Source organism: Pseudarthrobacter sp. KH_020_B (genome assembly GCF_057840185.1).
Genome location: NZ_CM174506.1, coordinates 343,038 through 454,972 on the forward strand (window position 1 = coordinate 343,038; position 111,935 = coordinate 454,972).

112 protein-coding genes, 1 tRNA gene and 5 pseudogenes (2 of these 118 cut by a window edge) are annotated in these 111,935 nt (G+C 65.2%); 58 read left to right on the plus strand and 60 right to left on the minus strand.

Annotation, left to right across the window (positions count from 1 at the left end; translation table 11 throughout):
- Together AC3IT0_RS01625 and AC3IT0_RS01630 are read right to left on the minus strand one after the other, a co-directional pair.
- On the minus strand, positions 1-338 hold the 5' portion of the coding sequence (locus AC3IT0_RS01625; protein WP_489322090.1) for a tartrate dehydrogenase. It extends 760 nt beyond the left edge of the window; only the first 338 of its 1,098 coding nucleotides appear in the window; the start codon lies at positions 336-338; the stop codon falls past the left edge of the window.
- A gap of 224 nt (positions 339-562) precedes the next feature.
- A complete protein-coding gene (locus AC3IT0_RS01630; RefSeq protein ID WP_489322091.1) occupies positions 563-1,474 on the minus strand; it encodes a LysR family transcriptional regulator in 912 nt (303 codons plus the stop codon).
- Positions 1,475-1,618: 144 nt separating this feature from the next.
- Here AC3IT0_RS01630 and AC3IT0_RS01635 point away from each other — a divergent pair, with 144 nt between their 5' ends.
- A complete protein-coding gene (locus tag AC3IT0_RS01635; RefSeq protein ID WP_489322092.1) occupies positions 1,619-3,091 on the plus strand; it encodes a DHA2 family efflux MFS transporter permease subunit in 1,473 nt (490 codons plus the stop codon).
- A gap of 155 nt (positions 3,092-3,246) precedes the next feature.
- Here AC3IT0_RS01635 and AC3IT0_RS01640 read toward each other — a convergent pair whose 3' ends face one another.
- Genes AC3IT0_RS01640 through AC3IT0_RS01650 form a run of 3 tightly spaced genes read right to left on the minus strand, consistent with a single transcriptional unit; the run spans position 3,247 to position 5,898 of the window.
- On the minus strand, positions 3,247-4,077 hold the full coding sequence (locus tag AC3IT0_RS01640; protein WP_489322093.1) for an alpha/beta fold hydrolase: 831 nt from the start codon (positions 4,075-4,077) through the stop codon (positions 3,247-3,249).
- Between the two features lie 34 nt (positions 4,078-4,111).
- Complete coding sequence (locus AC3IT0_RS01645) at positions 4,112-4,966, minus strand: alpha/beta fold hydrolase (RefSeq protein ID WP_489322094.1); 855 nt, start codon at positions 4,964-4,966, stop codon at positions 4,112-4,114.
- A 47-nt stretch (positions 4,967-5,013) separates the two neighbouring features.
- Positions 5,014-5,898, minus strand: a complete 885-nt coding sequence (locus AC3IT0_RS01650; protein ID WP_489322095.1) for an alpha/beta fold hydrolase — start codon at positions 5,896-5,898, stop codon at positions 5,014-5,016.
- 67 nt (positions 5,899-5,965) lie between these two features.
- Here AC3IT0_RS01650 and lysS point away from each other — a divergent pair, with 67 nt between their 5' ends.
- The 3 genes from lysS (at position 5,966) to AC3IT0_RS01665 (ending at position 8,152) form a co-directional block, all read left to right on the plus strand.
- On the plus strand, positions 5,966-7,498 hold the full coding sequence (gene lysS / locus AC3IT0_RS01655) for a lysine--tRNA ligase (protein ID WP_489322096.1): 1,533 nt from the start codon (positions 5,966-5,968) through the stop codon (positions 7,496-7,498).
- Positions 7,499-7,500: 2 nt separating this feature from the next.
- Complete coding sequence (locus AC3IT0_RS01660) at positions 7,501-7,680, plus strand: hypothetical protein (protein WP_489322097.1); 180 nt, start codon at positions 7,501-7,503, stop codon at positions 7,678-7,680.
- 142 nt (positions 7,681-7,822) lie between these two features.
- A complete protein-coding gene (locus AC3IT0_RS01665) occupies positions 7,823-8,152 on the plus strand; it encodes a histone-like nucleoid-structuring protein Lsr2 (protein ID WP_489322098.1) in 330 nt (109 codons plus the stop codon).
- A 252-nt stretch (positions 8,153-8,404) separates the two neighbouring features.
- Here the strand turns inward: AC3IT0_RS01665 and AC3IT0_RS01670 are convergent, their stop codons facing one another.
- On the minus strand, positions 8,405-8,881 hold the full coding sequence (locus AC3IT0_RS01670; RefSeq protein ID WP_489322099.1) for an anthrone oxygenase family protein: 477 nt from the start codon (positions 8,879-8,881) through the stop codon (positions 8,405-8,407).
- Positions 8,882-9,034: 153 nt separating this feature from the next.
- On the opposite strand from AC3IT0_RS01670, the gene AC3IT0_RS01675 reads away from it, so the two are divergent.
- The 5 genes from AC3IT0_RS01675 (at position 9,035) to dhaM (ending at position 14,751) form a co-directional block, all read left to right on the plus strand.
- Positions 9,035-11,527, plus strand: a complete 2,493-nt coding sequence (locus AC3IT0_RS01675) for an ATP-dependent Clp protease ATP-binding subunit (protein WP_489322100.1) — start codon at positions 9,035-9,037, stop codon at positions 11,525-11,527.
- A gap of 124 nt (positions 11,528-11,651) precedes the next feature.
- Positions 11,652-12,167, plus strand: coding sequence for an amino-acid N-acetyltransferase (locus AC3IT0_RS01680; RefSeq protein WP_489322101.1), 516 nt, complete (start codon positions 11,652-11,654; stop codon positions 12,165-12,167).
- Positions 12,168-12,410: 243 nt separating this feature from the next.
- Positions 12,411-13,412, plus strand: coding sequence for a dihydroxyacetone kinase subunit DhaK (gene dhaK, locus AC3IT0_RS01685; RefSeq protein ID WP_252568039.1), 1,002 nt, complete (start codon positions 12,411-12,413; stop codon positions 13,410-13,412).
- Between the two features lie 2 nt (positions 13,413-13,414).
- Complete coding sequence (dhaL, locus tag AC3IT0_RS01690) at positions 13,415-14,047, plus strand: dihydroxyacetone kinase subunit DhaL (protein ID WP_489322102.1); 633 nt, start codon at positions 13,415-13,417, stop codon at positions 14,045-14,047.
- The gene (gene dhaM, locus AC3IT0_RS01695; RefSeq protein WP_489322103.1) at positions 14,044-14,751 is read left to right on the plus strand and encodes a dihydroxyacetone kinase phosphoryl donor subunit DhaM; all 708 of its coding nucleotides are present in this window, start codon (positions 14,044-14,046) and stop codon (positions 14,749-14,751) included. The genes dhaL and dhaM overlap by 4 nt, the downstream gene beginning before the upstream one ends.
- Positions 14,752-14,760: 9 nt before the next feature.
- Here the strand turns inward: dhaM and AC3IT0_RS01700 are convergent, their stop codons facing one another.
- From AC3IT0_RS01700 to AC3IT0_RS01720, 5 genes are all read right to left on the minus strand, one after another.
- Positions 14,761-15,069: a DUF3040 domain-containing protein gene (locus AC3IT0_RS01700; protein ID WP_489322104.1), complete on the minus strand. Its 309-nt coding sequence runs from the start codon at positions 15,067-15,069 to the stop codon at positions 14,761-14,763.
- 132 nt (positions 15,070-15,201) lie between these two features.
- Positions 15,202-15,696 (minus strand): hypothetical protein, encoded by a 495-nt coding sequence (locus AC3IT0_RS01705; protein ID WP_489322105.1) that lies wholly within the window; start codon positions 15,694-15,696, stop codon positions 15,202-15,204.
- A gap of 36 nt (positions 15,697-15,732) precedes the next feature.
- Complete coding sequence (locus AC3IT0_RS01710) at positions 15,733-16,164, minus strand: DUF3592 domain-containing protein (RefSeq protein ID WP_489322106.1); 432 nt, start codon at positions 16,162-16,164, stop codon at positions 15,733-15,735.
- A 3-nt stretch (positions 16,165-16,167) separates the two neighbouring features.
- Positions 16,168-16,599, minus strand: a complete 432-nt coding sequence (locus AC3IT0_RS01715) for a DUF3592 domain-containing protein (RefSeq protein ID WP_489322107.1) — start codon at positions 16,597-16,599, stop codon at positions 16,168-16,170.
- Positions 16,600-16,663: 64 nt separating this feature from the next.
- Positions 16,664-17,653: an HhH-GPD family protein gene (locus AC3IT0_RS01720; RefSeq protein ID WP_489322108.1), complete on the minus strand. Its 990-nt coding sequence runs from the start codon at positions 17,651-17,653 to the stop codon at positions 16,664-16,666.
- 153 nt (positions 17,654-17,806) lie between these two features.
- Here AC3IT0_RS01720 and AC3IT0_RS01725 point away from each other — a divergent pair, with 153 nt between their 5' ends.
- Positions 17,807-18,490 carry a hypothetical protein gene (locus tag AC3IT0_RS01725; RefSeq protein WP_489322109.1) on the plus strand — a complete coding sequence of 228 codons (684 nt, stop codon included), beginning with the start codon at positions 17,807-17,809 and terminating at the stop codon, positions 18,488-18,490.
- A gap of 25 nt (positions 18,491-18,515) precedes the next feature.
- On the opposite strand, the gene disA is transcribed toward AC3IT0_RS01725, so the two are convergent.
- The 8 genes from disA to AC3IT0_RS01765 form a co-directional block, all read right to left on the minus strand.
- Positions 18,516-19,592 carry a DNA integrity scanning diadenylate cyclase DisA gene (disA, locus tag AC3IT0_RS01730; protein ID WP_489322110.1) on the minus strand — a complete coding sequence of 359 codons (1,077 nt, stop codon included), beginning with the start codon at positions 19,590-19,592 and terminating at the stop codon, positions 18,516-18,518.
- 254 nt (positions 19,593-19,846) lie between these two features.
- Positions 19,847-20,389 (minus strand): TOPRIM nucleotidyl transferase/hydrolase domain-containing protein, encoded by a 543-nt coding sequence (locus AC3IT0_RS01735; protein ID WP_489322111.1) that lies wholly within the window; start codon positions 20,387-20,389, stop codon positions 19,847-19,849.
- A 389-nt stretch (positions 20,390-20,778) separates the two neighbouring features.
- Positions 20,779-21,765, minus strand: coding sequence for a tyrosine-type recombinase/integrase (locus AC3IT0_RS01740; protein ID WP_489322112.1), 987 nt, complete (start codon positions 21,763-21,765; stop codon positions 20,779-20,781).
- Positions 21,766-22,084: 319 nt separating this feature from the next.
- Positions 22,085-23,125, minus strand: a complete 1,041-nt coding sequence (locus AC3IT0_RS01745) for a tyrosine-type recombinase/integrase (RefSeq protein ID WP_489322084.1) — start codon at positions 23,123-23,125, stop codon at positions 22,085-22,087.
- The gene (locus AC3IT0_RS01750; protein WP_489322083.1) at positions 23,122-24,078 is read right to left on the minus strand and encodes a tyrosine-type recombinase/integrase; all 957 of its coding nucleotides are present in this window, start codon (positions 24,076-24,078) and stop codon (positions 23,122-23,124) included. Before AC3IT0_RS01750 ends, AC3IT0_RS01745 begins: the two co-directional genes overlap by 4 nt.
- Positions 24,071-25,357 carry a site-specific integrase gene (locus tag AC3IT0_RS01755; protein ID WP_489322082.1) on the minus strand — a complete coding sequence of 429 codons (1,287 nt, stop codon included), beginning with the start codon at positions 25,355-25,357 and terminating at the stop codon, positions 24,071-24,073. Before AC3IT0_RS01755 ends, AC3IT0_RS01750 begins: the two co-directional genes overlap by 8 nt.
- Positions 25,358-25,566: 209 nt before the next feature.
- Positions 25,567-26,307, minus strand: coding sequence for a tyrosine-type recombinase/integrase (locus AC3IT0_RS01760; protein ID WP_489322113.1), 741 nt, complete (start codon positions 26,305-26,307; stop codon positions 25,567-25,569).
- Positions 26,304-27,512: a tyrosine-type recombinase/integrase gene (locus AC3IT0_RS01765; RefSeq protein WP_489322114.1), complete on the minus strand. Its 1,209-nt coding sequence runs from the start codon at positions 27,510-27,512 to the stop codon at positions 26,304-26,306. Before AC3IT0_RS01765 ends, AC3IT0_RS01760 begins: the two co-directional genes overlap by 4 nt.
- A gap of 435 nt (positions 27,513-27,947) precedes the next feature.
- On the opposite strand from AC3IT0_RS01765, the gene AC3IT0_RS01770 reads away from it, so the two are divergent.
- Entirely contained in the window at positions 27,948-28,487 is a 540-nt protein-coding gene (locus tag AC3IT0_RS01770; RefSeq protein WP_489322115.1) for a GtrA family protein, read from the plus strand.
- Positions 28,488-28,546: 59 nt separating this feature from the next.
- Here AC3IT0_RS01770 and AC3IT0_RS01775 read toward each other — a convergent pair whose 3' ends face one another.
- On the minus strand, positions 28,547-28,927 hold the full coding sequence (locus tag AC3IT0_RS01775; RefSeq protein ID WP_489322116.1) for a hypothetical protein: 381 nt from the start codon (positions 28,925-28,927) through the stop codon (positions 28,547-28,549).
- A 243-nt stretch (positions 28,928-29,170) separates the two neighbouring features.
- Here AC3IT0_RS01775 and AC3IT0_RS01780 point away from each other — a divergent pair, with 243 nt between their 5' ends.
- Positions 29,171-29,518 carry a hypothetical protein gene (locus tag AC3IT0_RS01780; RefSeq protein WP_489322117.1) on the plus strand — a complete coding sequence of 116 codons (348 nt, stop codon included), beginning with the start codon at positions 29,171-29,173 and terminating at the stop codon, positions 29,516-29,518.
- A 914-nt stretch (positions 29,519-30,432) separates the two neighbouring features.
- On the opposite strand, the gene AC3IT0_RS01785 is transcribed toward AC3IT0_RS01780, so the two are convergent.
- From AC3IT0_RS01785 to AC3IT0_RS01815, 7 genes are all read right to left on the minus strand, one after another.
- Positions 30,433-30,717 carry a hypothetical protein gene (locus AC3IT0_RS01785; protein WP_489322118.1) on the minus strand — a complete coding sequence of 95 codons (285 nt, stop codon included), beginning with the start codon at positions 30,715-30,717 and terminating at the stop codon, positions 30,433-30,435.
- 255 nt (positions 30,718-30,972) lie between these two features.
- The gene (locus AC3IT0_RS01790; RefSeq protein ID WP_489322119.1) at positions 30,973-31,716 is read right to left on the minus strand and encodes a DUF8175 domain-containg protein; all 744 of its coding nucleotides are present in this window, start codon (positions 31,714-31,716) and stop codon (positions 30,973-30,975) included.
- A gap of 66 nt (positions 31,717-31,782) precedes the next feature.
- Complete coding sequence (locus AC3IT0_RS01795; RefSeq protein WP_489322120.1) at positions 31,783-32,196, minus strand: hypothetical protein; 414 nt, start codon at positions 32,194-32,196, stop codon at positions 31,783-31,785.
- A 128-nt stretch (positions 32,197-32,324) separates the two neighbouring features.
- A complete protein-coding gene (locus AC3IT0_RS01800; protein WP_489322121.1) occupies positions 32,325-33,395 on the minus strand; it encodes a peptidoglycan D,D-transpeptidase FtsI family protein in 1,071 nt (356 codons plus the stop codon).
- 236 nt (positions 33,396-33,631) lie between these two features.
- Positions 33,632-35,251 (minus strand): ABC transporter permease, encoded by a 1,620-nt coding sequence (locus AC3IT0_RS01805; protein WP_489322122.1) that lies wholly within the window; start codon positions 35,249-35,251, stop codon positions 33,632-33,634.
- Positions 35,251-36,204: an ABC transporter ATP-binding protein gene (locus AC3IT0_RS01810; protein WP_489322123.1), complete on the minus strand. Its 954-nt coding sequence runs from the start codon at positions 36,202-36,204 to the stop codon at positions 35,251-35,253. Before AC3IT0_RS01810 ends, AC3IT0_RS01805 begins: the two co-directional genes overlap by 1 nt.
- Positions 36,205-36,458: 254 nt before the next feature.
- Positions 36,459-36,674, minus strand: a complete 216-nt coding sequence (locus tag AC3IT0_RS01815; protein ID WP_489322124.1) for a hypothetical protein — start codon at positions 36,672-36,674, stop codon at positions 36,459-36,461.
- 303 nt (positions 36,675-36,977) lie between these two features.
- On the opposite strand from AC3IT0_RS01815, the gene AC3IT0_RS01820 reads away from it, so the two are divergent.
- Together AC3IT0_RS01820 and AC3IT0_RS01825 are read left to right on the plus strand one after the other, a co-directional pair.
- Positions 36,978-37,574: a hypothetical protein gene (locus AC3IT0_RS01820; protein WP_489322125.1), complete on the plus strand. Its 597-nt coding sequence runs from the start codon at positions 36,978-36,980 to the stop codon at positions 37,572-37,574.
- Between the two features lie 963 nt (positions 37,575-38,537).
- Positions 38,538-38,795, plus strand: coding sequence for an RNA polymerase sigma factor (locus tag AC3IT0_RS01825; RefSeq protein ID WP_489322126.1), 258 nt, complete (start codon positions 38,538-38,540; stop codon positions 38,793-38,795).
- Here the strand turns inward: AC3IT0_RS01825 and AC3IT0_RS01830 are convergent.
- The 4 genes from AC3IT0_RS01830 to AC3IT0_RS01845 form a co-directional block, all read right to left on the minus strand.
- Positions 38,792-39,178: a hypothetical protein gene (locus AC3IT0_RS01830; protein WP_489322127.1), complete on the minus strand. Its 387-nt coding sequence runs from the start codon at positions 39,176-39,178 to the stop codon at positions 38,792-38,794. The genes AC3IT0_RS01825 and AC3IT0_RS01830 overlap by 4 nt on opposite strands.
- A complete protein-coding gene (locus AC3IT0_RS01835) occupies positions 39,175-39,657 on the minus strand; it encodes a PxKF domain-containing protein (RefSeq protein WP_489322128.1) in 483 nt (160 codons plus the stop codon). The genes AC3IT0_RS01830 and AC3IT0_RS01835 overlap by 4 nt, the downstream gene beginning before the upstream one ends.
- 483 nt (positions 39,658-40,140) lie before the next feature.
- Positions 40,141-40,953, minus strand: coding sequence for an ExeA family protein (locus tag AC3IT0_RS01840; RefSeq protein WP_489322129.1), 813 nt, complete (start codon positions 40,951-40,953; stop codon positions 40,141-40,143).
- Positions 40,950-41,762, minus strand: a complete 813-nt coding sequence (locus AC3IT0_RS01845; RefSeq protein WP_489322130.1) for a Mu transposase C-terminal domain-containing protein — start codon at positions 41,760-41,762, stop codon at positions 40,950-40,952. The genes AC3IT0_RS01840 and AC3IT0_RS01845 overlap by 4 nt, the downstream gene beginning before the upstream one ends.
- Positions 41,763-41,903: 141 nt before the next feature.
- Here AC3IT0_RS01845 and AC3IT0_RS01850 point away from each other — a divergent pair, with 141 nt between their 5' ends.
- Genes AC3IT0_RS01850 through AC3IT0_RS01860 form a run of 3 tightly spaced genes read left to right on the plus strand, consistent with a single transcriptional unit; the run spans position 41,904 to position 45,027 of the window.
- A complete protein-coding gene (locus AC3IT0_RS01850; RefSeq protein ID WP_489321640.1) occupies positions 41,904-43,121 on the plus strand; it encodes a site-specific integrase in 1,218 nt (405 codons plus the stop codon).
- The gene (locus AC3IT0_RS01855; protein WP_489321639.1) at positions 43,121-44,041 is read left to right on the plus strand and encodes a tyrosine-type recombinase/integrase; all 921 of its coding nucleotides are present in this window, start codon (positions 43,121-43,123) and stop codon (positions 44,039-44,041) included. Before AC3IT0_RS01850 ends, AC3IT0_RS01855 begins: the two co-directional genes overlap by 1 nt.
- Complete coding sequence (locus AC3IT0_RS01860; RefSeq protein WP_489321638.1) at positions 44,038-45,027, plus strand: tyrosine-type recombinase/integrase; 990 nt, start codon at positions 44,038-44,040, stop codon at positions 45,025-45,027. Before AC3IT0_RS01855 ends, AC3IT0_RS01860 begins: the two co-directional genes overlap by 4 nt.
- Positions 45,028-45,050: 23 nt before the next feature.
- Here AC3IT0_RS01860 and AC3IT0_RS01865 read toward each other — a convergent pair whose 3' ends face one another.
- Positions 45,051-45,785 carry a DDE-type integrase/transposase/recombinase gene (locus AC3IT0_RS01865; protein WP_489322131.1) on the minus strand — a complete coding sequence of 245 codons (735 nt, stop codon included), beginning with the start codon at positions 45,783-45,785 and terminating at the stop codon, positions 45,051-45,053.
- A gap of 48 nt (positions 45,786-45,833) precedes the next feature.
- Entirely contained in the window at positions 45,834-46,499 is a 666-nt protein-coding gene (locus AC3IT0_RS01870) for a hypothetical protein (protein ID WP_489322132.1), read from the minus strand.
- A gap of 32 nt (positions 46,500-46,531) precedes the next feature.
- On the opposite strand from AC3IT0_RS01870, the gene AC3IT0_RS01875 reads away from it, so the two are divergent.
- Complete coding sequence (locus AC3IT0_RS01875; protein WP_489322133.1) at positions 46,532-46,681, plus strand: hypothetical protein; 150 nt, start codon at positions 46,532-46,534, stop codon at positions 46,679-46,681.
- Positions 46,682-46,898: 217 nt separating this feature from the next.
- The gene (locus AC3IT0_RS01880; protein WP_489322134.1) at positions 46,899-47,213 is read left to right on the plus strand and encodes a PASTA domain-containing protein; all 315 of its coding nucleotides are present in this window, start codon (positions 46,899-46,901) and stop codon (positions 47,211-47,213) included.
- A gap of 739 nt (positions 47,214-47,952) precedes the next feature.
- Here AC3IT0_RS01880 and AC3IT0_RS01885 read toward each other — a convergent pair.
- Positions 47,953-49,116: a DUF8462 domain-containing protein gene (locus AC3IT0_RS01885; protein ID WP_489322135.1), complete on the minus strand. Its 1,164-nt coding sequence runs from the start codon at positions 49,114-49,116 to the stop codon at positions 47,953-47,955.
- A 122-nt stretch (positions 49,117-49,238) separates the two neighbouring features.
- A complete protein-coding gene (locus AC3IT0_RS01890) occupies positions 49,239-49,676 on the minus strand; it encodes a VOC family protein (protein ID WP_489322136.1) in 438 nt (145 codons plus the stop codon).
- 160 nt (positions 49,677-49,836) lie between these two features.
- On the opposite strand from AC3IT0_RS01890, the gene AC3IT0_RS01895 reads away from it, so the two are divergent.
- A complete protein-coding gene (locus AC3IT0_RS01895) occupies positions 49,837-50,070 on the plus strand; it encodes a hypothetical protein (protein WP_489322137.1) in 234 nt (77 codons plus the stop codon).
- A 217-nt stretch (positions 50,071-50,287) separates the two neighbouring features.
- On the opposite strand, the gene AC3IT0_RS01900 is transcribed toward AC3IT0_RS01895, so the two are convergent.
- The gene (locus tag AC3IT0_RS01900; protein WP_489322138.1) at positions 50,288-50,515 is read right to left on the minus strand and encodes a hypothetical protein; all 228 of its coding nucleotides are present in this window, start codon (positions 50,513-50,515) and stop codon (positions 50,288-50,290) included.
- Between the two features lie 3 nt (positions 50,516-50,518).
- Positions 50,519-51,028 carry a prevent-host-death protein gene (locus AC3IT0_RS01905; protein ID WP_489322139.1) on the minus strand — a complete coding sequence of 170 codons (510 nt, stop codon included), beginning with the start codon at positions 51,026-51,028 and terminating at the stop codon, positions 50,519-50,521.
- Between the two features lie 324 nt (positions 51,029-51,352).
- Between AC3IT0_RS01905 and AC3IT0_RS01910 the strand changes: the two genes are divergently transcribed.
- The 3 genes from AC3IT0_RS01910 (at position 51,353) to AC3IT0_RS01920 (ending at position 54,832) form a co-directional block, all read left to right on the plus strand.
- On the plus strand, positions 51,353-51,718 hold the full coding sequence (locus tag AC3IT0_RS01910; RefSeq protein ID WP_489322140.1) for a YciI family protein: 366 nt from the start codon (positions 51,353-51,355) through the stop codon (positions 51,716-51,718).
- Positions 51,719-51,982: 264 nt separating this feature from the next.
- Positions 51,983-53,596, plus strand: a complete 1,614-nt coding sequence (locus tag AC3IT0_RS01915) for a peptide chain release factor 3 (protein ID WP_489322141.1) — start codon at positions 51,983-51,985, stop codon at positions 53,594-53,596.
- Between the two features lie 6 nt (positions 53,597-53,602).
- Positions 53,603-54,832, plus strand: a complete 1,230-nt coding sequence (locus AC3IT0_RS01920; protein WP_489322142.1) for a beta-ketoacyl-[acyl-carrier-protein] synthase family protein — start codon at positions 53,603-53,605, stop codon at positions 54,830-54,832.
- Here the strand turns inward: AC3IT0_RS01920 and AC3IT0_RS01925 are convergent.
- Positions 54,819-55,622, minus strand: a complete 804-nt coding sequence (locus tag AC3IT0_RS01925; protein WP_489322143.1) for a helix-turn-helix transcriptional regulator — start codon at positions 55,620-55,622, stop codon at positions 54,819-54,821. The two genes, AC3IT0_RS01920 and AC3IT0_RS01925, sit on opposite strands and share 14 nt — an antisense overlap.
- Positions 55,623-55,698: 76 nt before the next feature.
- Between AC3IT0_RS01925 and ilvD the strand changes: the two genes are divergently transcribed.
- Positions 55,699-57,570 (plus strand): dihydroxy-acid dehydratase, encoded by a 1,872-nt coding sequence (ilvD, locus tag AC3IT0_RS01930; protein ID WP_489322144.1) that lies wholly within the window; start codon positions 55,699-55,701, stop codon positions 57,568-57,570.
- A gap of 60 nt (positions 57,571-57,630) precedes the next feature.
- Here ilvD and AC3IT0_RS01935 read toward each other — a convergent pair whose 3' ends face one another.
- On the minus strand, positions 57,631-58,188 hold the full coding sequence (locus AC3IT0_RS01935) for a hypothetical protein (RefSeq protein WP_489322145.1): 558 nt from the start codon (positions 58,186-58,188) through the stop codon (positions 57,631-57,633).
- Between the two features lie 216 nt (positions 58,189-58,404).
- Between AC3IT0_RS01935 and AC3IT0_RS01940 the strand changes: the two genes are divergently transcribed.
- Entirely contained in the window at positions 58,405-59,613 is a 1,209-nt protein-coding gene (locus AC3IT0_RS01940; RefSeq protein ID WP_489322146.1) for an aspartate transaminase, read from the plus strand.
- Between the two features lie 28 nt (positions 59,614-59,641).
- Entirely contained in the window at positions 59,642-60,322 is a 681-nt protein-coding gene (locus AC3IT0_RS01945) for a 4-carboxy-4-hydroxy-2-oxoadipate aldolase/oxaloacetate decarboxylase (protein WP_489322147.1), read from the plus strand.
- A gap of 189 nt (positions 60,323-60,511) precedes the next feature.
- Here the strand turns inward: AC3IT0_RS01945 and AC3IT0_RS01950 are convergent, their stop codons facing one another.
- Both AC3IT0_RS01950 and nac read right to left on the minus strand, forming a co-directional pair.
- On the minus strand, positions 60,512-60,778 hold the full coding sequence (locus AC3IT0_RS01950) for a hypothetical protein (protein ID WP_489322148.1): 267 nt from the start codon (positions 60,776-60,778) through the stop codon (positions 60,512-60,514).
- Between the two features lie 143 nt (positions 60,779-60,921).
- Positions 60,922-61,839, minus strand: coding sequence for a nitrogen assimilation transcriptional regulator NAC (nac, locus tag AC3IT0_RS01955; RefSeq protein ID WP_489322149.1), 918 nt, complete (start codon positions 61,837-61,839; stop codon positions 60,922-60,924).
- A gap of 312 nt (positions 61,840-62,151) precedes the next feature.
- On the opposite strand from nac, the gene AC3IT0_RS01960 reads away from it, so the two are divergent.
- The 12 genes and pseudogenes from AC3IT0_RS01960 (at position 62,152) to AC3IT0_RS02015 (ending at position 74,028) form a co-directional block, all read left to right on the plus strand.
- Positions 62,152-63,240 carry an ABC transporter substrate-binding protein gene (locus AC3IT0_RS01960; RefSeq protein ID WP_489322150.1) on the plus strand — a complete coding sequence of 363 codons (1,089 nt, stop codon included), beginning with the start codon at positions 62,152-62,154 and terminating at the stop codon, positions 63,238-63,240.
- 50 nt (positions 63,241-63,290) lie between these two features.
- Positions 63,291-64,403 (plus strand): ABC transporter ATP-binding protein, encoded by a 1,113-nt coding sequence (locus AC3IT0_RS01965; protein ID WP_489322151.1) that lies wholly within the window; start codon positions 63,291-63,293, stop codon positions 64,401-64,403.
- Positions 64,400-65,326, plus strand: a complete 927-nt coding sequence (locus AC3IT0_RS01970) for an ABC transporter permease (RefSeq protein WP_489322152.1) — start codon at positions 64,400-64,402, stop codon at positions 65,324-65,326. Before AC3IT0_RS01965 ends, AC3IT0_RS01970 begins: the two co-directional genes overlap by 4 nt.
- A gap of 2 nt (positions 65,327-65,328) precedes the next feature.
- On the plus strand, positions 65,329-66,144 hold the full coding sequence (locus AC3IT0_RS01975) for an ABC transporter permease (protein WP_489322153.1): 816 nt from the start codon (positions 65,329-65,331) through the stop codon (positions 66,142-66,144).
- A 155-nt stretch (positions 66,145-66,299) separates the two neighbouring features.
- Positions 66,300-67,088 (plus strand): LamB/YcsF family protein, encoded by a 789-nt coding sequence (locus AC3IT0_RS01980; protein WP_489322154.1) that lies wholly within the window; start codon positions 66,300-66,302, stop codon positions 67,086-67,088.
- A 1-nt stretch (position 67,089) separates the two neighbouring features.
- Positions 67,090-67,806, plus strand: coding sequence for a 5-oxoprolinase subunit B family protein (locus AC3IT0_RS01985; RefSeq protein ID WP_489322155.1), 717 nt, complete (start codon positions 67,090-67,092; stop codon positions 67,804-67,806).
- Positions 67,803-68,816, plus strand: a complete 1,014-nt coding sequence (locus AC3IT0_RS01990) for a 5-oxoprolinase subunit C family protein (protein ID WP_489322156.1) — start codon at positions 67,803-67,805, stop codon at positions 68,814-68,816. Before AC3IT0_RS01985 ends, AC3IT0_RS01990 begins: the two co-directional genes overlap by 4 nt.
- A 48-nt stretch (positions 68,817-68,864) precedes the next feature.
- Positions 68,865-70,205, plus strand: a complete 1,341-nt coding sequence (locus AC3IT0_RS01995; protein ID WP_489322157.1) for an MFS transporter — start codon at positions 68,865-68,867, stop codon at positions 70,203-70,205.
- 79 nt (positions 70,206-70,284) lie between these two features.
- Positions 70,285-71,034: an SDR family oxidoreductase gene (locus AC3IT0_RS02000; RefSeq protein ID WP_489322158.1), complete on the plus strand. Its 750-nt coding sequence runs from the start codon at positions 70,285-70,287 to the stop codon at positions 71,032-71,034.
- Positions 71,035-71,089: 55 nt separating this feature from the next.
- Positions 71,090-72,031, plus strand: a complete 942-nt coding sequence (locus tag AC3IT0_RS02005) for a 2-hydroxyacid dehydrogenase (protein ID WP_489322159.1) — start codon at positions 71,090-71,092, stop codon at positions 72,029-72,031.
- A 176-nt stretch (positions 72,032-72,207) separates the two neighbouring features.
- Positions 72,208-72,978 (plus strand): SDR family oxidoreductase, encoded by a 771-nt coding sequence (locus tag AC3IT0_RS02010; RefSeq protein WP_489322160.1) that lies wholly within the window; start codon positions 72,208-72,210, stop codon positions 72,976-72,978.
- A pseudogene (locus AC3IT0_RS02015) lies at positions 72,978-74,028 on the plus strand (L-idonate 5-dehydrogenase). Before AC3IT0_RS02010 ends, AC3IT0_RS02015 begins: the two are co-directional and overlap by 1 nt.
- A gap of 13 nt (positions 74,029-74,041) precedes the next feature.
- Here AC3IT0_RS02015 and radA read toward each other — a convergent pair.
- On the minus strand, positions 74,042-75,415 hold the full coding sequence (radA, locus tag AC3IT0_RS02020; protein WP_489322161.1) for a DNA repair protein RadA: 1,374 nt from the start codon (positions 75,413-75,415) through the stop codon (positions 74,042-74,044).
- 75 nt (positions 75,416-75,490) lie between these two features.
- On the minus strand, positions 75,491-76,618 hold the full coding sequence (locus AC3IT0_RS02025; RefSeq protein ID WP_489322162.1) for an FUSC family protein: 1,128 nt from the start codon (positions 76,616-76,618) through the stop codon (positions 75,491-75,493).
- Between the two features lie 233 nt (positions 76,619-76,851).
- Here AC3IT0_RS02025 and pstS point away from each other — a divergent pair, with 233 nt between their 5' ends.
- The 4 genes from pstS (at position 76,852) to pstB (ending at position 80,981) form a co-directional block, all read left to right on the plus strand.
- Entirely contained in the window at positions 76,852-77,973 is a 1,122-nt protein-coding gene (gene pstS / locus AC3IT0_RS02030) for a phosphate ABC transporter substrate-binding protein PstS (RefSeq protein ID WP_489322163.1), read from the plus strand.
- Positions 77,974-78,075: 102 nt separating this feature from the next.
- Positions 78,076-79,008, plus strand: a complete 933-nt coding sequence (gene pstC / locus AC3IT0_RS02035) for a phosphate ABC transporter permease subunit PstC (RefSeq protein WP_489322164.1) — start codon at positions 78,076-78,078, stop codon at positions 79,006-79,008.
- Positions 79,009-80,121 carry a phosphate ABC transporter permease PstA gene (gene pstA / locus AC3IT0_RS02040; RefSeq protein ID WP_489322165.1) on the plus strand — a complete coding sequence of 371 codons (1,113 nt, stop codon included), beginning with the start codon at positions 79,009-79,011 and terminating at the stop codon, positions 80,119-80,121.
- An 80-nt stretch (positions 80,122-80,201) separates the two neighbouring features.
- Positions 80,202-80,981 (plus strand): phosphate ABC transporter ATP-binding protein PstB, encoded by a 780-nt coding sequence (gene pstB, locus AC3IT0_RS02045; RefSeq protein WP_489322166.1) that lies wholly within the window; start codon positions 80,202-80,204, stop codon positions 80,979-80,981.
- Positions 80,982-81,172: 191 nt separating this feature from the next.
- On the opposite strand, the gene AC3IT0_RS02050 is transcribed toward pstB, so the two are convergent.
- From AC3IT0_RS02050 to AC3IT0_RS02060, 3 genes are all read right to left on the minus strand, one after another.
- Positions 81,173-82,186, minus strand: coding sequence for an inorganic phosphate transporter (locus tag AC3IT0_RS02050; protein ID WP_489322167.1), 1,014 nt, complete (start codon positions 82,184-82,186; stop codon positions 81,173-81,175).
- Position 82,187: 1 nt separating this feature from the next.
- Positions 82,188-82,805, minus strand: a complete 618-nt coding sequence (locus tag AC3IT0_RS02055) for a DUF47 domain-containing protein (protein WP_489322168.1) — start codon at positions 82,803-82,805, stop codon at positions 82,188-82,190.
- A gap of 267 nt (positions 82,806-83,072) precedes the next feature.
- Positions 83,073-83,732, minus strand: coding sequence for a hypothetical protein (locus tag AC3IT0_RS02060; protein ID WP_489322169.1), 660 nt, complete (start codon positions 83,730-83,732; stop codon positions 83,073-83,075).
- A gap of 203 nt (positions 83,733-83,935) precedes the next feature.
- On the opposite strand from AC3IT0_RS02060, the gene AC3IT0_RS02065 reads away from it, so the two are divergent.
- Positions 83,936-84,008 (plus strand) — tRNA-Lys (locus tag AC3IT0_RS02065).
- Positions 84,009-84,142: 134 nt separating this feature from the next.
- On the opposite strand, the gene AC3IT0_RS02070 is transcribed toward AC3IT0_RS02065, so the two are convergent.
- Positions 84,143-85,060: an ANTAR domain-containing protein gene (locus tag AC3IT0_RS02070; protein ID WP_489322170.1), complete on the minus strand. Its 918-nt coding sequence runs from the start codon at positions 85,058-85,060 to the stop codon at positions 84,143-84,145.
- Between the two features lie 445 nt (positions 85,061-85,505).
- On the opposite strand from AC3IT0_RS02070, the gene arfA reads away from it, so the two are divergent.
- From arfA to AC3IT0_RS02095, 5 genes are all read left to right on the plus strand, one after another.
- Complete coding sequence (gene arfA / locus AC3IT0_RS02075; protein WP_489322171.1) at positions 85,506-87,032, plus strand: arabinosylfuranosidase ArfA; 1,527 nt, start codon at positions 85,506-85,508, stop codon at positions 87,030-87,032.
- 46 nt (positions 87,033-87,078) lie between these two features.
- Positions 87,079-87,663, plus strand: a complete 585-nt coding sequence (locus AC3IT0_RS02080; protein ID WP_489322172.1) for an HhH-GPD-type base excision DNA repair protein — start codon at positions 87,079-87,081, stop codon at positions 87,661-87,663.
- Positions 87,664-87,669: 6 nt separating this feature from the next.
- On the plus strand, positions 87,670-88,674 hold the full coding sequence (locus AC3IT0_RS02085) for a LacI family DNA-binding transcriptional regulator (protein ID WP_489322173.1): 1,005 nt from the start codon (positions 87,670-87,672) through the stop codon (positions 88,672-88,674).
- A gap of 114 nt (positions 88,675-88,788) precedes the next feature.
- Positions 88,789-91,047 carry a 4-alpha-glucanotransferase gene (malQ, locus tag AC3IT0_RS02090; protein WP_489322174.1) on the plus strand — a complete coding sequence of 753 codons (2,259 nt, stop codon included), beginning with the start codon at positions 88,789-88,791 and terminating at the stop codon, positions 91,045-91,047.
- Positions 91,044-91,952 carry an SDR family oxidoreductase gene (locus tag AC3IT0_RS02095; protein WP_489322175.1) on the plus strand — a complete coding sequence of 303 codons (909 nt, stop codon included), beginning with the start codon at positions 91,044-91,046 and terminating at the stop codon, positions 91,950-91,952. The genes malQ and AC3IT0_RS02095 overlap by 4 nt, the downstream gene beginning before the upstream one ends.
- Before the next feature lie 46 nt (positions 91,953-91,998).
- Here AC3IT0_RS02095 and AC3IT0_RS02100 read toward each other — a convergent pair.
- Positions 91,999-93,225: pseudogene (locus AC3IT0_RS02100) on the minus strand ((Fe-S)-binding protein); the annotation flags it as partial.
- A 117-nt stretch (positions 93,226-93,342) separates the two neighbouring features.
- Between AC3IT0_RS02100 and AC3IT0_RS02105 the strand changes: the two are divergent.
- A pseudogene (locus tag AC3IT0_RS02105) lies at positions 93,343-93,690 on the plus strand (FAD-binding oxidoreductase); the annotation flags it as partial.
- Here AC3IT0_RS02105 and AC3IT0_RS02110 read toward each other — a convergent pair.
- Positions 93,691-94,863 (minus strand): annotated as a pseudogene (locus AC3IT0_RS02110) (alpha-amylase family glycosyl hydrolase); the annotation flags it as partial. It lies immediately after the preceding pseudogene.
- Positions 94,864-95,168: 305 nt separating this feature from the next.
- On the opposite strand from AC3IT0_RS02110, the gene AC3IT0_RS02115 reads away from it, so the two are divergent.
- Positions 95,169-95,999 carry a putative protein N(5)-glutamine methyltransferase gene (locus AC3IT0_RS02115; protein ID WP_489322176.1) on the plus strand — a complete coding sequence of 277 codons (831 nt, stop codon included), beginning with the start codon at positions 95,169-95,171 and terminating at the stop codon, positions 95,997-95,999.
- An 84-nt stretch (positions 96,000-96,083) separates the two neighbouring features.
- On the opposite strand, the gene AC3IT0_RS02120 is transcribed toward AC3IT0_RS02115, so the two are convergent.
- The gene (locus AC3IT0_RS02120) at positions 96,084-97,802 is read right to left on the minus strand and encodes an HNH endonuclease signature motif containing protein (protein WP_489322177.1); all 1,719 of its coding nucleotides are present in this window, start codon (positions 97,800-97,802) and stop codon (positions 96,084-96,086) included.
- A 267-nt stretch (positions 97,803-98,069) separates the two neighbouring features.
- Here AC3IT0_RS02120 and AC3IT0_RS02125 point away from each other — a divergent pair, with 267 nt between their 5' ends.
- Entirely contained in the window at positions 98,070-98,666 is a 597-nt protein-coding gene (locus AC3IT0_RS02125; protein ID WP_489322178.1) for a DM13 domain-containing protein, read from the plus strand.
- Positions 98,667-98,816: 150 nt separating this feature from the next.
- Here the strand turns inward: AC3IT0_RS02125 and AC3IT0_RS02130 are convergent, their stop codons facing one another.
- From AC3IT0_RS02130 to AC3IT0_RS02165, 8 genes and pseudogenes are all read right to left on the minus strand, one after another.
- Positions 98,817-99,335 carry a hypothetical protein gene (locus AC3IT0_RS02130; protein WP_489322179.1) on the minus strand — a complete coding sequence of 173 codons (519 nt, stop codon included), beginning with the start codon at positions 99,333-99,335 and terminating at the stop codon, positions 98,817-98,819.
- Between the two features lie 111 nt (positions 99,336-99,446).
- On the minus strand, positions 99,447-99,713 hold the full coding sequence (locus AC3IT0_RS02135) for a GlsB/YeaQ/YmgE family stress response membrane protein (RefSeq protein WP_489322180.1): 267 nt from the start codon (positions 99,711-99,713) through the stop codon (positions 99,447-99,449).
- A 133-nt stretch (positions 99,714-99,846) separates the two neighbouring features.
- Positions 99,847-100,680 (minus strand): aldo/keto reductase, encoded by an 834-nt coding sequence (locus AC3IT0_RS02140; RefSeq protein ID WP_489322181.1) that lies wholly within the window; start codon positions 100,678-100,680, stop codon positions 99,847-99,849.
- A gap of 19 nt (positions 100,681-100,699) precedes the next feature.
- Positions 100,700-100,927 carry a helix-turn-helix domain-containing protein gene (locus AC3IT0_RS02145; protein ID WP_489322182.1) on the minus strand — a complete coding sequence of 76 codons (228 nt, stop codon included), beginning with the start codon at positions 100,925-100,927 and terminating at the stop codon, positions 100,700-100,702.
- Positions 100,927-101,277, minus strand: a pseudogene (locus tag AC3IT0_RS02150) (DUF2975 domain-containing protein); the annotation flags it as partial. The pseudogene AC3IT0_RS02150 and the gene AC3IT0_RS02145, both read right to left, overlap by 1 nt.
- A 38-nt stretch (positions 101,278-101,315) precedes the next feature.
- Positions 101,316-102,356: an SDR family oxidoreductase gene (locus AC3IT0_RS02155; RefSeq protein WP_489322183.1), complete on the minus strand. Its 1,041-nt coding sequence runs from the start codon at positions 102,354-102,356 to the stop codon at positions 101,316-101,318.
- The gene (locus tag AC3IT0_RS02160) at positions 102,353-103,324 is read right to left on the minus strand and encodes an aldo/keto reductase (RefSeq protein WP_489322184.1); all 972 of its coding nucleotides are present in this window, start codon (positions 103,322-103,324) and stop codon (positions 102,353-102,355) included. The genes AC3IT0_RS02155 and AC3IT0_RS02160 overlap by 4 nt, the downstream gene beginning before the upstream one ends.
- 1 nt (position 103,325) lies before the next feature.
- Positions 103,326-104,147: an aldo/keto reductase gene (locus AC3IT0_RS02165; RefSeq protein WP_489322185.1), complete on the minus strand. Its 822-nt coding sequence runs from the start codon at positions 104,145-104,147 to the stop codon at positions 103,326-103,328.
- Positions 104,148-104,398: 251 nt separating this feature from the next.
- On the opposite strand from AC3IT0_RS02165, the gene AC3IT0_RS02170 reads away from it, so the two are divergent.
- A complete protein-coding gene (locus AC3IT0_RS02170; protein WP_489322186.1) occupies positions 104,399-104,632 on the plus strand; it encodes a hypothetical protein in 234 nt (77 codons plus the stop codon).
- 54 nt (positions 104,633-104,686) lie between these two features.
- Here AC3IT0_RS02170 and AC3IT0_RS02175 read toward each other — a convergent pair whose 3' ends face one another.
- Positions 104,687-104,896, minus strand: a complete 210-nt coding sequence (locus AC3IT0_RS02175; protein ID WP_141139202.1) for a dodecin — start codon at positions 104,894-104,896, stop codon at positions 104,687-104,689.
- A gap of 105 nt (positions 104,897-105,001) precedes the next feature.
- Positions 105,002-105,706 (minus strand): FadR/GntR family transcriptional regulator, encoded by a 705-nt coding sequence (locus AC3IT0_RS02180; protein ID WP_489322187.1) that lies wholly within the window; start codon positions 105,704-105,706, stop codon positions 105,002-105,004.
- A gap of 147 nt (positions 105,707-105,853) precedes the next feature.
- On the opposite strand from AC3IT0_RS02180, the gene AC3IT0_RS02185 reads away from it, so the two are divergent.
- From AC3IT0_RS02185 to AC3IT0_RS02210, 6 genes are all read left to right on the plus strand, one after another.
- Positions 105,854-107,338, plus strand: coding sequence for a four-carbon acid sugar kinase family protein (locus tag AC3IT0_RS02185; protein ID WP_489322188.1), 1,485 nt, complete (start codon positions 105,854-105,856; stop codon positions 107,336-107,338).
- A gap of 29 nt (positions 107,339-107,367) precedes the next feature.
- Positions 107,368-108,267, plus strand: a complete 900-nt coding sequence (locus tag AC3IT0_RS02190) for an NAD(P)-dependent oxidoreductase (protein WP_489322189.1) — start codon at positions 107,368-107,370, stop codon at positions 108,265-108,267.
- A gap of 151 nt (positions 108,268-108,418) precedes the next feature.
- On the plus strand, positions 108,419-109,885 hold the full coding sequence (locus AC3IT0_RS02195; RefSeq protein WP_489322190.1) for a GntP family transporter: 1,467 nt from the start codon (positions 108,419-108,421) through the stop codon (positions 109,883-109,885).
- Positions 109,885-110,736, plus strand: a complete 852-nt coding sequence (locus AC3IT0_RS02200) for a class II fructose-bisphosphate aldolase (protein ID WP_489322191.1) — start codon at positions 109,885-109,887, stop codon at positions 110,734-110,736. Before AC3IT0_RS02195 ends, AC3IT0_RS02200 begins: the two co-directional genes overlap by 1 nt.
- 36 nt (positions 110,737-110,772) lie before the next feature.
- Entirely contained in the window at positions 110,773-111,177 is a 405-nt protein-coding gene (locus AC3IT0_RS02205) for a DUF1304 domain-containing protein (protein WP_489322192.1), read from the plus strand.
- 78 nt (positions 111,178-111,255) lie between these two features.
- Positions 111,256-111,935 carry the 5' portion of an acyltransferase family protein gene (locus AC3IT0_RS02210; protein WP_489322193.1) on the plus strand. It continues 673 nt past the right edge of the window, so 680 of the gene's 1,353 nt are visible here — the first part of the coding sequence; the start codon lies at positions 111,256-111,258; its stop codon lies off the right edge, out of view.

Genomic DNA, 111,935 nt, shown 5'->3' on the forward strand with positions numbered 1-111,935 from the left:
AACTTCACCGGGCGGATGTTGGCCCACTGGTCGAAGTTCTGGGTGATGTTCAGGCGCAGGCCCCAGAGGCTGATGTGGTCCGGGACGTTCTCCCAGCCGACGGCGCCGAAGTAGATGGCGTCGAAGTCCTTCAGCGTTTCAAGGCCGTTGGGGTCCATCATCTGGCCGGTCTTTTCGAAGTAGCCGCAGCCCCACGGGAATTCGGTCCACTCGAAGGCGAACTTGCCGCCGGAGTTCTCCGCGAGGGCGTCCAGGACGCGGCGGCCGGCGGAGACTACTTCCTTGCCGACGCCGTCTGCGGGGATCGAAGCGATGCTGAATTTCTGGGTGGCGCTCATGTGCCTACCTCCTCGTTGAGTTTGTTAGCAGCGTCACGCTGCCCTTCCTCTTCAAGTAGACGGGCTGGATGCATGAGGCGTCCAAGACCAAGATTCGATACGGCAGATAGGCTCAGCCTATCGATCCCCCATCGATTGCTCCCCACCGGCCCCCTCGCCTCACAAGTTCGGCCAGGGAAACCCTGCCGGCGTGGGCCCTGGCCCTTTGAGCGTTCAAAAGGGCGTTATCGGAGCAACGGATGGGGCTGGTGACCCTGCGTGTGCTGCTCGGCCACTTTCAGGAATGCCAGGGCAGCGGGCGTCAGGCCTTCCTTCCGGCTCAGGATGGCTACATCCAGGTAGGACACCGGTTCGATCAGCAGCGTGCGGAGCCCTGCTTTATGCGCGGTGGGCGCCCAGGACAGTGGCATTACTGCGTGCCCGACGCCGGCCAGCACCAGCGGCAGGATGGACGTCCGGTGGGCGACTTCGACGACGATTTCCACGTCCACGCCGTGGGCCAGGGCGTCGTCCACCAGCCAGCGCATGAGCGACCCCCGTTGGCTGGCGATGAGCCGGTGTCCGCCCAGGTCTTCGCGCTGGATCGCCGTCCCGGAGCTGAAGGTATCGGCCTGGGGATTGACAATCAGGATCAGGGGCTGGCGCTCGAGCTCCAGGACGTTGACGCCGGGCACCATGATGGGCGTGGAGGATCCTGCCAGGCCGATCTCCGTGCTGCCGGTCCGGACGGATTCAATGACTTCGTCCGGGGTGAACGCGGCGCTGACGTTGAGCCGGACCGACGGGTGGTGCCGGGTGAAGCCGGCGATCATGGACGTCAGCGGCTCGATGCCGGGGGAGGGCATGGTGACGATGTCCAGCCTTCCGCTGCGCACACCCCGCAGGGCCTGTACCGCCGATTGCGCGGCATCAAGATCCCGCATCACCAACCGGGCCGGTCCCACCAGTTCCTTGCCGGCCTCGCTGAGGACCACGCGCCGACCGATGCGGTGGAAGAGCGGCACGCCCAGTTCCTTTTCCAGTCCTGCGATGGTCTGGGACAGCGACGGCTGGGCGATCAGCAGGTGCTCGGCTGCCCGGTTGAATCCATCATGGTCAACAACGGCCAGGAAGTACTTCAGTTTCCGGGTGTCCACGCCACATAGCCTACGCCGGGGCCAGAAAAAGCCCGTGCCGAAGAAAAAATCCTGCGAGCCGGAATTACTCCGGACGGTAGAGTGTTGGAACCTGCAGCGACGTGCTCGCGCAACACTTCATTCTTACTCCCTGAGGGAACACCCATGTCTACAGAAGTCTCTTCGAACGCCTCCGGGCGGCCCGGGTCGGTTGCGGCGCCGAAGTCCTCCGCGCCGGAGAAGATGTCCCGCGAATCGGTGACCGTCATCGCCACCTTGCTCGTGGCGACGTTTGTGGTGATCCTGAACGAGACCATCATGAACGTTGCCTTGCAGCGGCTCATGGTTGACCTTGGCGTGGACGCGCCCACCGTGCAGTGGCTGGCCACTGGTTTTATGCTCACCATGGCCGTTGTCATCCCCACCACCGGGTTCATCCTCCAGAGCCTGTCCACGCGAGCCGTCTTTATGCTGGCCATGGGACTGTTCGCCGGTGGCACCGCACTGGCGGCAGCGGCGCCCGGTTTTGAGATCCTGCTCCTGGCACGCATTGTCCAGGCCGGTGGAACGGCCATCATGCTTCCGTTGCTGATGACCACCATCCTCACCCTGGTCCCGCTGGCCAAGCGCGGCGCCGTGATGGGGAACGTCAGCATCGCCATTTCCGTGGCGCCCGCCATGGGACCCACCGTCTCCGGGCTGATCCTGGAGCACTTCACTTGGCGCTTTATGTTCGTCTTTGTCTTGCCAGTAGCCTTGGCCGCGCTGGCCATCGGCGCGAAGTACCTGACGAACGTCGGTGAAACCGAGAAGACCAAGCTCGACTTCCTCTCCGTGGTCCTCACCGTGCCTGCCTTCGGCGGCCTGGTCTACGGCCTCAGCCAGATCGGCGGCGGCCACGGCGGGCAAAGCGGTCCGAGCACCCTGGCCATCGCCGCGCTGGTCATCGGCGTCGCCAGCCTGGCGGTCTTTGTGCTCCGCCAGCTCCGGCTGCAGAAAGCCGAAGCCCCGCTGCTGGACCTCCGTGCCTTCAACTTCCGGATGTTCACGGTCTCCGTGCTGCTGATGGTGGTGGCCATGATGGCGCTCTTCGGCGGCGTGATCCTGTTGCCGCTCTACCTGCAGGAAATCCGCGGCCTGGGTTCGCTGGAGACCGGTCTCGCGCTCCTTCCCGGTGGCCTGGCGATGGGCCTGTTGGGCCCGTTCATCGGCCGGCTGTTCGACAAAGTGGGGCCGCTGCCGCTCACCGTTACCGGTTCCGTGCTCATGGTGGCGGCACTGTGGCAGTTCTCAATGCTCGACGCCGGCACTCCGGTCTGGTGGATCGTCACCCTCCACGTGGGGCTGAGTTTCGGCCTGGCGCTGCTGTTCACGCCAGCATTTACCACCGGCCTGAACCCGCTGCCGCCGCATCTCTACTCGCACGGCTCGGCGATCATGAGCACCGCCCAGCAGGTGGCCGGTGCCGCCGGCACGGCGCTGCTGGTGTCCATCTTCGCCGTGGTCTCGGCCGCGTCAGGGCTCGTTGCCGGCATGAGCGCAGCATTCCTGATGGCAACCGCCATAGCACTCGCCGCCGTCGTACTTTCCGCGATGATGCGCAAAACAGAAGGCGCAGCCCCGGGCGGCGCGCACTAAGGACACGAACTGACACCTCCGCCCTCGGACCGGCGCGAACGGACACTTGAGGCCCTGTTTTCCAAGGAAACCAGGGCCTCAAGTGTCCGTTCGCGCGGGAGTGGCGGGCCTTAAGTGTCCGTTCGCGCCGGGGTCGCGCGGGGAACCACCGCGGGCTAGCCGGCGAAGAAGTCACTCAGTTCGGTGATGAGCTTGTCCGGGGCGCGGAGGACGCCGTCGTGGCCGGCCCCATGGAGGATGGTGTAGCTGGAGCCGGTCAGGATGTCGTGGATCTGGCCGCAGGCAACACCGAAGTACGCGGGGCTCTTCTCGCCTACAATAATCAGCGTTTCCAGGGGCAGTTCCAGGAACGGCTCGGCCGGCATGTCCGCGGCGATGATGGCCTTGATTTCCCGGACGCCGGTGCGCATCAGTTCACGCTGCTGCTTGCCCTCGGACGTGCCGGCGGTGAGCTTGTTTGCGATGGTGAGCATGGACAGCGGCATCCGTGAGAGGGCGCCCGCCTCAAGGCCGCGCTGCAGCACGGCCAAAGCGCGGTCGTCGTCCCCGGCGGCCGTGGCGCGTTCGTATTCAGCGGTCCAGCTGGCCGTCACGCTGTGGTTCACGGACACGGCGGGGTCATACACAGCCAGCCGCTCAACGGGAAGGGTCCGGGCCGCGTGCAGGGCCACCGCGCCGCCGAAGCTGTGGCCAAACACGTCCGTGCTGGACGTGTGCTTCATAACGGCGTCCAGGTCCCGGATGTCCGCATCCAGGGTGTAATCCTCGGCCTGCGCCGACGAGGAACCCCGGCCGCGGCGGTTGAAAGTGTGCACCGGGCGGCCCAACGCGGCGCTGAGTTTCTGGGCGAACTTTGTGTAGTCGGCCGCGGTCACCATGGAGGCCGGCACCACGACCACGCCGGAGCCGGCGGAGGCCAGTTCAGCGCCCGTGGAGAAGAGCTCCAGAGTGCCGCCGTCGGGGGTCTTGATGTTCTTGCTCGTCATAATCCGAGCCTAGCCGAGCAACCTGCGGAAAGCCTTAGCCCTTGAAGTATTCGGCGATGTCCGTGACAAGTTCCTTCACCGCGGCCGGAATGGAGCCGTGGAAGCCCTTGGGCGAGAGCTCGAACGTGCTCCCCGGGACGGCCGCATGAAGGCGCTGGGCCGTGACCTTGTAGTAGCTCGGGCTCTTGCCGCCCACCATAAAGTGCGTGTTGGCGGGCAGGACAGCGAAGTTCCGGACATGCTCGGCTTCGTCGTACGCGGCGCGCAGTTCGCCCACGCCCGTGGGCATCAGTTCCCGGAACAACTTGTTCACCTTGGTACGGGACACCACGGCCATCAGCCCTGCCAGGACCGGCTCGGGGACCTTTGACAGCGCGGTACCCGGCTGCATGCCTTTCTTCATCCGGGCCATGGCATGACCCACCTTGCCGGCGTTCACCGCGGCCTCGAAATCGTCCAGCCATGCCATGTCAATGCTGCCCTCGATGTTGACGGCAGCATCGTAGACCGCCAGCTTGTCCGGCTCGTGCGGAGTCCCCACGAACTCCTGGACGGCGTTCAGTGCCACCGAGCCGCCCAGGCTGTGGCCCAGGAGGTTACGGGCGCCCGTCGCATCCATGACCGTGCGGACATCGGCGATCTCCGTGGCCATGGAGTAGTCGGCTGGCTGCTCGGTGGAGTTGCCCCGCCCGCGCCGGTCGTAGACGTCCACAGCCCACCCGTCGCCCAGCCCGTCTGCCAATGCCATCGAGAACGGCCGGTAGATCAAGGCGGTGAGGAACGCCCCGCCGATGACCACCACCCGGCGCTCGCCCGGCGCATCCTCGGTTCCGTAGCTGTACAAAGCCAGCCTGCCGCCGTCGTGCGTGGGGACTTCCCGTTCTTTCACGCTTCCCATCCTAGGCGCGCCCGTAATCGCCCAACCGGCGAAGCATCCTACCGGCGCCTGCCCAGCGTCCGGACCTGGCCGTCGCTGCCGTTGATGAACCGGGCCACCCGTACGGCCAGCCCCTTGCCGGGGCGGATGGGACCCTCATGCAGCTGGCCGGGGACCACCTGGAAGCTGATGGACGGCACGGTGGCGGCCAGTTGCCGGCCGGTCTCGGCAAAGTACGCCGGACTCCAGCCGCCGCTGAGCATCAAGATGGGAGTGGTGAGGGCGGTGAAATGGTCCAGTTCGGCTTCGGCGTCCAGTACTGCGCGCATTTCGGTGACGGCCGTGGGCAGCAGCTGGCGCATCTCCGCGCCCAGATTGGTCCTGGCCGAGAGGATGCTCAGTATCCGCAGCGCGCCGAGCGGGAGGTAGGACAGCGGACCGGCCGTGGCCAGGCCCTGGACCAGGTGCGCCCAGGCGTGATTGAGCTGGCCCGCAGTGACGGCATCTTCAAGCTCCGGCCGCCAGCGGTGGCTCAGGTTTCCGGACACGGACACGGCGGCGTCATAGGTGACCAGCCGGCCGATCGGCAGTGTCCGGGCGGCCTGCAGTGCCACGAAGCCGCCGTAGCTGTGGGCCACCACGTCCGTGGAGCCGGTCTCGCGCATGACCGCGGCCAGGTCGCTGACCTCGGTCTGCACCGAATAGTCCTCCGGCTGCGGGGCTGACCCCGCCCTGCCGCGCCGGTTGTAGCAGTGCACCGGCCGGCCAAGCAGGACGCTGAGCTTCCGGGCAAAAGGCCGGTAGAGGGCGTCGGTGACCAAAGTGCCGTGGATGAGTACGACGCCGGGACGTGCCGCCGTCGTCGGGTCCAGCCCCGCGGGGGTGCGGAACGAGTGCATGTCGAGGCGCCCGCCGTCCTCCGCTTCAACTTTCCACGTCTCCACAGCCCGAGTGTATGCCTCGGTGTCCGCCGGGAGCCGGGGGCGCGAACTCCCGGTAAACTTGGGAATTGTGACTTCCCAAAACACCCCCACCCCCAAAAATGCCCCAGAGCCGCTCGACGCCAGCGAGCAGATGCGCATCCGTATGGACAAGCGCGCGAAGCTGATCGAGCGCGGCACCGAGGCATATCCGGTGGGTGTGGAACGCACGCATTCCCTCACGGAGATCCGCGAAAAGTACGCGCACCTTGAGGCCGACGACACTACCGGCGACGTTGTGGGCGTCACCGGCCGCGTGGTTTTTGTGCGCAATACCGGCAAGCTCTGCTTCGCCACGCTGCAGGAAGGCGGCGTTGACGGCAAGGGCACCCGGCTCCAGGCGATGCTCAGCCTTGCCAACGTGGGCGAGGAAGCGCTCGCGGACTGGAAGGCGCTGGTGGACCTCGGCGACCACGTGTTCATCAAGGGCGAAGTGATCTCCTCCCGCCGCGGCGAGCTGTCCGTGATGGCCGAGTCCTGGTCCATGGCCTCCAAGGCACTCCGGCCGCTACCTGTGCTGCACGCGGAACTGAACGAGGAAACCCGCGTCCGCCAGCGCTACGTGGACCTGATGGTGCGCGACGAAGCCCGGGAAATGGTCTACACCCGCGCCGCGATCACCCGTTCCATCCGTGAAAGCCTGCACCGCCACAGCTATGTCGAGGTGGAAACCCCCATCCTGCAGCTGGTCCACGGCGGCGCCCTGGCCCGCCCCTTCGAGACGCACATGAACGCGTTCGACCAGAAGATGACCCTTCGCATCGCCACCGAGCTGTACCTCAAGCGTGCCGTGGTGGGCGGGATCGACCGCGTCTACGACATGGGCCGCGTTTTCCGCAACGAGGGCGTGGACTCCACCCACAGCCCCGAATTCACCACCCTTGAGTGCTACGAAGCCTGGGCTGACCAGTTCGTCATGGCCGAGCGCATCAAGGAAATCATCCTCGACGCCGCTGACGCCGTGGGCGTGGGCCGCACCCTCCAGACCGACGCCGGCGAGATCAACCTCGACGGCGACTGGGCCTGGATTTCGGTCTACCCGGGACTGTCCGACGCCGTTGGCCAGGAAGTCACGCCGGACACTTCGCTTGAGGTGCTGCGCGAAATCGCGCAAAAGCACGAGGTCAAGATGGACCCGAAGTGGGACACCGAGAAACTGGCCGTGGAACTGTTCGGCGAAATTGTGGAACCCACGCTCCTGAACCCCACCTTTGTGTACGACTACCCGCCGTCTGCCCAGCCGCTTGCCCGCCCGCACCGCGAGGACGGCCGGCTGATCGAAGCCTGGGACCTCATCATCGGCGGCATGGAACGCGGCACGGCCTTCTCCGAGCTGATCGACCCCGTCATCCAGCGCGAGCGGCTGACCGAGCAGTCGCGGCACGCGGCCGCGGGCGATGTCGAGGCCATGCAGCTGGACGAGGACTTCCTGCGGGCCCTGGAATACGGCGCGCCGCCCATGGGAGGCATCGGCCTGGGCATCGACCGGCTGGTCATGCTGTTCACCGGCGCCGGCATCCGCGAAACCATCCTTTTCCCGCTTCTGAAGCCCGAAGGCCACTAATCATGGAATATGTAGCCGTACTCCTGCCCTCGCTGGTGGTTGGCCTGCTTTTTTGGTTTGCCATGAAATCCATCTTCAATGCCGATAAGGCCGAGCGGCAGGCGGAAAAGCGTGCACAAGCCGAGGCGGACGCGCGTTCGGCCGCGCCATTGAACGAACAGAACCCGGAAACGGACAAATAGCTCGAAAGGGCTTTCTGCGGGCTCCTGTGGATATCCACAGGAACGATTCGACGCTTTGACGCGTTGCCATAAAGAGGTTCATACTTTTAATAGGAACATCCTGCTTTTCTGCAGGCCCGAACAGCAAAGAGGAAGTCTCTAAATGGTACAGAAAGTAAACGTAATCCTCGTCGATGATCTGGACGGGGGGTCCGCGGACGAGAATGTCCAGTTTGGGCTCGATGGGATCAGCTACGAAATCGATCTGTCCTCGGCCAACGCAGCCGAGCTCCGGTCTGCCTTGGAGCGCTTTGTTGCCGCCGGACGCAAAAGGACTGCAGGGCGGGCTACCCGCGCGAAAGCGGCTGCGCCGGGACGTGGCAACGACTCCGCGCAGATCCGCCAATGGGCCCGGGATAACGGCTACACGGTTAACAGCCGCGGCCGAATTCAAGCTGAAATCCAGGAAGCCTACCAAAAGGCAAATTCCTGACCTGCCGCCTCTCCGGCTGCATATTAGGCCCTGTCTTCACCTTCGGGTGGGGGCAGGGTTTTTTGATGCCAATTGGGAATGCGCAAGACGGGCTCGGTATGCGCAAAACCCGTGCTCCGGAACGCCCGCGCGAATTCGCCCACTCGAATCTTTGAGGGGCGGGAGCATGAAATGTCCGGAATTAGAGGGTCTCGGCGATTTACGGCAGTCCTGGCCGCACTCCTCTTGTTATTAGCCGCACGGATAGGGGCCTCACGACTGTCCTAAAGCGGCCCAAGCAATGCTGAGCGCTACCAGCGCGGCCAGCGACAGCCACGTGCGGTGGATGTTCCACCGGGTCCACCGACGTTCGAACGATTTTCTGGCTGCCGCGGCGTCTCCCGAGCTGGCCTGGTCGAGACCATTGTTCAGGGGGATGTTCACCCCGAATGTGATGACCAGCGTGGCCGAATAGCAAGCCAGTCCCACAGCGAGGGGGAGTGTGCTGGCAAGCCCATTGGCCCATGAAACGGCAGACGACGCCGCCAAGGCCAGAAACGCGCCAACGAAGCTCAACGCGAATACCGGATTCTGGATCGCGGCGTTGATCCTGGACATGGCACTGACAAACGTCACGTCATCGGTGGCACGCAGACCCGGCATCACTGAACAGGCGTACGAGTAGTAGAGTCCCCCAATCCCGGCGAGGGCGATGGTCGCGGCGGTCATGAGGAGGGTGATGACTTCCATGACGTTCTCCTTGCTTGAGGTCCTTGCATTGATCCAAGCGGTGCAGGGTGACGGGAGGTTGAACACGTCATGTTTCCCCTGTGGCGAACACGCTCCACAAGTCGGGGTCTGCCACGTAGCATCAAAGTACGTTGTAGCTAGGAGTGTGGCGAAATGTTTGAGCGATTTACGGACCGTGCCCGTCGCGTCGTTGTGCTTGCCCAAGAAGAGGCACGCATGCTGAACCACAATTACATTGGTACCGAACACATCCTCTTGGGTCTGATCCATGAGGGTGAGGGTGTTGCCGCCAAGGCCCTTGAGTCCTTGAGCATTTCGCTCGATGGCGTGCGCGAACAGGTGCAGGAGATCATCGGCCAGGGCCAGCAGGCCCCGTCCGGCCACATCCCCTTCACCCCGCGTGCCAAGAAAGTCCTGGAACTTTCGCTGCGCGAAGCCCTGCAGCTAGGCCACAACTACATCGGCACGGAGCACATCCTGCTCGGCCTCATCCGCGAGGGTGAAGGCGTTGCCGCCCAGGTGCTGGTCAAGCTCGGTGCAGACCTCAACCGCGTCCGCCAGCAGGTCATCCAGCTCCTCTCCGGCTACCAGGGCAAGGAAACCACCGGCGCCGGCGTCGGCCCGGGCCAGCCCGAAGGCACTCCCGCCGGATCCGTGGTCCTGGACCAGTTCGGCCGCAACCTGACCCAGGCTGCGCGCGAGAACAAGCTGGACCCGGTGATCGGGCGCGAATCCGAAATGGAACGCGTTATGCAGGTCCTTTCGCGCCGCACCAAGAACAACCCCGTCCTGATCGGTGAGCCGGGCGTCGGCAAGACCGCCGTCGTTGAAGGCCTCGCCCAGGCGATTGTCCGCGGCGACGTCCCGGAAACCATCAAGGACAAGCAGCTGTACACCCTGGACCTCGGTTCCCTGGTGGCCGGGTCACGGTACCGCGGTGACTTCGAAGAGCGACTGAAGAAGGTCCTCAAGGAAATCCGCACCCGCGGCGACATCATCCTCTTCATCGACGAGATCCACACGCTTGTGGGTGCCGGCGCTGCTGAAGGTGCCATCGATGCTGCGTCCATCCTGAAGCCCATGCTGGCCCGCGGTGAACTGCAGACCATCGGTGCCACCACCCTGGATGAGTACCGCAAGCACATCGAGAAGGATGCCGCGCTGGAGCGCCGCTTCCAGCCGATCCAGGTCAAGGAGCCCTCCGTCGCTCACGCGATCGAGATCCTCAAGGGCCTGCGTGACCGCTACGAGGCGCACCACCGCGTCACCATCACCGACGGCGCCCTCGCCTCGGCTGCCAGCCTCGCCGAGCGCTACATCTCGGATCGCTTCCTGCCGGACAAGGCCATCGACCTGATCGACGAGGCCGGTGCCCGCTTGCGCATCCGCCGGATGACGGCCCCGCCGGAGCTAAAGGCCATGGATGAGCGGATCGCCAAGCTGAAGATGGAGAAGGAATCCGCCATTGACGCCCAGGACTTCGAAGGTGCCGCTTCGCTCCGGGACAAGGAGCAGAAGCTCATCACCGAGCGCTCCGAGAAGGAACGCCACTGGAAGTCCGGCGGCATGGATGACATCTCGGAGGTGGATGAGGATCTCATCGCCGAAGTGTTGGCCAACTCCACCGGCATCCCGGTCTTCAAGCTGACCGAGGAAGAGTCCTCGCGCCTGCTGAAGATGGAAGACGAACTGCACAAGCGTGTGGTGGGCCAGAACGAGGCCATCAGGTCCCTGTCCCAGGCAATCCGCCGCACCCGTGCAGGCCTGAAGGACCCCAAGCGTCCGGGCGGCTCGTTCATCTTCGCCGGCCCCACGGGCGTCGGCAAGACCGAACTTGCCAAGGCCCTGGCCGAGTTCCTGTTCGGTGAAGAGGACGCCCTCATCACGCTGGACATGTCCGAGTACTCGGAGAAGCACACGGTCTCGCGTCTCTTCGGTGCCCCTCCGGGCTACGTCGGCTACGAAGAGGGTGGCCAGCTCACCGAGAAGGTCCGCCGTCGTCCGTTCTCCGTGGTCCTGTTCGACGAAGTGGAGAAGGCGCACGCCGACCTCTTCAACTCACTCCTGCAGATCCTGGAAGACGGCCGCCTGACCGACTCCCAGGGCCGTGTGGTGGACTTCAAGAACACCGTGATCATCATGACCACCAACCTGGGCACCCGGGACATCTCCAAGAGTGTTGCCACCGGTTTCCAGTCCGGCACAGACACGCAGACCGGCTACAACCGGATGCGTGCCCGTGTGACAGAAGAGCTCAAGCAGCACTTCCGTCCGGAGTTCCTGAACCGTGTGGATGACGTTGTGGTGTTCCCGCAGCTCACCCAGGACGAGATCATCGAGATCGTGGACATGTTCGTTGGCCGCCTGGAGAAGCGCCTCAAGGACAAGGACATGGGCATCGAGCTCACCACCGCGGCCAAGGTGCTTCTGGCGACCCGCGGCTACGATCCCGCCATGGGTGCCCGGCCACTGCGCCGCACCATCCAGCGCGAGATCGAGGACCAGCTCTCCGAGAAGATCCTGTTCGGCGAGCTCCACGCCGGCGACATCGTTGTAGTGGACGTGGATGGCGAAGGCGACGACGCCAAGTTCACGTTCGCCGGCAACGCCAAGCCGCGCATCCCGGAGATCGCCCCGAGCGTCTAAGCACCAAAACCGAAGGCCCCGCCACTCCCACAAGGAGCGGCGGGGCCTTCGTGCGCCGGTGCGGGAGCGCCCCAACCCAGCCGGGCCGCCCGACCTGGCGTGGTCGCCACCGTAGGATTGTCGGGTGACCGATTCTGACTCTTTCCGTATCCGTTCTGCGCGTACCAGTGACGTGGCGGCCATCAAGCGCCTTGTGGCTCCGCTGGCGGATCAGCGGATTCTGATGGCGAAGGAGACGGTTGCCTATTACGAAAGCCTTCAGGAGTTCCGGATCGCAGAAGCGGACGACGGCGAAGTCATCGGCTGCGGCGCCCTGCACGTTATGTGGGAGGACCTCGCCGAGGTCCGGACGCTGGCCGCATCGGACGCGTGGCGCGGCAAGGGGGTAGGTCACGTGCTGGTGGAAAGCCTGCTGGCAGAGGCCCGTGAACTGGGCGTGGGCCGGGTCTTCTGCCTCACGTTCGAGGTGGATTTTTTCAAGCGCCACGGCTTCGAGGTCATGGCCGACCAGACGGCAATGGACCCCGTGGTCTATTCCGAGCTGCTGCGCTCCCATGACGAAGGCGTTGCCGAGTTCCTGGACCTGGCGCGGGTTAAGCCCAACACCCTGGGCAATACCCGCATGATCAAAATCCTCTAGACACCCCTAATCATCTTGCCCGGGCAACCCCGGGCAAGAAGTCACCCTGTGACACAAATAGCTTTATGTCGAATTGATGGATAAACTGACAGGGTTGCAGTGTGGGGCCTGCCGTAAGGGACAGTCATTGGGGGCTGTCCCTTACTGCTTCCACCGCATCGCCGCAGGCTACCGGACTTCAGGCGACGGTAGTAGGGTCAAAGTGCATCCTCCAGGAAGCACCCACACCCCAGGAGTTCTGCCATGAAAAAGCTCATCAATGATCCCCGTTCCGTGGTTGACGAATCCGTCGAGGGATTCGGTCTGGCCCACGCGGGACTCGTCACCGTCACCGCCGATCCGAAGTACGTCACGCGCAAAGACGCGCCGGTGGCAGGGAAGGTCGGACTCGTTTCCGGCGGGGGAAGCGGCCACGAGCCGCTCCACGCCGGGTTTGTCGGGCTGGGAATGCTCGACGCCGCCGTGCCGGGGGCGGTGTTCACCTCGCCGACGCCGGACCAAATCCTTCCGGCGACGCTCGCCGTTAACTCGGGCGCCGGCGTCGTCCATATCGTGAAAAACTACACCGGCGACGTCCTGAACTTTGAGACCGCAGCGGAACTCGCGCAGGCCGAAGGCGTGGACATCCGTACGGTCCTGGTCAATGACGACGTCGCGGTGGAGGACTCCCTGTACACCGCAGGCCGCCGCGGGGTGGGTGGCACGGTTCTGGTGGAGAAAATCGCCGGCGCCGCGGCTGAGCGGGGCGACAACCTCGATGCCGTGGCCGCGATCGGCGACCGCGTCAACAGCAATGTCCGCACCATGGGGGTTGCACTGTCCGCGTGCACAGTGCCGCATGCGGGAACGCCCAGTTTTGACCTGGCGGATGATGAAATCGAGATCGGCATCGGCATCCACGGCGAACCCGGCCGGCACAAAATCCCCATGGAGAACGCGGACGGCATCACCGACCGCCTGCTGGACCCGGTCCTCAGTGATCTGGGCATCACCGGCGGCGAGAAAGTCCTGCTGTTCGTCAACGGCATGGGCGGCACCCCCCTGAGCGAGCTGTACATCGTCTACCGCCGCGCTGCCCAGGTGATCGCAGAACGTGGAGCCGCCGTCGAACGCTCGCTGGTGGGGAACTACATCACGTCCTTGGAAATGCAGGGCTGCTCAATCTCCGTGCTGCGGCTCGACGATGAACTGACGCAACTGTGGGACGCTCCCGTGCACACCGCCGCCCTGCGTTGGGGCGTGTAACCGTGGTGCTGGACGTGAAATGGGCTGTCAGGTGGCTGACTCTCTGCGCCCAGGCCATGGCTGAAAACCGCGTCTGGCTCATCGAACTGGACCGTGCCATCGGGGACTCGGACCACGGGGAGAACATGGACCGCGGCTTCCAGGCCGTGCTGGAGAAACTCGCCGATGCGCCGCCGGAGACCCCGGGCGCGGCCCTGAAACTGACTGCCATGACCCTGATGTCCAAGGTGGGCGGCGCCGCGGGACCCTTGTACGGAACCGCGTTCCTGCGCGCTTCCACCGCAATGGGCGACGCCGCCGAGATTGATCCGGGCCGCCTCGCCGATGCGCTCGTTGCCGCCCGCGACGGCATCGTGGCCCGGGGTAAGGCCGAGTCCGGCGACAAGACCATGGTGGACGCCTGGACCCCCGCTGCGGAGGCCGCACAGGCTGCCGCCGCGGACGGCGCGGGCACCGTCCTTGGGGTGCTGGTCGCGGCAGCCGAAGCGGCTGAGGCGGGCGCCGTGGCCACAGACCCGCTGGTGGCCCGCAAAGGACGCGCCAGTTACCTGGGGGAGCGGAGCGCGGGCCACCGCGATCCGGGGGCCGCTTCCAGTGCACTGATTCTCCGGGCTGCTGTCGGGGCCGCAGCGTGACAGTACGCCTGGTGGTGGTGTCCCATAGCGAAAAAATTGCCGACGGCGCCGTGGAGCTTGCCGCCCAGATGGCGCCCGACGTCGTAATCCTCGCCGCCGGGGGCACCGCCGACGGCAGGATCGGAACGAGCCTGGAGAAAGTCATGTCTGCCCTGGACAAGGCGGCCGGCGGCGATGGGGTGGTGGTCCTGACGGACCTGGGTTCCGCCGTGATGACGGCGGAATCGGCCCTGGAGCTCGTGGAGGAGCCGGTCGGCGTGCTCCTGGCGGACGCGCCCCTGGTGGAAGGCCTCGTGGCCGCCGCCGTCGCCGCACAAGGCGGCGCCGACGTGAAAGCAGTCAAACGTGCCGCCGAAGCGGTCTACGGATTGGGGCCGGAGGTGGCGGCTGCGTCGCCGGTCCTCGCCGCAAGCACCGTAGCTGTTGGGTCCGTCACCGGTCCGGGGCCGGACTTCACCGGCGACTTCGAACTGGTGAATGAAGCCGGCATGCACGCCCGTCCGGCCGCCAAGATCGCGGGCGGGCTGGCGTCCCTCAACGCCGACGTCACGGTCAACGGCGTGGATGGCGCGTCAATGACATCCCTGATGACCCTGGCGGCAGGCAAGGGATCCGTGCTCCACATCGAGGCTTGGGGGCCCGACGCCGAGCGCGCCCTGAACTACGTCGGCGGCCTGGTGCAGGCGGGCTTCGGCGAGCCGTAGGGCGGGCTGCTATTTGACGCCGTTGCTATTTGACCTGGGGTTGCGGCGTGGGACGAACTTGTGGTTGTCCAGGAGGAGATACGTGCCGGCTCCCATCAGGAGGAAGCCGCCGACGCCGATCACGATGATCTGCGTGCTGACACCGACAATAAGCGACACCAGCCCGATCAGGCACGCGAAGGCACCGAGGTAGGTACGGCGGCCAAACCTCATGCCCACGGAGCCGGACGAGAGTTCCTCGGCGAGCCTCGGATCGTCTGCCGCCAGGCCCGATTCCAACTCCTCGAGCTGTTTCCGCTCCCTATCTGAAAGTGGCACCCTTACCCCTTTCCGGCGGCGAACCTGTTATTAATCCAACGTTGCCGATGCTGGTAATACAGACCGTAGGAGTGTCCTGAGTGGAAGTCAAGAGGTGGTCTGGCGGGGCCAATTTGCCGCCCAGCGAGGGCCCTACGCAGCCTGTCGCAGGCCACCGGCGTCCAGAATCACCGAGGCCGTGATGAACCTCCCGCAATGCTCCCCGTAGGGATACGCGCCGCGGGGCCGGAAATCCAAGGTGCGCACCGGCAGGGCTGATCCGCCAGGAGAAGTGCCCGTGGCGGTCAGTGCCATCGGGGCCTCCGTGAGGGACTCCAGCATCAGCATCCCGATCAGGGTTCCGTCCGGGGAAGCCGTTGCAGAGCAGGCGCCGTCCGGTGTACAACCTTGGTCAATTGATGCCGTTCCTGGGAACAGTTCCACTGGGGCCTCCTTGCAGACGCCGTCCTGGCAGGCCTTGAGGCGCAATGATCCCACCTGCGCCACGTACTCCCGCGCCACAGTCACCGAGACAGCACTGGCCTGGGCAATCATCGGGCAGGGCTCCGGGACGGGGTAGTAGTAGTAGCAGCCGGAGGTGATCACCGCCGTCGTCATCAGTGCCAGAAGTACCCCGGGCTTGCCCATACTTCAGCGTAAATCCGGAGCCGGAAGCCCGCATTGCTACCAGGAAAGTGATGCAAACATTGTTATGGCTGTGGCCCCAAAGATCACCATAATGAGACCTGTGGCCAGCCGGCCTTTGGCAACAACGAAGACCGGCGGCGTGGATTCGGCGGGATTGGCCGGGTTGTAGACCACGGGTAGGCGGGTGCCGATGATCGCCTGGTCCTGGCTGTAGATATCGGACTGCCCCAGCCAGCGTTTGCCCCCGGCGTCCGCGAATTCATACGACGGCGCAAACCGGTTCCGGCCGTTGCTTCCGGGTCCGTCCGCGCCATACAGGTTTCCGGTGACGGTGGCCGAAGCCTCCTGCCACCCCGCCATGGAACGTTTCCGGCGGAAGGACGCGGCCAGGGACAGCCCCATCAGGACGAGGCCCGCGGCAAGGAAAAGCCCGGGCAGGACGATGAACAGCAGTTTCAGGGAGTCCACGGTTCAGCCCAGGGGAAAAGCGCCGGCCACCCAGAACAGCAACAGGGCGAAGAATGCGAAGACCGGCATCAGGCACCCGATCACCATCTTGGACTCGGACGCCACCTGGAACGACTGGTTGGGATTCGCCGGGTTGTAGGCCACCGGCAGGAGCGATCCCGGTGCCTGCTGGTTGGCGTACGAGACCTCGGATTCGCCGGCATACAGGGTCCCGTTGGGGTCCGCGAACTGGTAAGTGGGGTAGAAGCGCCTGCTCCGGGAGGAGCCGCCTCCGCCGTGTGTCCAGCCCGCAACGTTGCCGGTGACGGTCGCCTGCACCTTTGGCCAGCCGGCGATCAGTTTTTCCTGCCGCCTGGTTTTCCGCAGTGAACGGACCAGCGCAAAAATGACACCCGCAACAAACAGTGCCCAGATGCCGTACAGCACGATTCTCATGAATTCCCCCGGTTCGAGTCACCAGAAAGTATGCCATCCGGGTGCGGGCCACCCTAAAGACGCCTCAGGCGGGAAGCCGGTAACCGCCCTGGTGGAGCTCGGCCAGCCCGTCGCCAAGGAGGCCGGCCATGGCACGTTCGAGCTGTTCCGGCGCGGAGTTCAGCCGGTGCAGTGCGGACAGGGGCACCCCGATTCCGTCCGCCGCGAAGCCCAGGTCGGCAGGCTCCCGCTGGAACATTTCCGCCGGCACCGGGGCGTCCGCAAGCCGCAGCACAGCCATCACGGCACCCCGGACCTGCCGGTCGGTGCCGTGCCACGCCTGTCCCTTGGGAACGTACGACGGCGGTGGCTCGCCGGCTGCCAGCCACGCGCAGGCGTCCCGCACCGGGCAGTCCGCGCACTTGGGCGCCCGGGCTGTGCAGACCAGCGCCCCCAGTTCCATCACCGCAGCGTTCCAGCGCACGGAGGTCCCGACGTCGTCCGGCAGCAGTTCCGCCGCGAGCCGCATCTCCGAAGCGTTCAGCGACGGTGAGGGAAGCGCGACGCCGGAAACCAGGCGCGCGTGCACACGCCGGATGTTCGTGTCCACCACGGTTTCCCGGCGTCCGAAGGCAAAGGCGGCAACGGCCGCGGCCGTGTAGCTGCCAACGCCGGGCAGGGCCAGCAGCTCCGAGTAATTGCCGGGGACCTTGCCGCCGTGGTCGCGGACGATGGCGGCGGCGGCCGCGTGCAGGCGTAGTGCCCGGCGGGGGTAGCCGAGCCTGCCCCAGGAGCGGACGGCTTCCCCTGCAGGCTCGCCGGCGAGCCCTGCGGGAGTGGGCCAGCGCTCGAGCCATTCCCGCCAGACCGGCAGCACCCGCACAACGGGCGTCTGCTGCAGCATGATCTCGCTGACCAGGACTCCCCACGGTGAGCGGTGGGGTTCGCGCCAGGGCAGATCCCTTGCCGTCTCCGCGAACCAGCCGGTGATCCTGCGGTGTAGCGCGGCGAGTTGCTCGGGGCGGAGTTCATCCGTGCCGGACTGGGCCGTAACGGGGGCGCCGTCCGCGGGCATGGCTGGGGAAAGGATTGTAGCGTCGATCCCAACACTGTAGTGGATTCCCGGGAGCCCACGCGAAGATGCCCGCGGACAAACTGTGACCTGAGCGTTGGCCGGGGACCGGCGTGGTGGGACGGCAGAATCCGGCGGGTTCTCTAGCCTAGGAGGATGGGCAGGCAAGGCAATTCATCACCACGCAAAACGGCATCTGCGCCCGGTTCCCGGGGCGGTTCAGGCGCTACCAGGCAGCCGAGCGCGGCCGTGTACCGCCGCCGTCGGCTTTTTGTGGGAACAGCCGTCTTGATGGCGGTGGGGCTCACTTTCGGCGGCTTCGCGGTGGCCGGTGCGTTAAGCGGCACCGAGCAGGCATCCTCCACCGGCGGCGCAACCGAAGCCGCGCCCGCGACCGGTGCGTCGCCGTCGGAAACTGCGGCCAGCGAACCCACCCCAACGCCCACGCCGTCCTGCAACCAGAACCTCGTGACGGTGTCCGCCTCGACCGACAAAGCCGCCTACGGCCCGGACGAAAACCCGCTGCTCACGCTGAAGGTGACCAACGGCGGAACCATGCCGTGCGAGGTGAACATCGGGACGTCCCAGATGGAGTTCCTGGTGACGAGCGGCGCGGACAGGATCTTCTCGTCCAAGGACTGCCAGGCCAAGGGCGAAGACCTCGTGAAGGTGATTGCCCCGGGCGCCAGCGAAACGGCGAACTTCCCGTGGGCCCGCAACCGCACGCTGGAAGGCTGCAGCCCCATCGAGGCCAAGCCGGGGGCCGGCGGGGCGTACTACATTTTCACGGCCAAGCTCGGCTCAAGGGCCAGCCCCAAGGCAGTGTTCCAGCTCAGCTGAGAAATTCTTTCAATCGATGGGGGAACTACAGGAAGCGGTCCAGCAGGCTGGCTTCGGCCATGCGGCTCAGGCCTTCGCGGACGGTGCGGGCACGCTGGTCGCCGATGCCGTCGACGGTCATGAGGTCGTCGATGGTGGCCGCCATCAGGAACTGCAGGCCGCCGAAGTGGTCCACGAGGCGGTCGGCAACGGCCTTGGGGACTGCCTTGAGGCCCGACAGCAGCCGGTAGCCGCGGGGCTGCACCACGGCGTCGAGGTTGGCCTCGCCGCCGGCAAAACCGACGATACCGGCGATCTTGCCAAGGTCGATCAGTTCCGTGGGGCCAAGGTTCACCAGGGCGCTGACGGCCCGTTCGATGTCCTCGGCGGACGCGTCCGGTCCGGCGTAGTCGCGGATGATGACGTCGCTGCCCGGGCCGCGGCCCACCGTGAGTTCATCGAGCTGGAGGGACAGCAGGCGGCCGTCCTCGCCAAGTTCCAGGACGTACTGCGAGATTTCCTCTGAGATCCGGCGGACCATTTCCTGGCGCTGCAGGGTGACCGCGACGTCGCGGACCGTCACCATGGCCTCGATCTCCAGGGCGGACAGAGAGCTGGTGACCTGGTCCAGGCGCGAACGGTACCGTTCCAGCGTGGCGAGGGCCTGGTTGGCGCGGGCCAGGACCTTTTCGGATCCCTCCAGCACGTGCCGCAGCCCGTTCACATACAGCGCGATGATCTGCATGGACTGGCTGACGGAGATCACGGGAACGCCGGTCTGGATGGCCACACGCTCCGCTGTACGGTGCCGGGTGCCGGATTCCTGGGTTTCGATGCTGGAGTCCGGGACGAGCTGGACCGCGGCGCGGAGGATGTTTCCGGCGTCCTTGTCGCAGATGATGGCGCCGTCCATCTTGGCCAGCTCGCGGAGCCTTGTGGGGGAGAAGTCGATGCCGATGTCGAAGCCGCCGGAGCAGATGGAATCGATGGTCCGGTCCGAGCCCAGCACGATCAGCGCACCGGTCCGCCCCCGGAGAATGCGTTCCAGCCCATCGCGCAACGGCGTGCCCGGAGCCACTCTGCCCAGAGTCGCCTTGAGCGATTCTTCGGGGCTCCGAGCCATAGGTGTTCCCTTCAAAGGTGCAGACTGCCGCCCGCAGGTACGCCGGTTTTACACTCCGCCGGCAGGATCAAAAGTACTCAGTTTCCCGCAAGCTCAATGATAGAGGTAAGAAGCGGCGACAACCGCACGGACAAGCCCCAAAGTGCCCCGTTAGGGGGTGCCGCGAAGTGCCTCGGGAACGCGTTCGACGGCGGCTGCCCGATGGGCATTTGTGGCCTGTTTGGGTGCGTGGTGGGCTCTGCACCCCCACCACATCAGAAGGAGGCAACGAGGCGGGCGAGCGGCGGGGGTGCAAGCCCAGCTGGTAATGCGTCGACGAGCAGGGGCGCATACCGGATCTTGTTACCGCTGCGGCCCCCGAAGAACCGGCGCAACTGCGCCGTTATCGGCCGCTCTCGCTGTGACGGCTGGCGTTGGAGGATCCGGAACGACGCGAGCTCGCCCTGAGCCGCGATGACGTCGAGCACGGCATCGACCCCAAGGCAGCGGATGAGTTCGTCCTCCAGGTCGGCGTGACAGACGTGGAACCCAAGATCGGCCAGCGACCCGGACCCGACGCCTACCCGGGCGAGCGCTCGAGCGATGCCACGAGACTCCCTTTCATCGCACAAGCCGAGCAACCGGTGGCCTGCGCCGTCCGGGCCGTAGCGGTCGAGGAAACGGACGATGCTGGTGGCGCCGCCCATCGGCACCACCGTCACCCGCTCGGCTGCCAGATCATGGCCAACGCGAAGGGCCAGTGTCTCGACCGCAATCCGGTCACTCTCGCCCTCGACCAACACCGTCGTCGCCTGCATAGAACCAGTATGACGAACGCCAGCCTGGGCGGCTCGCGCCGTCAGAACTGGCACGGTAGGCCTGGGTCCCGAATGGCAATGCCCGACGATGCCCGAAAAGGACACATGCCGACACTCGGCGGTTGGTGATGGCGTCGCTCGTCTGATGCGTCAGGGAAGGTCTTGTCCGGCGTTACCCCGGAGCGGCCAGGGCGCTTTTCTGGGCGGTGAGGTCTTGGTCGTTGATGGATACGCGGGTGTGTCCGATCAGGAGTCCGGTCGTGGTTCATGAAGGTACCGTTTATCCCCCCTTCACCGGTTATGCCGAGGTCGTGGTTATTCCGATGTCGGCGCTGTGGGCGCTTGGTGGGGCGGTGGGGGCGAGAGAAGTTCGGCATAACTGGCTGGTGCTATAGGGCTTTGAGGAAGGCAAGCAGCTTGTCGGTTGGCTGGTAACGGCCTGGTTGGCTTTGGAGTGGGGCGGTGCGGTCAAGAGCTCGCTGTTTGAGGTCAAGGTCGGCGTGGAGATAGGGGTTGGTCGAGGCCGGGGACTCGTGGCCGAGCCAGAGGGCGATGGTGGTCGAGTCGATTCCGGAGGCGAGCATTCGCATGGCGCAGGTGTGGCGAAGGACGTGAGGAGTGACGTTCTTAACCGCGATCGTCGGGCTGACGCTGGCAGCTCGGGAAGCGTGGAGGGCGATTCTTTGGGCGACTGCGTCGGTCGTCATCTTCCTGGTGGTGCCGCGAGGGCAGAACAGGGCCATGCCGGCTGGGGCTGGGGTCTCGGCCAGCCAGTTCCTTAAGGTGGTGGCGGTGACGGCGTCGATGGGAGTGGCGCGGCCTTTGCCGTGGCAGGCGATGTGGGCGCCGGGCTTGTCCAAGTAGGTATCGCCTCTGGTGAGGGCGGTGATCTCACCGACCCGCATCCCGGTGGTGATCATGACTTTCAGCAACAGGTGGTCGCGTCGGCCGGTCCAGGTGCTTTGGTCGGGGGTGGCGAGCAGGGACTCGACCTCGGGGCCGGTGAGCCAGGAGATGACGCTCTGGCTCGTGTTCTTTCTGGGGATCGCCAGGACCCGGGCGATCTGGGCGGCATGCTCTGGGTGGCGTAGGGCGGCGTGGCGGAACAGCGAGTGTATGACGGCCAGGCGGGCGTTGCGGGTTCTGGGGCTGTTGTGGCGCTGCTGCTCGAGCGCGGTGAGGAAGTCGCCGATCAAAGCGGCGTCGAGTACGGAGAAATCCAGGTCGCTGGGGGCAATCCCGGTGTGGTCGTGGACATAACGCAGGAACAGGCGCAGGGTATCGCGGTAAGCGGCGACAGTATGAGGGCTAGCGCCGAGTTGGGCGAGCAGGTAGTCGGTGAAGAACGATTCGAGGGTGGGGGCCAGAGCGGTCATGGCTGCGGCGTCCTTTCAAAAGTGGCCATCCGATGGGCGACGGCAGTCATGAGTTCGGGGCTGGCGGTGAGGTACCAGTAAGTGTTGGCCGGCTCGACGTGGCCTAAGAAAGTGGCCAGGGTGGCCAGGCGGGCGTCGACGTCGGCGCCGTGGCGGTGAGCGTCGATGAGGGTGTTGACGGCGAAGCTGTGGCGCTTATGTGGAATTCCACATAACAGGCATTAGGCGGACGGCTGGGTTATGTGCCCTGTCGGGGTGTTTTGGCTGGTGGGGGCCGTGCCGGTGGTTGTTTGGGGAGCATAATCCTGGTGGTCTCCGATTATCGTGCCAGTGAATCGAGCCAGCCGATCAGGGAGGCGTCCAGGGTCCAGTCCGGCAGGTCATCCGGGGTCAGCGGTTCGTAGGCGTTCTGGATGGCTTTGCGTTTGGTCTCGGCATCTGCGCGGGCGTAGATCTCGGTGGTGGAGATTTCGGCGTGACCGAGCAGGTCCCGGATGTAGATCAGGTTGACGCCGGCCTGGATCAGGTGCATCGCTCTGGTGCGCCGCAGCGTGTGCGGGGTGACCCGCAGGCCGGGAGCCCATCCTGGGTCGCGTTGTCGCACGGCGCCGACGTGGCGGGTCAGGATTTTGGCGATTCCGGAGCGCGTCAGCCGGGAGTGGTTGGGTCCGTGGAAGAGCGGGTCCGCGTCGGCGCCGAGGCCGGGGTGCCGGTCGCGGTGTTCCAGGTAGTCGGTCAGCAGCCGGGCGGTTGGGTCCATCACGGGCACGTACCGGATTTTGGATCCCTTGCCGTGGATCGCCATCGTCATCGGGGCGGAGCGGCGGATGTTGGCAACGTCGAGATCGCAGAGTTCCTGGACGCGGGCGGCGGTGTCGTAGGCCAGGGCCAGCAGGGCGGTATCCCTGGCGGCGCGCGGGCCGGCCGTGCCGGGTTCGGCCAGCAGTGCCCTGATTTCCTCGCCCGTGAGGTATCCCGGCTCGGGGGCCGGGGTTTTCTTCTGCCGGATCGCGAGGACCTGGGTGATCTGGTCGAGTCTGTCGGGCTGCTCGACGGCGGTGTATCGGCAGAACGACTTGATCACCGCCAGACGCTGGTTGCGGGTGGCCGCACTGCAGTTCCGCTCGGTCTCCAGCCAGTGAAGGAACCGCAGGATGCGGGTTCGGTCGATGTCGGCCAGGCGCAGCTTCTCGGGCGGGATGGCCTCTGAATCTCTGAACCAGATGAGCAGCAGTTTCATCGCGTCACGGTAGGAGGTTATGGTCCTGGGTGAGGCTGCCCGTTCCCCGGCCAGGTGGTCGGTGAAGAACTTCGCCAGCCAGTGCCCGGCAAGATCCGATGGCAGGATCGTTGGTCTCACGGTTCCTCCCCGGCCGGGGCGGGGATGGTGTAGCCGAACCGGATTTGGGCTTTGGCTATCACCTCGGGGTGGGCATCGGCGGTCAGCCTCAGGTAGTACTGGGTGCCGCGAAGGTCCGCATGGCCCATGTAACACGCCAGGTAGGGCAGCATGACGGCCAGATCCGCACCTTCTGCGGCCCATCTTCTCAAGTTGGCCACGGCGAAGCCGTGGCGTAGCGAATGGGGGTGGGGACCGCCCTCGAAGTGGGGGATGCCGGCATCGGCCAGGTAGCCGCGGAACCGCGTGTAGACGGTTGACTGGCTGATCGGCCTGCCCGCAGCGAGGCTGTAAAACACGTAGTCGCTGCTTTCGGGGGCCGGGTGGGCGGCGGTGATGTAGTTATCCAGGGTCGCGGCCAGCCGGGGAGTGATCGGCACGGTCCTGCTCTCGCCGTTCTTCGAGTCGCGGATCCGCAGCGTCCCGGTGCGGGTATCGGCGTCGTTCAGGGTCAGGTTCAGTGCCTCTGAAACCCTCAGCCCGGCACCATACAACACCCGGAACAAGACCGGGTCGACCAGTGCTTTGTTCGAGTAGGAGGACATCGGCTGGGTATCGATCTCGGTGAACAAACGGCACATCTCCTCATCGGTGAGCACATACGGCGCCTGGTGGCGCACCCGGACCGGCGTGGCCGCGGCCGGCATGTAGGCCTGCCAGCCGAAGGCCCGGGCGTGGCCGGCCAGCTGGCGCAGCGCCAATTCGTTGCGCCGGATCGTGGACTGCCGCAGGTGCCGGCCGTAAAGAAAACCGACGACCGCCTCTTTGATGATTGACCCGTCCGGGTAGCCCTCCCGGCGGCAGTGATCGGCGAACTGGCCCAGGATTCGTTCCTGGACCTTGAACCTGTACCCGCCGGCGTGGCGGGTGGCGACCAGGTCGGCGACCAGGTCCGGCAGCGTGGTCTCAGGCATCACGGCCACCGGCCTTGGCCCGGCCGGTAACGTCTTCGACGTCCAGCGCGCAGCCTCGCAGCCTCTCGACGTCGAAGCGCAGGTAGTACGCCTGGGTCGTGTCGGACGAGGCGTGTCCCAACACCGCCGAGACCACCGGTATCGGTGTGCCGTTGCCGATCATGGCAACAGCCAGCGCGCCGCGCAGGGAGTGCATCCCGCAGACCTGCTCCGGCGGGAACCCGATCCCGGCGCGGGCAGCGTGCCGAGAGAGCCTGGACGCGACCGAGGACGCAGATCCGAACGTGTCGAACGGGTGGCTGTGCTTGACGAACACCTTCGGGCAGGCGGTTTCGGGGCGCCCGCCCCTGATGTAGTCGATGACCGCCCATCCCACGTCCTCCAGCAGCGGAAGGCGCAACGGCCGGCCTGTCTTTTGCTGAACTATCGTGATGGTCTTCGCCCGCCAGTCCAGGTCGCCCAACTCCAGATGGCGCAGATCCGAGATCCGCAGGCCCAGGCGGGCGGTGGCCAGGATCATCGCGTAGTCGCGTTTGCCGGTGGCCGAGCCACGGTCGATCGCGGCCAGCAGTCGACGAACCTCATCAGCGGTCCACAGGTGCGGCTCGGACTCGTGGCGGACGTGTCTGTACGGCGGCAGCCTCTCGGCCAGGTTCTGCGGGGTCCGGCCCCCGGCGGCCAGGAAAGCCAGGAAGTCGGCCAGCGACGATCTCATGGCCGCGACGGTCTTGCGCCGCAGGTGGCGCTGGCGCAGAAGGAAGCCGGACAAGTCCCGGACCCCGATCGCGGCCAGGTCCCCGGCGCCCGTTTCTTCCAGGTAGGCCAGGAACCGGCTGACCGTTTTGTCTTTGGCGAGAACCGTCGCCTCCGCGTTGCCGCGCCGGCGGCACGAAGCGAGGTAGTCGTTCCGGAGCAGGCGGAACTTCGCCGGACAACCCTCCTTCGCCGGGATCACCGTCTTGTCGATTTCGATCGCCCGCCCGGCCAGCAGGTCAGCCATCAGTACCACCGGCCGGCGGACCGCCGCGACATTCCTGTCCCTGACAGATTCCCGCAACGCCCTCAGTCTGACCCCGGTCTGCTTCGCGATGAAATCAAGGCACGCCTCATCGCCGGGCACTTCCACGCCGCGCGCGGCCAGGAAGGCCGCAAACAGGTCAAGCACGGCCTGCTGGCGGCGGACCGTGCCCTCGGCCCTGCCTGACTGCCGCAACACCGCCGCGACATCGCCGACAGCGGATCTGACGTTGATTTCTCCCACGAGAATCACCACTTCCATTCGGTACACCAATGAACAGAAGCGATTCTCCATCGAGCCGGACGGTCCCCGACAGCGCTAACGGCCCGCCCGTACCGTCCCTACCGGCCAACCGGAACCGGCGGCGGCACGATAATCGGAGACCACCAGGATTATGCTCCCCAAACAACCACCGGCACGGCCCCCACCAGCCAAAACACCCCGACAGGGCACATAACCCAGCCGTCCGCCTAATGGCGCAGATCGTGCAGACGCGGTGCCCCGCAACGGGGCCTGTCCGGCAGGTGACACTCGTCGACCAGCCGGGCGAAGGCGGCTCGGGCTTTGTCCTCGTTGAGCCGTCCGCCCCGAGGGCCGAACAGCAGCGGGCGGCCTGGTGCACTCACCTGATGGGGCCGGTGCCCCTGGTAGGACAGAAGGGCCTGGAGGGAGGCGGGCTGCAACGGAACCAGACGCTGGCGGTCGTACTTGCCAGTGACCACCAACAACGCCTGGTCGACATGAAGGTCCTCGACGTTCAGCGCCAGCGCCTCGCCGCTTCGCATCCCGGTCACGGCCAGCAGACCGATCAGGGTACGCACGCCGAGCGCGAACAGCGCCGGGGTGAGCACGGTGGAAGCCGCCATCAGCTGGCCGACCTGCTCAGAGGTGTAGAGGTAGGGCAGCCGGCGGGTTGTTCGGGCACGGATCAGCCCGGGCGGGATGAGTTCGGCGGCGCCGGGATCAACGCCGTGCACGTAGGCGGCCAGCCCGCTAACGGCTCGCAGGCGGGCAGCCTGCCACCGTTTGGTGCTCGTCGGTTTCTGGCAGGCGAAGGCCAGGGCGTCGGCAACGGTGATCTTAGTGACTCCGCGGGAGGCCAGATCGTCGAGGAAGCCGGCGATCAGCCAGCGGTGGTCCTTCAGTAGGTAACCGCGGGCGGAGCGCTCGGCCAGCCACGTCTCGGCCGCCGCGGGCAGATCAACGCTCATTGCCCCTCCTCCGGCGTCGGCCACGGGCGGGCCAGGTCCCGCAGTGCAGGAAGGTCCGCCTTGGCGTAGACGGCGGTGGAGCCCACTCGTGAATGCCGCAGCAACTGGCCGGCCTCAATCAGGCCGCCACCGGCCGCGAGTACCCCGCAGGCGGCGGTGTGCCGCAATCGGTGCGCCGCGCCCGGGCCAGTGACCCCGCCACGGCGCAACGCCGCCGAGACCACGAGCGAGACCCCCTGAACCGACAGCCCAACGTGGGGAGCTGGCGACCTCAAGAACACCTGAGGACGTCCCCCAGCCGGTGGGCGCCCTTTCATCACGTAGGCGGCCAGCGTCTGGCCCACGTCCGCCGGCAAAGGCAGCGCATCAACGTGCCCGGCCTTGCCATGTACCCGGACCAGACCGGTCTGCCAGTCGATGTCCTCTAAGCACAGTGCTGCGATCTCACCGGCGCGTAGGCCGAGCCGCAGCATTAAGGCCACCATCGCCTCGTTGCGAAGGCGATCGGCTCCCTCACCGACCGCCCTCTTCAAAGCGGTCAACTCCGCGGCGGTCAACGCCTTGGGCGGGCGTGTCCCTCTCTCCGCGGCGAACGAACCGACCGCCTCGGCCAGCGGCACCGAGGTCGTCCCCTCCAGCCACATCCAGCGCAGCAGGGCCCGAACCGCTTTCGCCTCTGCCTGCACCGACGCCCAACAGTGCCCGGCCGCGCGCCGGGTCACAAAGTCCGCCACCTGCCTGGCAGTCAATCCTCGCCAGTGGTCAGGGTCGGGGAAGGCGGTCAAAAAAGGTCTCGCTTGACTGACGTAGCCGGACACCGTGACCGGAGCCAGCCCACGCTCGGCCAACAGACAGTGAGCAAATCCGACCAGCAGCGCCTCCGCCGGCGATCCCGGCGCAGCCGGCACCGGCTCGGGTGCCACACCTATCCGCCGCAGGTATCTCAAAAGCGGCGCCAGCGCCCGCTCCGAGCGCATCTTCGACCCGATCCTGCGGCGCTCAGCGAGGAAGTGCTCAATCACCTCGACCGTCAAGCCCTCAGCTGCCAGCCCCTCGGCCGCCAGCCATCCCGACAAATACCTCAACAGCCGTAACTGCCCCTCGAAACTGCGCGGCGAATAACCCAGCCCAACGAGTTCGCCGAGGAAGCCCTCAACGAATCCACTAAGCGGACCAGACACCGAAGCCCTGCGTCGACCTGCCATGACACTGCTCCTCTCCAGACAATGGAGATAGCAGTATCACCCCACCCACAGGCATCGCGTTATGCCGAACTTCGCGCACCGCACCCGCCCAGCAGCGGCCAACCCGCCCCACTATCGGAATAACCACGACCTCGGCATAACCGGTGTTATCCCGAATTCGGAATAACACCGGGCATTTTCTCGGGCGGGTCCTACGGGAATCGAGCGGCCGCGGACACTCGGCGATCGAGATTCAAGAAAGTGTGAGCGGGCTTGCGCCGGTGGGGGACCGGCTTACGGACATCTATTGAAGAGCGGTTGCGCAACGCCCCCCTTAGCTCTGGGGGTTCCACGCCTCGGGCGCTTCGGGCTTAGGGTTGATACTCGGTCCTTGCTTTCTTGGGGTGGATCGACAGATTGAAAGTTGGGGGGATCCCGTGGGGGGGAAACGAAAACGTGCGCAAGGTGGCAAACCGCATTATCGGGCTAATCGACCTCCTCTGGAGGGAAGTAGCCAAGTTTGGCCTTGTCGGCGGCCTGGGTTGGATCATCGACAACGCACTCTATGCGGTCCTTTGGCATGGGCCGATGTCGGACAGCACCATCAAGGCCCGGATAGTTTCTACCGCTGTGGCTACCTTGTTTTCGTGGTTTGCCAATCGTTATTGGACTTTCCGTCATAGACGTTCGGAGAGGGTCTGGAAAGAGTTCGGACTATTCCTCGTCATGAACGGGATCGGGCTAGGGATCGTTGTCGCCTGCCAGGTGGTTTCCCGTTATGTCTTGGGCTTTCAATCGTTTACCGCTGACTTCGTGGCAGGAGGAGTCATTGGATTGATCCTCGGAACCATCTTCAGGTTCCTCGCCTACAGATTCTTCGTATTCAACGAGGAGCTTGATGACGATCCACAGTTTGCCCACGACCATGAAGCGCCCGAGGCCACAATAGCGGGCACACCGGTCGATGCTCTTAAGGCCAACGCGAGAGCCCGTTAACCGATCCCCAAATGAGAGACAGCCAGCTCACGCTGCGATTGTCCCTACCGAATTGACCGTCAGACCTGCGAGTTCAATGCCTTGCGCGCCAGTTCAGTAAGTAGCGCCATCTTTCGTTGGCATTCCTCTTTTAGGACCGCGTTGGTCCTGGCATCTAGGTACCAGCCCAGCCGGTCGTATGCGTGGACGTTCGCGATGCTGCCCATTGTGGTCTCGTCCAAGTCGACTGTCATTTCGACCGGAACGCTCTTACGACCCCACGGAAGCATCGTGCCCCATATACGGAGGAAGAAATTCGAGCCCGTATGCACGGTTAGGCTGTTCCCGTCAGTGCGCGGCTTGTAGCCCTCGGCCTTCAAGTTATCAATAAGGACCTGGATTGCCGCTGCTGGGGTCATTTGGACGGGAAACGATTCGCGTGATTCGTAGATGGTCTCCATCCAAAATCCTCTTTCCGGTCTCGACAAGTACAAAGCCGCTGCGTCGTGGCATCAGTGCCGTACTGCGAATCCTACTTGGCCGACTCTGAGACATTTCCTCTTGACCTGAGTCAGCCGGGTCGTCCCGTTCAGGGTTCCCCAAATGGACGCTACGGTCCCGCTGTGTGCGTTGGGAGAGCAGCATAAGAGAGTCCCAGAGTTAGCCAGGAGTAGGCTCCCTCTCATGGGGAAGAAGTATGGGAAATGGACACCAGTGCTGTCTCGGGGCCAGAGGAACGCTTCCTCGGGCGATACGCCGCGGGGAGCCAAGCAATGAATCAAGTGTGGCAAGCACCTTATGCCAAGCAATTCGGGCTCACTCTTGCGGCCTTTTGTTCGCTCACTGTATTCCTGATTATGTTCGCATGGCTTTTGGTCTGGGTCTCGGCTGCGCGGGTTGAGGAGACTGGTTATGGTTTTTTCAGCACAGGGGAATCCATCATTATTTATGGTGGTCCGGTTTGCTGGCTCGTCCTTGCAGCCCGTCTGATCATTCTGGTTGCTCGCAGCCAACACACAACCCCATCCGGCACGGCGGGGGTAGTTGCCTAGCCGGTTGCCGAAAACGGCCCTCAAGGATCTGATGGGGTACTCGCTCTAGCCTGGCCAGAATCCTTGTTTCTACACACTCAGGCAAGCGATCTTGTTAGTCCTGACGGGACCCTGAAGCTCCTCCGGGAGAGTCGTCAAGCGACTGCAAATCGTCGGGAGCGCGTGACGGGCTGGGGACGTGTCCCGCAGGGGGATCCTTCATCGGACATCACAGGCGATCACTGGGGCAGTGCCCTGGCCCCCTACGGACGCGCTCTCCTGTCGGCAGCAAATGAATTCTGCAACAAGGGCACGGATGAGGGCGAAGACGAACGGCGACTTGGCACCTTCGAGCGGTGTGGCGCCAGCTAATGTAGCCGTGCTTCGGACCTACATGCCCGGGGGCTACCGACTTTGGACTGATTGTGGTTCAGTTCAGGCATGTCACCACGAGCCAAGCGTGTGTGGGGCCAGTCTGTTACCCCCGCGTCTGAAGAAGTGAAGCGAAGGTTTGGCCGTCTCTCGCGGTACATGCTGATCTTCACACCGATCCTGTTGATCCTGAACTTCTTGCCAATCGATTCGGAACCATGGATCTGGGTCAAAGTGGGCATCCTCTCCACTGGGACTGCCATTCTGCTCGTGTGGGCCATCCGTTTTTCCTTGTGGCAACGCGATGAATATTGGAGGGAACGAGGCCGCGACCCAAAGCACCCAGAACGTTGGCCCGATAGAAAGACTGAGTAAACCCGTACCTCTCATTAGCGACTGAGCAGGAGCACCGCCAAGGGTAGTTGTCTCGAAAGCCAGCCATACAGGACGGCTGGACTCCAACGGTGCGGCGCCCGGTAAAGGATCGGTTAACGGGACCGGCTAAAAGAATATGGTGCACACCGGGCAGGTCTCGAGGCCCGTGGAAACTACAGCCACCTTGGTTAGGAACTGCTCCGCTTCGCGAAAATCCGGCGAGTTAAGAGCATCACGAATCCCGAGAGCGCGGCAATCGCTCCAGCAACAATAAGAATCTGTTCCAAGGGCAATGCCACGGCCAGTTCTGAGTAGAGCTCAGGACTGAGGCGATCAGTCCTGTTCTCAATCGATGCGAAGCGGCTGGTCCGCAGTAACCACGTCGTAACAGATATGGCGGAGCCCGCAATGATCAAGACCATCGCAACGTGCTGGTGGAGTTCGATCTTTTTGGTTGCCTGAGTGTTCAGCATCGAGATATTTTCCCCCTGGGACTTCCTGTCTGATGCAGCCGATCCTAGCTGTGATGGCACAAGCTGCAAGTGGTCGGTGAGAGTTCGTGTGGCAATCCCCCTAATGCGACGCTCTAATCGGAGCTGCCCAGGCGATTGGCGCTGTCGCTTTGCAGGTTCCCGAAACGGGACTGTGGAACCGACGACCCAAGCGGAGTTAGCCCATTTTTCCTCAGATTCAGTGGTCGAGGAAGACGGATCCGGCGCGCGGTCGCTCTAGGGAGTAGGGCTTTCCCATGCTGTGGAGCCGGTGAGGTCTGGAACTTCCTCCCCCATATCGGTCACGACTGTGGTGGGGTCGACGGCCCAGTCATTTCCGGTCCATTCCAGGATTACCAACCCGCGGATAAGTGGATCCTCGGCAGAGACGACTAGCTGTATCTGTGCTCTGTCCTGGTGGTCCATCGTGATCCGATATCCCTTGATCTGTGGAACCGCAGCTGGCGGGGAGGTCGCTTTGTTCCGCAGAACCTCCAACACCGAGCTCTTTTCCGCCGACTCCTTGGCATAGTTGCTGACCATCGCGGCCGTTCCGTCTTGCCAGGCAACCGAAAGCATGTGGGCCGCAGCGATCAGAGCACCGGACAGGTTGTGCGAGAAGCATTTGGCAATTCCATCGGTTCTATCGGCCGGCCCGAATGTCGTCGGGGCAAATGGCACGGTGACTTTCCGGTACATTGCCCACTCCGCTTCAGGGCCGCTCGGAGGAATTGACTGGTCTCCGTCCGGGAGGAAAGGGCAGGTTCTCGTCGACGCCTTTGTAATATCTGCCGTGGGTGCTGATTCGGGGGTGGGAGTCTCAGGAACCTGCGTCACAGTCGGGACCGATGAGGCAGCACTGCCTGGGCCATCTGCAGGGTCGAGACCTTGAATTACGAAGAATAAGATCACCATTGTGAGAAAAACCACTGCTGCCAGAGCAACGCTGCGCTTCTTCCCCCACCACGGCCCGGCAGACATGGATTCTTGTTCCGGCATACAGACCCCCAATTGAGCGCAATGTTTGTTTCGTAAGCGTTTTTCTCCCTACGGCGAAGCCGCCGGAGACTTCGGCGGGCCTGCTGATCCCAGGACCAGCTGCCATTTCGCCTCATGCCAGTCGAGCTCAAATGAGAGGTCACCGCTCTGATCATCTGCTGCCGTGACAATGTAGTTGTCGGGTGCGCCGTGGTGCTCCTGGTACTGAACTTTGTAGCCGGTTGCAGTGAGCCTGCTTGCCTCGGTGATCAGGGCGTCCGCCCCCGCCTCTCGCTCCTGCATGTCAACTAGTGCAAGATCCAGCAGCTTTTGCCGGTCGCCATCCTTTGCAGCCTTGATCACTGTCTCCGCTGTTGAATTGCGCTGTCCCATGTCCGGGTCGAAAGTCCGGTCACAGCCACTGAGAGCCAGACCCAGCGCAGCGAATATTCCGATGAAGACGGCCCATCCACGAGTGCGCATAGTCGTCACCATATCCCTAAGTCGTGAGAGCGAACCGAGTGACGTGCGGGAACGCTGAATGCAGGTTCCAAACACTCGATCCGATCCATGACAAAGTGAACGTTCAGGGCTCGGCTTATGGAATTGTTTCAGTAGTCCTGGGGGAGGCCCACTGATGGTGTGCTGGTGGGCAGCACGTTGTATTTGGCGAGAGCCCTGCTCATGATGTTGTTGAAAACTGGGGCGGTGGAGATTCCGTAGATGTTGCCCTTGGGCCGTTGGACGTTGACCAGGACTACGTATTGGGGATCTTCCATCGGTGCCATTCCAACGAAGGAAGCGGTGTACCCGTCCAGGCCCGCGCCGTTGTCGGCGACTGCTTCTGCCGTGCCCGTCTTGCCGCCAACCCTGTAACCGGGGACCTTGACATCGGTTGCTCCGCCGACGGTCACGACGCTTTCCAGGATGTCCCTGACCTGCTGGGCGGTGCTTTCGCTGATGGCGCGGGTGCCCGGCGCGGCCTGCACCTGGTGTTCGGTGCCGTCGGGGTCGATGTAGGACTCGATCAGTTGGGGTTTCAGGAGCACGCCGTTGTTGGCGATGGCTTGGAAGGCCATGGTCGTTTGCAACGGCGTCTGGGAGACCCCTTGACCGAAGAGGACCGCGAATTCCTGCCGGCCGTCCCAGTCGTCAGGGTGTGCAAGTAGACCGGAGGATTCGCCGGGCAGGGGGATGCCGGTGGCTTCTCCGATGCCGAACTTCTTGAGGTAGTCGTAGCGCTGCTGCTTGGTGAGTTTTTCGCCGACCATCACTGTGCCGGTGTTCATCGAGAAGCCGATGATGCCGGCGAATGTCCGGTTTTCTGTTCCGTGCGGGGAGGCATCGTTGAAGGTTTGGCCGTTTACCGTGTAGCTCGGCGGGATCACGAGGCGGGAGTCGGGCGCGATTAGGCCCTCTTCGATGGCGGCCGCGGCCGTGATGGCTTTTTCCGTTGATCCTGGTTCCACGGCCGCCTGGACTGACCGGGCTCCGCGGTCAGCTTCTGCCGTCGCTGAGGGGTTGTTGGGGTCGACGGTCCGTGTTTCTGCCATGGCCCGGATCTTCCCGGTTTTGGTCTCGATGACGAGGATGTTGGCCCAGTCCGCACTGAGTTTGGTCGCCAGGGTCTCGATGGCGACCTGGGCGGCGTATTGGAGGTCGCTGTCGATGGTGAGTTTCACTGACTGACCGTTGGTCGCGGGGCTAATTTCCAGGGGTGCGGTGGGAATGATGATCCCATCAGCTCCGGTCTGGAACGTCCGCTCCCCGTCTTCTCCCTCCAACGGGTCATTGATCCCATAGCGCAACTCCCCGTTGCTTTTGTTCAGTCGGCGAGACGTCTCATTTTCCAAAGGGTTACGCGACGGATTAGCGGCCCCGCAGGGAAGCGCCGTGCCCCTTCAACCGAGTGGCGTACTTAGACCCTCAGGTCCCGTTTCTTGATCAGGCGGCTGGCTGCAAATGCCATGGCGATGGCCACTGCCGTCATCAGCAGGGCGCCCTCCAGATGGAAGGCTTCAACTGGCATGGCTGAGGAATGCCGGAAGGGGCTGAGGTCCTGAAGCCACACGGGCAGGCTGAGCAGCTCCCCGAATTGCCCCAGGACCAGCGCGGCGGCCAAGGCACTCCAGCCCGCGGGGCTGCTCCAGCGGGGTGCGAGTGCGAACACCAGCACGGTCACGGCAGGGAAGACGAGCGCTGCCGGGATGTGTGCCAGTGCGGCGGCAAACACCATGCCGGGGCTGCTTCCCCCTGCCTCACCCAGGGCGAGCACGACGGCGGCAGAGGCTCCGGCGGCAACGGCAACAGCCGTCGTCGTAATTGCCGCAACGGCGAGGGTGCTGCCCAGCCAGCGGAATCGCGACGCCGGCACAGACAGCAGCAGTTCGGCCCGGCCTTCCGCCTCTTCCGCACTGAGCCGCAGCACCGCCTCGATGCCAGCGGCAGCGGCGAGGATCCCTGCGATGCCCAGCATGGCAGTGGTGAACAGGTCTACCAGTCCCGCGTCGCCTGGAACGATGCGGCTCATCAGTTCCGATACGGACGGGTTTCCTTCCAGTGCGTCGCGGACCACCGGACCCAGACCCCCGGCCACGGCACCCAGCGCAGCAGTGGTGAAGCACCAGCTGGCCAGGCTTCCACGCTGCAGCCGCCATGCCAGGCCCAGCATCGATGCTAGGCCGGCGCCCGCCCGTTCCGCGCCCGACTCATCCGCTGCGATGTAGCTGGCGCCCAGGTCCCTGCCGTTCCGGAGCACCACGGCAACCCCTGCCAGGACAACGGCAACGGCGCCGATAACCAGCAACGGCAGCGTGTCCGTCTCGGTGAAGGGCCGGATGCGCTGGCCCCAACCGATGGGTGAGAACAGTGAGGGCCAGGCAGCGGTAACGTGCAGCAGTGATGGGTCGGCTGTGCCGAGGGCGTCGCCGGCACCGCGGACCAGGTAGGCGCCACCCACCAGCGCTGCGGCTGTCCCGTTGGCGCTCCTGGCGGAGGGCATGACCTGGGCTCCCAGTGCGGCGGCCGCCATGAAGAACAGACCCACGGAGCCAACAGCTGTCCCCGCCAGGAATGATCCTTGGACCGGGAGGCCGACACCGATGAATCCGGCGGCAACGGCCAGGGTAAGGACTACGTTTGCGCAGGTGCCGAGCAACAGGGTTGCGTACAGGGACGTCACCCGGGTGACCTGGGTGGAACCGAGCAGTTCAAACCTGCCCTGGTCCTCATCCGCGCGGGTGTGGCGGACCACCAGGAATGCGCTCATCAGCCCGGCCAGCACCGCAGTGAACGAATAGCCTTGGAAATAGGTAACCGCTCCGGAGCTGATGCCGTCGGGCAGCCCCCGGAGGAAGAGGAACGCCGGGCTGGCTGCAGCCACGGAAATCAGGGTGGCCCGCTCATTGTCCTCGCCAAATTGTGTGGTGACGGCGGTGGCTGCCGCGTAGCCCAGACCCGCAATGCCCAGGATCCAGGCGGCCAGGGTACCGCGGTCCCTGCGAGCCTGGAGCAGGGCCAACCGAAGAACGGCGCGCATCACAGCACCTGGCTCTTCTGGCTCTTGTGGCTGGCCAGCCCTGCATCCTGCACGGCATCCTGCACGCCGTAGTGGCGCATGAACAGCTCCTCCAGGGAAGGGGGCGCAGCCGTGATGCCCGTAATGCCTGCTGTAGCCAACGCCTCCAGGACGTGGCCCAGGTCAGCTGCATCGGCGTCGAACTCTATGGATGTCCCGTCAACGCGCAGGTCATGGATGCCCCGCCACGTGGACAGCACCTCAGCTTTCACCGGCGATGTGACCCGGAAGCGGGTCCGGGTGAGATGCCGGAGCTCGGCCAGGGTCCCGGATTCCACCGCCACTCCGGACCGGATGATGGTCACCCTGTCACAGAGCTGTTCCACCTCGGCCAGGATGTGGCTGGACAGCAGCACGGTGGCCCCGTCCGCGGTCACCCGGCGGACATGACGGCGGAACACGGCGTCCATAACCGGGTCCAGACCAGAGCTTGGTTCATCCAGAAGGTAGAGCCTGGCGGGGCGGGAAAAGGCCGCAATCAGGGCCGTCTTCTGCCTGTTGCCCCTGGAGTAGGTCCGCGCCTTCTTCCGTGGATCGAAGTCGAACTCGTCGATGAGTTGCCGGCGCAGGCTTTCATCCGCGCCGCCGCGCAGCCCGGCCAGCAGGTCGATGACCTCGCCGCCGGTCAGGTTGGGCCAGAGCGTCACGTCCCCGGGGACGTAGGCAACATCCCGGTGGGCCCGCACCGGCTCAGCCCACGGGTCGATGCCGAATACCCGGACCGTACCCGATGTTGGCCGGATCAGGCCCAGGAGGATCCGGAGGGTGGTGGACTTCCCTGCACCGTTGGGCCCCAGGAAACCATGGACCTCGCCCGGCAGCACCGACAGGTCCAGGCCCGCAAGCGCGGCGGTATGCCCAAAGTTCTTTGCGAGGCGTGAGGTGTTGATGACGGGAGATGAGTCTGACTGCATGACGGGATCCGTCCCTTGGTCGCAGCTAACACACCAAGACGGTTGCCATGGCATGCCGCAGGCGTTTCCGCATGCGGGCCGACCAGGCTTCCCGGCTCTCCAGACCACATACTACAAGCGGCATGAAAGGGGCGGAAGAGGCAGTGCCAAGGGGGCAACCGCTGTCCGCGCGGGCCGTCCACTACGCTGCATCGGACACCTGTCAGCGCAGCGGGCGAGCAGTAGCCTCTAACCCGGGATTGCGGCGTCTCCCGCTACCAAACACGGGAGCGGGACGTGCCCAAAGGAATCAGCTGGCCGTCTCGGCTCTTCGTCGTGGCGACAGCCTCGATCCAGTCCACAGCCTCATCGGATAGGTGGGGACCATCTTTTTCGCCGGCCCACCACTCAGGGTCAGTCGTGCCGCCCGTGGCCGCCATGTCCGCGAGGACATGCGGTGCCAGCGGTTCGCCGTTGCTGCCGGCCGGCACCGGCCGCGTTCTGCCCCTTGGATGGTATCGAACGCGACATATAGCGCCGCAAAAAGACCGCCATTTATCGCAGAAAATCACAAACGCAGCGATCGTGATCCGGAAATTTTGGGTGGCGCTTGCGCCGCTGGACGACCGGCTTACGGGACGTTATGCGAACTGCCGTTTTTCGGGAGGCCGAGATAGCGAATGCAAAGTGTCAGCAGCCTTCTCGCTGATGCTGAAGGGTAATAAGGTTTGTCCATTCACCAGGCGGAGCCCACCTACTCACCGGAGTTTGTCCTGTTCAGACAGGAACTAACCGTGCAACACTTCAGCATGAACGATCCAAGAAGCCGGATTCTGCCCCTCCTTCGCCAGGGCGAACGGCTCCTATGGGTTGGTCAACCTGATCCTAAGGTTCGCTTCACAGGCGCTGATGCGTTTCTCGTGCCTTTCAGCATCCTCTGGGGTGGATTTGCGGTCGTATGGGAACTCATGGTCATAACCAGAAGCGAGTCACCCTTGTTCGTTATTTGGGGAATTCCGTTCGTCCTGGTGGGCCTGTACTTTATTTTCGGCCGTTTCATCGCCAAAAAAAGGCGGAAGGTCGCCACAGCCTACGGACTCACAGATAGTCGGGCGATCGTTTGCACAGGGAACAGAGCAGTTGCTGATACTCCCGTTAGGGCTACGCCGACCAAGGTGGACAGATCGAAGGACGGCCAACATGTGAGTGTGACTTTCGGGTATCAGGGCGCCATGGGCCTTTTCGGTATGTATCAGAACACGGGGTTGGACTTCTTTAGCTTTGGCCTGGGACAGAACGTAGCCTTTTTTGACGTCCCAGACGCCGACGGCCTGCTGTTGGCTTTGGACCAGGTCCAGGCCGGGCGGGGTGCAGCCGATCCATCCAGCTAGAGCACGACCATTCCGTAGGGGGTTCCGTCAACGGGACGAGACCACGCTGATCGAGGGGGACGATAGCCGACAGAAACTGAAAAGCTCCGAGCGTATGCTTTTGGGCATGACGCAGGCAGGCGTCATCGAAAAACTTCTGCAGCCGCTTCCAGCCGGGATGCCCCGGCAATATGCCCAGTACAAGTCGGGATCCTCTGCGCCCCCGGGTGAGTATGTCAACCTGATTCGGGACCACTGAGACGGCCTGGTCCAGGACAACCCCAAGACCGTGCCGGCGTGACACCGTGCTCATCGGCTTTCCTGATCGCAAATTCGAGTGCCGGTCTTGAGATCCCGTTTGAGGAAACCCGCCCGGGCGGGAAATTGACCCTCGACTCGTGCGCACGAGAAGCGTGTGTCACGGCGAGGATCGAGTATTCGGACTGAGAAATTTGCGAGCTCAGCCTGACATCAAGCAGTCGACAGGTCGGCGGGCTCTGATCAGTCTCCTGTTTCCGGGTTCGATCCTGACTGGGGGTTATGCCTACCAGCCTGCTGTCGCGTCCTGCCCAGAATGGTCATCAGGGCTCGGACAAATATGTAGATAGCGCCGATTACCAATAGGACGTAGGCAGCTACGCGGAATGCGGGCGCACCGGAGGCTACGTCCATTATGCCCAGTGTCAGAAAGAGCAGGACGCCGACTCCGCCCCAAATGAGCGAGATGCGGGGGTAGTCGAGCGGTTTCATAGGGGCATCGCTTTCAATGCGTCGCTGGCGCGGTGTCACCGGGTGTTGACACATTCTGTGCCTCACCGGCTCGGTCTGCAATGGGTACCAGCTGAGCGGCTAGGTCTGCCCGTTAGGGGTTCCCCAAACGGAACCAACCGGGCGTGTCACACCCCGAGCGTTTGCGATCTAGAGGAATCAGAAAATTTTCCCGCCTTTGTGAAACCTTTTGGGCGTTCCCGGACAATACAGTGCATGGGGAACGATGAAGCCGAGGACGGCGGGCTGTGGGCGAGAAGACTTGAAGGTGAGGGCGAAGCTTTCGGGTTGCTGTTTAACCGCCACCGAGACCGCGTCTTCCGCCACGCGTACCGGCTGTCCGGGGAGCGGCATGACGCCGAAGACATCATGTCCACGGCGTTCCTAGAATTGTGGCGCCGCCGGCTAAAGGTGCGTCCCGTTGAGGGTTCTGTTCTGCCCTGGCTGCTCGTCACAACGACGAACGTTGGCTAGGGCCGCGGTTTGGCGAGAACACCTCCGAGGAGCCCCGCGAATGCGGCGGGGAGGGCGATGATTGCGGCCATGTGGGACACGAGGCCGTCCGGTAGGATTAGCGCAGCCCCGCCTACAAAAACGGTCGGCGCCCCGACACTGAGGGTCACCCACCGGGGATTACGCTGTGCGTGGGACCAGAAGGCAGCCCCGAACGACAATAGCGATCCGGCGTAGATAAACAGTCTGCCTGTAGCGGCCCGCTGTTCCAGCTGGGGTGTGGAGACGAACAAGAACGACATCTTCAGGCCAACAACCATCAGGACGATGAAGGCAAGGATGAGTAGAGCCCAGAGCACGATTCCCGCGCTCCAGCGAAGATGCATCGACGACTGCTTCTTCACCTGATAAACCTGAACGTGGACTGGTGAACGCTACCGTCATCCAGGGCCATGTTGAAGGTCCGGCAGGTGCCCGACCAGGCACTGTCCGCTTTCCAGACGTAGTTGTACGTCTGGTTTGACGGGTCGTAGCTCAGGGTCCCGGCGCCAGCTGTCGAGGTTTCCTGAACTGCGCTGACCGGTGTATTTGTCGGGCATTCCACCCGCACCGAGGTGGGGGAGCCTGCCTGGATGATGCCGAGCCCGTAATCCCCGCCCAGGCTGAACTTCATGGGAACGGCCCGGCCGGCCTTGACTTCACTGACTGCGGGGGCGGCGGCTACGGGCTGGAAGAAGCCGGCAAAGTCATACTTGGAGATTGTCACCGTGTGATCCGCCGCGGCGAATGCCTCTCCGCCCTTGCCATCCCTGATGGCGAGAGTGATCAGATAAGTTCCGGCCGTGGTGTACGTGTGCGTACCGAGCATTGCTCTCTCCCCCATTGAAGAACCACGATGAGCGTCAGGTTAACATCGGCGAGGCAAACAGATCCATGGTTTCTCCAGCAATTGTGCATATCCTGCGGAGAAATTGAGGAAGGCTGCTGATGTCTCGCATCACCTCAGTGTCACGGCTGCCATCTTTGGCGCATGTGGTGAATCCACCGAAGGCACCGTCGCGCTGGCCTGGGTCGGTGGTGACCTATCGTTGCATCCGGAACCGGCGGGTCGGAAGGTGGGGCCATCCTTATTTGCAAAAGTGGGGCCATTTCCAGTTGACAATCTCACCGTGGCCTTGTGGTGTCCGTTTAGCGTTCGCGTCCGGGCAGTCGAGTGGGACGGTGTTAGGCGTCGCGTCATTTGACGATGGCCGCGTCGGTTTTTGTGACGATGGGCCGGGCACGAAAGCGCCCCGCGGGTTGTTTCCGGCGGGGCGTTCGTCGTCGGCCTGACGTGGTGGCCGTCATTGGTGACGGCGGTTTTTCCCTACTCGCTGTTCTCGGTGATCGCGGATTGGGCGGCGGAGAGGTCCACGATGGCTTTGTTGCCGGCGTAGGTCGCGATCAGGGCGGAGACGGCGAGGTTGTTGACCGACCTTGGGTAGCCGCGTGATGCTTGGTGGATCGCGGCGACGGCGTCGTCGGAGAACAGGGTGTCGGATCTGCCGGCGAATTTGAGGTGGTGGCGGATGTAGTCCGCTGTCTCGGCCAGGTCCATGCCGTTGATCGCGAACCTGGTGGAGATCCTTTGGTCCAGGGCGGCCAGGACGGCGAGTTTGAGTCGGCGGCGCAGGGTGGGCTGGCCGACGAGCAGCAGCGCGAAGTGGCTGCCGGTGTCCATCCCGGTATTGGTGAGCATCCGCAGGGACTCCAGCTCGGTGTTGCCGAGCAGGTGCGCCTCGTCGATCACGACCACGGGCAGGCGGGCGCGTTCGTCCAGTTCCCCGGCGAGCAGGGACGCGGTCTGGTGCGCGAGGACTCCGGAGTAGAACGCTGGCTGCCCGCCCAGGGCGGTGACGATCTGGGACTGGATGCCGCGCATGCCGATCGTGGGGTCCGCGATGTAGATGACCTGGTGGCGGGATGCTTCGAGTTGTGCCAGGGCCGCTCTGACGGCGACGGTCTTGCCGGCGCCGACCTCGCCGGTGACCACGCCCATCTGGCGCTGGGCGACGCACCATTGGATCCGGGCGACCGCCTCGCGGTGCCCGGGGTGCGGGTGCAGGGCCTGGACCGGGATGGAGCGGCCGAAGGGCATGGCTGTGAAGCCGTAGTGGGATTGCAGGTTTGAGATGCTCATTGGGGTCCTCCCTTGGTTCCGGTCGCGCCGGCGCCGGTGGCCATTTTCTCGAAGCTGATCGGGGCGCCGGTCAGGGTGGTTTTGTGGCGGGTTTCGACCAGGCGCAGGTAGTCGATCCCGGAGGCGGCGTTCCTCGCACCGGTGTCGGCGTCTTTGGCGGCGTTGACGGCCTTGGGGTGGACGTGTCGGCGGATCTCGAGCAGGACCGCTTCCCCGGCAGGGACACCGCCGGCGGCGGTCACGGCGACCGGGCCGGTCAGATCGAACGGGTCATAGACCAGCTCGATGCGGGTGCCGGCCAGCGTGGGGTCGACCTGGTAGGTGTTGCCCTGCAGGGACACGGTCGCGGTCTTGGTGACCTTCCGGGTCACGGACCACCGGAACGCTTCGGCGATCACGTCCGGGTCCCGGCGGTCCGGGCGCCGGTTTTCCCAGCCCGCGTCCCAGCGGGCCAACGGCGTCATCCCGGTGGTGGAGTGAAGGGTGCGGTGGTAGACCATCTGCACCCAGGAGATGAACAAGGCGTTCAGCTCCGCCAACGAGGTGATCGCGGTCCCGTCGGGATCCTCTCCGGGGTTCCGGACCGGGCCGGTGCCCGGAACTGTCGTCTGGATCGGGGCGTCGATCACGGTGATCTCGGAGAGGAACTGGGAGCTCACGGTGTTGAAAAAGCGTTCGATCTTGCCGCGGCCCTGGGGCCGGTAAGGCCTGGAATGGATCAGTCTGATGCCCAGCCTCGCGCAGATCCTGGCCAGGGACGCGTCGACAAAGGCGCTGCCGTTGTCGACATTGTGCCGACGTCGGCACAATGTCGATTATGCCGACCTTCGCGTTATGCCGATGTTTTCTCGTTGTCCCTGTTCAGCGGGGTGAGATTTCGGGAATTGTCGGCATAATCGCGAGGTCTGCGCGATCCTTCTTGCATCGATATCCGGATGAAGGAGGAAGTCATGGCCATGCCTGCAACCAAGGTCAGCAAGGTCCGAATGACGGGGCCGTTGGCCCCGTTCGCGTCTGCTTTCAGATCCAAGTTGAAGGACCTGGGCTACACGCCGTTAACGATCGCCAGTGAACTGAGGATGGTGGCCGACTGGAGCCGCTGGCTTCAGGAACGGTCAATGACAGCTGTGGATGTGACGGGCGGGTGCGTCCGCCAGTTCGTCGCGGCCAGACACTTCGCGGGGCGCATTTCGCCGTATCCGCCCCGCGTTTTCAACACCATGATCGAGGTCCTCGTTGAACAAGGCGTGGTCCAGGCCGAGATCGAGGCGCCTGTGCCGGGATCGCCGATCGATGTGCTCCTGTCCTCGTTCGAGAAGTTCCTGCTCTCCGAGCGGGGACTGGCCCAGTGCACGGCGGCCGCCTACGTGCTGCGGGCCCGCCGATTCCTAGCCCAGCAGACGCCAGCGGGCGCCCTGGCCGATCTGAGGACCAAGGATGTGACCGATGCCGTGCGCACCGAAGCCGCGAAGGTCTCGGTCGGTTCCACCCAGTTCTTCGTAGTGGCCGTGCGCTCGTTCCTGCGCTTTTGTTTCACCGAAGGACTGGTCTCCACCGACCTCTCGGGAGCTGCCCTTGCCATTACCGGACGCCGCCGTTCACCGTTGGCTGCGGGAATCAGCGCCGCGGATGCCCGAAGGCTCCTGGATTCCTGTGACCGGCGGGAAAACGAGGGCCGGCGGGACTATGCCATCCTGGTCATCCTCCTCCGCCTGGGCCTGCGGGCCAGTGAGGTCGCCGCGCTGAGCCTCGAGGACATCGACTGGCGCGCGGGGCTGGTCGTGGTCCATGGAAAGGGCCGCCGTGATGACCGGCTCCCGATCCCCGTTGATGTGGGCCAGGCGATTACCTGCTATCTCCGGCGGGGACGCCCGCGAACCTCTCATCGGGCGGTCTTCCTGCGATCGTTGGCGCCCGTTGAGGCCCTGGGCCGGGGCGGGATCTCGTTGGTTGTGCGCCGAGCCTGCCACCGGGCCGGACTCGCCCCGGTCGGTTCACACCGTCTGCGCCATACCCTGGCCTGTGAGATGGTCAACTCCGGCGTTCCCCTGCCCGAGATCGCCCAGGTGCTCCGGCATGGGAGCCTGACGAGCACCGCCCTCTACGCCCGTCTGGATATTGATGGGCTCCGGGCCCTGGCCCGGCCATGGCCGGGAGGTGAACGGTGATGGGAGAGCTCCTCGGCCATGCCAATGACTACCTCAGACTCCGGCGGGATCTGGGCTACAAGCTCAGGCAGGAAGGCTATGACCTGCCCCGGTTCGTGGCCTTCCTCGAGGCGTCCGGCGCCACCGTGTTAACGAGCGAGTTGGCCATTGCCTGGGCGCGGGACTGCCAGGGCGTCCAGCCCATCACCTGGGCCCACCGGCTCGGCTCTGTCCGCGGGTTCGCTCGCTACTTGAAAAGCATCGACCCTGCAACGGAAATCCCGCCACTGGATGTGTTCGGTGCCCGCCAGCAACGGCCCACCCCATACCTTTGGTCAGCCGAGGAGATTGGTGCCCTGCTGGACGGGGCGGGGCAGCTCCGCCCGGAACTGCGGGCCGTTACGCACGAAACCCTGTTCGGTCTCATTGCCGTGACGGGGATACGGCTCGGGGAAGCGCTCGGGCTCAACCGCGAGGACGTCAACCTCAGCACCGGCGTGCTCACGATCAGGCATGCCAAATTCGAATGGGCAAGGCTGGTTCCGCTGCATCCGAGCACCACGGCAGCTCTGGCCTCCTACGCCCAACGCCGGGACAGGCTCTGCCCCACGCCCCGGACCGCGGCATTCTTCCTCACGCCGGCGGGAACCGGTCTGAGCACAAGCAGCGTTGAGCACACCTTCAACGACATCATGACCGGGATCGGGCTGCGTACCGCCACCGTGAAGCCACGCATCCACGATCTAAGGCACAGTTTCGCCGTCCAAACCCTGATCGATTGGCACCGGGCCGGAGCCGATGTTGGCGCCGGCATGGCTGTTTTGTCGACCTATCTCGGCCATGTCAGCCCAGCGGGGACCTACTGGTACCTCTCAGCCGCCCCGGAACTGATGGTGTTGGCCGCCGAACGGCTGGACCGACGATTCGGGGCGCGGTCATGACCGCGCTGGCCCCCACCCTGCAGGCCTTCTTCACCGACCGGCTCCTTGGCCAGCGTGGCGCCAGCCCCCACACCATTGATGCCTACCGAACGAGCTTCCGGCTCCTGCTCCGCTACGCCAGCGATAAGCTACATAAACCACCCAGCGGACTCGATATCGGCGACCTCGACGCCCCTCTCGTGGCCGCCTTCCTGACCCATCTGGAAGCGGACCGGCACAACAGCGTGCGGACCCGCAACAACCGGTTGGCCGCCATCCATTCGCTCTTCACCTATGCGGCCCTGCGGCACCCGGAGCACGCAGCCTCAATCCAACGTGTGCTCGCTATCGGGCCCAAACGCTTCGACCGGAACCTGGTGACCTTCCTCAACGAAGCCGAGGTCGACGCACTCCTGGACTCGTGCAGCAAGGACACCTGGACCGGGCGGCGCGACCACGCCATGATCCTGCTGGCCATCCAGACCGGGTTGCGGATCTCGGAACTCGCCGGGCTCACCTGCGCCGATGCGTCTCTGGGTGCCGGGGCGAACATCCACTGCATCGGGAAGGGACGGAAAGAGCGGCGCACCCCGCTCGTGCCCTCCACCGTTAGTGTTCTTCGGGCGTGGCTGCGTGAACGCGGAGGGTCGCCTGCGGATCCGCTCTTCCCCGCAAGCACCGGCAGGAAACTCAGCCGTGACGCCATCGAACATCGGATCACCCGTTACGCCGCCACGGCAGGAACAACTTGCCTATCGATGAGGACGAAGCACGTGAGCGCCCACACCCTGCGCCATACGGCGGCCATGCGGCTTCTCCTCGCCGGGGTGGACGTCACGGTCATAGCGCTCTGGCTGGGCCACTCGCAAGTCTCCTCGACCAACGCCTACCTGCACGCGGACATGTCGCAAAAGGAACGAGCCATCGCCCGCGTCACGCCAGCGGACACCGCCCCGGGCCGCTATCGTCCTCCGGACCCGATCCTGGCCTTCCTCGAGGCCCTCTGATTATGCCGACAAATCCGCCCCTCTCACCTCGCTGAACAGGGACAACGAGAAAACGTTGGCATAACGCGAAGGTCGGCATAATCGACATAGGCCGCGTCGGGGATTCCGTGGGTCTGCAGGGCCGGGCGCAGCGCGGCCGAGAGCCTGACGGCGTCTTCGGCGAACGCCCAGCGGGCCGCGGTGACCAGGCGGGAGTGGTCGTCCAGGAACGCGAAGAGGTAGGTTTTCCGGCCTCCGATCCGGGGCCCGTGGAGCCCGTCACCGACCCAGATCTCGTTCGGCCGGGTGGCTTCGAACCGGCCGGTGGCCTGCGCGGGCGTGCCGGTGGGGATGTCCAGGGTGCGGAAGTGGCGCAGCAGCGTCGACTCGGACGGCGCGTCGCCGAGGGTCTCGGCCATGATCCGCCGCACCTGGGCCGCGGTGCGGTGCGGACGCTCCAGCTTCAGCGTCGCTGCCAGTGACAGCACGGTCTCCGGGGTCACCGGGCCGGCGGCCCTTTCCCGCGGCTTGAGTCCGTCGAATCCCTCCCGCTGCCAGGCGCTGATCCACCGGTCCAGGGTCTCCCGGGAGTAGCGCACGGCCTGCCCGGACGGGCCGGTGTGCTCTGCGGCGGCCAGGGCGCGGACCATCGGCCCGCGCTGGCGGGAGGTCAGCGACGTGTCCGCGGCATCGCGGATGAGCTGATAGCGGAACAACGCGATCTTTTCCGCCCGGTCCTTGCGGGCCAGGGGACCGCGGTGCGGCTCGGATTCCGTCATGGGTCATTGTCCTTTTCAAGAGGTCAGGAAACGATGGCCCCGGCAGGATCAGCCGGCGCTCCTCCCACCCTTACCGCCCGGGGAACCAGGCATAAGGGCCAGCTCGTGTTGGACCCGGTCCTGCCATCGGCCGGCGCTGAAGAAGAACGGACCCGCAACGGCGAGCCCTGCCGATTGCCACGCCACGGTGGCGACAGAAAACCGGGCCGCGAGCACGCCCGCATACGCCGCCACCGCAGCCAGCGCCCGGCCGGCCGGTGCCGGGGCCGCCGCGGGCCAGAGTCCGGCCGCGTCCGCGCCGTCACGGTGGGAAAGGGCGGTGAACACTTCGGCGATCGGGCCGGCGGAAGCGGCGAATGCGCGCAGCCAGCCGCGCACCGTGGACGCCGGCCGGCCCAGCCACGCCGCGATCACCCGGTGCCCTGCCCCGCTGGAAGCCTTGGCCTCGATGGCGGAGGCGATCACTTCGGCCGTATCGGCCCGCCGGGCCGCCAGATCCACGCCCAACAGCACATGCGTGGCCGAACAATCCGCGCATCGCCCCCGGCGCGGACGCCCGCGCACCAGGGCCAGGTCCGTGCCGGTGCCGTGCCGGATCAGCCGTTCCCGTGCCCAGCCCCACGGCCGCAGCCTGCCCCTGCACCCCGGACAGGCCAACCGCCCGCCAGCCAGATCCCACTCGACAGAGACAGCCTCATGACTTACCGTGAGCATCGGCGCGGCCTTTACGCGTCAGAACGGCCGGCGTGGACCTTCGAAACCTCACGCCGGGCCGTTCGCCTTATCCGGACATCGTCAGCCTGACGCCGCCGACGGCACTAAATCAAGACACCACCGGAAAAACCTGCATCGTCATCGCCAGAGACGCGCCCACCGCCAAACACCGCGACGCGTAACAGACGGCCATCCACCGACTACCGGGACGACTTCGAGATTCACCCCTTGGTGAGTGTCAATCTGATTTTGAGCTCAGTTTGGCGGTAAATCACAGCCTCAATGGGACCCATGTTAAACGGGGGCCGGTGAGAGTCCCGGCTGAGCCACCGGCCGTATTCTGGTGGGAAGAAGGTTTGGTTCACCGTTCTAGCTGTTCAGGTCAAAGGAGATGCAGAGATGGTTGAACGTCAGACGCTGACTGTTCCCGATCTTGTTGGGCAGCCTGTGCATATTGCACAAGAGACGGCGGCGAACATTGGGTTTGGTCTCGCAGCCGGGAACCCTGACGGGCCGGGGCTCCGTTCGCGTACGTGGCCGGGGCTGTTCTGGGTGACCTCCCAAGATCCTTCCGCAGGGTCGGTCCTTGAACGGGGGAGCCAAATCAGGATTACTTTCGTTCAGGACGGTCAAGCCCGAAGCGACGTGCCGGAGCAGACGGGCGGGCCGACCCCCTCACTTAAGAGTCATGCGGAGCCTGAGAAGGACGAGTGAGAGCAGTTCGAGGGACTTGTGCGCGTCCCGCAGGTCGTTCCCCAAAGGGACGGACGAGTTCTGCGTTCGATAAGGCCAAGGCATGTTCTCTTCCCGCTCCTATGGGAGAGGCGTACGAGATCTTCACATCGTCTGTCGAAGGACAAAGCTAGACTCGGTTCCTACTAACAAGAACAAGGTTGGGGGACCCAAATGAGTACGCCTACGATGCCGGCTCGCACTGAAACTGGTCGGCTGAACAAACTTGCCGTGGCGGCCATCTTCTTATCGGCCATTGCTGCATCTGGAGTCTGGCTATTTGGAGTCGGGGTTCTTGCCGTCTTCGCTGTGGGAGCCGGACACGTTTCGCTCAATCAGATCAAACTAAGAGGCGAAAGGGGTCGGTGGCTGGCAATTGTTGCCCTTGCTATCGGGTACGCGCTTGCAACCCTGGCGCTGTTCAGCACCCTGTCGTATATCCCGGCCGTAGTCCAGCAGTTAACGATGTAACTCGGGCGGGGACCGCGATCAGTACCGGATGTTTGGCCTCATTCACGCGATTCCGGTGAGGACTGTCCCGTTGAGGGTTCCGCAAACGGAACGGCAAAACCGCCATTTCAAGCTGCGATTTAACCGCGAAACGAAGCTAACAGTCACAAGCACCCGCGGAATCCCGGGGCGCCAAGCCGCTCAAAACTCGTTGCATAATTCAAACCTGCCGAAACGGGTCAGGGAGGTGTGAGCGTAGGTCTACTTCCAGTCAGTAGTCCAGGGTGCGGATGAAGGCCGCGAATCCGGGAATCGTGAACTCCAACTCGCCGCGTTCCGCAGCTTGAATGAATCCTTTATCGATTAGTCGTGCTCGGGGCATCGAGAGGCTGGCAGTTGTGACGTTCATCTGGTGTGCGACGTCGGATCGCTTAACAGAGGCGTCGCCGAGTGCGGCCATTGCCGACATCAGCCCGCGCTCCTGTGGAGCGGCGTTCGCCCATCGCGCGCGGAAAAGAGCCTCAAGGTCGACCTTCATGGCCTCGCCTCCGTGCCGAACGTGGTCGAGGCTGATCGTGGCTCCGGGATCCGGCCTACCGGCGGCGGACCAGGAAGCGTCAGCAATAAGCTGAACCGAATATGGGTATCCACGGGCAATCTCCAGAGCTTCGTGCAGTGCATCGGGCTGCCAAGTCACACCGATTTTCCGTGCGGGTACGCTGATGGCGATCTCCTCGGCTTCGGGGGTGAGGATTTGCAGGGGTCGGTAGGCGATGCGCTCAGTGAAGGTGACCACGGAGGAGATTTTCTCGGGTGCGTCCGGCAGACCGGCAGCAAAGACCGCGGCCGGCACGTCGGCACCTTCGGCTTGGAGATGCTGCCAGGCGTAGGCGAGGGTGCGCAGGCCGGCTGGGTCGGCTGCTTGGATCTCGTCGATGAGGAGGATCAGCCCGGTGTTCTCATCGGATCCGGCTGCTGTCCGGATGACATTTTCGAATTCGCGGACCCCGACGGGTGCCGTCTCGACCGGCTGGCGGCGGATCGTCGCGTCCGCCTTGGCGATTCCGGGGATCCCGACGCTGACGGTCAGGGCTTCGAGCATCTTGTGGAGTTTGGTGCGGGTTTCACCGCGCCAGGTCTGCGTGTCTTGGCGGATTGCTGAGGCAATCTGTGCAATGAGGCCGACGTCCTCTCCCGCGGTCACCCACACGGCGAGCACACCGCGTTCCTTGGCTCGAATTTGGTACTGGCGTAACAAGGAGGTCTTGCCGAGCCCTCGCGGAGCGTGGTCAACTCGGATGCGACCGATGAAACGGTGCAGGTCAACCAGGTAGGAGAGGCGTTCATCGAACTCGGCGATTTGGGGTCGCCCGGCCCGGTACTGTGGTGGCGACTTCGCCTGGCGTGTAGGGACTCGGCTGCATGCTCTCTCCACTTTATCGATTGTTATTTTTGGACGGTTTTATAACAAACAATAACGGCCGGGTCGGTTCGCCTATCGGACAGCCTTGCGGCCCTAAGGCCTAGCAACACAGGTTAGTTGGGCCGATTTGGGTGTCAGTCTTTCTTCAGTTTCTCGGCGAGCATCACGAGGATTCCACTGGGGCCGCGGAGGTACGTGAGCTTGTAGACGTCGCCATAGGTCGCCACCCCACGTAGCGGATGGCATCCGTGCTTCGCAGCTACCTCAAGGGCCCTGTCGATGTCGTCTACCGAGAAGGCCACACGGTGCATGCCAATGTCGTTGGGACGAGTCGGGCTCGACTCGATCGCTTTGGGATGGATGTATTCGAAGAGCTCAATTCGACCATGACCGTCCGGGGTCTGAAGCATCGCAATGTTGGCGTGATTACCATCAAGTCCAACGGCGGTATCAGTCCACTCCCCGCTGACCGTGTCACGGCCGATGACCATAAGTCCGAGATCAGTGAAAAAGGCGATTGCTGCTTCGAGATCGCGAACAGCGATACCCACATTCTCAATTTTGATAGCCATGCGTTGAAAGCTACCAAGGCGGACCGATTACCTCCAGTGGCGAGCCGGGACTCGATTGAACAAGCCCTGGGAGCAATTGGGGGCTGAGGCGCAGCACGCGAACCATCAAGCGCCACGGCGGAATCTGTACATACGACTTCGTCGGTGCAACACTGCGCTGATGAACATCCTCGAGTGGTGGCCTCTGGTCGATGCGGAAACACGCAACTGGCTCATTGAGCACAACGGCGAGCCGCTGCCGCCGCATGTCATCGCCGACATCATGGCGGTTACGGGCGGCACGACCGATTCTGCGTGGTGGGCTGGCGAATCAGTAGACGGTCTCCAGCTTTCCGACGAGGCTGTGGATTGGATCGAGGCTGTCGCCAACGACGAGGAGCCGACTGCCGACTGATATCTTCTGCCGCGTTCCGCTGAGCATTCCCCTACCGGCGCTCGCGCAACACCGTCCCGTGGTCAGAGCTGGCCGTGCTGTTCGTTGATGCGTGATCACTCAACGCTTGGTCTCGTTGGGATGGCTTGTATGGACCTGCTCCAGAAAGACCACTTGATCCACGACGTAGAACCAGATGCGGGCATCTCCCTTGAGGGTGGGCTTGTGCTGCCACCGCTCATGGGTCGCCCCACCACGCTTTCACAACACCCAGCTCACCGCGTAGAGGGTAGTTGAAGGGTGTTATCTGCTCCGGGGTGTGCGTCAGAAAATCCCAGGCATCGACCAAGGGATTCCTGATCGTGGCTTTCAGATCTGTCCAGCCACGCCGCGCCTGGACAGATGTAAACCGAAGTTCGTACTCACTCTTCTTCGTCCTCCGCTCAACCTTCTCACTCTTAGCCATGCTCTACGGACGCTCGACCGCTTCCGAGTCGTCGAGCCACTCCACGGGTTCCTTGCCGAGGCCGGCTGCGATGGCCGTAGCAGTCTCACGCCATGAGGTCAGTTCTGCAATGGCCAGATGAGGCTGATTGGTGGCAAAGGACGCCCTCGCTGCCGCCAGGACGTCATCGGCGCAAGTTTCCTGGTCCGCTGGGCTCAGGGCAAGCATCCACGGGAAGCGGTCGCTCATGCGGTGTGCAAGCGTTCCCTCCGTGCTTGTTGAGACTGCAACGAGCTGGGCTGCAAGTTCCAGTAGTGAAATGCGTGCCGCATCGGCGCTCTCGGACATCAGCACGAGGGACTCGCCGTCACGGCGGGTGACCCGGACAGGGTGGTCTGCCGCTGCTGCAAAAACATCAGCGGAGGAGCGGCTCAGTTCAGAAGACTGGAACGACGTCCGGGTCTTGAAGGGCTGGGGTGTCACTGGGGTTTTGGAAGACTGGAAGGTCTTTCGTGATTCTGTTGCTGCGCTCATGTATCAACACTAAATCAGAACGTGTTCTGAAGTCTATGGGCGCCAAGTGCCGGAGATGACGGTCAACGGTGCTTCCTCCCGTGTCGGGACCTCGAAGTGATCGAAGCATTCGGCGGCCCGTTCCTCGCTTAAGTGGAAGTCGTTCGCGTACCCATCTGCCTCCTGAGGGTTCCTCATATGACGTAACGCGCTGCCCTGGCGCCGTCGTGGAAAGTCGAAAGAACGCCGCAATAATTTGGCAAAATCCACACCTATCGGCGCGTACGTGTTCCGGACTAGAGTGACAGGCAGCCGCCTGAACCGACACCCGGCAGGAGAAACGAAATGACACAGTACATGATCTCGGTAGGTCACGACACCGCTGAGGCTCCGACGATGGAAACCATGGATCCCGCCGTGATCCAGCCGATCCTGGACGCGGTCGATGCGTTCAATGACAAGCTCCGCGCCGAGGGCTCCTGGGTATTCGCCGGCGGCCTGCACCCCATCCAGACGGCGACCACGGTCGACAACACCGGCGACGCGCCGGTCGTGACCGATGGGCCGCATGCCCCGGGGAAGGAATACCTCGGCGGTTTTTGGGTCATCGAGGCCAACGGCCTCGATGCCGCACTTGAGTGGGCCAAAGAGGCCTCCAGTGCGTGCGCGGCCCGGGTCGAGGTTCGTGCTTTCCAGGACGCACCCGCCTGAACGGAAACCCGCCCGAGGCAAACACGAAGACCGTAAATTCCGCCCATCACACCTTCGGCACCGGCTGCCGCCATATGGAGCACATGAAGTTGGCCGTGCGGGGTTTCGCAGTCTTGAACTGCTGGTTTCGGGGGCGGCAAGCTGTCACCTTCGGAGCCAGCCCGCCGCTGCGATAAACTTGGAACTTGGCTGTCACAGAGCCATGCTTCCCCTTGAGGCCTGCCGAGCGCCTTGGGGTAACCCCATCGCAGCGAAAGTAGCACCGTGTCCCAAGATGTCCTTAGCCCCGCCCGGGTCAACGAGATTCACAAGCAGGCGGCCCGGCGTCGGACCTTTGCTGTCATTTCGCACCCTGACGCCGGCAAGTCCACCCTCACCGAGGCCCTGGCCCTGCACGCGAAGGTCATCGGCACCGCCGGCGCCTCCAGCGGCAAGGCCAACCGCAAGGAAACCGTCTCGGACTGGATGCAGATGGAGAAGGACCGCGGCATCTCCATCAGTTCCGCGGCGCTGCAGTTCTCCTACCGGGACACGGTCATCAACCTGCTGGACACCCCCGGCCACGCGGACTTCTCCGAGGACACCTACCGCGTCCTGGCCGCCGTCGACTGCGCAGTGATGCTCGTGGACGCCGCCAAGGGCCTGGAAACGCAGACCATGAAGCTGTTCGAGGTCTGCAAGCAGCGCAACCTGCCCATCATCACCGTGATCAACAAGTGGGACCGGCCCGGCCTGGACGCGCTGGCGCTGATGGACGAGCTCACCGAGCGCACCGGCCTGCAGCCCATGCCGCTGACCTGGGCCGTGGGCATCTCCGGCGACTTCCGCGGCGTCTGGGACCTCCGCCAGGACCGCTTTGCCCGCTTCCAGCGCAACAACTCCGGCGCCAGCATCGCACTGACCGAGTACTTCACGCCCGACGAGGCTGCGGAGACTCAGGGCAGCAACTGGACCGACGCCGTGGACGAGGCCGGCCTGGTCATCGAGTCCAACCTCGAATTCGACGTCGAAGCCTTCCATGCAGGCACCGCCACCCCCATCCTGTTCAGCTCCGCCGCCCTGAACTTCGGCGTTAAGGAACTGCTGGACGCCTTGGTGGATTTCGCGCCGCCCGCCGCGCCCCGGCCGGACGTTGAGGGCAGCCCGCGCCCGGTTGAATCGTCCTTCTCCGGCTTTGTCTTCAAGGTCCAGGCCGGCATGAACAAAGCGCACCGCGACCACGTCGCCTTCATCCGTGTCTGTTCCGGCATCTTTGAACGCGGCATGGTGGTCACCCAGACCCGCACCGGAAAGTCCTTCGCCACCAAGTACGCCCAGCAGGTCTTCGGCCGCGAACGCGAGGTCATCGATGAGGCCTACCCCGGCGACGTCGTGGGCCTGGTGAACGCCTCCACACTGCGCGTGGGCGACAGCCTCTTCCTCGAAGGTGCGGTGGAGTACCCGGCCATCCCGCTGTTCGCCCCCGAACACTTCCAGGTGGCCCGGTCCAAGGACCCCAGCAAGTTCAAGCAGTTCCGCCGCGGCATCGAGCAGCTCGAACACGAGGGCGTCATCCAGGTGCTCCGCTCCGACGTCCGCGGCGACCAGGCGCCGGTGCTTGCCGCCGTCGGCCCCATGCAGTTCGAAGTGGTGGAGGACCGCATGGCGCACGACTTCAGCGCGCCCATGCGGCTGGAACGCCTGCCGTACTCCATGGCCAGGATTTCGACGGCGGACGCCATGCCCGCGCTCGCCAACGTGCCCGGCGCTGAGGTTCTGTTGAGGTCCGACGGCGAATACCTCGCCCTGTTCACCGACGTCTGGGCTCTGCGCCGGATTGAGAAGAACCACCCCGACCTGACCCTTGTGCCTATCGGCACCCACAACCCCGCAAAGTAGCGTCCAATGCATGCAGACCAACCCCGCGCACTGATCACCGGCGCCGGCACCAGCAACCCGCTCGGCTCCTCTGTGGCGGAGACCTGGACCGGCCTGCTGGCGGGACAATCCGGCATTGCCGCGCTGGATGAGGCCTGGGCGGAGCAGCTGCCCGTGCGGATGGCCGGGCAGGTCACCGCGGATCTTACGGTGCACCTCACCACGCGCGAGCTGAAGCGGATGGACCGGTGCGGGCAACTGGCGCTGGTGGCTGCCCGCGAAGCGTGGCAGCAGGCAGGGGCGCCCGACGTCGACCCCGAACGGTTCGCCGTGGTGATCGGCTCGGCGTACGGCGGCCTCGGCTCCACCCTCGAACAGGACCGTGCGCTCGCCAGCGGCGGCCCGCGCCGGGTCTCGCCGCACACCCTCACCCGGCTGATGGTCAACGGCCCCGCGGCCTGGGTCTCCATCGACCTCGGCGCCCGCGGCGGAGCCCGGACCCCTGTCAGCGCCTGCGCGTCCGGCGCCGAAGCAATTGTCCAAGGTGCCGAAATGATCCGCTCCGGAGCGGCCGACGTCGTGATTGCCGGCGGAGTGGACGCCTCCGTCAACGACCTCGTGATCACGGGGTTCTCCCAGATCCGGGCACTGTCCACGCGCAACGGCGAACCCCAGCGCGCCTCCCGCCCGTTCGACGGCGGCCGCGACGGTTTTGTCCTCGCGGAAGGCGCCGGCATTGTGGTGCTTGAGAGTGAAGCCCACGCCCGTGCACGCGGCGCCGCCATCCTCGGCGCAGTGGCCGGCGGGGCGGTAACCTCCGATGCCAACGACATCGTGGCCGCGGACCCGGCAATGCAGCGGCGGGTCATGCAGAAGGCCCTGGAGTCAGCCGGAATGCACGCTTCGGAAATCGGCTTCGTTCACGCCCACGCCACGTCCACGCCAGTGGGGGACCGGCTTGAAGCCCAGGCCATCAACGCCATCTTCGGTGCCGAGGTGCCCGTGACCTCCACCAAGGGCCACACCGGCCACCTGCTGGGCGGCGCCGGTGCGCTCGCCACAGTCGTGGTGGTCCAGGCCCTGCAGACCGGCCAGCTCCCGGGAACGGTGAACATCGAGGCGCTTGACCCCGAGGTGAACCTGAACGTCGTGACGGAGAAGGCCCACACGCTGGCGCCCGGTTCCGCCCCCGCCGGCTTCGTCAACGCTTTTGGCTTCGGCGGCCACAGCGTTGCCTTGGTGATTACGGGGAGCTGAGACCGTCCGGCACCGGCGTGTACATCACCAGGTGCAGCTCAGGCGCGTCCGAGGGCACCAGCCGGTGCTGTTCAAAGACCAGTTCGCCCAGCACCGGATGCAGGAACACCCGTTGCCGGGAGGCGAACCGTTCCACGCCACGGTCCGCCCAGAGCTTCGCGAAGTCCGGGCTGGCCTGGCTCAGCCGGCTGATCAGTGCGGTGTGGGCGGCAGATCCGAGCCGTGCGCCTGCCTCTGCCCGGAACTCGGCCACGAAGTGGCGTGATGTCTCTTCCCAGTCGGGCAGCATCTCGCGCAGGTGCGGGTCTGTGAAGATCAGCCACAGCAGGTTCCTGTCGGCCGCGTCCACGGCCGCGATCCGTGAATAGAGGCCGGCGTAGGCCTGGTTCCAGCCGGCGATTCCCCAGTCCGGGGCCACGGCGAAAGCCGGGAAGTCGAGGGCATCGAGGAGCCGCTGCAGGTGTAAAGGGGCTTTTTCGATGATGGCCATGTCCGCGGCAGGCACGGCAGCGTAGCCGCCCAAGGCCAGCAGGTAGGACTGCTCGGCACCTGTCAGGCGAAGCACCCGCGCAATGGCCTCGAGTACCTGGCGGGAGGCGTTGATTTCCCGGCCCTGCTCCAGCCACGTGTACCAGGTGACGCTGACAGCGGCGAACGAGGCCACTTCCTCGCGGCGGAGTCCCTGCGTGCGGCTGCGCCCGATGGGCGGCAGCCCCAGTTCCGCGCGGACCAGGTTCCCGCGCCGGTCGCGCAGGAACTGCCCCAGCTCCTGCCTTCGTTCATCACTCATCCCAGAAATCTAGCACTGCCACTACTAGTACCAGCACCGTCTTCCGCCGTCTGCCCGCCACTGGTTGACTGGTTTAATGCCTCCACTACGTTCACGAACAGTCACCCATGGCCGCAACATGGTCGGCGCACGCGCTTTGCTCCGCGCCGCCGGCGTCAACGGAGCCGATTTCGGCAAGCCGATCATCGCCGTCGCCAACAGCTTCACCGAATTCGTCCCCGGACACACGCACCTCCAGCCGGTGGGACGCATCGTCTCCGAGGCCATCACCGAGGGCGGCGGCATCCCGCGCGAGTTCAACACCATCGCCGTGGACGACGGCATCGCGATGGGCCACGGCGGCATGCTCTACTCGCTGCCCTCCCGGGACCTGATCGCCGACTCGGTCGAGTACATGGTCAACGCGCACTGCGCCGACGCCCTGATCTGCATCTCCAACTGCGACAAGATCACCCCCGGCATGATGATGGCCGCCATGCGCCTGAACATCCCCACCGTCTTTGTCAGCGGCGGCCCTATGGAGGGCGGCACCGCCGTCCTGGTGGACGGCACAGTGCGCAAGCGCCTCAACCTGATCTCCGCCATCGCCGACGCCGTCAACGACTCCGTCTCCGACGAGGACCTGCTGCGCATCGAGGAAACGTCCTGCCCCACCTGCGGTTCCTGCTCGGGCATGTTCACGGCCAACTCGATGAACTGCCTCACCGAGGCGCTCGGCCTCTCGCTGCCGGGCAACGGCACCACACTGGCCACGCACACGGCCCGCAAGGACCTGTACCAGGACGCCGGCAAAGCGATCGTGGACATCACCAACGCGTACTACTCCGACGACGACGAAAGCGTGCTGCCGCGCGCCATCGCCGGCCGTGCCGCGTTCGAGAACGCCATGACCATGGACATCGCCATGGGCGGCTCCTCCAACACCATCCTGCACCTGCTGGCCGCGGCGCAGGAGGCCGAGTTGGACTTCACGCTCGAAGACATCGACGCGATCTCGCGCCGCACCCCCTGCCTCACCAAGGTGGCCCCCAACGGCGACTACCTCGTGGAGGACGTCCACCGCGCCGGCGGCATCCCGGCCATCCTGGGCGAACTGGACCGCGGCGGCATGCTCCGCCACGATGTGCGCTCCGTACACGGCCCGGACCTGCGCTCCTGGCTGGACGACTGGGATATCCGCGGCGGCAAGGCCACCGACACCGCCGTCGAACTGTTCCACGCAGCCCCCGGATGCGTCCGCTCCGCCACGGCCTTCTCCCAGTCCGAGCGCTGGGACACCCTGGACACCGACGACGCGAACGGCTGCGTCCGCTCCGTGGAGAACGCCCACACCGTGGAGGGCGGCCTGGCCGTGCTCCGGGGCAACATATCCGTGGACGGCTGCGTGGTGAAGACCGCCGGCGTGGACGAATCGATCTTCAAGTTCTCCGGCCCGGCCGTGGTCTTCGAATCACAGGACGATGCTGTGGAGGCCATCCTGAGCAAGCGGATTGTCGCCGGAGACGTTGTTGTCATCCGCTACGAAGGGCCCCGCGGCGGCCCCGGCATGCAGGAAATGCTGTACCCGACGTCGTTCCTGAAGGGCCTGGGGCTCGGCGCAAAGTGCGCCCTGATCACCGACGGCCGCTTCTCCGGGGGCACCTCGGGACTGTCGATCGGCCACATCTCCCCGGAAGCTGCCGCGGGAGGAGCCATCGCGCTCGTCGAAAACGGGGACACCATTTCCATCGACATTCCCGCCCGCTCCATCACCGTGGAAGTGTCCGACGACGAACTGGACCGCCGTCGTGCACTGCTGGAAGCGACCACCGGCTACCGGCCCCGCAACCGTGAGCGCGCCGTCTCACCGGCGCTGCGGGCCTACGCGGCCTTCGCGCTCTCGGCAGACAAGGGCGCCGTGCGGCACGTGCCGCTGGAGCCCGTGCCGGCACAGGCCACGCTGGTCTAGCTTCTTTTCCTGCGGGTCCGCGCCGTGTGCGGACCCGCAGGAACAACCGCGGTGACCACCTTAGTACCGGGCGGGCGCCGGTATCCCGCGGGTCATTTTCCTGATTTGTTCAGGCCTGAGCCCGGTCAGGGATGCCAGCTCAAATTCGTCCAGAATCCGCTGTTTGCTGGCCTCGGCGAGCAGGTGCAGGCGTTCCATTTCAACGGCTGCCTTCGAGTCCTCCACGGCCGTCAGTTCCAGCAGCACGCGCGAGATCGCCCCGAGGTGCTCCGCCGCGGCCAGTCCCGTCGGCTGAAGATCGTCGAACGCGCGGCCGGTCCGCCGCACCGCCAGGGTGGACAGGTGGGTTATCCGGGCCAGGTCCGCCACCGGAGTACCGTCCCGCAGAGCCTGGGCAACCAACTGGTTCAGGCTTGCCCCGAGAGCCCGGAGCCGGCTCGACCGGAAGCGGATCGCGCCCTGCTTATCCGTGAGCAACCGGCTGAACTCCACCCGCTGCTGATCCGCTGCTTGTCGGCGTTGATCGCCTCGATAGCGGTAGCCTCCCCTGCCTGAGGGTCGCACCGGACGCCGGATGGTCCCGCCGTCCCGTGCCGCTGCTGGTTGGTGGCGGGCCATCGGTTCCTCTCCCTTGAACGGTACGCACAACGCTAGGCGTGTCTGCGGACCCCGGGAAATACCTATATCCGGTGTGGCAATAAGTGAATTGCGTGGTGCAAGGGCCATAAGGCTTCCTTATCCGCCCACGCAGAATACGTCTTATCCACAGCCGCCTGCAGTCCATAGGCTCGAATGACGCAAAGTCCCCTCACTGATGAACCACTGGAAGAGAACATGTCTGAATTCGTGCCTGCATCGCGTGTTTCACGCATCAAATCGTCTCCAAGCGTGGCCGCTGCTGCCCGGGTCCGGGAGCTCAAAGCCGTGGGACGCAGCATTCTGGACCTCACGGTAGGGGAGCCGGACTTCGATACGCCGGAACACATCAAGGCTGCGGCCGTGCAGGCGATAGCCGACGGCGAAACCAAATACACCTCGGTCACCGGTACGCCTGCCCTGCAGAAGGCCATCCTTCAGACCCTGGAGCTGAACACCGGGCTGCACTACTCGGCCAACGAAATCACCATCGGCGGCGGGGCCAAACAGGTCATCTTCACCGCATTTATGGCGTCCCTGGACGAAGGCGACGAAGTGGTCATTCCGGCGCCGTACTGGGTCTCGTACCCGGACATGGTCCTGGCCAATGACGGCCGGCCCGTGGTCGTCCCCTGCGGCGAGGACTCAGGGTTCAAGCTGACCCCGGAAGCCCTGCGCGGTGCCATCACCGACCGGACCAAGTGGCTGATCCTGAACACCCCCTCCAACCCCACCGGGGCTGTCTACTCGCGCGCCGAACTGCGTGCGCTCGCGGACGTCCTGGCCGGCTTCCCACACGTTTTTGTCCTGACCGACGAGATCTACGACCAGATCTACTTCGGTGCCGGCAAGCTGACGGGCCTCGTGGAAGCGGCTCCCGAACTGAAGGACCGCGTCCTGGTGATCAACGGCGTCTCCAAGGCGTACGCCATGACGGGCTGGAGGCTCGGCTACGGCGCGGGTCCGGCCGGCCTGATCGGTGCCATCAACAAGCTGCAGTCACAGATCTCCTCGTGCCCGTCGTCCGTCAGCCAGGCGGCGGCCGCGGCCGCCCTCACGGGGGACCAGTCCTTCATCCGCGCCAACGGCGAGGTGTACCGCAGCCGCCGGGACGCCGCCGTCGCAGGTTTGAACGCGATCCCGGGGCTGTCATGCTCGACGCCGGAGGGCGCCTTCTACGCGTACGTGAACTGCGGCGGTGTACTGGGGAAGACGACGCCGGACGGCACCGTTCTCCGCGACGACCAGGACTTTGTGCTCTACCTGCTCGACCAGGCGTCCGTGGCTGCCATTCCGGGCTCCGCGTATGGGCTCGGGCCGTACTTCCGGATCTCGTATGCAACCAGCCTGGCCGTCATCGATGAGGCTGTCGCCGCGATCGACAAAGCCGTCCACGCGCTCAACTGACACATCCCCCCAAAACGAAGGACACACCATGATCCACGTCAAGACAAACGTTGACAGGCCGACGGCGGACGCCGTCCTCAGGCTGTCCAAGTTCTCCTCCGCCACAATCCACGAAGCCCAGGGCAGGAAGGGTGCGCTCAGCTCGAAGATCAAGCCGATCGACCGCAGCATGTCCTTCTGTGGACCCGCCACAACGGTCCGCTGCGCACCCCGCGACAACCTGATGCTGCAGGTTGCCATCCACTACGCGGAGCCGGGCGACGTTGTCCTGGTTGCCGCTGGCGAATTCGAGGAGGCCGGGACGTTCGGCGATGTCCTCGGCAACGCCATGAAGGCCAAGGGCCTGGCAGCCATGGTGACGGACTCAGGCGTCCGGGACACCCAGGACCTGATCGAGCTGGGCCTGCCGGTGTTCTCCGGCAGCGTCAGCATCAAGGGAACGGTCAAGGAGACCATCGGCCCCATCAACCACTCTGTGGTTTTTGGCGACGAGATCATCTACCCGGGTGACATCCTGCGCGGCGACGCCGACGGCGTGGTTGTGGTGCGTAAGGACGAGATAGAGGAAGTCATCCGCCTGTCGCAGGAACGGGACGACGCCGAGCGCGAACTAATCAGCCTGTACAAGGCCGGCGGAACCACCATCGAGCTGTGCAACCTCACCGAGGTGCTCAAAGCCAAAGGCCTGCTGGTCGAAGACGCCAGCTGACGTTGTGCGCAGGGTGTGCCCACTTACCGCAACTGGCTTGCAGTTAACGTCGTCATTCGCGCGAATGACGACGTTAACTGCAAGCTGGATGGGCACCCTAAACGGCCCAGGAGGGTCCATGCCTAATCGGACATGGACCCTCCTGTTGTAAGCGTTTATTCAGTGGCCCGGTTTCAGCCGGGGCTGGTGTCAGCTGACCAGCGAGCGGGACCTGGAAACGGAAAGTTGTTGTCCGGGCAGGGGATAGGCGGCCGGGCCGGTGCCGGTTTCGTCCAGGAGCCAGAGCGTCGCCCCTGACGCGCCCCTGGGCATGATGCTGCCTTCAAAGACAAAAACGGCCTGACCTGGCTGTCCTTCGGGAAGCCAGAACCCGTTCGCGGGGCAGTGGGATCCGGTTCTCGCCGCCAAGCGGCTGCCGCTCGAAGGGGCCCGGTGCGCACTGCTGATCTTTTTCACGATGTGCTCCCAATCAACTAATTCCACTGAAGAAATAATTGCCGGTTCATCCGGCACTTCATATTTCAACATTAGTTTCGTCGAAGCGCGTTTACTAAGACCAAATCCACATGCCCTGATAAGGAAAAGCTGTGGGTGGCCGGCTACCTTCCGTATTTAGCGCTCAGCATTTCCTGGAGCATTTCCTTCAGCACCAGCAGGACGGCCGATGCCGCCTCGGACAGCGGTTCGTGGTCCGGGGTGCAGAGGGCTATCTTGCACTGCAGCCCGGGATCAACAATCCGCAGTACCAGGAAGTCTTCCTCATGGAAAAGCGCGTCGGCTGCTGACTTTGGCAGGATGGTGGCGCCCATGTCCGCCCGCAGGAGCCGCGTCAGGGAAGGTACGGATTCCACTTCGCCCACCAAGCGAAGGCTGAGTCCCTTGTCCCGCATGCCGGTCTCGACAATCTGACGCAGGGTGTGGATCTGCTCGGGAAGGAACAGGCCGAATTCCGCTGCCTCCTCGAGGGTGATCTCGCCCGACTTGGCTGCCGCTGTGTTCTTGCCGTTCACCACCAAGTGAAGATCCTCCACGATCATGGTGGTGAACTGCACGCCGCGGATAGGCCCAGGCTCGTAGATCAGGGCCATGTCCAGCCTGCCGTTCTTGATCGCCTCGCTGAGCACACCCCCGTAGATCTCCGTCAAGTGCAGCACGATGTCAGGGTAACGGCGGGCCACTTCGCTGATAATGCGCGGCGTGAGGCTCGAAGCCATGCTGTACGGCGCGATCGCTATCGACACCCGGCCAGCAGGCGCCGCCCCCGAACTCGCCACGTCCTGGCGGGCCTGTTCGACCAGCCGAAGGATGGTCTGAGCGTGCCGGTAGAGCGTGTGGCCGGCGGCTGTGGGCTGAACGCCCTGCTTGCTGCGGATCAGCAGCCGCTGCTTCAGATCGGTTTCAAGCGCGGACACCTGCTGGCTCAGGGCCGGCTGCGCCACGTGCAGGGCTGCGGCAGCCTTCGTGATGCTCCCTGAGTCAACGATCTTCACGAAGTAGGCGAGTTTTCGAGTGTCCATACCGGCTTTTCTTTCGTTTGCGGGGCCTGAAGCCCGGCGGGTCATATCCGGATTCTATGGAGGGACACTCAATAGGTCTTTGTGTGATCCACATCTCGGACGCTAGGTTGATCTTCAGAACACAATTTCTGTGACAAGCAGATTATACCCCCCAGGCATAAGCGGCGATGATGCCCCAATATGGCTTTTGCATAATCACTCCGTTTACAGAAAACGTGGCTTTCTTTTACGTCCCCGAAATATACGCTCCATACCTTTTAGAAGCATCCTCCAGAATCCGACGGATTCCTCCTGACTAAGGAAGAGACACAAATGAGAGTTATCACCAAAGGCAAAATCGCATTAGCTGCTGCCGCGACAGCCGCAGCCCTGGTGCTGACAGGCTGCGGGGGCGGCGCCGCCTCCAGCAGCGGCGGAAACTCCAGCGCCACGTCCGGCGAGCTGAACCTGATTGCCTACTCTGGCGTCTGGCAGGACCAGTACACGGCGGCCGTGATCGAACCGTTCAAGGCCAAGTACCCGGACATCAAGATCAACTACTCCTCCAAGCGCTCCTCCGCCGAAATGCTCAGCGCACTCCAGGGCCAGAAGAACAATCCGGCTACTGACGTGGCCATCATGGACAACTCCGTATCCACCACCGGCAACACCCAGGGTCTCTTCGACAAGATCGACACCGCTGCGGTTCCCAACTTGGCGAACGTACCCGAGCAGTTCAAGAACAAGGACGGATTTGGCCCGGTGGTTATGCTCGACGCGGTTGGCCTGCTCTATGACACCGCAACTTTCGCCAAGGCGCCTGAGAGCTGGGATGTGCTCTGGGATCCGGCCTACGCCGGCAAAATCAACGTCAACGCTCCGCCCTCCCTGCTGGGTCTGTCCCTGACCGCGATCACGTCCAAGATGCAGGGCGAGGACTACACCCAGAGCATCGACAAGGCGGTTGCCCGCCTCAAAGAGATGGCGCCCGGCGTCCAGACCTTCGCCCCCAACCCCGACGAGTACCAGAACGTGATCACCGGCCAGACGGTACTGGGACTGGGACAGAACGCCCGCGGCCAGTTCTACAGCGACCAGAGCAACAAAAAGATGGGCGTGACCTTCCCCAAGGAGGGCACCGTTTTCCAGATCAACACGGTCAACATCGTCAAGGATGCGCCCAACAAGGCTGCCGCCCAGACTTTCGTTGACTACGCACTCTCCGCCGAGGCGCAGACCGCCTTCGCCAAGTCCCTTTTCTACGCCCCGTCTGTGACCAACGCCGACCTTCCGGCGGACGTCAAGGACCGCGTGGTTCCCACTGACGGCTCCCTGAACATCGTCCCCCTGGATGTTCAGTTCCTGTCCTCCGCGCGGGACAAGTGGACTGACACCTGGAAGCGCCAGATCATCACCAAATAGCCATCCCCACGGCACCCCTCCCCACCACCTGCTTCAGGAGAACTGAAATCGTGACTGAATCAAAACTGTCGATCGTGGATCTGACCAAGAGATACGCAGCCGGTCTTGACCCGGCCGTCGACCGCCTGAACATGGAGGTGGAGGAGGGGCACCTGGTGGCGCTCCTCGGCCCGTCAGGCTGCGGCAAAACCACCACCTTGCGGATGGTGGCCGGCCTGATGGACCCCACCGCCGGATCCATTGTGGTGGATGGCAAGGAAATCACCCACACGCCCGTGAACAAGCGCGGCATGGGCATGGTCTTCCAGTCCTACGCCCTCTTTCCGCACATGAACGTGGAACAGAACGTGGCCTTCGGGCTGCAGATGCGCCAGACCTCAAAGTCCGATCAAAAACGCCGCGTCGCCGGGGCGCTGGACATGGTCCAGCTCGGCCACCTGTCCAAACGGCAGGTCAAGGAGCTGTCCGGCGGGCAGCAGCAGCGCATCGCCCTGGCACGCGCCCTCGTGGTGGAGCCCACGCTCCTGCTCCTCGATGAGCCCCTGTCCAACCTTGACGCCAAGCTCCGCGAGACGATGCGGACCGAGATCCGCTCCATTCAGCAGCGGACCCGGGCCACCACACTGTTCGTGACCCACGACCAGGATGAGGCACTGGACATGGCCGACCGCATCGCCGTCATGAACGGGGGCCTGATCGAACAGTTTGGATCGCCCACCGAAGCCTACGAACGGCCGCGGACGCGGTTCGTGGCGAACTTCATCGGCCAGGCGAACTTCCTCAACGCCCGGGTCCTGTCCGCGACGGGTTCCGCCGCCAAGGGGGAAACGCACTACCGCGTCTCCATTGACGGGCTCGGCCAGTTCGGAGCGGTGGGGGCGCCCGGCCTCACCGGATCCACGCATGAACTGGTCATCCGACCCCACCGGCTCAGGGTGTCCCTGCAGCCGGCCGGGACTGAGACCATTGCCGGCGTCATTGAACGGGTCAACTACACCGGCGATGCCCTGTCCGTAGCAGTCAAGGCCGGCGACCGCGTCCTGCAGGCACAAATGCCCACGTCCAGCGGCGACCTGCCCCGTACCGGCGACGCAGCCTACCTTTCGTGGTACGAGCAGGATGCGTACCTGCTGCCCACCGCAGTGGAAGCGCCGGCAGCGTGACCGTCACCCAGACCCAGGCCCCGACGCCGGCCGCCCGTCGGACCGGCGCAGCTGAAGGCGAGCTGGAAAAGTCCACCGGACGCCGGAACCGGCGGACCTACCTTGCCCTCCTCGTGCCGGGCGTGCTCGGACTCGTGGTGAGCTTTGTCTTCCCGCTGGCCTACATGGTCCGCATGTCCTTCAACAGGGGTGCGCCGGACGGCGTCATCGAGGAAACCTTCACGCTGGACACCTATATCCAGCCGCTGACCGATCCCTACTATTGGCGGGTCACGCTGGACACTTTCCAGATGGGTGTCACCGTGGGACTGCTCTGCGTCCTGGTGTCCTACCCGGTGGCCCTCTTCCTCGCCCGGAGCACCAGCAAATACCGCGGGCTGCTCATCGCCGTCGCGATCGCACCCCTGCTGACCTCGGCCGTTGTGCGGACCTACGGATGGATGGTCATCCTGGGCACCAACGGCCTGGTCAACTCCACGCTGGACGGAATGGGCCTGATCGACACGCCGCTCAAGCTGACCAACAACATGACCGGCGTGACCATCGGTCTTGTTGAGATCTTTATGCCCTATGCCATCCTCGCGATGATCTCGGGCTTTGGGCGCCTCAGCCCGCAGCTGGAAGAAGCAGCCGGATCGCTGGGCGCCAGCAAGCTGCAGGTGTTCACCCGGGTGACCCTTCCATTGAGCCTGCCCGGAATCCTCACGGCGTTCCTGCTGGTCTTTGTGTTGTCCATCAGTACTTTCATCACCCCGCGCCTCCTCGGCGGCGGCAGCGTCCAGGTGCTCGCCACGGAAATCTACGATCAGACCACCGGATTGCTCAACTGGCCGTTCGCGGCAGCACTCTCTGTCATCCTGCTGGTCCTGTTCGGCCTGATCGTCGCCGTCTACCAGCGCCTCACCAAAAAGATCGGAGGCTAGCCATGTCTGAGGCCCGCCTTTTCAAACCGCGGTTCAACCCAGCCAAGCCTGCGTTCGGGATCCTGGTATTCCTGCTCTACCTGTTCCTCCTGGCGCCGCTGCTGATCGTCTTTGTTGTCTCGTTTGCCTCCAACCAGTACCTGTCCTTCCCTCCGGAGGGACTGACGTTCAAGTGGTACGAGATGCTGCCGGCGGAAAGCACCTTCATGAACGGCATGCGGGTCAGCCTCATCGTCGCCGTGATCGTCACGGTCATCGTTTTGGCGCTCGGAGTTCCGGTGGCACTGGCGCTGGACAGGTTTGAGTTCAAGGCCAAGGCGGCGGTGCAGTCATTCTTCCTCTCGCCGCTGCTGATCCCCAGCATCGTCCTGGCGCTGGGCATGGTCCTGCTGTTCGGTCCGCTGAACCTGAACAACACCTACACCGGCATCATCATCGGCCACGTGGCCATCACCATCCCGTTCGTGATCAGGACAACGCTGATGAGCCTGGCCACCACCGACACGTCCTGCGAGGCGGCGGCGAGGATCCTCGGGGCAGGGTCCTGGACCGTTTTCCGGCGCATTACCCTGCCGATCATCCAGCCCGGGGTCATCGCCGGCGGCGTCATAGCGTTCATCGTCTCCTTCGACGAAGCCGTCATCTCGCTGTTTGTGGCCGAATCCGGGCTGCCGACGCTGCCCGTGCAGGTCCTGCGGTACGTGGAGAACTCTGCCGACGCAGCAGTGGCGGCACTGTCCGTGATCCTCATCCTGATCTCCCTCGCCGTCGTCGTCGTCGTTGAGCGTGTTATGGGCCTGCGCAAGGCCCTGCGATAGGCGCCTGGGATAGGCCCGGGTCATAACCAGGGCCTATCCCGTGACACTGATTACGTCTTTGTGTGGGGCAGCGCACGGTGCCAGACTTTTTGAATAGATGCCAGCCCCACCCGGGGCACAACAGCTCAGAACACAACGAAGGGAAGGCACGCACTATGGGTCGCACAGTTGATCTTGTGGCAGATCTCGGTGAAGGCTTCGGTGCCTACTCCCTGGGTGACGACAGCGCACTTCTTGAAATCGTCTCCAGCGCGAACATCGCCTGCGGATTCCACGCCGGAGACCCGGACATCATGGAACGCACGGTGGCAGAATGCGTCCGGCGCGGTGTCAGCATCGGTGCACACCCCAGTTTCCCGGATCTGCGGGGCTTCGGACGGCGCTCCATGGATCTCACCGCGGCTGAAGTCCGCAACGACGTCCTCTACCAACTCGGAGCCCTGTCGGCCTTTGCCTCCTACCACGGCACCAGCGTCTCCCACATCGCCCCCCACGGCCGGCTGGGCAACCTGGTCGCCACCCGCCAGGACTACGCCGCCGCCGTCGCCGATGCCGCCAGCCGCTTCCGCCCGGACCTGATCGTCCTGGCCCAGGACGGCGAGCTCGCCCAGGCTGCGGCCGGCCGCGGTTTGCCGGTGGCCATCGTGGGCATCGCTGACCGGGCCTACGAGGACGACGGAACCCTGGTGCCGCGCACCCAGCCGGGCGCCGTCATCCATGACGCGGCAACCATCGTCGATCGCACCATCCGCATGGTCTGCGAAGGGATCATCGAATCGGCGTCGGGCGTCAAGCTCCCCGTCGTGGCGGACACCGTCCTGCTGCACGGGGACAACCCGGGCGCCGTGGACCTGGCCCGCCTCATCCGCAAGGAGCTCACGGCGGCCGGCGTTACCATCGCCCCGCTGCCCCTGGCGCTCGCGGCCAAAGCGGAAGCCGCCTGAGATGACCGACGCAACCCCCGTCGAGGTCCATGAATCAGGTGACGCCGCCCTCCGCGTCGTCGCTACCTCCCCTGACCGGGAACGGAACTGGGCTGCTGTCCATGCCCTGGCGGCATGGCTTGAGACGGCCGACGTCGACGGTGTACACGGCGCGGTTCCCACCTACGATTCGGTGCTGGTGGAGTTCGACCCCTACGTCACTTCCGCCCGCCAGATCAGGGCCTTTGTTCTCCTAGGTATGCGCCAGCTGGATTATGTGGGCGCGCCCACGCGTACCCCCCGGCAGTTCGACGTCCCCGTGGTCTACGGCGGCGAGTACGGACCCGACCTCCAGAAGGTTGCGGACCACGAGGGACTCTCCGTTGCCGAGATCATCGCCCTTCACACTGCCAAGTCCTACGTCATCCGTTGCCTGGGGGCACCGGCCGGATCGCCCATGATGGACGGCCCGGACTTCCCCCTGCCGGTACCCCGGCTGAAGGACCCCCGGCTTTCCGTGCCGGCAGGCGCCGTCTCCGTCGCGGGCCGGCAGGCAGTAATCGCGCCAGCCTCAGCTCCTGGCGGGTGGTGCGTGATCGGCCAAACGCCGCTGACCGTTCTGAACCCGGACAAGCAGCCGCTGGTTCCGTACATGCCCGGGGACCTGCTCCGGTTCCACGAGTTGCCCGCCGCCGACTTCCAGCGTTTTGCTGGCGTTGAACTGGAAGCATCCGCATGAGCGGGACCCTGACCATCCAGCAAGCCGGCCACTCTGTGGTCACGGACCTCGGCCGGTTCAAGGGGCCGCGGTACGGGCTTCCCGTGAACGGCGCCTTGGACCAGTTTTCTGCGCGGGCAGCCAATATCCTGGCCGGCAACCTGGACAATGATCCGCTCCTCGAGGTCACAGCACTGGACTTCCGGATGCGGGCAGACTCAGACCTGCTCATCGCCGTCACCGGTGCGCCACTGACCCTGACCGTCGGTGGGCGTGAATGCCCGCAGTGGGAGCCGGTGTCGGTCCTGGCCGGGGAAACCGTGGCACTACGCGGCATAAACACGGGGCTGCGCGCCTACATCGCAGTCCATGGCGCCCTGGACGCCCCGACACTGCTGGGCAGCTGCGCGCCGGACACCGTCGTCGGTTTCGGGCTGAAACTTACGGAGGGCACCGTCCTGGGGGCCCGGAAGACTGTGCCCCCGATCAGGCAGCCGTACTTTGACCTTCCCCTGTTCCGGCTGGGGTTGTCCCGCCCGGGAACCAGCGTCAGCCCGGTCATCGACGTCACCGACGGACCGGACATCGCCGAATTCGGCGACACCGCCGATCTACTGTTCCAGACCAGCTACACCGTGAGCGGACGGAGCAACCACATCGGCCTCCGCCTCGGCGGGGCGCTTCCGGAACGGCAGTCAACAGCGGAAGTCCTTTCAAGGGGCGTTCCGGTCGGGGCCATCGAGGTCCCGTCCAGGGAAGAGCTCCTGGTACTTCACCGAGGACGAGGCGTGACAGCCGGATACCCGGTGCTCGGCGTCGTCACCAGCCGCTCACTGGATGTCCTTGCCCAGGCCAGGCCCGGGCACACCATCCGGTTCCGCAAGACCAGCGTGGCCGAGGCCACTGCGCGGCACCGTGCTGCCATGCGTGAACTCGAGGCGCTGCGCACGTCAGTAAATACAGTCTTTGGCTTACTGGGTGTGGGAGCCCCGGCAAGCTGGCGGGAACTCCTGCCGGCGTCCGGAACCTGAGACCCCGTTATGTCCCGCCCCAGTCATCAGAAACAAGTAAGGATTAAGATGTCAACGTCAACGCGAGCGGCCGGTCCGCAGAACGACCGCCTGGATGCCAGGCAAACCCGGAAGGTGGTTACCGCCGGCTGTGTGGGCATCTTCGTGGAACTCTACGACAACGGCATCTTCGCCTTTATGGCCGGAACCCTTGCCTTGGTCTTCCTGGCCCCCGGCAACCCGGACAACGCCCTCCTCTTTGTTTTCGCCGGGTACGCTGTGTCCTTCTTCGTACGCCCTCTGGGTGCCGTGGTCTGCGGATTCCTGGGGGACCGCATCGGGCGGCAAAAGCTACTAGTCTTTGTCATCCTGCTGATCAGCGTTGCCACGGCGGGTATCGGCCTGCTGCCGGCCTACTCGGCCATAGGCATCGCCGCCCCGATACTGCTCGTGCTGCTCCGCATGCTGCAGGGCTTCTCCGTTGGCGGCGAAGCAGCCGGCGCCATGACCTTCCTCGCCGAACACGCCCCCGAAGGCAAGCGCGGCATCATCACCTCCTACGCCCAGATCGCTTCCTTCGCAGCCCTGCTCACCGGCACGCTCGTCGCGTTCTCCATGTCGCCCTGGCTCACCCAGGCAGCGATCGACGGCGGCGGCTTCGGTGCGTTCGCATGGCGCATCCCGTTCCTCGTCGCCATCCCGATGGGCGTCATCGGCTGGTACATCCGCAAAGCCATCGCGGACACCCCCAACTTCGTGAAGCTGAAGGAAGAGGGCGGGCTGTCCAAGAACCCGCTGAAGGAAGCCTTCGCCTCCGCCGAACACCGCCGCGCCATGCTGCTGGCCCTGTTCATCCCGCTCATGAACGGCTCCGGCTACTACGTCCTCTTCTCCTATATGCCCACGTTCCTTAAGGGCAAGCAGCTCAACTTCACCATCGGTGAAGCACTCCTCGTCACCGCATGCAGCCTGGTTGTCATCTGCATCGCCATCCCCTTCATGGGCGCCCTCTCCGACCGCGTCGGCCGCAAGAAGGTGATTGCGGGATCCGCGATCGCCATGGCCGTCGTCGGAATTCCGGCCTACGCCCTTATCGCCACCGGCGAGATGGCACTGGCCATCCTGGGCGCCTCCATCATGGCAGTGGTCTTCGCCGGCCACACCGCAGTGATCCACATCCTGATCGTCGAACTGTTCCCCACCCGCGTGCGGTACTCCGCCTACGGCCTGGGCTACAACATCTCTTCGGCACTCTTCGGCGGCACTGCGCCGCTGCTGATGACTTGGCTGATCTCCTCCACCGGCAACATCTACATGCCCGCTTTCTACGCCGTCATCACCGCGCTGGGCACGCTCGCCGCCGTCAGCACCGTCAAGGACCGGGCCCACCAGCCCCTCCGCGACGCCTGAAGCACCCACCGAGCCGGGGGCTTTGGCCCCGCGTCCAAGCCCGCCATTCTTTGCCATACCCCACTCATTGGAGACTTCCATGTCATTTTCAGACTATTCAACAGCGCTCGTGACCGGCGCCTCCACCGGCATGGGCGCGGCCATCGCTGAACGCCTGGCCAAGCGCGGGCTCCAAGTCCATGCCTTCGCCCGCAATGAAGAACGCCTGCAGGAACTGGCGGACCGCACCGGAGCCATCCCGCACGCCGTCGACCTCACGGACACGGCGGCGCTGGCCGCAGCGGTGGAGGGCCTGAAGGTGGACGTCCTCGTGAACTGCGCCGGCGTTTCCCGTCCCGGAAACATCCTGGATTCCAGCGAGGACGACATCGACGAGTTGGTGGACGTCAACCTGCGCTCCCTCCTGCAGCTGACACGCCTGGTCGTTCCCGGCATGGTGGAGCGGGACAAGGGACACATCGTCAACATCAGTTCCATCGCAGGCCTCTACAACTTCTACGGACACACCGTCTACCACGCCACCAAAGCGGCAGTGCACCAGGTTTCCCGGCAGCTGCGCAACGACACCGTGGGCAAGCGCATCCGCGTCACCGAAATCTGCCCCGGCCGCGTTGAAACGGAAATCTTCGGCCGCAACATGGGCGGCACGCCCGAGGCGATGGCAGAGGCGTGGCAGACGTACTACGAAGGCTACGAGTCGCTGACCACCGACGACATCGTCAACGCCATGGACTACGCCATCGAAACGCCTCGCCACGTGAACGTGGGCATGCTCGAACTCATGCCCACCTTCCAGGTGCCTGGCGGACTCACGTTCGACAGGCGCTAACCCCCAAGCCCGCCCACATCCCATAGACCGCTTCCCAGGATCGATAGGTTTTCCGATGCAAACTGTCCGCACTGTCAGCTTCCCCGACCGGCAACTCCTAGCCGATCTCTCGCCCCTGCCCGAAGGGCTGAGAGGAGTGGTGTGGGACCTGAAATCGGATCCCGACGGCGGGACGCTGGGTGAGATCGACGGCGTCATCCTCCCGTACATCGACGCCTCCGCCGTGCTCGGCTCCCTCGCCCAGGTTCCGGGCCTGAAGTACGTCCAGACCCAGTCCACCGGGTACGACGGGGTTATTGAGGCCGCCGGGCCGGCGGCCGGCGTGGCCAGCGCCTCCGGCGTCCACGCCGCGGCCACCGCGGAACTCGCCATTGGGCTGATCCTGGCGAAACTGCGCGGGATCGACCAGGCCGTCCGTGATTCGCAGTACGGCCTCTGGCGGCCCGAACGGCGCCAGTCCCTTGCCGACCGGCGGGTGCTCCTGGTGGGCGTCGGCGGGATCGGGCACGAGATCGCCCGCCGCCTGGAGCCCTTCGAGGTCACCGTCACCCGCGTCGGCAGTTCGGCCCGCACGGACCAACACGGCGAGGTGCACGCGTCCAGCGAGCTGACCGCACTGGCCGCGACTCACGACATCCTCGTCTCGGTGCTGCCCCTGAACGAGCACACCCAGCAGCTGATCGGCGAAGAGGTCCTCGCCGCGCTGCCGGACGGCGCGCTGGTGGTGAACGTGGGCCGAGGCCCCGTGGTGGACACGGCTGCACTGACCAAGGAAGTCCTGTCCGGACGGCTGCAATGCGCCCTCGACGTCGTCGATCCGGAACCGCTGCCGCAGGACAACCCGCTCTGGTCCACGCCTAACGCCCTGATTACCCCGCACGTAGGCGGAAACGCGTCGGCCTTCCAGCCCCGGATCCTCAAGCTACTCCGGAAGCAACTCGAAGCCCTGGCCGCCGGTCAGGCACCGGCCAACCTCGTTCAGAACGGCCCCTTCTAGGGACCAGCTCGAAGGGACACTTGGGGCCCAAAGAGAAGCGCGAACGGACACTTGTGGCCCTCGCCGCAGGGCCCCAAGTGTCCGTTCGCGCGAAAAGGATGCCGTCCTAAGGTGCACGGCCAAGAACAACCACCGCGCCCAGAACAGCGCAACCGCGGCGAAGGAGCTGCTCAACTATGAATACACTTTTTGATTTGACGGGGCGGGTTGCCCTGGTGACGGGCTCGAGCCGGGGGATCGGCAATGCGTTGGCGCGGGCGTTGGCTGGGGCCGGGGCGACGGTGGTGTTGAACGGTGTGAACGCGGAGCGGTTGAAGGCTGCGGAGGCGGCGATGGCTGCGGACTTCGCGCCGGGGCGGGTGCATGGTGTCGCGTTTGATGTCACGAGTGATGCCGAGGCCGCGCGGGGTGTGGCGTGGGTGGAGGAGCAGGTGGGGCCGTTGCAGATCCTGGTGAATAACGCCGGGATCCAGCACCGGGTGCCGATGCTGGAGCTGGATGTCGCGGACTGGGAGCGGGTGATCAGGACGGATCTGACGAGCGCGTTCCTGGTGGGCCGTGCGGCCGCACGGCACATGATTCCGCGGGGGAAGGGCAAGATCATCAATATCTGTTCGGTGCAGACGGACCTGGCCCGGCCCACGATTGCCCCGTATGTGGCGGCGAAGGGCGGGCTGCGGAACCTGACCCGGGCGATGACGGCGGAGTGGGCGGGGTCCGGGCTGCAGATCAACGGGATCGCCCCGGGCTACATCCACACGGAGATGACGCAGAACCTGGTGGACGATGAGCAGTTCAATGCCTGGATCCTGGGCCGGACGCCGGCGCACCGGTGGGGCACGGTCCAGGACCTGGCGGGTCCGGCGGTGTGGCTGGCCTCGGACGGGTCGGATTTTGTGAACGGGCAGACGATCTTTATCGACGGCGGCATGACGGTGGTGGTCTGATGGGCGCGAACACAACACTGCCCGTGTCGGGTGCTGCGGTGGTGGCGTATGCGGCGGGGGATCTGCGGATCGAGGACGTCCCGTTGGCGCCCCCGGCCCCGGATGAGGCCGTGGTCGAGGTTTCGTATGGGGGGATCTGCGGGTCGGATCTGCATTACTGGCTGCACGGGGCTGCGGGCGAGTCGATCCTGAAGGCGCCGATGGTGCTGGGGCATGAGATTTCCGGGACCGTGGTGGCGGCTGCGGCGGACGGGGCCGGCCCGGCCGCCGGGACCCCGGTCGCGGTCCACCCGGCCACCCCGGGCCCGGGTGCGGGGGAGGTGCGGTGGCCGGCGGACCGGCCCAACCTGTCCCCGGGCTGCACGTACCTGGGCTCCGCGGCACGGTTCCCGCACACCGACGGCGCGTTCGCCCGGTACGTGAACCTGCCGAGCCGGATGCTGCGGGTGCTCCCGGCGGGCCTGGACCTGCGGACCGCGGCGCTGATCGAGCCCGCCGCGGTGGCCTGGCACGCCGTGGCCCGGGCAGGGGACGTCGCGGGCAAGTCCGCCCTGGTGATCGGGTCCGGGCCGATCGGTGCCCTGGCGGTCGCGGTTCTCAAACGTGCCGGTGCGGCCCGGATCACCGCCGTGGACATGCACGCCAAGCCGTTGGAGATCGCCGCCGCGGTCGGCGCAGGCCGGGGACGCGGAGGCGATCGCCGCGGTGCAGGCCGATGTCGTGATTGAGTCCTCGGGCAGCCACCACGGCCTGGCCTCAGCGATCGGCGGCGCGGCCCGCGGCGGGACCGTGGTCATGGTCGGGCTGCTGCCCACCGGACCCCAACCGGTCCTGATTTCCCTGGCCATCACCCGGGAACTGGACCTGCGCGGGTCCTTCCGCTTCAACAACGAGATCGATGACGTGATCACCGCCCTCGCCGACGGAACCCTGCAGATCGGCCCCGTGATCACCCACGAATACCCCCTCAGCCAGGGACTGACCGCCTTCGAAGTGGCCAGGAACTCCGCCGAATCAGGAAAAGTCCTCCTCAACTTCCAACCGGAGTAGCGCGGTCCGCGGCCTACCCAATCAGCAGGCTCAACGCTTCCGTAAGGTGCTCCACTTCCCGCACGGAGAAGCCCGCCGGCACGGGGCCGGGTCCGTTGTGGCTGGCCGGGACCACGGCGTGGGTGAAGCCCAGGCGGTGGGCCTCCTGGATGCGCTGGTTGATGCCGGGCACCGGCCGGACCTCCCCGGCCAGGCCCACCTCGCCGAACGCGATCAGCCGGATGGGCAGCGGCTTGCGGGCCTTCGCCGAGGCGACTGCCAGGGCAACTGCGAGGTCGGTTGCGGGTTCGCTGAGCTTCACGCCGCCCACCGTGGCCACATAGGAATCGTCCTTGTGCAGCAGGCAGCCGGCACGCTGCTGCAGCACCGCCAGGAGCATGGACACCCGTGAACTGTCCAGGCCGCTGGTGGCCCGGCGGGGCTGCGAGTTGGCGCTTTCGGCCAGCAGCGACTGCACCTCGGCCAGCAACGGCCGCCGCCCTTCCATGGTCACGGTGATGCAGGTGCCGGACACGGGATCCTTGGTGCGGCTGACGAACAGCCCGCTGGGGTCCGTGAGCCCTTCGATGCCGTTCTCATTCAGGTCAAAACAGCCGACGTCGTCCGTGGGCCCGTACCGGTTCTTCACCGCGCGCAGCATCCGGAGCCGGGAATGACGCTCGCCTTCGAACTGGCACACCACATCCACCAAGTGCTCCAGCAGCCGCGGCCCCGCGATGGCCCCGTCCTTCGTCACATGGCCCACCAGCAACGTGGTCATGTTCCGGCGTTTGGCAGCCGCGATAATGGACGCCGCCACCTCACGCACCTGCGAGACGCCGCCGGCGCTGCCGTCCACGTCCGCGGACGAGAGGGTCTGGACCGAGTCCACAATCAGCAGCCGCGGCTCGATCTTCTCCACCTGCCCCAGTGCCTGCCCCAGGTCCGTTTCGGCGGACAGGTACAGGGAATCGGCGACGGCGTCGATCCGTTCGGCGCGCAGCTTCACCTGCGCGGCGGACTCCTCACCCGTAACGTACAGGACGTCCTGCGCGGTGCGGGCAAACTTGGCCGCGACGTCCAGCAGCAGCGTGGACTTGCCCACGCCAGGCTCCCCGGCCAGCAGGATGACGGCACCGGGGACCAGGCCGCCGCCCAGCACGCGGTCCAGCTCGTCCACGCCCGTGGGCAGGAAAGCCGCCGTGGTGGCGTCCACCTCGGCAATCCGGCGGGCCGGCTCCAGAACTGTGGTCGCCGCCGTCGTCCGCGCTACGGCGGCACCGGTTTCCTCAACCGTGCCCCACGCCTGGCACTCGCCGCAGCGCCCCACCCACTTGACCGTGGTCCAGCCGCATTCGGCGCACTTGTAAGCGGGCGCTTTGGACGCCCGGGAAGTCTTTGTTGCCATGTGTTCCACCCTACTGGCGGGCACCGACATCCACGGACGGTCAGCGGGTTTCGACAAGCTCAACTACCGGGGCCGCTACAACCCGGGGAGCACGTCCCTGGCCTCGAGCGGATCCATGCCGGAGGCCTCCAGGAGGTCCACCATCAGCGGCCGGAACAGCATGACCACTGTCTCACCCTCAAGCCGCTGGACTTCCAGCAGCCTCGGATGCAGCCGCAGCGCAATCTCGCTCAAGTCCTGCCGGGCCGTCCGCAGATGGGCGCGCCGCGCGCCGTCGTTCGTTTCCGCGAGCCCCAGCGAAAGCTCGTCGATCGCAGCCGCCGTGTCATCCAGCACCTCCGCGATGTTCTCCGTTGCCTCATCGGACAGGGCCGCATGATTGATGGCGCTGGTGAGTCGGCGCGCAAAAACCCGGCTGTTGCGCAGGGCGAGATCGATGGAGTCCAGTGACTGCTTGAGCCGGTCCAGCTCGTCGCGGTGCCGGCGGTAGGCCGGCGCGAGCGTGGCCACCTCGCCGGACGCGCGCAGGGAATGGCGCATCGCGTCCACGAGCGGCTGGCAGTTCCGGCCGCGGATCAGCGCGTGCCACGCCTGCGTGGAGTCGCTGTTGCTCAGGGCCGTGGCGCATTCCCGCAGCACTTCGGCCAGTTCGTGGAGCAGCTTCCGGACATCCTTGCGGGGCTCCCGGCGCGGATCCTTGGGCACCAGGATGGTCACCAGAAGCGCAAAAACCCCGCCAATAATGGCGTCAATGCTGCGCGTGAACGGCCCGCCATCGGGCGCCGGCAGCAGCACCACAAGCAAGGACTGCAGCCCCAGCTGCGTGGTGAAGATGTTGCCGCTGTCCAGGAAGCGGGCCAGCAGGATGGAGAACAGAAGTACGACGGCGGCCTGCCAGATTCCGCTGCCCAACCAGTGCAGCAGGAGATCACCGACGGCGATCCCGATGGTGCAGCCGAGGCCCACCTCCATCACCCGGCGCAGCCGCGGGTCACGCGAGAAGCCCAGGGCGATCAGTGACGATGTGGCCGCAAAGAGGGGTCCGGAGTGCCCCAGGACGTGCTCGGCGAAGGCGTACGCCCCCACCGCACACGCGGTCATCTGGACGGCGGGGACAAGGGAGTTCCGGCTCCGGACCAGGCCGGTCCGGATGCGTCCGCGCAGGAAACGCCTGCTTGCTGAGAGTCCTGCTGCTGCGGCCATGCCCTCCAGTCTATTTGCCACCCGGGCACCTAAGTCCGAAAGTGTGACGTGCGCAATGGTGACGCTACAGTTGTAAGCCAATATGCCGCCGTCGTTAATCTTCTGTTCACCTTCGGCAGCCCATCCCGTTACCTGCGGCCCATAAATTCAATGAAGGTACAGAACGTACGCATCGCGCTGCAGGGCGTCTCCGGTCCTGCAACTGCTGAATATCCCTGGAAGGGGTACATCTAGTGAAGGCACTCCGTTTCGGCCGCCACGCGGCTATCGCTGTAATCGCAGCCGGCGCACTCGCGCTCACCGCCTGCGGTTCAGATAACCCCACTGGCAACACGGCTGCAGGCACCCAGACTTCTGCCGGCCCCAAGGTCACCGGCACGCTGACCGGTATAGGAGCATCCTCCACCGGCGCAGCCATGGACGCCTGGAAGGCCGGCTTCGCCACCGCCAACCCCGGCGCCACCGTGCAGTACTCCCCGGACGGTTCCGGCGCAGGCCGTAAGGCAATCATCGACGGCTCGGCCCAGTTCGCCGGCTCCGATGCATACCTCAAGGATGAAGAGCGGACCAGCTCCCAGGCCAAGTGTGGCCCGGAAGGCGCCATTAACATCCCCGTCTACATCTCCCCGATCGCTGTGGCGTTCAACGTCCCCGGCATCACCGAGCTGAAGCTTGACGCAGCTACCGTGGCCAAGATCTTCCGCGGCGAGATCGCCAACTGGAACGACCCCGCCATCGCCGCCCTGAACTCGGGCGTCAGCCTCCCGGACCTGTTGGTCACCCCGGTGAACCGCTCTGACGATTCCGGTACCACCACCAACTTCACCGAGTACCTGGCGGCGGCTGCTGCCGAGGTCTGGACCGACAAGGCTGCCGGCATCTGGCCCGCAACCCTGCAGGGCGAGAACGCCAAGGGAACCTCCGGCGTTGTCAAGACCGTCACCGACACCCCGGGCGCCGTGACCTACGCGGATGACTCCGCTGTGGGCGGCAAGCTGGGCACCGCCTCCATCAAGGTGGGCGAGGAATTCGTCAAGATCTCCGCCGAAGCCGCTGCCAAGGCTGTTGAAGCCGGCAAGCCCGTCGAAGGCCGCTCCGCGACCGACGTCGCCATCAAGCTGGACCGCAAGACCACGGCATCAGGTGCCTACCCGGTCGTCCTGGTTTCCTACCACGTTGTCTGCTCCACGTACGACAAGCAGGAAACCGTTGACCTCGTCAAGGCCTTCGAAAGCTACGTAGTTTCCGACGCCGGCCAGAAGACGGCTGCTGACTCCGCGAAGTCCGCGCCGCTCTCCCCGGCCCTCGCCGAGAAGGCCGCCAAGGCCATCGAATCCATCAAGGTCAAGTCCTAGTACCTGTCCCTGAACCAGGTTCCCCGCAACGCCGAAAGGCGGGGCGGGGAACTTGGCTTTGTACGCTAGATTTAGGCACCGCCCACAACCGAAGGGTCTGGAATGACCGCCACCCCCCTGAATAGTTCCCAGGGCGCAGGCCGCGCCGGGGATAAGATCTTTTCCGGCGCCGCACTGACCGCCGGGTGCCTCATCCTCGCCGTCCTGTTCGGCGTGGCCCTGTTCCTTGTTGTCCAGGCCATTCCGGCGCTCACCGCCCCGGCCGCCGAGATCCAGGGCGGCGAAGGCTTCTTCGCCTACATCTGGCCGATCGTTATCGGCACCCTCATTGCAGCCGTGATCGCACTGGTGATCGCAACACCCATCGCCATTGGCGTGGCCCTGTTCATCTCGCACTTCGCCCCGCGCGGACTCGCGTCCGGCCTTGGCTACGTGGTGGACCTCCTGGCCGCCATCCCGTCAGTGGTTTACGGTGCCTGGGGCGCGGCGTTCCTTGCCAAGGAAATCTCCCCCGCCTACAACTGGCTGGCTGAGAACATGGGCTGGCTGCCCATCTTCCAGGGCCCCGCCTCCGCCACCGGCAAAACCATCCTGACCGCCGGCATTGTGCTCGCGGTAATGGTTCTGCCCATCATCACGTCCCTGAGCCGTGAAATCTTCCTCCAGACGCCCAAGCTCCACGAGGAAGCTGCCCTGGCCCTCGGCGCCACGCGCTGGGAAATGATCAAGATGTCGGTCCTGCCGTTCGCCCGCCCGGGGATCATCAGCGCCGTCATGCTGGGCCTGGGCCGTGCGCTTGGCGAGACTATGGCCGTGGCCCTGGTCCTGTCCTCGGGCGCCCTGACCGCCAGCCTGATCACGTCCGGCAACCAGACCATCGCCGCGGAAATCGCGCTGAACTTCCCCGAAGCCAGCGGCCTGAAGGTCAGCACGCTCATCGCCGCAGGCCTGGTCCTGTTTGTGATCACGCTTGCCGTGAACATGATCGCCCGCTGGATCATCACCCGGCACAAAGAATTCTCGGGAGCCAACTAAATGTCCTCCACCCTTACCCCCGTGCGCAGTAAACGTTCAGCCCTCACCAAAGGCCAGCTGCCCAAGTACGCGCCGTACGTTGTCCTGGGACTCGCGCTCATCGTGGGCGCGGCAATCCTGGCACTGATCGGGTTCAACGCCTTTGGCTGGGGCATCGTCTCGGCCATCCTCTTCGCTGCCGGCCTGGTGGGCTGGAGCGCCGCCGTGGAAGGCTCCCGCAAAGCCAAGGACAAGCTGGCCACCTGCTTAGTGGTGGGCTCGTTCCTGGTCGCGCTGCTCCCGCTGATCTCCGTGATCTGGACGGTGCTGGTCAACGGCGTTCCCGGCCTGATCGCCCCGGGTTTCCTCACCACCTCCATGAACGGCGTCACGGGCGTCTACGACAACAGGGCCGTCGAAGAGGGCGCCCCCGTTATCGGCGGCATCTACCACGCCCTGATGGGCACCATCCAGATCACGCTGGTAGCCACCGTGATCTCCGTGCCGGTCGGCCTGCTGACCGCCATTTACCTGGTGGAGTACGGCCACGACGGCCGTTTGGCCCGCGCCATCACGTTCTTTGTGGACGTTATGACCGGCATCCCGTCCATCGTGGCCGGCCTGTTCGCCGCAGCGTTCTTCTTCGCCGTGGTGGGGCCCGGCACCAAAACCGGTGCCGTCGCCGCCGTCGCGCTTTCGGTCCTGATGATCCCCGTGGTGGTGCGTTCCAGCGAGGAAATGCTCAAGATCGTCCCCAACGAACTGCGCGAAGCGGCGTACGCGCTGGGTGTGCGGAAGTGGCGCACCATCCTCAAGGTGGTTATCCCGACGGCGATCTCCGGCATCGCGTCCGGCGTTACCTTGGCGATCGCCCGCGTGATCGGTGAGACCGCGCCCATCCTGGTCACCGCCGGGTTTGCCACCAGCATCAACAGCAACGTGTTCGGCGGCTGGATGGCATCGCTGCCCACGTTTATCTACACCCAGATCCTGAACCCCACCTCACCGGCCAACCCGGACCCGTCCTCGCAGCGGGCCTGGGGCGCCGCCCTGGTGCTGATCATCCTGGTAATGGTGCTGAACCTTGGCGCCCGGCTGATCGCCAGGATCTTTGCCCCCAAGACCGGCCGTTGAAATTTTTTTCAGCAGGCCATTCCGGTCCTCGCGGCCAAACCCTAGACTTCAATCCGTACCCCAGCAAGTGAAGGAACACCATGTCTAAGCGCATCGACGTCAAAGACCTGAACGTGTACTACGGCGATTTTCTGGCCGTGGAGGATGTCAGCATCCACATCGAGGCAAAATCCGTAACGGCCTTCATCGGTCCCTCAGGCTGTGGCAAGTCCACGTTCCTGCGCACCCTGAACCGCATGCACGAGGTTCTGCCCGGCGCCCGCGTCGAAGGCGAAGTCCTGATGGACGGCGACAACCTCTACGGCCCCGGCGTGGACCCCGTGACGGTGCGTTCGCAGATCGGCATGGTCTTCCAGCGGCCCAACCCGTTCCCCACCATGTCCATCCGCGACAACGTGCTGGCCGGCGTGAAGCTGAACAACAAGAAGATCTCCAAGGGCGAGGCCGATGTCCTGGTGGAAAGGTCACTCCAGGGCGCCAACCTCTGGAACGAGGTCAAGGACCGCCTGGAGAAGCCCGGATCCGGCCTGTCAGGCGGCCAGCAGCAGCGCCTCTGCATCGCCCGTGCCATTGCCGTGGAACCGCAGGTGATCCTCATGGACGAGCCGTGCTCGGCGCTGGACCCGATCTCCACGCTGGCCATCGAGGACCTCATCAACGATCTCAAGGACCAGTACACCGTGGTGATCGTGACCCACAACATGCAGCAGGCCGCCCGCGTTTCGGAAAAGACGGCGTTCTTCAACATCGCCGGTACCGGCAAGCCGGGCAAGCTGATCGAATACGGCAACACCCAGACCATCTTCAACAACCCCACCGTGAAGGCCACAGAAGACTACGTCTCCGGCCGCTTCGGATAGTCCCCAGCCGCTCCCCAGGCTCGCAAGCTCGCCCGGGGACCCCTGCGGCTGTGGGCCCACCCGCCGGCTCCCAGCCCTCGCCGGCGTGGGACCACCCACCGGCAAATACGCATCGATTGCTCCGGCAGCGCCCTTTTGACAGCTCAGAAGGGCGGGGTGGGGACAATCGATGCTGTGTTTATGGCTTACGCTCAGCCCGGCAGCGGTGACAACGCCAGGGCCAGCACGAAGGCCCCGGCCGCGGCTGCCGCGGGCGTCAGGACCCATAGCGCCAGGATCTGCATGACCAGCTTCCGGTTGGTTACCGCGAAGGGTTGGTTCTCGCCGGCACCCAGGACGGATGATGTCACGGTGTGCGTCGTGGAGAGTGGCAAATGCAGCGCGATCGCCCCGAGAAACAGCATCACGCCGCTGAAGGTCAGGGCCACGGAGCCCCGCAACGGGTCCACCCTGGTGATCTTGTAGCCGATGGTGTGGGAGATCCGCCAGCCACCAAAAAGTGTTCCGGCCGCGATCATCACGGCGGAGACCAGCGCCACCCACAGGGGGATGCTCTCGCCGTCGGAGTAGCCCGCCGCGAGCAGGGCAAGGAGCAGCACGGCGCCCACCCGCTGGCCGTCCTGCAGGCCGTGGCCGAAGGCCACGGCGCCGGCCGCGATGGCCTGGCTGCGCCGGAACCGCTGGTTGATGACGTTGGGTTGGGCATACCTCGCCGCCCAGGTCACCGGGAAAACCAGCAGGTACGCGCCGATGTAGGCAACCGCGGGCGAAAGCAGCAGCGGCAGGGCAACCTGGAGCAGCAGGGACCGGTCAGCGCCGCCCACTCCCGCCCCGCCCACGGCCAGGCTTGCGAGCCCGGCCCCGGCCAGCCCGCCCACCAGGGCGTGGGTGGAGGACGCCGGGATGCCCCGCCACCACATGAGCAACCCCCAGGCGCTGGCGCTGGCAAGCCCCGCCAGCAGAATGCTGAGGCCGCTTGCCCCTTCCGGCAGGCTGATCCAGGTGCGGGCGACGGCGACCGCCGCGGTAGCGCTGAGTAGGGCCCCCAGAAAGTTGAACAGGGCGGCCAGCAGCACGGCCACGCTGGGGGTGAGCGCCCTGGTACGGACGGCGAGAGCCACGGACGCGGAGACATCCCGGAAGCCGTTGAGGAAGGCAAACACCGCGGTCATCAGGACCACAGCGCCGAAAATCACGACCGTCACGTCATGATTCCTTGACGATGATGCTGCCTACCTGCGTGGCAATGCGCCGCATGTCCTTGGTGACTTCCACCAGCTGGTTGGCGACGTCGCGGTTACGGGAGTACTGCGCCCACTTCATGTCCTGGATCATGTCTGCCACCCAGATCCGGTGTACCCTTTCCGCGCGTTTGGCCAGCCGCAGGATCTCGATCCAGTAGTCCTCGAGGTCGTCCAGGTTGTTGAGCCGGCGCATGGCGTCCACGGTGAGCTCGGCCTGCCGGCTGATGATCTCGAGCTGGTCGGCGGCCCGCCGCGGCAGGCGGTCCAGCTGGTACAGGGACACAAGTTCCGCGGCGCCGTCCAGTTTCTCGAGGGCTTCGTTGAGGTAGCGGGACAGTGCGTACATGTCTTCGCGGGGGAGCGGGTTCACAAAGCTCGTGCGCATGTGGGTGAGCAAGGCAAAGTGCAGCTCGGCGGACCTGGCCTCGTGGTTGTGCATGTCGTCCACGAGCTTGGCATGCTCGGAGGCAGGGACGCCCAGGATCTCTGCCATGGTGGCGCTGGCATGCACAATTTGCTGGGCCATCTGGGACAGCAGGGTCAGCCCTGCGGGCTCCTGGGGAAAAAGGCGCAGCTTCACGTTGGGTTACCGGTCTCCGGGGATGTACAGGGGTCGGGGGCCGCCCACTTGTGACTTGACGCAGGCCAGCAGCTGTGTCGATTCTACCGGCCCGTTCCCGAGGCCTGTAGACAGGCATAAAAATGGTGCCGAACCGGATACGCCTCTCGGCGGTAGGCCGCTCTAGGCGGCTAATTGTTGAAGCCCGGGGGTTTCGCGGCTCGACACCAGTTTCAGTGTTCTACGTTGCTTGGCCCAAGTCAACATTGACAGATCGGCGCCGGTGGTTCAGTCGAGCTCGCCCAAGCGCCAGGCATTTGCCGCATGTTCAAGGTCCTCGGCCGTCTTCACGAGCTGGTGCGAGTTGCGCGTGAGCTTGCTCGCGTGGGCCTCGTTGCCGTGCTCGGCGCCGTCGGCGATCGTCGCCTGGCCCAGCGCCACAACGCGGCAGAACGCGGCCGAACGTTCCAGCGCGACGTCGAACTCGCCGTCGAACGCGCCGGAGAGAATGGCGTCAGCCAGGGCCCGCATTTCCTCGGCTCCTGGCGGTTCAGCGGCGCCGGCCACCACGTGGGAGACCTGCGCGGTGTCCTTGCCCGCGCGGAAGTACACGGAGATCCGTTCCGGGTCCTGGACAGTGGCGGCGCGCAGGGCGTAAAGCCGCCAGAGGGCGCCGGGAAGCGAACGCGCCGGGCTTTCCGCCCACATCTCCGCGATGGCCTCCAGTCCCTGCTCGTCCGTCAGTTTGACCAGGCGTTCGGTGATGACGGGATCGTCGCTGTCGCGTCCGTGGCGCACCAGTGCCTGGGCAGCGAGGTGGGCGGCCTCGGACACGCGTGCGGGATCCGGGCCGCCTGCGAACGGCTCAAAGTCGATGGGGGCGAACGGCTTGGGCTTGTGATGCCGGTTGGCTCCGCCGTAGTGACTGGGTGCTGCTTGTTCGCTCATGCCCCCACGCTACTCCTGTGCCGCGCGGGAAATCGAGTGCTGTTCGTTGCCAGGACGGACCTCGCCGGCGCCGGTGACGCTGAGCGGAATCCGGAAAGTACGACGGCGGAACGCGCCTGCGTGCCAAAGCCGCCCCGTGTTTGGGGTAAAGTATTTTACGTCCAGAAATGGACTGGGCTGATCGGTCGTTTGACCATCGGCTGGGGCCTTTAGCTCAGTTGGTAGAGCATCGGACTTTTAATCCGTGGGTCGTGGGTTCGATCCCCACAGGGCCCACCCACGTCGCAGGTCAGAGGCATATTGCCACTGACCTGCTTGTGTTTTAAGCTCCAGAGGACAACGCTGCTACCGGTGATGTGACTCAGGCGGTCTCGCAGGTAAACATACGTGGACCTGAGGTCCCGGCGAGCCTATTGCTCGAAATGAGTGTCCGGCGCGCCGCCCGGCAGGTTCGCCAGGATGCCCTCAGCCACCTTGCGGAGCTTGATGTTCCGGTGGCTGGACGCCTTGGAGATGATGGCAATTGCGTCGTTGTAGGAACACCTGTTCTGCGCCATGATGATGCCGCACGCAATGTCGATGGATGTCCGGCTTTCCAAGGCGGACTGCAGATCCGATGCCCTGGTGCTGGCCGACTCCAGCTCAAGGGCAAGCCTGAGGCCGCGGGATGCGAGGTCAGTGAAGCTGCGTGCCTCGGAGATCAGGTGCAGCGGAAACGCATGCGGGCTGGTTGCGAAGAAGGCGAGGGCGGCCTCGGTGCCCTCGCCCAAGGAAAGCCGCAGACCCAGGGCACTGTCGAACCCGGAGTTCTGGAGGTGCGGCCTGTAGTATCCCCACCGGAAATCGGAGGCAACATGGTTCATGGCCGCGGTGCCTGTGCCGGTGAGGGCTTCGGTCAGGGGGCCTTCGCCGACCTCATTTTCCAGCCGGGCCAATGCTGCGGTCTGCGTGCCGGTTCCTGCGGTGGCTCTGGCCCGCCTGACCCGGTTCAGGACCACGGCACATTCGATGGGGACACCCGCGAGCCGGCTCATTGTGGCCCCCGCGAGGTGGACCAGGATTTCCAGCGAGTCAGACAGATCCTTCGAACCGGTGACCAAGTCGGGGATAAGCCCGTCGACCCCGACCATCCCGATGGTGACAGCTTTCGCTGCCGGTTCCGTGACCGGACGGTCGCCGGGTGCCGGATTGGGTCTGCGGTCCGGGGTTGCTGCCAGCCCGGGATGAGGGACCACATGCTGGCTGGTGTGTTGGGCCGGATGAGCGGGCGCCGGCCGCCTGCCCGCCGACGCGTGTGACTGGGAAGCCTCCGAACGGGAAAACTTCACGTCCGCCTCCCGCCGGGGCACCGGGAGCTGACTGGAAGCGTTGAATGAATGTGCACAGTGGAGGACAGAGGGCCGGCGACGGCTGGGGGAGAGGCCTTGGTCTCGAAGACCTCCTCGTCGCCGGCCCCGCATACTTCCCGAACCCCTTGGAACGGGAAAACGCGGCTGCGGTGTCCTGTATTCATCCTGCTCACAACCCCTAGTGAGACATCGAGCCCAGTGCGATTGGCGAGTCTTAACTCTTTAGTCGAAGGTAGTTCTGGCATGGTCCCGCGCGACCGCGTAATCGGTACGTGTTTTTCAAATTAGGTAGTACTTGGTTTTGGCCGACTACTCAAATCCGAGCTGAAGAATTCCCCTCCGCCAGCGTCCCTTGACTCTCACGGCGTGAGCGCCAAGAATGGGTTTCTACAACGTTGTAAACACCGGGAATAAAGGACTGACCATGAACGCAGAAAAGACCACCGCCGGCAAGATCACCATCGATCCGGCGTTCACCGTCGGACCCGTCCGGCGACGGACGTTCGGCGCCTTCGTGGAACACCTGGGACGCTGCGTCTACACCGGCATCTTCGAGCCCGAGCACCCCCAGTCGGACGAGGACGGGTTCCGCACGGACGTCCTGGAACTGACCCGCGAACTCGGTGTTTCCACGGTCCGGTACCCTGGCGGCAACTTCGTGTCCGGGTACCGCTGGGAAGACGGCGTGGGCCCGGTTGAGCAGCGCCCGGCACGGCTGGATCTCGCCTGGCACTCCACCGATCCCAACCTCGTGGGCGTTGACGAGTTCGCCAAGTGGTCGGCCAAGGCGGGCGTTGAACCGATGATGGCGGTCAACCTGGGCACGCGCGGGACACAAGCGGCGCTGGACCTGCTCGAATACTGCAATATCGACGGCGGCACGGCCTTCTCGGACCAGCGCCAGGCCAACGGGGCCGAAAACGGCTACGGCATCAGAATGTGGTGCCTGGGCAACGAGATGGACGGCTTCTGGCAGATCGGCCACAAGAACGCCACTGAGTACGGCCGGCTGGCGGCTGACACCGCCCGTGCCATGCGGATGGTGGACCCGGACCTCGAGCTGGTGGCCTGCGGCAGTTCGGCGCCCACCATGCCCACGTTCGGCGAGTGGGAGCGGGTGGTGCTGACGGAAACGTACGACCTCGTGGACCTGATCTCCGCCCACCAGTACTTTGAGGACGCCGGTGACCTGCAGGAACACCTGGCCGCCGGGCACAAAATGGAATCCTTCATCGTGGACATCGTGAGCCATATCGACCATGTGAAGTCCGTCCGGAAATCCACGAAACAGGTCAACATCTCCTTTGACGAGTGGAACGTCTGGCACATGAGCCGCGCCGAATCGAAGGCGCCCACCGGCAAGGACTGGCCGGTGGCCCCGGTCCTGCTGGAGGACAAATACACGGTGGCGGACGCCGTCGTCGTCGGGGATCTCCTCATCACCCTGCTGCGCAACACCGACCGCGTGCACGCCGCGAGCCTTGCCCAGCTGGTCAACGTCATTGCCCCCATCATGACGGAACCGGGAGGGACGGCATGGAAGCAGACCACCTTCCACCCATTTGCCCTCACCAGCCGCCACGCCGCCGGCACGGTGCTTCAGCTCGCCATCGAGTCCCCGCTAGTCAGCGGCGGCACAACGGCGGACTTCGCCGCCCTGTCCGCGGTGGCCACGCTCGACGCCGACAACCGCGAGGCGGTCATCTTTGCCGTGAACCGCTCGGCGACGGACGCCCTGACCCTGGACGCCGCCGTCGCGGGACTCGGCAGTGTCCGCGTGGTGGAGGCGGTCACCTATGCCAACAAGGACCCGTACTGGCAGGCCACCGCGGATGATTCGACGTCGGTCCTGCCCGCCGCGAACGTGAGCGTCAAGGCCGCCGGCGGCCGGCTCACCGCAGAACTCCCGGCGGTGTCCTGGTCCATGATCCGGTTGGCCGTGGAATCCTGACCCGCGAAAACCCGAGGTCATGACGCAGGCCGCGGGAGGTGGAAAGATGAGGGCCATGGAACTGCATATCACCGGTGACCCGGTAGCCGATCAACTGCTGACCGATGACGCGTTTGCGCTGCTGACAGGCATGCTGCTGGACCAGCAGGTAACCATGGAATCCGCCTTTGCCGGGCCGGAGAAGATCCGGGCCCGGATCGGGTCCATCGCCCCGGCCGCGGTTGCCGCGTACGAACCCCAGGCGTTCGTCGAGGTGTTCAAGGAACGGCCCGCGGTGCACCGGTTCCCCGGCTCGATGGCGGGGCGCGTCCAGGCGCTCGCCGAAGCGGTCCAGCACGACTGGGACGGCGACGCGACGCTGATCTGGACCAAGGGCGATCCGGACGGCCCGGAGGTGCTGCGCCGACTGCAGGCACTGCCAGGATTCGGGGAACAGAAGGCGAAGATCTTCCTTGCGCTCCTGGGGAAGCAGCGCGGGCTGAGCGCCACCGGCTGGCGCGAGGCCGCCGGCCACTACGGCCAGGAGGATGCGTTCCTTTCGGTTGCCGATATTGTGAGCCCTGAATCGCTCGCCAAGGTGCGGGCCAGCAAGCAGGCAGCAAAGGCGGCGGCCAAGGCTGCCAAAGGCTGACCGCGGATGGCAGTGACCATGAACGATGTTGCCCGCGCCGCCGGGGTGTCGCTGAAGACCGTGTCGAACGTGCTCAACGACTACGAGTTCATCCGGCCGGCCACCCGGCAGCGGGTCCAGGACGCCATCGCCGAACTGGGCTACGAGGCGAACCTGACGGCCCGCAGCCTTCGCTCCGGGAAGACCCACATGCTGGGCCTGGTGCTGTCCGACCTCGCCGTGCCGTACTACGCGGAGCTGGCCTCCCGCGTGATGACGGCGGCGGAACGGCGCGGCTACCGGGTGCTGGTGGAACAGTCCGGCGCCCTGGAGACCAATGAACTCGGTGCCCTGCAGGGGCCGCTGCGGCAGCTGACTGACGGCCTGCTGTTTACACCACTGGTCATGGGGGCCGACGCCGTCGCCTCCCACCGCGGCACCAAACCGGTGGTGCTGCTCGGGGAGCACATTCTGGATCCCCGGCTGGATCTGGTCACCATGAGAAACCAGGACGCCGCCGAGGCCCTCACCGACCACCTGCTGGCCGGAGGCCGCCGTCGCATTGCCGTGCTTGGCGCCCGCCCCGGCGAGTCAGCAGGCTCTGCCGGGCTGCGGCTGAACGGTTACCGGAGCGCATTGGAGGCCGCCGGCGTTCCGTTTGACCCGGCCCTGGTGGCACCCGGTGAATGGCGCCGCGACGGGGGAGCAGCCGCCGTCGCCGGCCTCCTGGGGCGCAGCGTTCCGTTTGATGCCGTGTTCGGGCTGAACGACGCCCTCGCCCTGGGAGCCCTGCACGAACTGCTCGTCCGTGGCGTGAAGGTGCCCCAGGACGTGGCGGTGGTGGGCTTTGACGACATCGACGAGGCACGGTTCGCCTCGCCGTCGCTCACTACTGTGTCGCCCGGCATGGACGAGATTGCGGAACGGTCCGTCGGGTTGCTGATCGACCGGATTGACGGGCTGGAAGCGGGGGCGGACGGGGTCCACGCGGAGGCGGGCTTTGTCCTGAAAATCCGGGATTCGGCGCCCTGAGGGCTGCCGCCGGACTATCGTTGGCTGCAACAGTCTTGCGCGGGGGCGTCTTGCTTCCGTGCGTCGGCAAGCAATGTAAGTTCGGGCCCATCACACCAGACGAGGCGGACATCCATGAAGGCTCCAGACCAGCAGCACGCTCAAACTTTCGGCACGCCGGCACCGCCGGGCGATGGTGATACGGCCGGTTATGAGCCCGTGGACCAGCAGCTCCTCCAGCGTTTGGCGGACGCCCACGGCGTGGGCACCTCGTTCCACGGCTGGGACGGGCTGCCGCACAGCGTGGCCGCGGAGACGCTGACCAAGGTCCTGGCGGCGCTGGGCGTCCCGGCCCAGACGAACCAGCTGATCGAGACTGCCCTGGCCGAGGCGGATGTGGCGCCGTGGCGGCGGATGCTGCCGCCCGCCGTCGTGGTTCAGCAGGGCCAAACCGCACTGGTTCCCATCCACGTCCGGGACGGCGCCACGGCTCGACTGACGGTTGTGCTGGAGGCTGGCGCGGGGGAGCCCGTGGCCGCCGTCCAGCAGGACGCCTGGGTGCCGCCCCGGGACGTGGATGGCGTGGCCACCGGCCGGGCCACCTTCGCTGTGCCGGAGGGGTTGCCGCTGGGTTGGCACACACTGCAGGCAGAGTCCGACGGCGTCACAGCCGAGGGCGCGCTGGTGGTGGTTCCGGCGCGGCTCACCACCGCCGATTCCTTGGTGGAGCGGCGGGGTTGGGGCCTGGCCACCCAGCTCTACTCCGTGCGGTCCAAACGGTCCTGGGGGATCGGCGACTTCGCCGACCTCGCGGACCTGGCCGCGCTCAGCGGCACCCGTGGTGCGGACTATGTCCTGGTCAACCCGCTGCACGCGGCGGAACCCGTGCCGCCGGTCCAGCCCTCGCCCTACTCGCCGTCCACGCGGCGCTTCTTCAACCCGCTGTACATCCGGGTGGAGGCCATCCCGGAAATCGCCTACCTGAAGCCGCGTCGGCGCGCAACGGTGGACACGCTGCAGGAGCAGGTCCAGGCCCTGAACAAGGACGGCGAACGGCTGGACCGGAACACCGTGTACGCCGCGAAGCTCCAGGCTCTGGAGCTCCTGTACCACGCGCGGCGCTCGCCGGCGCGGCAGGCGGCGTTCGACGAGTTCTGCCGGATCTCCGGCTCCGGGCTGGATGACTTTGCGCTCTGGTCCGCCATCCGCGAAGATCTGGCACCGGACCATCCACTGTGGGCCGACCCGGACTGCGCACTGGGATCCCCTGAAGCGGAGTCACTCCGCGCGAAGCTTGCGGACAGGATCGGGTTCCACCGCTGGCTGCAGTGGATCTGTGACGAGCAGCTTGAGAACGCCCAGCAGGCGGCGCGCCGGGCGGGGATGCGACTGGGCGTGGTGCACGATCTTGCCGTGGGTGTTGACCTCAGCAGCGCCGACGCCTGGACCCTACGTGATGTCCTGACGCCCGGGATCAGCGTGGGGGCGCCGCCGGATATGTATAACCAGCTGGGCCAGGACTGGAACCAGCCGCCGTGGCATCCCGCCCGCCTGGCGGAGGCCGGTTACGCGCCGTTCCGCAACATGCTCTCCACCGTGCTCCGGCACGCAGGCGGCATCCGGGTGGACCACGTGCTGGGCCTGTTCCGCCTCTGGTGGGTGCCGGCCGGCAACTCCCCGCGCGACGGCGCCTACGTCACGTACGACCACGAAGCGCTGATCGGCATCCTGGCGTTGGAGGCCCAGCGTGCCGGCGCCGTGGTGATCGGCGAGGACCTGGGAACCTTCGAGCCGTGGGTGCGCGACTACCTCGCTGCCCGCGGCATCCTGGGCACCTCCATCCTCTGGTTCGAGAACGACGGCGATTCACCGCTGCCGCCGGAAAGGTACCGCACGCAGGCCCTCGCCAGCGTCAACACCCACGACCTGCCGCCCACCGCAGGCTACCTGGCGGGCGACCACGTGGCCCTCCGCAGCAGGCTGGGCCTCCTGGAACGCTCCGAGGCGGAAGAGCGGGCGGAGCACACGGCCACGCTGGAAAAGATGATGGGGCTGCTGCGCGAACGCGGGCTGCTGCCTGAGGGTAGCGCTTCCTCCGACGGTGCCTCTTCCTCCACCGCCGACGCCCACGGCAGCGAGGAGCGCACCATAGTGGCGCTGCACCGACTGCTGGCACAGACGCCGTCGGTCCTTCTCGGGGTGGCGCTGGTGGACGCTGTGGGGGAGCGTCGGGTGCAGAACCAGCCCGGCACCACCGAGGCGCTGTACCCGAACTGGCAGGTCCCGCTCGGTGGTCCGGACGGAAAGCCGGTGTTCATCGACGACCTTCCAGCCAACCCGCGCTTCAACGCCTTGCTGCGTGCGGTCTCGGAGGCGTTGGGGGATCCCCAATGACCGACGGGCCCGTACTCGTGGTGGGAGGCACCGGCATGCTGGGCAGCCAGGTTGCCACCGAGCTGCTCAAGCGGGGTAAGCAGGTGCGGGCGCTGGTGCGGCCTGGCTCGGATGCCGCCGTGCTCGAGGCTGCCGGGGTGGAGATCGCGCGGGGCGACATGCTGGATCCCTGGTCGCTGCTGCGGGCCATGGAAGGCGTCGACGCCGTGATCACCTCGGCCGCGGGCTACACCAGGCACCGCAAGGGGGACACCCCCAAAACCGACACGGTGGGCAACACCAACCTTGTGGAGGCAGCCAGCCGCTCGGGCGTCCGGCGGTTTGTCCTCACCAGCATCCTCACCTGCGACCAGACGCCGAAGGTTCCGCACTTCTGGCATAAGAAGCTGACCGAAGACCGGCTGGAGGAACTCGGTGTCCCGTTCGTGGCGCTTCGGCCGGGCACGTTCCTGGACCAGGTCACCCGGTTCGGCGGCGACCCGTTCCGTAAAGGGCGGCTCAGCTGGATCGGATCACCGCGGATCCCGCTGACCTTTGTCCTCACGTCCGACCTCGCCGGCTATCTTGCGGAGGCGGTTGACCTTCCGGGCCTGGAGGGCCAGCGCATCGACATCGGCTGGGACCGGCCAGTGGCCATGCAGGACGTCGCGGACATCGCGGGACGGCTCACCGGCCGGGCCCTTCGTGTCCGGTCCGTCCCCACCGGCATTGTCCGTGCTGCGGGGACAGTGCTGGCGCCGGTCAACCCCATGGCCAAGGACCTGGCCGCCATGATCGAGTGGTTCCAGACCGGCCGGTACGTCGCAGACACCGCTCTTCAGCGGCAGTTCTTCGGCGAGCCGCCAACTGCCGAGCTCGCGATCGGGCGGTTTGTCAGAGGCCTCGGGCACACGGTCCGGGGCTAGCCGCGCCGGGTGGCCAGCCCACCGCTGTCACCTTATCTGCCCCGGGTCAGCGGGTGACCTCCTCCAAGAGTTCCAGCACGTGGCGGTACTGCGCGCCGGTTGCCCGCGTCATGCCCAGTTCGCAGGTCCGGTTGCAGGAGGCGTGCGCCGCCGCGCCCATGTCCGCCACCTCCGCGGCCTGCTTTGCGGTAGCTGATGCCGTCAGCTCCGGGTGCAGCATGCCACGGTCCCCGGCGAAGGCGCAGCAGCCCCAGTTTTCCGGGACCTCCACGCGCTCAGCCACGGCACCGGCAACAGCGCCGAGGGCATCGTTGAGGCCCATCCGGGTGGATGAGCAGGTGGGGTGCAGGGCCAGGGACTCCAGCTTCCCGTGATCGGGCAGTCCGGGAAGGATCCGGTTCGCCACGAAGTCCACGGCGTCCACCATTCGCAGTGGACGCTGCCCTGCTGCCGGCGTGTCCGATTCGACGGCCTGGCGCAGGCCCTCGGTGCAGGAGGACGCGTCGCAGATGATGGGAAGCTCGCCGTCCCGGGTGGCCTCCCGGAGCGCTGCCAAGGTCTTCTCCCGCATCGTTTTTTGGCCGGCAGCCATGCCTTTGGAGGACCAGGGAGTGCCGCAGCAGAGGCCGTCGATCCCGTCCGGGACAAGCAGGGCAAGCCCGGCCCTGGCGCAGAGCTGTTCGAAGCTGTACTGGACGCCTTTCCCTTTGCTGTCCTGAGCCGTACCCGCGGGCCCGAACATGGTCCCCACGCACGCAGGGAAGTAGACAGCGTCCACTTCGCCGGCCGGCGTCGGACGCTTCCGCACCGAACCGCCGCCCGGGAGTTCGGCCGAATACAGCGGGACTGTATCTTCCCCAAGCACTGCCCGCGCGGCCTTATTGGGCGGAGCGATGGCGGCGGCAGGGAGTTTGTTGACCACTGTCAGGGCCAGCGAAGCACCCCGGGTGACGCCTTCCCAGTGCTTGGCGGCGGTATTCCAAGCGCCGTTGGCGAGCGGGCCGGCGTCGGCCTTCCGCAGTTTTTTGACGAGCGACCCGGTGTTGATGTCCACCGGGCATGCAGTCTGGCACATTCCGTCGACGGCGCAGGTGTCAACGGACTCGTACTCGTAGTCCTTTTCGAGTTCCGTGACCAACGCAGTGTCCCCTGCCAGCCGCGCGGCTTCGATGGCGCGAAGCGTGACGATCCGCTGCCGCGGGGTAAGGGTGATGTCCTTGCTGGGGCACACCGGCTCGCAGTAGCCGCAGGAGACGCAACGGTCCACTTCCTCAATTGCCAGAGCTGCCCGCGTTCCCGGGAGTCACCGGTGAACCGGGTCGGGGCGGACAGCCCGAGCCCCGGGAGAATCCCCTCGCCGATCCCTTGGTGTTCAGCCAGTTGCCCTGCGCTGCCGGCGGAGTACTCCACGAGCAGGGCGGCATGGTCCCGGAAGACCCGCGCCATCGACCTGCATGCGAACGCCCACGACGCCTCACATTTCCTCCTGATTCCGCAGGCCGTGGTCACGGCCGGGAGCGCCGTCGAGGTGGGCGGGCTGCTTCGTGCCAGCGCCGCCCAGGGCGTGCCGCTGACCTTCCGCTCCGGCGGAACCAGCCTCAGCGGCCAGGCGGTCACCGACGGCGTGCTGGTAGACGTCCGCCGCAATTTCAGGGACATCGAAGTGCTCGACGACGGCGCGCGGGTCCGCGTGCAGCCCGGCGTGACCGTGCGTGCGCTCAACGCGAGGCTCGCCCGCGGCGTCGGTGTACCAGTCATCGCCCGCGAAGAAAGTCTCCAGTGAGCGGGTGGCCTGGCTCTTGGAGGCGAAGTTCCGGGCGGCATCCTGGAACGGGAAGTCCAGCACGGCCTGCATCTGGTTGCGGGTAGTGAACTGCGAAGTGAAGGACTTGGACGTGTCGAAGACTTCGCCGAACATAAAGAACTCGTCCTTACCCTGGGCCTTGGCGTAGCTGAGCATCTCCGGGCCGAATTCCTGCCAGAACTCGTTGTTGACGTGCTTCATGGTGTCGATCCTGAAGCCGTCCACCCCGAAATCGCCGATCCAGGTCTTGTAGATCTCCTCCATGCCGTCCACCACCTTGGGGTTCTCGGTGAAGAGGTCATCCAGGCCGAAGAAGTCGCCGTAGTAGGAGTCCTCGCCTTGGAAGGTGGTGTCGCCGCGGTTGTGGTACAGCGTGGGATCGTTCAGCCAGGTGGGGACTTTCAGGTTTTGTTCGGCCGGGTCGAGAACGGGGGCGTACGGGAAGGACGTCCTGACATCAAGCTCCGGAAAATCCTTCGACCCTGCGAAGTCGCGGTCATCGAAGGCCTCGCCGTCCGCTGTCCTGTACGGGTCCGTGTCCTTGGATTTGTACGGCTCACGGGCGTCCTCTTCGTAGCCGATCACGTCCGCGGTGTGGTTGGTGATGATGTCGAAGTACACCTTCATGCCGCGCGAGTGGGCTTCGTCGATGAGGGCCTTCAACTCGCCGTTGGTGCCCAGATGGGGGTCGATCTGGGTGAAGTCGGTGATCCAGTAGCCGTGATAGCCGGCCGAATTGTCCTCGGGCTGCACCGCCTTGTTCTTGAAGCTGGGGGTGAGCCAGATGGACGTGGTGCCCAGGCCCTGGATGTAGTCGATCTTGTCCAGCAGCCCGGCCAGGTCGCCGCCGTTGTAGAAGCCCTTTTTTGTCGGGTTGAAGCCGGACACCATGGGGTCGCTGCCCAGACCGCCGTCGTCGTTGGTTGTGTCACCGTTGCTGAAGCGGTCAGCCATCACAAAGTAGAAATTCTCGTCCGTCACCGGGGCGCGGAGGGAGTGAAGGGCCGACGACGACCCCGGGTCTTTCGGGCCCGGCGCCGCGTGTGCGGGGAGAGAGGAAGTCGAAACGACCATGGCTGCGGCGAGCAGTCCCAGCCATGTTGTCATCGGGTAGTTGAGGCGTTGGATTGAGCCTCGGCGGGTGCGTGTGTTCACGTCAGGAGACCTTCCTGGTAGCGGCGATGCTGTACAGGGTTCTGTGGGGATGTGAGGGTGGTGGCGTCAGTTTGGCGGTCAGTGATGCGGTTCGCGCCGGCAACCAGAGAGCGATCGCGAGGTGAACCACGGCACACTGTAAGCGCTTGCACTGAATAAATCCAGTCTTTTGGGTTGGGCGGCCAGAGGCTATGTTCGCGTACATTCAGAGGCGGGCGACGGTGCTCGGTGCCCATCAGACTGCGGAGGGTGTACCCATGTCAGCCACTGAATTGCACGTTGAGTCCCTCTTGGGGATCGCTGAGCGGCTTCGCTCTGCCGGGTGCGTCTTTGCGGAGGAGGAAGCCCGGCTTCTCCTGGCAGCAGTGTCCGGCCCGGCCGAAATCGCGTCGGCAGTGGAGCGGCGCGTTGCCGGGTATCCGCTGGAGCACATCCTCGGCTGGGCGGAGTTCTGTGGACTCCGGATTGAGCTCGATGCCGGGGTTTTTGTTCCGCGCCGCCGGACCGGGCTATTGGTGGATGAGGCCTTGGCGCTGCTCTCCCCGGACCAGATGCGGGAGCGCCGGGATGGTTCGGAGCCCGCCGTTGTTGTGGACCTGTGTTGCGGGTCCGGTGCGGTAGGTGCTGCCATCGCCTTCCGGGTTGTGGGGTTGGAGCTCCACGCGGCGGACATTGACCCGGCCGCGGTGGCCTGCGCCCGCCGGAACATTGGCCGCGCGGGTGGTGAGGTCCACCAAGGCGACCTGTTCGATGCGCTTCCGCCCGCAATCAAGGGACGGATCCGTGTTCTGGCGGTCAACGCCCCCTATGTCCCCACCGGCGCCATAGATTCCATGCCCCACGAGGCACGGGAGCACGAACCGTTGTGGTCGCTCGACGGCGGCACTGACGGACTCGAATTCCACCGTCGCGTCGCTGCGGAGGCCAGCGAATGGCTGCGGCCCGGCGGGAATCTCATCATCGAAACCAGCGAGCGGCAGGCCGCAGGGACGGCGTCGATCCTGGCGGGTGCAGGCTTCGCTGTCAGGACCGTCCGCTCAGAAGAACTGGACGGCACGGTTGTAGTCGCACAGGCCCGGCGTTCGTAGAGCGGCGGGTTGGCAGGTACCTCTTCCTGCAGCGGCGGCTTCCCATTCGCGCTGCACCCTCGTCTATTCGCGCTGTGGCAGCGTCTACTCGCGTCTGGGTGGTGGGGGTGGTTTGAAGTAGTGGTTTTGCCGGGGTTTTTGGGTGGGGTCGATGTGGCGTGGGGGTGTGAACCAGGGGACGCCGTTGCGGGTGTGGATGGTCCATTGTTCTTTGTGGATGAGATGGTGGTGATGGGAGCAGAGGAGCGTGCCGTTATCGGTGTTGGTGGGGCCGTTTTGTGACCAGTAGGTGATGTGGTGGGCTTCGCACCAGGGGGCGGGGACGGTGCAGTTGGGGAAGGTGCAGCCTTGGTCGCGGGCGGTGAGGGCGAGTCGTTGGGCGGGGGTGAAGAGTCGCGTTTTGCGGCCGAGGTCCAGGATTTCGCCGTGGGTGCCGAGGAGGACGGGGATGATGTCGGCGTCGCAGGCGAGTTTGCGGAGGGTGGCGGCGGCGACGGGCCCGGTGAAGGTGTAGTTCCCTACGCCAGTCCCGGCGCTGCATTTGCCCGTGCCCGTGCTTGTGCCTGCGCCGGTTCCGGTGTCCGTTTCGGCGGCTGCGCCGGCGTGCGGGAGAAGGTCCTGGTAGTTGATGGTGGCGAGGATTTGGGGGCGGTTTCCGCCGGTGGTGGGCAGTTGGTTGGTGGTGAGGGCGGCTTTGAAGGCGGTGACGATACCGTCGAGTTGTTTTTGTGGCCGGCTCCGCCGGTCCAGGTCCACGTCGATGTCCTGCCAGACGTCCGTGTCCTGGCCGGCTTCGGGGCCGCGTTCGCCGGTTTCTGCGGTGTGGCTGGTGCGGGGGTTGGTGGCGGCGTTCATGATGGTGGCGAAGTGTTCGTATTGGTCGGTGGTGGCGAAGATTTCGAGGTGGTGCAGGCCGTGGCGGGGTTTGCGGATGAACGCGCCTTGGGTGTGGCGGAGTGCTTCTTCGGTGGGTTCGGCGCCGTCGGCGTCGATGGTGTCGGCCCAGCGGCGGGCGACGCGGGCGAGGAAGTCGGGGTCGGTGGTGGCGGCGGTGTGGGTGAGGTCGTGTTCGATCCGGTCCAGGGTTTCGGGGGTCGTCTGGTGTTTGAGTCGGTCCAGGGTGGCGCTGATGATGGTCCCGGCCTGGGAGGACACCACAGGCCCGGTCACCGAGACTGCCTGGGCCTGTTCGGGCAGGCTGGTGCTGGTGTCCGGGTTTTGTGAGCTAGTGGGGGAGAATGCTGCGGCGAGGTGTTCCCTGGCCGGAGGTATGGGGTCTCCGGTGAGGGTGGCGTCGGGCAGGATGGCGTGAGCGAGGTGGAGGCGGCGGTTCGCTTCCCGGATCGGGATCCGGAGCCGCTGCCGGAGGAACTCAGCGGTGGTCCGGCAACCGTCGTCGGCCGGGGATCCCGGAACCGTCCGCGTGGTCCCGGCGGGCCAGTCGGCGTCGGTTTCGTTCAGGGTTTCGGTGCCGTTGTCCCAGCCGGTGACCCAGGTCCGGGAGGTTCGGGCTGTGGCGGCGGCGGTGATGGCCTGGGTCCGGGTGCGGTCCACCGAACCTGCTGAGAGGATTTGGAAGTAGTCCACGCTGCGGGAGAGTTCCTCGACCAGGCCCGCGCATTCGGCGGCCTCAGCATAGCCGGCCATCGCCAGCTGCTCCGGTGCGGCGGCGGCTGCAGCGTTGACCAACGCGATCGCCGCCCTCAACTCGGCGGCCGCTGGCACGGCCTGCAGCGGCACCGGCTGCGTCAGCACAGCAGTTTTACCGCCGTTCCCCGTAAGCCGCTCCGTCAAAGCTTCCATAGGAATACTCTGCCAAGGGGGTACGACATTTTGGCCGCCGTCGAAAAGCTCAGTGTTGGAAGCGCCACGAACGGGCGAGGCGGCGCGCGTCAGAACGACGGTGGTACCGCCGTCGTCCGCAAGCTGATCCCCGAAAGCCTCCATGGGAATACTCTGCCGCGGGGGTATGACATTATGCCCGTGCTGCGGCCGTCGCCCCAAAAAGGCCGCATGCCCGGTTACGGCTGGTCCGTTGCACCGGTCGCCGGATGCGCGGACCATGGTTCCATGAGCGGAAAGTCCATAAGCGGAAAGCAGGGTCCAAACCGACGCCGGACCTGGATGATCGCTGCGGCGGCCGTTGCAGCGGTGGGCCTGGTGATTGGACTTGTGCTGTTCAAGCCCTGGCTTCTCTTTGTGGACGTGAGGGTGGATGAACAGCTTCCCATCGTGGCCAGCGGTCCCGCGCAAGCACAACCGACTCTGCCCACGCCCCTCGCGCCGACTCCGACGCCCGCACCCATGCCTGCAGGTCCGGTGCAGCTTGCTGTGGGTACTCTGATCAGCCATGAACACGCCACCACGGGAACTGTCCGGATCGTCCAGCAGCCTGACGGTGCCAGGGTCCTCACGCTCGAAAACCTGGATACATCCAATGGTCCGGATGTGCACGTCTGGTTAAGTGCCGCCCACGTGGTGGAAGGGACGGCAGGGTGGTTCACCGCCGGCTCCGCTGATTACTACGACCTCGGCCTGATCAAGGGAAATCAGGGCAATCAGGTTTACCAGATTCCTGCCGACGTTGACCTAGCGAAATACGCGTCAGTTGACCTGTGGTGCGTTCAGTTCAGTGTGTCGTTCGGGGCTGCCGAGCTGGTCACCTGAGACGGCCTGTGGCCGTGACGTGAAACGTTGCTGGCCGCCGCGTCCCCCAAGGAGCGCGGCGGCCAGCAACGACCATTTTTAGCACAATTTCAACGGTGTTTCCGTGTCACACGGCGAATCGCGCGTAACGTCCCGGCAACGAATCCCTGATCATTCCCGCCGGGGGTCAACGTTCGTTGCTGCACCGGCAGCAGTGGCGCCGCCTTCTCCGGACCAGTCCTGGCCCTGGGAGTCGTTGAGGGCGGGGTCGGACTCAACGTCCGATGTCCCCAGATTTACCGTTTCCGGGTGGGTGCTGTGGGCGGGAACGTGGTCGCCACCCACGGCGCTGCCAGCGTCAGCAGTACCAGCCGCAGCGGTGCCGGAGGCACCCACCGAGGCTCCGGCGTCGGACGTTTTGGACTTGCTGTTGCCGGGCGCGGCGTCGTGGTGGACGGCTGAGCCGATGACTGTGCCCGCCCGGCGCGCGGCCTCACCGAGCTGGTCCGCCACCTCGGGAGCCTTCTCCTTGATGGCCTCAGTGGCGGCTTTGACCTTGTCTTGGACCGGCTTACTGTCCCAGATGCCCGCAGCCCTGGCCTTGAGCTTGTCGTGCGCTGCCCGGCCGGATCGCGATCCCAGGACGTAACCTGCCGCGATACCAATACCCAAAAGAAGTTTTGATTTCATAGTGAACTCCTGCTCGTTGAGAAGGTGTCAGTCCCCGATCCGCTTGGCAGGGGAAAGAAAAACCAGCCCCGGGATGGTGTCCCAGGGCCGGTATTCATGCCGGTGACGACACTAGCTGCGGACGCTGCGCTTCGTGACCATGCCGTAAACCAGCAGCACGATGATCGAGCCGGCGATCGCGAGCAGCCAGGTCTGCAGCGAGAAGAACTCCTGCAGCGGCGCGTTGAACAGCAGCCCGCCGAGCCAGCCGCCGAGGAATGCCCCGATAACGCCCAGAATGAGGGTGATGATCCAGCCGCCACCCTGCTTGCCCGGAAGGATCGCCTTAGCGATCGCGCCGGCAATAAGGCCAAGAAGCAAAAATGCAAAGAAACCCATTTTGTCGTTCCTTCTTCCTACATCAGGGAGGTGCCCGGATCCCGGGCACGCTTCATCCCTCTGCCCAATACTAATCATGCTTACTATATTTTCGCCACCCTGAAGCCCCGCGGAAAGCCTGTTCTGGGCCCTCTCAGTGCCCTGTTGCGTCCGAATTGTTGCCAGCGCCGGGGCCTTCGTCCAGGATGGCAAGTTCCGCGAGATCCTGCCGGTCCAGGGAGAAGTCGAAGATGTCGAGGTTTTCCTGCATCCGCTCGGGATTTCCCGATTTTGGAATGACTACAAGTCCCTTCTCAATATGCCAGCGCAGCACCAGTTGAGCCGGGGTCTTGTCGTATTTTTCACCAAGCTGTGAAAGGAGGGGAGCGGTCAGCAGGCTGGCCCCCGACCCGCCTAGCGGGCTGTACGATTCGGTGACAATTCCATGCTTGGCATTGAACTCCCGTTCCGCCTCGCGGGTAATCGCCGGGCTCAGCTGGATCTGGTTCACCGCGGGCACAACGTCGGTTTCGGCCAGCAGACGTTCCAGGTGTGCCGGCTTGAAGTTGGAGACGCCGATGGACCGGACCTTGCCCGCCGCCTGCAGTCGCTCGAACGTCTTCCACGTCGAGACGAAGTCATCACGCGCCGGGAGCGGCCAGTGGATCAGCAGCAGGTCCACATAGTCAAGCCGCATCCGCTTCAGCGAACCCTCCAGTCCCGCCACGGCGCGGTCCTGGCCCTGGAATTCGCCGTCCAGTTTGGTGGTGACAAAGATTTTCCTCCGGTCCACCCCGCTGGCGCGGATGCCGTTCCCAACACCTTCCTCATTGCCGTATTTCACTGCCGTATCGATGTGCCGGTACCCGGCTTCCAGGGCCTGTACGACGGCGGCAGTCACTTGTTCGTCGTCCAGCGGCCAGGTGCCGAGCCCCAGCTGCGGAATGCCGTGGCCGTCATTGAGCGTGATGAGCGGTGAGAGAGTCATTTCAACAGTCTGCCCCGGATCAGGCTGTCGCGTCTTCCGTTTCGCCCGCTTCCCAGCGGAGCAGGTCCCCGGGTTGGCAGTCGAGGACGTCGCACAGTGCCTCAAGCGTGGTGAAGCGAACGGCTTTGGCGCGGCCGTTCTTGAGGACCGCCAGGTTGGCCGGAGTTATCCCGATCCGGTCCGCCAGCTCACCCACAGGCATCTTCCGTCTGGCCAGCATCACATCAATGTCAACAATGATCGGCATCAGATCACTTCGCCCAGCTCGGCGCGGAGGTGGCTTGCCTCGGCGTCGCGGGCCACCGCCTGGGCCAGCAGCGCCCGGAGTACGAGCACGATCAGGGCCACGCCCGCGATCAGCAGCGATGCTCCGCAGATCAGCAGCACAACGCCGGGAGCGGCGTCGCCCGGCGCGAGCATCACGGCAAGCCCGAAGACCAAGACCGATGCTGCCGCAACGGCCCAGAAGATGACGTCCACGTACCGGAAGGCGGCGTGGGAGAACACTGTTCCGCGCCGCACCATCGTCAGCAGGCGCCAGACGCACACCAGGGTGACCTGCACGGCGACGATGCCCAGGATCACAAGGGCGGGCAAGGGGTTGGTGACCGGGGTGCAGGCCAAGCACCGCGCCGTCAGTCAGCCGCCCTCCGCGCCCACCGGATCAGCCGGTCACTCAAATCCATGAACGATTGGTCTACCACCTGCAGTTTGGGGTGGCTGTCGTGCCAGTCAACGATCTCCCGGGTCCCGTCCGCGAACGGGATGGTGGCTGCAAAGCCTGGCACCAGGGCTTTGATTTTGGAGTTGTCGAAGACCACGGAGTGGGCACGGTCGCCCAGGAGGCTTGGCCCCAGGTGGGGGCTGTGCCCGGTGCCGTGCGCGGCGATGGTTTCCGAAGGCACATGGACCAGCTCGGGATCGGCAACTCCGGCCGCCCGCGCATACAGGCCGTAGATCTGGTTCCAGGGCAGGTACTCATCCGACGTGATGGTGTAGCTCTCGCCCACTGCCTGCGGCCTGCCGAGCAGTCCCACGAATGCCTTCGCGAAGTCCCTGGCATGGGTCACGGTCCAGAGCGAGGTGCCGTCGCCGTGCACCATAACGGGCTGGCCGGTGCGCATCCGGTGGATGTCTGTCCAGCCGCCCACCAGGCCCACTCTTGTGCGGTCGTACGTGTGGGAAGGACGAACCACGGTGACGGGGAAATCGTCCGACCGGTAGGCCTCGAACAGCAGGTCCTCGCACGCGATCTTGTCCCGTGAATACTGCCAGAACGGGTTCTTCAGCGGAGTGGATTCCAGGATCGGCAGTCGCGTGGGCGGTTTCTGATAGGCCGATGCCGTACTGATGAAAACGTACTGGCCGGTCCGGCCGCGGAACAGGTCCATACTGGACCGCGCCTGATCCGGAGTGAAGGAAATAAAGTCCGCAACGGCGTCGAACCCCCTGCCCTGCAGCACCTCCCGCACAGCGTCCTGGTCGCGGATGTCCGCGTGCAGGACCTCTGCGCCGTCCGGTACCGGCTTGCCGGATTGGCCGCGGTTGAGGATGGTCACCCTGTGACCGAGTACGACGGCGCGTTCCGCCGCTGCGGCGCTGATCACCCCGGTGCCGCCGAGGAAGAGGAGGTTCCGTGGTGCCACGGTGTCGGTCGCGGTATCCAACAGATTCACCAGGCGTAGTCTTCCGGTGCCGGGCGGTGGCCCGGGAAAATGTCGTCGAGCCGCTTGAGCGCGTCGGCGTCGAGCGTCACGTCCAATGCCCGGATGCCGGCGTCGAGCTGTTCCTGCGTGCGCGGCCCCACGATCGGTGCGGTGACGGCAGGCTGGTGGAGCAGCCAGGCGAGCGCGACGTCTCCGGGTTCGTGTCCCAGTACGTCCGCCATATGCTCGAACTGCTGGATCTGATCCCGGTGCTTCTTGAGCGTCTCAGCGGCGCGCCCTTCGGCGCGCCGGACGCCCGCGCGTTCCTTCTTCAGGACCCCGCCCAGCAGCCCGCCCTGGAGCGGGGACCACGGGATCAGGCCCAGGCCGTACTGCTGTGCCGCGGGGATGACCTCCAGCTCCACTTCGCGGCGGAACAGGTTGTAGATGGACTGCTCGCTGACCAGCCCGGTGTAGTTCCGCCGGCGGGCGGCTTCCTGCGCCTGGGCGATGTGCCAGCCCGCGAAGTTGCTGCTTCCGGAGTAGAGGATCTTGCCCTGCTGGACGGCAACTTCGATGGCCTGCCAGATCTCGTCCCACGGGGTATCCCTGTCGACGTGGTGGAACTGGTAGACGTCGATGTAGTCCGTCTGCAGCCGCTTCAGGCTGGCGTCCAGGGCGCGCCGGATGTTCAGCGCGGACAGCTTGGACTCGTTGGGGCGGTCGGTCATGGTGCCGTACAGCTTGGTGGCCAGAACGGTCCGTTCGCGGCGCTCGCCGCCCTTCGCGAACCAGCGGCCGATGATTTCCTCGGTCCAGCCGCGGTGTCCGTGTCCGCCATAGACGTTGGCGGTGTCGAAGAAGTTGAGGCCGGCGTCCAACGCGGAATCCATGATTCTGTGGGCGTCAGCCTCGTCCGTGTGCGGGCCGAAGTTCATGGTTCCCAGGCACAGGCGGGAAACTTTCAGGCCGGAACGGCCCAGGTGCGTGTACTGCATGCTACAGCTGCGTGAAAGCGGCGACGGCGGGATCGGAACCGATGCGCGCGCCCCGCTCAAGGGCGGTGATGGAGGCGAGTTCGTCGTCGGTCAGTGTCAGGGACGCGGCCGCGAAGTTTTCGCGGATACGGGACGGGTTAACCGACTTGGGGATGACGATGCTGCCCGCAGCCAGGTGCCACGCAAGGACCACTTGCGCCGTGGTGGCGTTGTGCGCCTGCGCGACAGCGGTGACCGCGTTTCCGTTCAGGTCGCCACCCTGGCCCAGCGGGCTGTAGGCCTCTACCGCAATACCGAGGGCGCGGCACTTGGCGGCAAGTTCGGCCTGCTGGTAGCTGGGGTGCAACTCAATCTGGTTCACGGCGGGTACCACGTCCGTGGATTCGAGCAGGGTGTCCAGGTGGTCGGAGAGGAAGTTCGAGACGCCAATGGCACGGATCTCCTTGGCGGCGTACAAGGCCTCCATTTCCTTCCAAGCCTGGACATACAGCCCCTGTGACGGAACCGGCCAGTGGATGAGGTAGAGGTCCACGAACTCAAGACCCAGCGCGTCGCGGGTGTCCTGGAATGCGTCCCGGGCCCGGCCCTGGTCGCCGTTGCGGAGCTTGGTGGTCACGAAGATTTCTTCCCGCGGGATTCCCGAGGCAGCAATGGCAGCGCCCACTCCGGCCTCGTTGCGGTATCCGGCGGCGGTGTCGATGTGGCGGTATCCGGCTGCCAGGGCATCCTCAACGATCCGCTGGGTGTCTTCCGGCGGGACCTGGAAAACGCCGAAGCCGAGCTGGGGGATAGTGACGCCGTTGTTCAGCGAGATTTCTGACATGGGGGACTCCTAGTAGTGCTGAAGGGTGGTTCCTGGCGCGGGACGTCCGGCCGGAAACCGCTTTCGGGAATTGCTCCGGTACGAGCCTATGTACTTTCGCGCCGATAGTCAGTCCCTGACCGTCTGGCAGTCGCCGGCTGTGCGTCTGTCCAGCTGGCAACGCTGATTCTGGCCAGCAGTCCATGGGGCCGCCGGCGAGTTTTTCCTAGGCTGGATGTACAAACTTTCACCACCCAAGGATGGTCTCAACGATGAAACGCATCGCCCTGCTCAACGAACGCCAGGCCAGTGCCGCCAGCCACACGGCCAGATCCACGCAGGCCGCCACCGGTTCACACTGCCCGGCTTCCGGCCTCTGGAGCCCGGAAGCCGAACCCCACACGGTCCTTTCGTTTTTCGAGGGCCATGTTTTCCCCGCGTTCGACGGCGTACCCACCGTCTGGGTCCGGCGCACGGCAGGCGTTGCCTCGTCCAACGGAAGCTAAACGATGATGGCCGCGCCCAAGGGACGCGGCCATCACTCCTAAAACTCAGGCAGGTCAGCTTTCGTGGCGGAAACCGAGCTTGATCCGCACCTGCCAGTCGGCAACTTTGCCGTCCTCCAGGTGGCCGCGGATTTCCTTGACCTCGAACCAGTCAAGATTGCGCAGGGTCTTGGCAGCCTCGGCGATCCCGTTGCGGACTGCTGCGTCCACGCCTTCTTCGGAGGTGCCGACAATTTCAGTAATGCTGTACGTGTGGTTGGACAACTTCGCTCCTCGTGATCGCCTTCGATTCCCGGTTGCGGGCCGTTCTTGAACACTAGTGGCACTTCTCGGGCGTGGCCAGACCCAATACTTCGGAGTGGATGCTGGTCAGGGCGCTTCGAGGACGAGGTTCTTGAGGTCATCCAGGGTCTGCTGCATGTGCAGGTCCATGGCTTCCCGTGACCGGCCCGGGTTGCGCGATTCCAGTGCCTCGGCGATGTTCTGGTGGTGCCCGATGGCGTGCTCCTGGATGGTTGGCACGGCCGATGTTTCGGCCCGGCGCTTTTCCAACACGCGGTGGAGCGGCGCGAAAAGGACCGCCACGAAGACGTTCTCAGAGGCGCGCAGGATCAGGTCATGGAATGCCAGGTCAGCCTCCACAAAAGCGGCAACGTCGTTGACCTCATGGGCGGCCCGCATCGCCGCTACATGGCCGAACAGCGCCTGGATGTCGGCGTCGCTGATCCGGGTGGCCGCGAGTTCGCACGCCCCGGTTTCCAGCATTCGGCGCAGCTCAATGAGCTGAACGGAGGCCGCCGCTTCGTTTTTCCCCTCCGACGCGGCCCTCAGGACAGCTTCCAGCGAAGACCACCGGTTCAACGGGTTAACGAACGTGCCGCGGCCCCGTTCCACACTCAGGATCCGTTGCGCTTCCAAGGTTTTCATGGCCTCGCGCACGGTCATCCGGCTCACCTCGTGCTTGGCGCTGAGTTCGAGCTCGCCAGGAACGCTGGATCCGGGTGGAAAGTCCCCGGCAATGATCCGGTCCAGGAGTTCGTCCGCAACAACGCCCACCAATGATTTCCGTGCCATATGTCCCCCTTGCCGTCGTCGCCAGATATGTCTGACAAGTCTACTTGCGCGTTCTTATGTCCTGTGCCACACTGAATTGAAATGTTAGATGTCAGACATCTTACAGTTACCCTAATACCTAGAGATTTCCACACAACGGAGTGCACTGTGACGCTTGAAGCAGACATCCTGGCCGCCTTCCCGGCCGAAGTCCCGATTCCCGCCTGCCTTGTTGCCGACGCCGTCGCCGCGTCCAGCGCGGAGACCCCCCGGATGCTCGTAGTGCTCGACGACGACCCCACCGGAACGCAGTCAGTGGCGGATCTGCCCGTGCTCACCCGCTGGGACGTGGAGGACTTCATCTGGGCCTTCGGCCAGACGAAGCCCGCCGTCTACGTGCTGACCAACACCCGCAGCCTGGACCCCGCTGAAGCTGCCGCCCGCAACGAGGAAGTGGTCCGCAACGCGCTGGCCGCCGCCGGGTCCGCAGATGCCAGTGCCGGTTCGAGCCTGCGGCTGGGGTTCGTGAGCCGCAGCGACTCCACCCTGCGCGGCCACTACCCGCTGGAGCCCGACGTCATCGCCGCCACCGTTGCTGACGTCAGCGGAGAAGCCACCGACGGCGTTGTGCTGGTTCCGGCGTTCCCCGACGCCGGCCGCGTGACCATCGGCGGCGTGCACTACATGCGCGGCACCGGGGACGACGCCGGCAAGCTCACCCCCGTGGCCGAGACCGAATTCGCCAAGGACGCCAGCTTCGGCTTCGCAAACTCGGACATGACCAAATACGTGGAAGAGAAATCGCAGGGCCGCTTCGCTGCGGAATCGGTGATTGTCCTGGACCTGAACATCATCCGCGCCTCCACCGACCCGCAGGTCACCGCCAAGGCCATCGCCGATGCGATCGAGCCCGCCACCAACTCCACGCCGATCGTCGCCGACATCGTCACCGAGAACGACCTCCGCGCCCTGTCACTGGGCCTGGAAGAAGCCGAACGCCGCGGCAAAAAGCTCCTCTACCGTGTGGGACCGCCGTTTGGCCGCGCCCGGATCGGCCAGGAAATCCGCACCGAGCTCACCGGCGCCGAAGCCTACGCCGGCAACACCCCGTCCGAAGCCGGTGGCCTGATCGTGGTGGGCTCCCACGTTGGCGTCACCACCCGCCAGCTCAAGGCCCTCACCGAGCAGCACAGCGCCGCCCGCATTGTGGAGATCGACGTCGAGAAGCTGCTCGGCGACGCCGGGGACGCCCACCTGGACCAGACCGCTGACACCGTTGTGGCGGCGCTCCACGGGGGAGACGTGATCGTCCACACCAGCCGCCTGCTGATCAAGACTGACGATCCCGCAGCGAGCCTGAAGATCGCGCGCACGGTGTCCGCCGCCGTCGTCGCCGTGGTGAACCGGACCCTCAAGACCTTCCCGCCGCGGTTCGTCATCGCCAAGGGCGGCATCACGTCCTCCGACGTCGCCGCCCACGGCCTGGAAATCCGCCACGCCATTGTCCGCGGTCCCATGCTGCCGGGCATCGTCTCGCTCTGGGAGCCGGTGGACGGCCCCGCCAAGGGCATCCCGTACATCGTGTTCGCCGGCAACGTGGGCGATGACCAGTCCCTCGCCGACGTCACCCGCAAGCTCAGCAACACCTTCTGATCGACCCCCAGCCTTCAAAGGAAAACACCATGACCAGCACCTACACCATCACCGTCCTGGGCCTCGGCGCCATGGGCCTGCCCATGGCCACCCGACTGGCCAGCGAGCTCACCGTCCACGGCTTCGACATCGCCGAACCGCGCCTGAAGCTCGCCGAAGAAGCGGGCATCCGCACCTTCGCCTCCGCCCGGGAAGCCTCCAAGGGCGCCGACGCCCTGCTCCTGGCGGTCCGCAACGGTGAACAGCTCAACGAGGTCCTCTTCGGCGAGAACGGCGTGGCCTCCGTGCTGGAGCCGGGCGCCGTCGTTATCCTCGGCAGCACCGTGGGCACCGAAGCCATCCCGGCTACGGTGGAGAAGCTCGCCGAATACGGCGTTGAGCTCGTGGACGCGCCGCTGTCCGGCGGTCCGAAGCGTGCTGGCGAAGGCGACCTGCTGATCGTGGTGGGCGCGTCCCCGGAAGCCCAGGAGAAGGCCCGCCCGGCCCTCGAACTGCTGGCCTCCACGCTCACCGTTGTGGGCGACAAGCCCGGCGACGGCCAGGCCCTCAAGACTGTCAACCAGCTCCTTTGCGGCATCCACATAGCGGCCGCTGCCGAGGCCATGGCCCTCGCCGACGCCCTCGGCCTGGACCAGGCCAAGACCCTTGCCGCCCTCGAAGCCGGCGCGGCAGGATCCTTCATGCTCTCCAATCGCGGCCCGCGCATCCTTGAGGCCTACACCGAGGAAGGCGCCGAGGTCCTGTCCCGCCTGGACATTTTCGTCAAGGACATGGGCATCGTGGGCAAGGCCACCCGCGCCGCCGGCCTGGCAGCCCCCGTGGCCGCCGCCGCCGAGCAGCTGTACCTCCTGGGCCAGGCCCAGGGCCTCGCCGCTGCCGATGACTCCGCCGTCATTAAGGTTGTTGCGCCCACCAAGCGCGCCGCCTAAGCACCACGGCTGAAGCACCCCCCCAAAAAACGTATGACGACGGCGGTCCCCCCTCCGCCGTCGTCGTACCTTCCAGCGTTCCCCAACAGAAACAAATAGCGCCCGTGAGCCCGTCTTCTGGAAGACTGGCTTGTCAAAGGAGACACCTGTAATGAACCCCCTGACTAACTCGCTGATGGTGCGGGCGGCAGACGCCCCCGCCATCAAACCCGCGGTGGAGCTGGGTACTCCGCTGCTGCTCACCATCGCGGCCATCGGCATCGCCGTCCTGCTGGTGATGATCATCCGCTTCAAGATCCAGGCGTTTGTGGCCCTGCTGACCGTGAGCATCGCCGTGGCCGTGGCCTCGCAGATCCCGCTCAAGAACGTCTTCACCGTTGTTGCCAACGGTGTGGGCGGAACCATGGGCAAGGTGGCCCTGCTGATCGCGCTCGGCGCCGTCCTGGGCCGGATGATCGAAGTCTCCGGCGGCGTCCAGTCGCTGGCCGCACACTTCACCGAGAAGCTCGGTGCCAAGCGCGTCGCGGTGGCGCTCACCGCTGTCGGCTTCCTGGTGGCCATCCCCGTGTTCTTCGAGGTGGGCATCATTGTGCTCGTCCCGATCGTTTACGCCTTTGCCAAGATCGCCAACGTGCACCCGGTCAAGTTCGGCCTGCCGATGGCCGGCATCATGCTCGCCATCCACGTCGCCGTTCCACCCCACCCGGGCATCGTGGCAGGCGCCGGCGTGTTCGGCGCCGACATCGGGCTCATCACACTGATCTCGCTGCTCATCTGCGTCCCGCTCGGTTTCCTGTCCTACTGGGTTGCCAGCATCATGAACCGCAAGGAATATGAACTTCTCCCTGGCGTCAAGGCCCAGGTTGACGAATACGGCTCCGATTCCCTGGTGAAGGTGGGCCATGACGGCCCCGGCGCCAAAGGAATTGCCCCGCCGCGTCCGGCCCTGATCATCTTCCTCATCGCCGCCCCGATTGTGCAGATCCTCATCGGCACCCTGGGCACGCTCACCATCCCCAAGGACAACTCCTGGTACGGCCTGGCTGCTTTCATCGGCAACCCGTTCTTCGCCCTCCTGGTGGCCGTGGCCCTGTCCTTCTTCCTGCTGGCGGTCCGCCGCAACTGGTCGCTGAAGGAAACCGGCGAAATCTTCGAAGGCGCGCTGCCTCCCATCGCGTCCATCCTGATGGTTGTCGCGGCCGGCGGCGTGTTCGGTGAGGTCCTGCGGACTTCCGGCATCGGTGCGGCACTTTCCGAGACGCTGGACCAGTTGGGCCTGCCGGTGATCCTGCTCGGCTTCATCATCTCCCTGGCACTGCGTGCGGCCCAGGGTTCGGCAACCGTCGCCATCGTCACCACCACCGGCCTGCTGACCTCCGCCGTGATGGAAGGCGGCTACTCGCCCGCCCAGATCGCCGTCATCGTGATCGCCATCGGCTTCGGCTCGCTGGGCCTGTCCCACGTGACCGACGCCGGCTTCTGGACCGTGGTGCGCTACTACGGCCTCACCGTCTCGGACGGTCTCAAGACCTGGACCGTCCTCACCACCGTCCTGGGCGTGGCCGGCTTCGCCCTGACCTACGTGGCCTGGATCCTCGTGGGAGGCCTGAGCGTCTGATGCGCACCCGACTGGACCACCTGGTCACCACAGCCCTCCAGCAGGGCTCGGCCATTCCCGCGTTCACCTGCTACGACTTCACCACGGCCCTCGCCGTTGTTGGCGCGGCCGAGGACGCGGGCCGCGGGGTCATCCTGCTGGTGGCCCCCAAGACGGCCGCCACGCCCAACGGGCTCCGGCTGATCGCCGCGCTCCGCGGCCTGGCAGACGGCGCTTCCGTTCCGGTGGCAGTGCAGCTGGACCACGCCTCGGACGTGAAGGTGATGGTCGACGCCGTCGCCGCGGGGGCGGATTCGGTCCTCGCGGACGGCTCCTCCCTCCCGTATGAGGACAACATTGCGCTGGTCCGTGCGGCGCGCGCACTGCTGGGTGCCGACGTCGTGCTTGAAGCGGAACTCGGCGGCCTCGCCGGCGACGAGGACCGGGCCTTCGGCGCGGACGAAGCCGGTGTGGCAGTGGCTGGCCTGACGGATTCCGCCCAAGTGGAGGACTTTGTGGCCCGGACTGGCGCGGAACTGCTGGCTGTTGCGGTGGGCAACGTCCACGGCAAGTACAAGGGCGAGCCGCAGCTGCGCTGGGACGTCCTGCAGGACATTGCCGTGCGGACGCATATCCCGCTGGTGCTCCACGGTGCGTCCGGCATCCCGGCTGACGAGCTGGTCAAGGCTGCCGCGATGAACGTGGGTAAGGTGAACTTCAATACCGAGCTCCGTACCGGCGTGCTGTCCACGCTCCAGGAACAGCTTCCGGCGCACCGGGCCGACGGCGAGAACCTCCAGGGCTTGCTGGGCCACTGGAACAGCTCGGCCAGGGAATTCGCCACGTCGGCGTTGGGCATGCTCACCCGCTGAGGCTCGTTTGAGTTTTGGGGAGGCTAGGATCAGCACATGATTCTGGCCTCCCTGCTTTTTGCGTTCATCGCCGCCGCGCTCCACGCGTACATCTTCACCATGGAATCCCTCACTTGGACCACACCGGCCACGTGGAAGCGCTTCGGCCTCGCCTCCCAGGCCGACGCCGAGACCACCAAACTGCTCGCCTACAACCAGGGCTTCTACAACCTGTTCCTGGCCATCGGCGCGTTCATCGGGGTGGGCTGCGTGGCGCTTGCCCCGCACGGTTCGGCCCAGCACGTGGTGGGCTGGACCCTGATCTTCAGCTGCTGCGGCTCCATGCTGCTCGCCGCTGCCGTGCTGGCACTCAGCGGGAAAAAGTACCTCAGCGCCGCGGTTCTGCAAGGCACGACGCCGTTGCTCGCCGTCGTGCTTGGGTTGCTGGCCGTTACTGGCTGACTGACACTTCTGGCCGGGGAGCGCATTGCGGGCGGACAATTGAGTCAACAACAGCATCGGCGCTCGTAGGGACTGCACGTGAGTGGTGTGAAGGAGCCGGGGCCGGCCCCGCACGGTGAACAGGCGGTCCAGCGCGACCTGGTGATCGACTTTGTCCGGTTCGTCTGCCTGGCCCTGGTGGTGGTGGCCCACTGCATGATGGTCAGCCCCGTCCTGCACGCGGACGGCACCGTGACCACCGAAAATACGCTGGGCGATCAGCTCTGGTTCGTGCCGGTCATCTGGATCTTCATGGTGATGCCGCTGTTCTTCGTGACAGGCGGCACTACCGGCCTCCAGTCCTGGCTGCGCCTGAAGGCCCGCGGCGGCACCGGCTTCGAGTTCGCCCAGGCACGGCTCTTGCGGCTGGTCCGCCCGGCGGCGGCGCTCCTGGCGGTGATGTTCCTGGGCTTTTGGGCGGCACTTCTGCTCGGCGTGGACCCCCAGGTGATCCAGCTGATGGCCACCGGGGCCGGCATGCCGCTGTGGTTCCTCGCGGCCTACCTGTCTGCCCAATTGAACGTCCCGTTGCTGGCCCGCTTCCATGCCCGCGCCCCGTGGCTGACTTTTGCCGCCTTGGCGGCGCTGGTGGTGGCCGTGGATTGCTTCCGCGGAGCCCTGCCCCTGCTCGCCTACGCAAACCTTGTCTTCCTGTGGTGTGCAGTCCAGCAACTGGGCTTCCTCACGGCCGACGGCCACCTCGCCAGGCTCTCGCGTTC

Coding starts and splice junctions, on each gene's coding strand:
- AC3IT0_RS01735 (WP_489322111.1), bottom strand. CDS start 20,389: ATGCAGGCGACGACGGTGTTGGTCGAGGGCGAGAGTGACCGGATTGCG.
- AC3IT0_RS02120 (WP_489322177.1), bottom strand. CDS start 97,802: ATGGAAGCTTTGACGGAGCGGCTTACGGGGAACGGCGGTAAAACTGCT.
- AC3IT0_RS01755 (WP_489322082.1), bottom strand. CDS start 25,357: ATGGAAGTGGTGATTCTCGTGGGAGAAATCAACGTCAGATCCGCTGTC.
- AC3IT0_RS01920 (WP_489322142.1), top strand. CDS start 53,603: ATGCATGCAGACCAACCCCGCGCACTGATCACCGGCGCCGGCACCAGC.
- AC3IT0_RS02200 (WP_489322191.1), top strand. CDS start 109,885: ATGCGCACCCGACTGGACCACCTGGTCACCACAGCCCTCCAGCAGGGC.
- malQ (WP_489322174.1), top strand. CDS start 88,789: ATGAAGGCTCCAGACCAGCAGCACGCTCAAACTTTCGGCACGCCGGCA.
- AC3IT0_RS01990 (WP_489322156.1), top strand. CDS start 67,803: ATGAGCGGGACCCTGACCATCCAGCAAGCCGGCCACTCTGTGGTCACG.
- AC3IT0_RS01910 (WP_489322140.1), top strand. CDS start 51,353: ATGACACAGTACATGATCTCGGTAGGTCACGACACCGCTGAGGCTCCG.
- AC3IT0_RS01855 (WP_489321639.1), top strand. CDS start 43,121: ATGGGAGAGCTCCTCGGCCATGCCAATGACTACCTCAGACTCCGGCGG.
- AC3IT0_RS02000 (WP_489322158.1), top strand. CDS start 70,285: ATGTCATTTTCAGACTATTCAACAGCGCTCGTGACCGGCGCCTCCACC.
- AC3IT0_RS01985 (WP_489322155.1), top strand. CDS start 67,090: ATGACCGACGCAACCCCCGTCGAGGTCCATGAATCAGGTGACGCCGCC.
- AC3IT0_RS02005 (WP_489322159.1), top strand. CDS start 71,090: ATGCAAACTGTCCGCACTGTCAGCTTCCCCGACCGGCAACTCCTAGCC.
- AC3IT0_RS01940 (WP_489322146.1), top strand. CDS start 58,405: ATGTCTGAATTCGTGCCTGCATCGCGTGTTTCACGCATCAAATCGTCT.
- pstC (WP_489322164.1), top strand. CDS start 78,076: ATGACCGCCACCCCCCTGAATAGTTCCCAGGGCGCAGGCCGCGCCGGG.
- AC3IT0_RS01900 (WP_489322138.1), bottom strand. CDS start 50,515: ATGGCTAAGAGTGAGAAGGTTGAGCGGAGGACGAAGAAGAGTGAGTAC.
- AC3IT0_RS02025 (WP_489322162.1), bottom strand. CDS start 76,618: ATGGCCGCAGCAGCAGGACTCTCAGCAAGCAGGCGTTTCCTGCGCGGA.
- AC3IT0_RS02080 (WP_489322172.1), top strand. CDS start 87,079: ATGAGGGCCATGGAACTGCATATCACCGGTGACCCGGTAGCCGATCAA.
- AC3IT0_RS01765 (WP_489322114.1), bottom strand. CDS start 27,512: ATGGCAGGTCGACGCAGGGCTTCGGTGTCTGGTCCGCTTAGTGGATTC.
- AC3IT0_RS01750 (WP_489322083.1), bottom strand. CDS start 24,078: ATGCCTGAGACCACGCTGCCGGACCTGGTCGCCGACCTGGTCGCCACC.
- AC3IT0_RS02085 (WP_489322173.1), top strand. CDS start 87,670: ATGGCAGTGACCATGAACGATGTTGCCCGCGCCGCCGGGGTGTCGCTG.
- AC3IT0_RS02140 (WP_489322181.1), bottom strand. CDS start 100,680: ATGACTCTCTCACCGCTCATCACGCTCAATGACGGCCACGGCATTCCG.
- AC3IT0_RS01670 (WP_489322099.1), bottom strand. CDS start 8,881: ATGGAAGTCATCACCCTCCTCATGACCGCCGCGACCATCGCCCTCGCC.
- AC3IT0_RS02130 (WP_489322179.1), bottom strand. CDS start 99,335: ATGAAATCAAAACTTCTTTTGGGTATTGGTATCGCGGCAGGTTACGTC.
- radA (WP_489322161.1), bottom strand. CDS start 75,415: ATGGCAACAAAGACTTCCCGGGCGTCCAAAGCGCCCGCTTACAAGTGC.
- AC3IT0_RS01810 (WP_489322123.1), bottom strand. CDS start 36,204: ATGCAGTCAGACTCATCTCCCGTCATCAACACCTCACGCCTCGCAAAG.
- AC3IT0_RS01780 (WP_489322117.1), top strand. CDS start 29,171: ATGGACACCAGTGCTGTCTCGGGGCCAGAGGAACGCTTCCTCGGGCGA.
- AC3IT0_RS02170 (WP_489322186.1), top strand. CDS start 104,399: ATGAAACGCATCGCCCTGCTCAACGAACGCCAGGCCAGTGCCGCCAGC.
- AC3IT0_RS01870 (WP_489322132.1), bottom strand. CDS start 46,499: ATGCTCACGGTAAGTCATGAGGCTGTCTCTGTCGAGTGGGATCTGGCT.
- AC3IT0_RS02010 (WP_489322160.1), top strand. CDS start 72,208: ATGAATACACTTTTTGATTTGACGGGGCGGGTTGCCCTGGTGACGGGC.
- AC3IT0_RS01865 (WP_489322131.1), bottom strand. CDS start 45,785: ATGACGGAATCCGAGCCGCACCGCGGTCCCCTGGCCCGCAAGGACCGG.
- AC3IT0_RS01660 (WP_489322097.1), top strand. CDS start 7,501: ATGGAATATGTAGCCGTACTCCTGCCCTCGCTGGTGGTTGGCCTGCTT.
- AC3IT0_RS01860 (WP_489321638.1), top strand. CDS start 44,038: ATGACCGCGCTGGCCCCCACCCTGCAGGCCTTCTTCACCGACCGGCTC.
- AC3IT0_RS01640 (WP_489322093.1), bottom strand. CDS start 4,077: ATGACGAGCAAGAACATCAAGACCCCCGACGGCGGCACTCTGGAGCTC.
- AC3IT0_RS01890 (WP_489322136.1), bottom strand. CDS start 49,676: ATGGCTATCAAAATTGAGAATGTGGGTATCGCTGTTCGCGATCTCGAA.
- AC3IT0_RS02160 (WP_489322184.1), bottom strand. CDS start 103,324: ATGCAGTACACGCACCTGGGCCGTTCCGGCCTGAAAGTTTCCCGCCTG.
- AC3IT0_RS02125 (WP_489322178.1), top strand. CDS start 98,070: ATGAGCGGAAAGTCCATAAGCGGAAAGCAGGGTCCAAACCGACGCCGG.
- nac (WP_489322149.1), bottom strand. CDS start 61,839: ATGGACACTCGAAAACTCGCCTACTTCGTGAAGATCGTTGACTCAGGG.
- AC3IT0_RS01895 (WP_489322137.1), top strand. CDS start 49,837: ATGAACATCCTCGAGTGGTGGCCTCTGGTCGATGCGGAAACACGCAAC.
- AC3IT0_RS01960 (WP_489322150.1), top strand. CDS start 62,152: ATGAGAGTTATCACCAAAGGCAAAATCGCATTAGCTGCTGCCGCGACA.
- AC3IT0_RS01785 (WP_489322118.1), bottom strand. CDS start 30,717: ATGCTGAACACTCAGGCAACCAAAAAGATCGAACTCCACCAGCACGTT.
- AC3IT0_RS02135 (WP_489322180.1), bottom strand. CDS start 99,713: ATGGGTTTCTTTGCATTTTTGCTTCTTGGCCTTATTGCCGGCGCGATC.
- AC3IT0_RS02095 (WP_489322175.1), top strand. CDS start 91,044: ATGACCGACGGGCCCGTACTCGTGGTGGGAGGCACCGGCATGCTGGGC.
- AC3IT0_RS01795 (WP_489322120.1), bottom strand. CDS start 32,196: ATGCGCACTCGTGGATGGGCCGTCTTCATCGGAATATTCGCTGCGCTG.
- AC3IT0_RS02060 (WP_489322169.1), bottom strand. CDS start 83,732: ATGAGCGAACAAGCAGCACCCAGTCACTACGGCGGAGCCAACCGGCAT.
- AC3IT0_RS02180 (WP_489322187.1), bottom strand. CDS start 105,706: ATGGCACGGAAATCATTGGTGGGCGTTGTTGCGGACGAACTCCTGGAC.
- AC3IT0_RS01725 (WP_489322109.1), top strand. CDS start 17,807: ATGGGCAGGCAAGGCAATTCATCACCACGCAAAACGGCATCTGCGCCC.
- AC3IT0_RS01715 (WP_489322107.1), bottom strand. CDS start 16,599: ATGAGAATCGTGCTGTACGGCATCTGGGCACTGTTTGTTGCGGGTGTC.
- AC3IT0_RS02190 (WP_489322189.1), top strand. CDS start 107,368: ATGACCAGCACCTACACCATCACCGTCCTGGGCCTCGGCGCCATGGGC.
- arfA (WP_489322171.1), top strand. CDS start 85,506: ATGAACGCAGAAAAGACCACCGCCGGCAAGATCACCATCGATCCGGCG.
- pstA (WP_489322165.1), top strand. CDS start 79,009: ATGTCCTCCACCCTTACCCCCGTGCGCAGTAAACGTTCAGCCCTCACC.
- pstB (WP_489322166.1), top strand. CDS start 80,202: ATGTCTAAGCGCATCGACGTCAAAGACCTGAACGTGTACTACGGCGAT.
- AC3IT0_RS01675 (WP_489322100.1), top strand. CDS start 9,035: ATGTTTGAGCGATTTACGGACCGTGCCCGTCGCGTCGTTGTGCTTGCC.
- AC3IT0_RS01705 (WP_489322105.1), bottom strand. CDS start 15,696: ATGGGCAAGCCCGGGGTACTTCTGGCACTGATGACGACGGCGGTGATC.
- AC3IT0_RS01925 (WP_489322143.1), bottom strand. CDS start 55,622: ATGAGTGATGAACGAAGGCAGGAGCTGGGGCAGTTCCTGCGCGACCGG.
- AC3IT0_RS02115 (WP_489322176.1), top strand. CDS start 95,169: ATGTCAGCCACTGAATTGCACGTTGAGTCCCTCTTGGGGATCGCTGAG.
- disA (WP_489322110.1), bottom strand. CDS start 19,592: ATGGCTCGGAGCCCCGAAGAATCGCTCAAGGCGACTCTGGGCAGAGTG.
- AC3IT0_RS01825 (WP_489322126.1), top strand. CDS start 38,538: ATGGGGAACGATGAAGCCGAGGACGGCGGGCTGTGGGCGAGAAGACTT.
- AC3IT0_RS01760 (WP_489322113.1), bottom strand. CDS start 26,307: ATGAGCGTTGATCTGCCCGCGGCGGCCGAGACGTGGCTGGCCGAGCGC.
- AC3IT0_RS01905 (WP_489322139.1), bottom strand. CDS start 51,028: ATGAGCGCAGCAACAGAATCACGAAAGACCTTCCAGTCTTCCAAAACC.
- AC3IT0_RS01850 (WP_489321640.1), top strand. CDS start 41,904: ATGGCCATGCCTGCAACCAAGGTCAGCAAGGTCCGAATGACGGGGCCG.
- AC3IT0_RS01775 (WP_489322116.1), bottom strand. CDS start 28,927: ATGGAGACCATCTACGAATCACGCGAATCGTTTCCCGTCCAAATGACC.
- AC3IT0_RS01835 (WP_489322128.1), bottom strand. CDS start 39,657: ATGGGGGAGAGAGCAATGCTCGGTACGCACACGTACACCACGGCCGGA.
- AC3IT0_RS01665 (WP_489322098.1), top strand. CDS start 7,823: ATGGTACAGAAAGTAAACGTAATCCTCGTCGATGATCTGGACGGGGGG.
- AC3IT0_RS01805 (WP_489322122.1), bottom strand. CDS start 35,251: ATGCGCGCCGTTCTTCGGTTGGCCCTGCTCCAGGCTCGCAGGGACCGC.
- AC3IT0_RS01840 (WP_489322129.1), bottom strand. CDS start 40,953: ATGAGCATCTCAAACCTGCAATCCCACTACGGCTTCACAGCCATGCCC.
- dhaK (WP_252568039.1), top strand. CDS start 12,411: ATGAAAAAGCTCATCAATGATCCCCGTTCCGTGGTTGACGAATCCGTC.
- AC3IT0_RS01790 (WP_489322119.1), bottom strand. CDS start 31,716: ATGTCTGCCGGGCCGTGGTGGGGGAAGAAGCGCAGCGTTGCTCTGGCA.
- AC3IT0_RS01935 (WP_489322145.1), bottom strand. CDS start 58,188: ATGGCCCGCCACCAACCAGCAGCGGCACGGGACGGCGGGACCATCCGG.
- AC3IT0_RS01995 (WP_489322157.1), top strand. CDS start 68,865: ATGTCAACGTCAACGCGAGCGGCCGGTCCGCAGAACGACCGCCTGGAT.
- AC3IT0_RS01945 (WP_489322147.1), top strand. CDS start 59,642: ATGATCCACGTCAAGACAAACGTTGACAGGCCGACGGCGGACGCCGTC.
- AC3IT0_RS02195 (WP_489322190.1), top strand. CDS start 108,419: ATGAACCCCCTGACTAACTCGCTGATGGTGCGGGCGGCAGACGCCCCC.
- AC3IT0_RS01720 (WP_489322108.1), bottom strand. CDS start 17,653: ATGCCCGCGGACGGCGCCCCCGTTACGGCCCAGTCCGGCACGGATGAA.
- AC3IT0_RS01635 (WP_489322092.1), top strand. CDS start 1,619: ATGTCTACAGAAGTCTCTTCGAACGCCTCCGGGCGGCCCGGGTCGGTT.
- AC3IT0_RS02165 (WP_489322185.1), bottom strand. CDS start 104,147: ATGTCAGAAATCTCGCTGAACAACGGCGTCACTATCCCCCAGCTCGGC.
- AC3IT0_RS02145 (WP_489322182.1), bottom strand. CDS start 100,927: ATGCCGATCATTGTTGACATTGATGTGATGCTGGCCAGACGGAAGATG.
- AC3IT0_RS01880 (WP_489322134.1), top strand. CDS start 46,899: ATGGTTGAACGTCAGACGCTGACTGTTCCCGATCTTGTTGGGCAGCCT.
- ilvD (WP_489322144.1), top strand. CDS start 55,699: ATGCCTCCACTACGTTCACGAACAGTCACCCATGGCCGCAACATGGTC.
- AC3IT0_RS01975 (WP_489322153.1), top strand. CDS start 65,329: ATGTCTGAGGCCCGCCTTTTCAAACCGCGGTTCAACCCAGCCAAGCCT.
- AC3IT0_RS01980 (WP_489322154.1), top strand. CDS start 66,300: ATGGGTCGCACAGTTGATCTTGTGGCAGATCTCGGTGAAGGCTTCGGT.
- AC3IT0_RS02205 (WP_489322192.1), top strand. CDS start 110,773: ATGATTCTGGCCTCCCTGCTTTTTGCGTTCATCGCCGCCGCGCTCCAC.
- AC3IT0_RS01740 (WP_489322112.1), bottom strand. CDS start 21,765: ATGACCGCTCTGGCCCCCACCCTCGAATCGTTCTTCACCGACTACCTG.